The 115343-nt window shown below is 68.4% G+C and carries 105 protein-coding genes, 1 rRNA gene and 3 pseudogenes; 39 read left to right on the top strand and 70 right to left on the bottom strand.

The features are described from left to right. Positions 1-90: 90 nt before the first annotated feature. The gene (locus JOD27_RS36575; RefSeq protein WP_204766912.1) at positions 91-918 is read right to left on the bottom strand and encodes a dienelactone hydrolase family protein; all 828 of its coding nucleotides are present in this window, start codon (positions 916-918) and stop codon (positions 91-93) included. A gap of 93 nt (positions 919-1011) precedes the next feature. On the opposite strand from JOD27_RS36575, the gene JOD27_RS36570 reads away from it, so the two are divergent. Further along, the gene (locus JOD27_RS36570; RefSeq protein ID WP_204766911.1) at positions 1012-1161 is read left to right on the top strand and encodes a hypothetical protein; all 150 of its coding nucleotides are present in this window, start codon (positions 1012-1014) and stop codon (positions 1159-1161) included. Between the two features lie 4 nt (positions 1162-1165). Beyond that, a complete protein-coding gene (locus JOD27_RS36565) occupies positions 1166-3082 on the top strand; it encodes an endo-beta-N-acetylglucosaminidase (protein WP_204766910.1) in 1917 nt (638 codons plus the stop codon). Here JOD27_RS36565 and JOD27_RS36560 read toward each other — a convergent pair. From JOD27_RS36560 to JOD27_RS36550, 3 genes are read right to left on the bottom strand one after another with little or no spacing between them, the layout of a single operon-like run. Then, positions 3075-3734: a hypothetical protein gene (locus tag JOD27_RS36560; protein WP_204766909.1), complete on the bottom strand. Its 660-nt coding sequence runs from the start codon at positions 3732-3734 to the stop codon at positions 3075-3077. The genes JOD27_RS36565 and JOD27_RS36560 overlap by 8 nt on opposite strands. Continuing rightward, entirely contained in the window at positions 3731-4606 is an 876-nt protein-coding gene (locus JOD27_RS36555; protein ID WP_204766908.1) for an ATP-binding cassette domain-containing protein, read from the bottom strand. The genes JOD27_RS36560 and JOD27_RS36555 overlap by 4 nt, the downstream gene beginning before the upstream one ends. Beyond that, on the bottom strand, positions 4606-4971 hold the full coding sequence (locus JOD27_RS36550) for a GntR family transcriptional regulator (RefSeq protein WP_204766907.1): 366 nt from the start codon (positions 4969-4971) through the stop codon (positions 4606-4608). Before JOD27_RS36550 ends, JOD27_RS36555 begins: the two co-directional genes overlap by 1 nt. Positions 4972-5034: 63 nt before the next feature. Between JOD27_RS36550 and JOD27_RS36545 the strand changes: the two genes are divergently transcribed. After that, positions 5035-5853: a DMT family protein gene (locus JOD27_RS36545; RefSeq protein ID WP_204766906.1), complete on the top strand. Its 819-nt coding sequence runs from the start codon at positions 5035-5037 to the stop codon at positions 5851-5853. Then, entirely contained in the window at positions 5850-6530 is a 681-nt protein-coding gene (locus JOD27_RS36540) for an SDR family oxidoreductase (RefSeq protein WP_204766905.1), read from the top strand. Before JOD27_RS36545 ends, JOD27_RS36540 begins: the two co-directional genes overlap by 4 nt. Here the strand turns inward: JOD27_RS36540 and JOD27_RS36535 are convergent. From JOD27_RS36535 to JOD27_RS36495, 9 genes are all read right to left on the bottom strand, one after another. Continuing rightward, positions 6520-6714, bottom strand: coding sequence for an MbtH family protein (locus JOD27_RS36535; protein ID WP_204766904.1), 195 nt, complete (start codon positions 6712-6714; stop codon positions 6520-6522). The two genes, JOD27_RS36540 and JOD27_RS36535, sit on opposite strands and share 11 nt — an antisense overlap. 18 nt (positions 6715-6732) lie before the next feature. Further along, a complete protein-coding gene (locus JOD27_RS36530; protein ID WP_204766903.1) occupies positions 6733-7983 on the bottom strand; it encodes a lysine N(6)-hydroxylase/L-ornithine N(5)-oxygenase family protein in 1251 nt (416 codons plus the stop codon). An 81-nt stretch (positions 7984-8064) separates the two neighbouring features. Continuing rightward, positions 8065-9399, bottom strand: coding sequence for a GH1 family beta-glucosidase (locus JOD27_RS36525; protein WP_204766902.1), 1335 nt, complete (start codon positions 9397-9399; stop codon positions 8065-8067). Continuing rightward, positions 9392-10348 carry an ABC transporter ATP-binding protein gene (locus JOD27_RS36520; protein ID WP_204766901.1) on the bottom strand — a complete coding sequence of 319 codons (957 nt, stop codon included), beginning with the start codon at positions 10346-10348 and terminating at the stop codon, positions 9392-9394. Before JOD27_RS36520 ends, JOD27_RS36525 begins: the two co-directional genes overlap by 8 nt. Next, complete coding sequence (locus JOD27_RS36515) at positions 10345-11163, bottom strand: ABC transporter permease (RefSeq protein WP_204766900.1); 819 nt, start codon at positions 11161-11163, stop codon at positions 10345-10347. Before JOD27_RS36515 ends, JOD27_RS36520 begins: the two co-directional genes overlap by 4 nt. Before the next feature lie 2 nt (positions 11164-11165). Then, positions 11166-12146 (bottom strand): ABC transporter permease, encoded by a 981-nt coding sequence (locus JOD27_RS36510; RefSeq protein WP_204766899.1) that lies wholly within the window; start codon positions 12144-12146, stop codon positions 11166-11168. Continuing rightward, on the bottom strand, positions 12143-13063 hold the full coding sequence (locus JOD27_RS36505; RefSeq protein ID WP_204766898.1) for an ABC transporter ATP-binding protein: 921 nt from the start codon (positions 13061-13063) through the stop codon (positions 12143-12145). Before JOD27_RS36505 ends, JOD27_RS36510 begins: the two co-directional genes overlap by 4 nt. Beyond that, positions 13060-14700: an ABC transporter substrate-binding protein gene (locus tag JOD27_RS36500; protein WP_204766897.1), complete on the bottom strand. Its 1641-nt coding sequence runs from the start codon at positions 14698-14700 to the stop codon at positions 13060-13062. The genes JOD27_RS36505 and JOD27_RS36500 overlap by 4 nt, the downstream gene beginning before the upstream one ends. 103 nt (positions 14701-14803) lie before the next feature. Then, positions 14804-15799 (bottom strand): LacI family DNA-binding transcriptional regulator, encoded by a 996-nt coding sequence (locus tag JOD27_RS36495; protein ID WP_204766896.1) that lies wholly within the window; start codon positions 15797-15799, stop codon positions 14804-14806. A 284-nt stretch (positions 15800-16083) separates the two neighbouring features. Here JOD27_RS36495 and JOD27_RS36490 point away from each other — a divergent pair, with 284 nt between their 5' ends. Next, positions 16084-16623 (top strand): MOSC domain-containing protein, encoded by a 540-nt coding sequence (locus tag JOD27_RS36490; protein WP_204766895.1) that lies wholly within the window; start codon positions 16084-16086, stop codon positions 16621-16623. Positions 16624-16723: 100 nt separating this feature from the next. Here JOD27_RS36490 and JOD27_RS36485 read toward each other — a convergent pair whose 3' ends face one another. Then, entirely contained in the window at positions 16724-17461 is a 738-nt protein-coding gene (locus tag JOD27_RS36485; RefSeq protein WP_204766894.1) for an alpha/beta fold hydrolase, read from the bottom strand. 223 nt (positions 17462-17684) lie between these two features. On the opposite strand from JOD27_RS36485, the gene JOD27_RS36480 reads away from it, so the two are divergent. From JOD27_RS36480 to JOD27_RS36470, 3 genes are all read left to right on the top strand, one after another. Further along, a complete protein-coding gene (locus JOD27_RS36480; RefSeq protein ID WP_204766893.1) occupies positions 17685-18584 on the top strand; it encodes an anti-sigma factor RsbA family regulatory protein in 900 nt (299 codons plus the stop codon). Between the two features lie 61 nt (positions 18585-18645). Continuing rightward, complete coding sequence (locus JOD27_RS36475; RefSeq protein WP_204766892.1) at positions 18646-19944, top strand: wax ester/triacylglycerol synthase family O-acyltransferase; 1299 nt, start codon at positions 18646-18648, stop codon at positions 19942-19944. A 22-nt stretch (positions 19945-19966) separates the two neighbouring features. Beyond that, positions 19967-20632 (top strand): HAD family hydrolase, encoded by a 666-nt coding sequence (locus JOD27_RS36470; protein WP_204766891.1) that lies wholly within the window; start codon positions 19967-19969, stop codon positions 20630-20632. A gap of 2 nt (positions 20633-20634) precedes the next feature. On the opposite strand, the gene JOD27_RS36465 is transcribed toward JOD27_RS36470, so the two are convergent. The 4 genes from JOD27_RS36465 to JOD27_RS36450 form a co-directional block, all read right to left on the bottom strand. Continuing rightward, positions 20635-21915, bottom strand: a complete 1281-nt coding sequence (locus tag JOD27_RS36465; protein WP_204766890.1) for a serine/threonine-protein kinase — start codon at positions 21913-21915, stop codon at positions 20635-20637. Between the two features lie 68 nt (positions 21916-21983). Next, positions 21984-23216 carry an ATP-grasp domain-containing protein gene (locus tag JOD27_RS36460; RefSeq protein ID WP_204766889.1) on the bottom strand — a complete coding sequence of 411 codons (1233 nt, stop codon included), beginning with the start codon at positions 23214-23216 and terminating at the stop codon, positions 21984-21986. A gap of 98 nt (positions 23217-23314) precedes the next feature. Then, entirely contained in the window at positions 23315-23932 is a 618-nt protein-coding gene (locus tag JOD27_RS36455) for a ScbR family autoregulator-binding transcription factor (RefSeq protein WP_204766888.1), read from the bottom strand. Next, entirely contained in the window at positions 23929-24339 is a 411-nt protein-coding gene (locus tag JOD27_RS36450) for a nuclear transport factor 2 family protein (RefSeq protein ID WP_204766887.1), read from the bottom strand. The genes JOD27_RS36455 and JOD27_RS36450 overlap by 4 nt, the downstream gene beginning before the upstream one ends. A 253-nt stretch (positions 24340-24592) precedes the next feature. Here JOD27_RS36450 and JOD27_RS36445 point away from each other — a divergent pair, with 253 nt between their 5' ends. The 4 genes from JOD27_RS36445 (at position 24593) to JOD27_RS36430 (ending at position 30292) form a co-directional block, all read left to right on the top strand. After that, the gene (locus JOD27_RS36445; RefSeq protein ID WP_307830541.1) at positions 24593-24901 is read left to right on the top strand and encodes a helix-turn-helix transcriptional regulator; all 309 of its coding nucleotides are present in this window, start codon (positions 24593-24595) and stop codon (positions 24899-24901) included. A gap of 114 nt (positions 24902-25015) precedes the next feature. Then, entirely contained in the window at positions 25016-25600 is a 585-nt protein-coding gene (locus JOD27_RS36440; protein ID WP_307830540.1) for a lamin tail domain-containing protein, read from the top strand. Between the two features lie 128 nt (positions 25601-25728). Then, complete coding sequence (locus JOD27_RS36435; RefSeq protein WP_204766885.1) at positions 25729-26364, top strand: lamin tail domain-containing protein; 636 nt, start codon at positions 25729-25731, stop codon at positions 26362-26364. 181 nt (positions 26365-26545) lie between these two features. Then, a complete protein-coding gene (locus tag JOD27_RS36430) occupies positions 26546-30292 on the top strand; it encodes a S8 family serine peptidase (RefSeq protein WP_307830539.1) in 3747 nt (1248 codons plus the stop codon). A gap of 3 nt (positions 30293-30295) precedes the next feature. On the opposite strand, the gene JOD27_RS36425 is transcribed toward JOD27_RS36430, so the two are convergent. Continuing rightward, positions 30296-31258, bottom strand: a complete 963-nt coding sequence (locus tag JOD27_RS36425) for a helix-turn-helix domain-containing protein (protein WP_307830538.1) — start codon at positions 31256-31258, stop codon at positions 30296-30298. Positions 31259-31401: 143 nt separating this feature from the next. Here JOD27_RS36425 and JOD27_RS36420 point away from each other — a divergent pair, with 143 nt between their 5' ends. From JOD27_RS36420 to JOD27_RS36410, 3 genes are read left to right on the top strand one after another with little or no spacing between them, the layout of a single operon-like run. After that, positions 31402-32826 (top strand): glycoside hydrolase family 28 protein, encoded by a 1425-nt coding sequence (locus JOD27_RS36420; protein ID WP_204766966.1) that lies wholly within the window; start codon positions 31402-31404, stop codon positions 32824-32826. A gap of 39 nt (positions 32827-32865) precedes the next feature. Continuing rightward, positions 32866-34224, top strand: coding sequence for a glycoside hydrolase family 28 protein (locus tag JOD27_RS36415; protein WP_204766884.1), 1359 nt, complete (start codon positions 32866-32868; stop codon positions 34222-34224). Then, positions 34221-36599 carry a TIM-barrel domain-containing protein gene (locus JOD27_RS36410; RefSeq protein ID WP_204766883.1) on the top strand — a complete coding sequence of 793 codons (2379 nt, stop codon included), beginning with the start codon at positions 34221-34223 and terminating at the stop codon, positions 36597-36599. The genes JOD27_RS36415 and JOD27_RS36410 overlap by 4 nt, the downstream gene beginning before the upstream one ends. Here JOD27_RS36410 and JOD27_RS36405 read toward each other — a convergent pair. After that, entirely contained in the window at positions 36592-37059 is a 468-nt protein-coding gene (locus JOD27_RS36405; RefSeq protein ID WP_204766882.1) for a MarR family winged helix-turn-helix transcriptional regulator, read from the bottom strand. The genes JOD27_RS36410 and JOD27_RS36405 overlap by 8 nt on opposite strands. A gap of 109 nt (positions 37060-37168) precedes the next feature. Here JOD27_RS36405 and JOD27_RS36400 point away from each other — a divergent pair, with 109 nt between their 5' ends. Then, on the top strand, positions 37169-38350 hold the full coding sequence (locus tag JOD27_RS36400; RefSeq protein WP_204766881.1) for an FAD-dependent monooxygenase: 1182 nt from the start codon (positions 37169-37171) through the stop codon (positions 38348-38350). 47 nt (positions 38351-38397) lie between these two features. After that, positions 38398-39201 carry a dioxygenase family protein gene (locus JOD27_RS36395; RefSeq protein ID WP_204766880.1) on the top strand — a complete coding sequence of 268 codons (804 nt, stop codon included), beginning with the start codon at positions 38398-38400 and terminating at the stop codon, positions 39199-39201. On the opposite strand, the gene JOD27_RS36390 is transcribed toward JOD27_RS36395, so the two are convergent. Continuing rightward, the gene (locus JOD27_RS36390; RefSeq protein WP_307830537.1) at positions 39175-40437 is read right to left on the bottom strand and encodes a helix-turn-helix domain-containing protein; all 1263 of its coding nucleotides are present in this window, start codon (positions 40435-40437) and stop codon (positions 39175-39177) included. The two genes, JOD27_RS36395 and JOD27_RS36390, sit on opposite strands and share 27 nt — an antisense overlap. An 81-nt stretch (positions 40438-40518) precedes the next feature. On the opposite strand from JOD27_RS36390, the gene gabT reads away from it, so the two are divergent. The 6 genes and pseudogenes from gabT (at position 40519) to JOD27_RS36360 (ending at position 48630) form a co-directional block, all read left to right on the top strand. Continuing rightward, a complete protein-coding gene (gabT, locus tag JOD27_RS36385) occupies positions 40519-41802 on the top strand; it encodes a 4-aminobutyrate--2-oxoglutarate transaminase (protein WP_204766878.1) in 1284 nt (427 codons plus the stop codon). Continuing rightward, on the top strand, positions 41799-43109 hold the full coding sequence (locus tag JOD27_RS36380) for an aldehyde dehydrogenase family protein (protein ID WP_204766877.1): 1311 nt from the start codon (positions 41799-41801) through the stop codon (positions 43107-43109). The genes gabT and JOD27_RS36380 overlap by 4 nt, the downstream gene beginning before the upstream one ends. A gap of 57 nt (positions 43110-43166) precedes the next feature. Then, complete coding sequence (locus JOD27_RS36375) at positions 43167-44129, top strand: LacI family DNA-binding transcriptional regulator (protein WP_204766876.1); 963 nt, start codon at positions 43167-43169, stop codon at positions 44127-44129. Positions 44130-44195: 66 nt separating this feature from the next. Continuing rightward, positions 44196-45329, top strand: coding sequence for a glycoside hydrolase family 88/105 protein (locus JOD27_RS36370; protein WP_372441784.1), 1134 nt, complete (start codon positions 44196-44198; stop codon positions 45327-45329). A gap of 489 nt (positions 45330-45818) precedes the next feature. Next, positions 45819-46919: pseudogene (locus tag JOD27_RS36365) on the top strand (CAP domain-containing protein); the annotation flags it as partial. Positions 46920-47334: 415 nt separating this feature from the next. After that, the gene (locus tag JOD27_RS36360) at positions 47335-48630 is read left to right on the top strand and encodes an amino acid permease (RefSeq protein ID WP_239570574.1); all 1296 of its coding nucleotides are present in this window, start codon (positions 47335-47337) and stop codon (positions 48628-48630) included. On the opposite strand, the gene JOD27_RS36355 is transcribed toward JOD27_RS36360, so the two are convergent. Further along, positions 48584-50575 (bottom strand): NPCBM/NEW2 domain-containing protein, encoded by a 1992-nt coding sequence (locus JOD27_RS36355; protein ID WP_307830536.1) that lies wholly within the window; start codon positions 50573-50575, stop codon positions 48584-48586. The genes JOD27_RS36360 and JOD27_RS36355 overlap by 47 nt on opposite strands. Beyond that, positions 50572-53379: a glycosyl hydrolase family 95 catalytic domain-containing protein gene (locus tag JOD27_RS36350; protein WP_204766874.1), complete on the bottom strand. Its 2808-nt coding sequence runs from the start codon at positions 53377-53379 to the stop codon at positions 50572-50574. The genes JOD27_RS36355 and JOD27_RS36350 overlap by 4 nt, the downstream gene beginning before the upstream one ends. A 135-nt stretch (positions 53380-53514) precedes the next feature. Between JOD27_RS36350 and JOD27_RS36345 the strand changes: the two genes are divergently transcribed. Further along, a complete protein-coding gene (locus tag JOD27_RS36345; protein ID WP_204766873.1) occupies positions 53515-54699 on the top strand; it encodes a cytochrome P450 in 1185 nt (394 codons plus the stop codon). Here JOD27_RS36345 and JOD27_RS36340 read toward each other — a convergent pair. The 4 genes from JOD27_RS36340 to JOD27_RS36325 all read right to left on the bottom strand — a co-directional run bounded on the left by JOD27_RS36340 (position 54689) and on the right by JOD27_RS36325 (position 56572). Continuing rightward, the gene (locus JOD27_RS36340) at positions 54689-54946 is read right to left on the bottom strand and encodes a hypothetical protein (protein ID WP_204766872.1); all 258 of its coding nucleotides are present in this window, start codon (positions 54944-54946) and stop codon (positions 54689-54691) included. The genes JOD27_RS36345 and JOD27_RS36340 overlap by 11 nt on opposite strands. Positions 54947-55133: 187 nt before the next feature. Further along, on the bottom strand, positions 55134-55391 hold the full coding sequence (locus JOD27_RS36335; protein WP_204766871.1) for a helix-turn-helix domain-containing protein: 258 nt from the start codon (positions 55389-55391) through the stop codon (positions 55134-55136). A gap of 397 nt (positions 55392-55788) precedes the next feature. After that, complete coding sequence (locus JOD27_RS36330) at positions 55789-56415, bottom strand: UdgX family uracil-DNA binding protein (RefSeq protein ID WP_204766870.1); 627 nt, start codon at positions 56413-56415, stop codon at positions 55789-55791. Then, a complete protein-coding gene (locus JOD27_RS36325; protein WP_112226137.1) occupies positions 56393-56572 on the bottom strand; it encodes a CsbD family protein in 180 nt (59 codons plus the stop codon). Before JOD27_RS36325 ends, JOD27_RS36330 begins: the two co-directional genes overlap by 23 nt. Positions 56573-56788: 216 nt before the next feature. Between JOD27_RS36325 and JOD27_RS36320 the strand changes: the two genes are divergently transcribed. Next, positions 56789-57133 (top strand): ANTAR domain-containing protein, encoded by a 345-nt coding sequence (locus JOD27_RS36320; protein ID WP_204766869.1) that lies wholly within the window; start codon positions 56789-56791, stop codon positions 57131-57133. Here JOD27_RS36320 and treZ read toward each other — a convergent pair. Both treZ and JOD27_RS45470 read right to left on the bottom strand, forming a co-directional pair. Then, positions 57052-58725: a malto-oligosyltrehalose trehalohydrolase gene (gene treZ, locus JOD27_RS36315; RefSeq protein WP_204766868.1), complete on the bottom strand. Its 1674-nt coding sequence runs from the start codon at positions 58723-58725 to the stop codon at positions 57052-57054. The two genes, JOD27_RS36320 and treZ, sit on opposite strands and share 82 nt — an antisense overlap. Before the next feature lie 73 nt (positions 58726-58798). Beyond that, positions 58799-60598, bottom strand: a complete 1800-nt coding sequence (locus JOD27_RS45470) for a trypsin-like serine protease (protein ID WP_307830535.1) — start codon at positions 60596-60598, stop codon at positions 58799-58801. Positions 60599-60996: 398 nt separating this feature from the next. On the opposite strand from JOD27_RS45470, the pseudogene JOD27_RS36305 reads away from it, so the two are divergent. Next, positions 60997-63207, top strand: a pseudogene (locus JOD27_RS36305) (tetratricopeptide repeat protein); the annotation flags it as partial. A 34-nt stretch (positions 63208-63241) separates the two neighbouring features. Here JOD27_RS36305 and treY read toward each other — a convergent pair. The 6 genes from treY to JOD27_RS36280 all read right to left on the bottom strand — a co-directional run bounded on the left by treY (position 63242) and on the right by JOD27_RS36280 (position 71147). Next, positions 63242-65317: a malto-oligosyltrehalose synthase gene (gene treY, locus JOD27_RS45465; protein ID WP_239570571.1), complete on the bottom strand. Its 2076-nt coding sequence runs from the start codon at positions 65315-65317 to the stop codon at positions 63242-63244. After that, the gene (glgX, locus tag JOD27_RS36300) at positions 65317-67422 is read right to left on the bottom strand and encodes a glycogen debranching protein GlgX (protein ID WP_204766866.1); all 2106 of its coding nucleotides are present in this window, start codon (positions 67420-67422) and stop codon (positions 65317-65319) included. The genes treY and glgX overlap by 1 nt, the downstream gene beginning before the upstream one ends. A 60-nt stretch (positions 67423-67482) precedes the next feature. Beyond that, positions 67483-67785, bottom strand: a complete 303-nt coding sequence (locus tag JOD27_RS36295) for a hypothetical protein (protein WP_204766865.1) — start codon at positions 67783-67785, stop codon at positions 67483-67485. 91 nt (positions 67786-67876) lie between these two features. Beyond that, complete coding sequence (locus JOD27_RS36290; RefSeq protein ID WP_204766864.1) at positions 67877-69691, bottom strand: 4-alpha-glucanotransferase; 1815 nt, start codon at positions 69689-69691, stop codon at positions 67877-67879. A gap of 105 nt (positions 69692-69796) precedes the next feature. Further along, the gene (locus JOD27_RS36285; protein ID WP_204766863.1) at positions 69797-70222 is read right to left on the bottom strand and encodes a RidA family protein; all 426 of its coding nucleotides are present in this window, start codon (positions 70220-70222) and stop codon (positions 69797-69799) included. A 13-nt stretch (positions 70223-70235) separates the two neighbouring features. After that, positions 70236-71147: a LacI family DNA-binding transcriptional regulator gene (locus JOD27_RS36280; RefSeq protein WP_204766961.1), complete on the bottom strand. Its 912-nt coding sequence runs from the start codon at positions 71145-71147 to the stop codon at positions 70236-70238. A 32-nt stretch (positions 71148-71179) separates the two neighbouring features. On the opposite strand from JOD27_RS36280, the gene JOD27_RS36275 reads away from it, so the two are divergent. Continuing rightward, positions 71180-71629, top strand: a complete 450-nt coding sequence (locus JOD27_RS36275; protein ID WP_204766862.1) for a peroxiredoxin — start codon at positions 71180-71182, stop codon at positions 71627-71629. Here JOD27_RS36275 and JOD27_RS36270 read toward each other — a convergent pair. Continuing rightward, positions 71616-72515, bottom strand: a complete 900-nt coding sequence (locus JOD27_RS36270; RefSeq protein WP_204766861.1) for a TIGR03619 family F420-dependent LLM class oxidoreductase — start codon at positions 72513-72515, stop codon at positions 71616-71618. The genes JOD27_RS36275 and JOD27_RS36270 overlap by 14 nt on opposite strands. Positions 72516-72560: 45 nt before the next feature. Then, positions 72561-72797, bottom strand: a complete 237-nt coding sequence (locus tag JOD27_RS36265) for a hypothetical protein (protein ID WP_204766860.1) — start codon at positions 72795-72797, stop codon at positions 72561-72563. A 78-nt stretch (positions 72798-72875) separates the two neighbouring features. Between JOD27_RS36265 and JOD27_RS36260 the strand changes: the two genes are divergently transcribed. After that, positions 72876-73019, top strand: coding sequence for a hypothetical protein (locus JOD27_RS36260; protein WP_204766859.1), 144 nt, complete (start codon positions 72876-72878; stop codon positions 73017-73019). A gap of 48 nt (positions 73020-73067) precedes the next feature. Here JOD27_RS36260 and JOD27_RS36255 read toward each other — a convergent pair whose 3' ends face one another. The 10 genes from JOD27_RS36255 to JOD27_RS36210 form a co-directional block, all read right to left on the bottom strand. Beyond that, on the bottom strand, positions 73068-73667 hold the full coding sequence (locus tag JOD27_RS36255) for a TetR/AcrR family transcriptional regulator (protein ID WP_307830534.1): 600 nt from the start codon (positions 73665-73667) through the stop codon (positions 73068-73070). 2 nt (positions 73668-73669) lie between these two features. Next, a complete protein-coding gene (locus JOD27_RS36250) occupies positions 73670-74620 on the bottom strand; it encodes an LLM class F420-dependent oxidoreductase (protein ID WP_204766858.1) in 951 nt (316 codons plus the stop codon). 75 nt (positions 74621-74695) lie between these two features. Next, positions 74696-75352, bottom strand: a complete 657-nt coding sequence (locus JOD27_RS36245; RefSeq protein ID WP_307830533.1) for an O-methyltransferase — start codon at positions 75350-75352, stop codon at positions 74696-74698. Between the two features lie 13 nt (positions 75353-75365). Continuing rightward, positions 75366-76067 (bottom strand): 3-methyl-L-tyrosine peroxygenase-related protein, encoded by a 702-nt coding sequence (locus JOD27_RS36240; RefSeq protein ID WP_204766857.1) that lies wholly within the window; start codon positions 76065-76067, stop codon positions 75366-75368. A gap of 53 nt (positions 76068-76120) precedes the next feature. After that, positions 76121-77629 carry an HAL/PAL/TAL family ammonia-lyase gene (locus JOD27_RS36235; RefSeq protein WP_204766856.1) on the bottom strand — a complete coding sequence of 503 codons (1509 nt, stop codon included), beginning with the start codon at positions 77627-77629 and terminating at the stop codon, positions 76121-76123. 151 nt (positions 77630-77780) lie between these two features. After that, positions 77781-78506, bottom strand: a complete 726-nt coding sequence (locus JOD27_RS36230; protein ID WP_204766855.1) for an SDR family NAD(P)-dependent oxidoreductase — start codon at positions 78504-78506, stop codon at positions 77781-77783. Next, entirely contained in the window at positions 78494-79924 is a 1431-nt protein-coding gene (locus JOD27_RS36225) for an AMP-binding protein (RefSeq protein ID WP_204766854.1), read from the bottom strand. Before JOD27_RS36225 ends, JOD27_RS36230 begins: the two co-directional genes overlap by 13 nt. Before the next feature lie 96 nt (positions 79925-80020). Beyond that, a complete protein-coding gene (locus JOD27_RS36220; RefSeq protein WP_239570569.1) occupies positions 80021-80803 on the bottom strand; it encodes a M23 family metallopeptidase in 783 nt (260 codons plus the stop codon). 799 nt (positions 80804-81602) lie between these two features. Next, entirely contained in the window at positions 81603-83720 is a 2118-nt protein-coding gene (locus JOD27_RS36215; RefSeq protein WP_239570566.1) for a transglycosylase domain-containing protein, read from the bottom strand. A gap of 97 nt (positions 83721-83817) precedes the next feature. Next, on the bottom strand, positions 83818-84846 hold the full coding sequence (locus JOD27_RS36210) for a carbohydrate kinase family protein (protein ID WP_239570563.1): 1029 nt from the start codon (positions 84844-84846) through the stop codon (positions 83818-83820). A 271-nt stretch (positions 84847-85117) separates the two neighbouring features. Here JOD27_RS36210 and JOD27_RS47300 point away from each other — a divergent pair, with 271 nt between their 5' ends. Beyond that, complete coding sequence (locus tag JOD27_RS47300) at positions 85118-85207, top strand: hypothetical protein (RefSeq protein WP_372441785.1); 90 nt, start codon at positions 85118-85120, stop codon at positions 85205-85207. Between the two features lie 60 nt (positions 85208-85267). Here JOD27_RS47300 and shbA read toward each other — a convergent pair whose 3' ends face one another. From shbA to JOD27_RS36180, 5 genes are all read right to left on the bottom strand, one after another. Then, on the bottom strand, positions 85268-85963 hold the full coding sequence (shbA, locus tag JOD27_RS36200) for an RNA polymerase sigma factor ShbA (protein WP_204766850.1): 696 nt from the start codon (positions 85961-85963) through the stop codon (positions 85268-85270). Positions 85964-86109: 146 nt separating this feature from the next. Continuing rightward, the gene (locus tag JOD27_RS36195) at positions 86110-87336 is read right to left on the bottom strand and encodes an SAM-dependent methyltransferase (RefSeq protein ID WP_204766849.1); all 1227 of its coding nucleotides are present in this window, start codon (positions 87334-87336) and stop codon (positions 86110-86112) included. After that, entirely contained in the window at positions 87333-88016 is a 684-nt protein-coding gene (locus JOD27_RS36190) for a DUF1365 domain-containing protein (protein ID WP_307830532.1), read from the bottom strand. Before JOD27_RS36190 ends, JOD27_RS36195 begins: the two co-directional genes overlap by 4 nt. Continuing rightward, positions 88013-89251, bottom strand: a complete 1239-nt coding sequence (locus JOD27_RS36185) for an NAD(P)/FAD-dependent oxidoreductase (RefSeq protein WP_204766848.1) — start codon at positions 89249-89251, stop codon at positions 88013-88015. The genes JOD27_RS36190 and JOD27_RS36185 overlap by 4 nt, the downstream gene beginning before the upstream one ends. Continuing rightward, entirely contained in the window at positions 89244-89882 is a 639-nt protein-coding gene (locus tag JOD27_RS36180; RefSeq protein ID WP_307830531.1) for an alpha/beta hydrolase, read from the bottom strand. Before JOD27_RS36180 ends, JOD27_RS36185 begins: the two co-directional genes overlap by 8 nt. Positions 89883-90006: 124 nt before the next feature. On the opposite strand from JOD27_RS36180, the gene JOD27_RS36175 reads away from it, so the two are divergent. The 4 genes from JOD27_RS36175 (at position 90007) to JOD27_RS36160 (ending at position 92833) form a co-directional block, all read left to right on the top strand. Next, positions 90007-90831 carry an alpha/beta fold hydrolase gene (locus JOD27_RS36175; RefSeq protein ID WP_204766846.1) on the top strand — a complete coding sequence of 275 codons (825 nt, stop codon included), beginning with the start codon at positions 90007-90009 and terminating at the stop codon, positions 90829-90831. Between the two features lie 5 nt (positions 90832-90836). Continuing rightward, positions 90837-91028: a helix-turn-helix domain-containing protein gene (locus JOD27_RS36170; RefSeq protein ID WP_204766845.1), complete on the top strand. Its 192-nt coding sequence runs from the start codon at positions 90837-90839 to the stop codon at positions 91026-91028. 68 nt (positions 91029-91096) lie between these two features. Continuing rightward, positions 91097-92251 carry a glycoside hydrolase family 88/105 protein gene (locus JOD27_RS36165; RefSeq protein ID WP_204766844.1) on the top strand — a complete coding sequence of 385 codons (1155 nt, stop codon included), beginning with the start codon at positions 91097-91099 and terminating at the stop codon, positions 92249-92251. 9 nt (positions 92252-92260) lie between these two features. Next, on the top strand, positions 92261-92833 hold the full coding sequence (locus JOD27_RS36160; protein WP_204766843.1) for a nucleotidyltransferase family protein: 573 nt from the start codon (positions 92261-92263) through the stop codon (positions 92831-92833). A gap of 47 nt (positions 92834-92880) precedes the next feature. Here JOD27_RS36160 and JOD27_RS47425 read toward each other — a convergent pair. From JOD27_RS47425 to JOD27_RS36150, 3 genes and pseudogenes are all read right to left on the bottom strand, one after another. Further along, positions 92881-92931: pseudogene (locus tag JOD27_RS47425) on the bottom strand (hypothetical protein); the annotation flags it as partial. A gap of 5 nt (positions 92932-92936) precedes the next feature. Continuing rightward, positions 92937-93143 carry a hypothetical protein gene (locus JOD27_RS36155; protein WP_204766842.1) on the bottom strand — a complete coding sequence of 69 codons (207 nt, stop codon included), beginning with the start codon at positions 93141-93143 and terminating at the stop codon, positions 92937-92939. Between the two features lie 32 nt (positions 93144-93175). Continuing rightward, positions 93176-93358, bottom strand: a complete 183-nt coding sequence (locus JOD27_RS36150) for a hypothetical protein (protein ID WP_204766841.1) — start codon at positions 93356-93358, stop codon at positions 93176-93178. A 102-nt stretch (positions 93359-93460) separates the two neighbouring features. On the opposite strand from JOD27_RS36150, the gene JOD27_RS36145 reads away from it, so the two are divergent. Both JOD27_RS36145 and JOD27_RS36140 read left to right on the top strand, forming a co-directional pair. Beyond that, on the top strand, positions 93461-94201 hold the full coding sequence (locus JOD27_RS36145; protein ID WP_204766840.1) for an SIS domain-containing protein: 741 nt from the start codon (positions 93461-93463) through the stop codon (positions 94199-94201). A gap of 80 nt (positions 94202-94281) precedes the next feature. After that, positions 94282-95862, top strand: a complete 1581-nt coding sequence (locus JOD27_RS36140; protein WP_307830530.1) for a penicillin-binding transpeptidase domain-containing protein — start codon at positions 94282-94284, stop codon at positions 95860-95862. Between the two features lie 840 nt (positions 95863-96702). Here JOD27_RS36140 and JOD27_RS36135 read toward each other — a convergent pair. From JOD27_RS36135 to JOD27_RS36120, 4 genes are all read right to left on the bottom strand, one after another. After that, the gene (locus JOD27_RS36135; protein WP_204766838.1) at positions 96703-98589 is read right to left on the bottom strand and encodes an ABC transporter ATP-binding protein; all 1887 of its coding nucleotides are present in this window, start codon (positions 98587-98589) and stop codon (positions 96703-96705) included. 90 nt (positions 98590-98679) lie between these two features. After that, positions 98680-99492 (bottom strand): enoyl-CoA hydratase/isomerase family protein, encoded by an 813-nt coding sequence (locus JOD27_RS36130; protein ID WP_204766837.1) that lies wholly within the window; start codon positions 99490-99492, stop codon positions 98680-98682. A gap of 59 nt (positions 99493-99551) precedes the next feature. Then, a complete protein-coding gene (locus JOD27_RS36125) occupies positions 99552-99761 on the bottom strand; it encodes a helix-turn-helix domain-containing protein (protein ID WP_030473247.1) in 210 nt (69 codons plus the stop codon). Positions 99762-99936: 175 nt separating this feature from the next. After that, positions 99937-101565, bottom strand: coding sequence for an ABC-F family ATP-binding cassette domain-containing protein (locus JOD27_RS36120; RefSeq protein ID WP_204766836.1), 1629 nt, complete (start codon positions 101563-101565; stop codon positions 99937-99939). A 146-nt stretch (positions 101566-101711) separates the two neighbouring features. Here JOD27_RS36120 and JOD27_RS36115 point away from each other — a divergent pair, with 146 nt between their 5' ends. Then, positions 101712-102464 carry an SDR family oxidoreductase gene (locus JOD27_RS36115; protein WP_204766835.1) on the top strand — a complete coding sequence of 251 codons (753 nt, stop codon included), beginning with the start codon at positions 101712-101714 and terminating at the stop codon, positions 102462-102464. Here the strand turns inward: JOD27_RS36115 and JOD27_RS36110 are convergent. After that, positions 102461-103336, bottom strand: a complete 876-nt coding sequence (locus tag JOD27_RS36110; protein ID WP_204766834.1) for a LysR family transcriptional regulator — start codon at positions 103334-103336, stop codon at positions 102461-102463. The genes JOD27_RS36115 and JOD27_RS36110 overlap by 4 nt on opposite strands. 127 nt (positions 103337-103463) lie before the next feature. Here JOD27_RS36110 and JOD27_RS36105 point away from each other — a divergent pair, with 127 nt between their 5' ends. Next, on the top strand, positions 103464-104297 hold the full coding sequence (locus tag JOD27_RS36105) for an EamA family transporter (protein ID WP_204766956.1): 834 nt from the start codon (positions 103464-103466) through the stop codon (positions 104295-104297). After that, complete coding sequence (locus JOD27_RS36100; RefSeq protein WP_204766833.1) at positions 104294-104854, top strand: NAD(P)-dependent oxidoreductase; 561 nt, start codon at positions 104294-104296, stop codon at positions 104852-104854. The genes JOD27_RS36105 and JOD27_RS36100 overlap by 4 nt, the downstream gene beginning before the upstream one ends. Here JOD27_RS36100 and JOD27_RS36095 read toward each other — a convergent pair. The 6 genes from JOD27_RS36095 to JOD27_RS36070 are packed head-to-tail and all read right to left on the bottom strand — an operon-like array spanning position 104838 to position 107937. Then, the gene (locus tag JOD27_RS36095) at positions 104838-105314 is read right to left on the bottom strand and encodes a GNAT family N-acetyltransferase (protein WP_204766832.1); all 477 of its coding nucleotides are present in this window, start codon (positions 105312-105314) and stop codon (positions 104838-104840) included. The two genes, JOD27_RS36100 and JOD27_RS36095, sit on opposite strands and share 17 nt — an antisense overlap. A 16-nt stretch (positions 105315-105330) precedes the next feature. Beyond that, a complete protein-coding gene (locus tag JOD27_RS36090) occupies positions 105331-105801 on the bottom strand; it encodes a hypothetical protein (RefSeq protein ID WP_204766831.1) in 471 nt (156 codons plus the stop codon). Next, positions 105801-106304, bottom strand: coding sequence for a SigE family RNA polymerase sigma factor (locus JOD27_RS36085; RefSeq protein WP_204766955.1), 504 nt, complete (start codon positions 106302-106304; stop codon positions 105801-105803). Before JOD27_RS36085 ends, JOD27_RS36090 begins: the two co-directional genes overlap by 1 nt. A gap of 10 nt (positions 106305-106314) precedes the next feature. Next, positions 106315-106701 (bottom strand): superantigen-like protein SSL4, encoded by a 387-nt coding sequence (locus tag JOD27_RS36080; protein ID WP_204766830.1) that lies wholly within the window; start codon positions 106699-106701, stop codon positions 106315-106317. Positions 106702-106735: 34 nt separating this feature from the next. Beyond that, positions 106736-107416: an acVLRF1 family peptidyl-tRNA hydrolase gene (locus tag JOD27_RS36075; RefSeq protein WP_204766829.1), complete on the bottom strand. Its 681-nt coding sequence runs from the start codon at positions 107414-107416 to the stop codon at positions 106736-106738. Beyond that, entirely contained in the window at positions 107413-107937 is a 525-nt protein-coding gene (locus JOD27_RS36070; protein ID WP_307830528.1) for a hypothetical protein, read from the bottom strand. The genes JOD27_RS36075 and JOD27_RS36070 overlap by 4 nt, the downstream gene beginning before the upstream one ends. 284 nt (positions 107938-108221) lie before the next feature. Between JOD27_RS36070 and JOD27_RS36065 the strand changes: the two genes are divergently transcribed. Continuing rightward, complete coding sequence (locus JOD27_RS36065; RefSeq protein ID WP_239570557.1) at positions 108222-109124, top strand: helix-turn-helix domain-containing protein; 903 nt, start codon at positions 108222-108224, stop codon at positions 109122-109124. A gap of 164 nt (positions 109125-109288) precedes the next feature. On the opposite strand, the gene JOD27_RS36060 is transcribed toward JOD27_RS36065, so the two are convergent. From JOD27_RS36060 to rrf, 4 genes are all read right to left on the bottom strand, one after another. After that, entirely contained in the window at positions 109289-112084 is a 2796-nt protein-coding gene (locus JOD27_RS36060; RefSeq protein ID WP_307830527.1) for a S8 family serine peptidase, read from the bottom strand. Between the two features lie 147 nt (positions 112085-112231). Then, complete coding sequence (locus JOD27_RS36055; protein ID WP_204766826.1) at positions 112232-113773, bottom strand: deoxyguanosinetriphosphate triphosphohydrolase family protein; 1542 nt, start codon at positions 113771-113773, stop codon at positions 112232-112234. Between the two features lie 305 nt (positions 113774-114078). After that, the gene (locus JOD27_RS36050) at positions 114079-114996 is read right to left on the bottom strand and encodes a phosphotransferase (RefSeq protein ID WP_204766953.1); all 918 of its coding nucleotides are present in this window, start codon (positions 114994-114996) and stop codon (positions 114079-114081) included. 108 nt (positions 114997-115104) lie between these two features. Beyond that, a 5S ribosomal RNA gene (gene rrf, locus JOD27_RS36045) occupies positions 115105-115221 on the bottom strand. Between the last annotated feature and the right edge of the window lie 122 nt (positions 115222-115343).

Raw genomic sequence — 115343 nt, 5'->3', positions numbered from 1 at the left:
CCACCAGCCCGGACGGACTGCCGCGTCCGTTCACCAGGGAGTCGCGAGTGCTGTGCCAGACCGTTGCGGACTGGCACAGCGCCCCTGGAATCAGGCGTGCGGGCAGGTGTCGCGGTACTCGGAGATGGCGGTGTTCGGGGTCGGAGCCGGGCAGAGGAACTGGTCGTAGCGCACATCGTCGTCCACGAACCGCTTGAGCCACGACAGAGTGAACTTGCGGACCGTCACGTTGTCAGCGCGCGGGTCGGAGTGGTTGCCGCCGCGCAACTCCAGGAAGGCCTTCTCGGGCGCGGCCGTCATCGAGGTGTAGAACGGCACGGAGTGCTGGGCGTCGGGAGCGGTGGGGTCGTTCTGGCCGCCGAGCACCATGGTCGGCACCTTGATCGTCGACCAGCTCTTGGTGGTGTGCCAGGGAGCCAGCGGAACGGCGGCCTGCAGGGTGGGACGCGTCGCGGCGGCGCGCAGGGTTCCGCCGCCGCCCATGGAGTGGCCCATCACGGCGAGGCGCGATGCGTCGACGTGCGTGTTGTGGGCGACCACGTAGTCGAGTGCCGCGAGGAGCTGACGGCCACGGCTGTCGGGGTCGTCCCAGCCGGACAGGGTGTCGATGGTGATCACCACGAAGCCGTACGACGCGAGCCGCGGGCCGAAGTGGGCGATCGCCGACTGGGGTGAGAGGAAGCCGGGCGAGACGGCGACCGCACCGAAGGTGAGGTCACTGGTCGGGGTGTAGATGGTGCCGCCACCGAAACCCGTCTGAACGGGAACGGTGGTCTGGGTGACGGCGAACGTGCCTCTGGCCGCCTCCACCGAAGCCGCGGTGGGAGCAGGGCCTCTTTCGTAGGGGTTGGCCGCCGCATTGGCGGTGGCCGGGATCAGCGCCAGCAACAGCGCCGTGAGCACAGCTTTGACGCGCACGACAAATACACCTCGATTGGTTGGCAGGGAACCAAAAGCGACGGCGATCACATGTTAACTACTCGTGAGTAGGTAACACCAGGGTTAGGTTGCATGGATCTGGCGAGCGAACGGCTCGCCGTCGAATTCGACTCGATCGGGGTCGCGGAACTCGGTCACACAGCGCAGCAGATCGCGCGATTGTCGTCCGGTGCAGTCACCGTGGCGGCGGTATGCGGCGAATCGGATGCCGCACAAGGGTGATCACGTGCCCACCCGGAGACAGTTCCTCGTGCTGAGCTCGACGGCGGCCTTGACCGGTCTGCTGTCCGAGACTCCCGTGTCCGCAGCCGAAGTCGCGCAGCCGTACGCGTCCTATTGGCATCCGGCCACGATGCTCGACTGGGATCCGGCCACGGACCGGGACGCCCGGTACAACCGCAGCACGGTTCCGCTGGCACCACGGGTCGTGCCGGCACGTCCGGCCAACCCGCACGCCCACGCCGGTGAAGCCCGCGTGCAGGCGTTGGTGGCGTACGCGCCGACGAGCAACAACCCGGCGCAGGGCTCGCTCGACATGAACTACTACGCCACGAACTACTGGCAGTACATCGACGAGCTGGTGTTCTGGGGCGGTTCCGCGTCCGAGGGCCTGATCCTCGCGCCGAACCCGACCGTCACCGATGCGGCGCACCGCAACGGGGTGCGCGTGATCGGCAACGTGTTCCTCCCGCCCACCGCGTACGGCGGCCGGATCCAGTGGGTCCGCGACTTCGTCCGGCGCGAGGGCGACAGGTTCCCGGTGGCGGACAAGATGATCCAGGTCGCCCGCCATCACGGTTTCGACGGCTGGTTCGTCAACCAGGAGACCGCGGGCGGTGACACCCGGCTCGCGAACGACCTGCGCGACTTCATCGTCTACCTGCGCAGGAGCGGGCTGCGGGTGATCTGGTACGACGCGATGACCGACTCCGGCAGCGTCTCGTGGCAGAACGCCCTGACCGCGCGGAACAAGATGTTCTTCGAGCAGTCCGACGAGATGTTCCTGAACTTCTGGTGGAGCACGCAGGGACTCGCGAACTCGGCGGCGATGGCCAAGCAGACGGGGCGCAGCCCGTACGACCTCGCGTCCGGTGTGGACGTCGAGGCGAACGGCTACAACACGAGCGTCGGCTGGGCCTCGGTCTTCCCCGAGGACAAGCCGCACGTCACGTCGCTGGGCTTCTACCGTCCTGAATGGACGCACAAGTCGTCCAGCGGTCCCGCCGACTTCTACGCCCGCGACAACAGGTTCTGGGTCGGCCCGAACGGCGACCCGTCGAACACCACGTCGACGGCGAACTGGAAGGGCATCGCGCACTACATCACCGAGCTGACACCGATCACCTCGCTGCCGTTCGTGACGAACTTCAACACCGGACACGGCAGGAAGTTCGCCGTCAACGGCACCGTGCGGTCCACTCAGGCGTGGAACAACCTGTCGTTGCAGGACGTGCTGCCGACCTGGCGGTGGAGCGTCGCCGGCACCGGGACGAGGGTCGTGCCGTCGCTCGACTGGGACGACCCGTACGACGGCGGCACCGCGCTGAAGATCACCGGAACACCGTTGTCCGCCAACGACATCCGGCTGTTCGCGACGTCGTTGCAGCTGACCGGGAACAGCCAGTTCGAGATCGTGCACCGCACCGGCACCGGGCCGTCGCGGCTGCAGGCGGTGCTGCGCATCGGCGGCACAGAGAAGGTTCTGGACCTCGGCGGCGTCTCCGGGGCGTGGCGGCGCAGCGTGTTCCCGCTCGGCGAGCACTCCGGCGCGACGCTGACCGAGATCAGCCTGCGGGTCCTGCCCGGCGGCCCGGTCACCGCGCTGATCGGCCGGATCGGTGTCACGGACCCGGTCATGACCCCGCCGGTGGCACCGACGGCCGTGCGGGTCGAGCAGGTGAGCCGCACCAACGCGACAACGGTGTCGGCACGGCTCACCTGGACGCGCTCGCCGGGTTCCGTCCGGCAGTACCGGGTCTACCAGTGGACGGGGACCGAGCGGATCTTCCTCGGCGGTACGGCGAACGACGCGTACTTCGTGCCCGCGATCCCCTTGGCCGCAGGAGAAACCGCGCAGATCGAGATCGAGGCGGTCAGCGAGGCGTTCGACGTCTCACCGCCCGCCCAGGTCTCGATCAGGTAGTGCGCACGCGAATCGGCATGTCCCTGGCGATGACCCACGTCCCGGCCAGCGCGATCAGGAACGCCACCACCGACAGCGCGTGCCACCCGGAACCGAGCAGCACCGGAACGTTGCGGATGAACGGCAGGTTCCCCGATCCCGGAATCCCCGCCGTCGTGACGACGACCAGTGCGAGCCCTACGGGCACCCAGAAGACGCCACTCGCGCCGAACCTGTCGAACGCCGCCGCGCAGAACATTCCGACCGCGCACCACACCAGGAACATCAGGAAGTACGCCCAAGGCGAGCCGTGTTCGTCGGCACGCCAGTCCATCAGCGAGTAGATCCCGCCCTCGATCGCGAACCCGAGCCACGCGATCAAGGCCATCACGAGCGCGAGCACGACCGAGAACCCGGATGCCGCAACGAGGAACTCACGACGGGTGCGACCGTGCGCGACCGCGATCGGCAACTGGTTGTGGATCACGTAGACGCCGACCCAGAGCAGGAACCAGCGCGCGATCTGCGACGTCACGACGTTCCACGCGCTGATCTCGACGCCGCGGAACGCCGAGACGACGAACGTCACCACGACGACGAACGCGAAGACGCTGGCCGCAACCATCGCGCTGAACGTGACCAGCGTCGTGGTCAGGTGCCGGAAGACCTTCACCGCTTGCCCCCAACCGGTTCGGTCAGGTGCACGAAGAGGTCCTGCAACGCGATCGGGCCGAGCTCCAGCCCGAGTTGCCGCGCGCGGGTCAGCTGCTCGTCGTCCAGACCGCCGTAGACCATCGCGGCCTTGGTGCGCCCCAACGACTTCTCGCTCAGCACGGTCAGCCCGGCGGTGAACTCGTCGACGTCGGCGGCGTTCCCGGTGACCTCGGTGCCGCGTGACCGCAGCACATCCGCTTCCTCCTGCAGCACCAGCCGGCCGGTGTCGATGATCACGACCTCCTCCAGCAGCGAGGCCAGCTCCTCGATGAGGTGCGTGGAGATGATGATCGTGCGCGGGTGGGCCATGAAGTCGTTGAGCAGAGCGTCGTAGAACGCGTACCGGGTCGGCGTGTCCATGCCGAGGTGTGACTCGTCGAGCATGGTCAAAGGCGACCGGCTGGCGAGCGCGATCACGACGCCCAGCGCGGACCGCTGCCCCAGCGACAGTTCGCCGACCTTGGTCTTCAGCGGGATCTTGAACAGCTCGACCAGTTCGAGCGCGTACGCGTTGTCCCACGTGTCGCGCCACGCCGCGCCGTACTCCAGCACGTACGAGACCTTGTCGCCCTTGTCCGCGGCATCGGCGGTGTGGCGCACCAGGCACACCTTCCGCATCGCGGCGGCGTTCTCGAAGACCGGCTCACCGTCGAGCTGGACGGAGCCGATCGGCCTGCGGTACCCGGCGAGCGCCGACATCAGGCTGGTCTTGCCGGAGCCGTTGCGCCCGAGCAGGCCGTAGATCTTGTTTCCCGACAATGAAAAGCTCATGTCGTCGATGGCGGTGACGTCCCCGTAACGCACCGTTAAGCCCTGCACGTCGACGCGCATCACGCGCTCCCCTTCTCGTGCTGCTCGATGCGGCGGATGACGTCGGCGAGCGGAATGCCGATGGCGCGTGCCTCCGCGACCATCGGGTCCACGACCTCGCCGAAGAAGGTCTCCCTCCCCTGTGCCCGCAGCATGTCGCGAGCCTGCGTGCTCACGAACATCCCGATCCCCCTCTTCTTGTAGAGCACCTTCTCGTCCACGAGCTGCTGAAAGGCCTTCGCCGCGGTAGCCGGGTTGATCCGGTAGTAGGCGGCGTACTGGTTGGTCGACATGACCTGCTCGTTCGCCTTCAACGCCCCGCTGAGCACGTCCGCCTTGATCCGGTCGGCGATCTGGCGGTAGATCGGGCTCCGGTCGTCGAACATCGCTACTTCCTTGGTTCGTTACTCATGTAATGAACCATAGCAGTGGCGGCGTAGCATTGGCACGTGGTCGGGGTCGCGATCCTGTGCGCGGTGCTCGCCGCCGGGTGCGGCGCGCTCGGCGCGATGTGGCAGCACGCCGGTGTGCGGGAGGTACCCGGCCTGAAGCTGACTTCGGCGTACCGGCTGATGTCGTCACGCCGGTGGGTCTACGGGTTCCTGATCCTGCTGGGGTGCGCCGTCCTGCAGGTCCTCGCGCTGGCACTGGCACCCGTCTCCGTGGTGGCGCCGCTGAACGCGCTGGCCATCCCGATCATCGCGGTGGCACGGGCGCACAAGCTCACCGGACTGCTCGCGGTGGCGGTGCTGGTCGCGACGGCAGGGATCGTGGTGTTCGTGTCGATCACGGCGGGCCACGCGGTGCCGACCGACGTGTCGGCGAAGGTCGCGTTGCAGGCAGGGCAACTCGTGGTCGCGGGCGTGCTGGTCTGCACGGTCGTGGCGACCTTCCAGACGGGCGCGGTCAGGGCGCTGGCACTCGCCGTGGGCGCCGGAACCGCGTACGGGCTCGTCGCCGTGCTGGTCCGCGACGTGACGACCACGCTGCCGCGGATCGAATGGCTCTCGCTGGCCGGACTCGTCGTGGCCTTCCTCGTGGGGGCCTGGTTCATCCAGCTCGGGTACGCCGCGGGGCCGCCCGACGTCGTCGTGGCGGGGCAGACCGTCGTGAACCCGATCGTCGCGACCTGGATCGGCATCAAGCTGCTCGGCGAGGGCACCGGCATGAGCGGCCTCACCCAGGCCGGTCTCGTGATCAGCGCCATCGGCGCGGTGACGGGCACCGTCGTGCTGGCCCACTACCACCGTGTAAGGGTGGAGGCATGACCTTCGTCGTCACGGGTGGCAACGGCTCGTTGGGCAGGCACGTCGTCGCCGCGTTGCCCGGCGCCAAAGCCGTCTCGCGGTCCACCGGCACGGATCTGTTGCGCGGCACCGGTTTGAACGCACTGCGCGCGGACGTCGTGGTGCACTGCGCCACGTCGTTCCGCCGCGAAGTCGACATGGCACGGGCGGTGCTGTCGGCCAGGCCCGCGCACCTCGTCTACATCTCGATCGTCGGCTGCGACCGCGTCCCACTCCCCTACTACAAGCAGAAGCACGCGGCCGAACGCCTGATCGCCGATTCCGGTGTGCCGCACACGATCCTGCGCGCCACGCAGTTCCACTCGCTGCTGCGCCGCATGTTCGACGGCACGTCGAAACTGCCGTTGATGGTCGTGCCGGGGTTCGCGTTCCAGCCGGTCGACGAGGCAGAGGTCGGCCTGGAACTGGCCTCGCTCGCCCAGGCGGCGCCGTCCGGAGTCGCACCCGAGATGGGCGGACCGGAGATCCGTGAGGCCGTCGACTACGCACGGATGTACCTGGCAGCGACGGGAAAGAAGCGCACGCTGGTGCCGTTGAAGGTGCCGGGAGCGACGTACCGCGCCTACCGCGCGGGCGGGAACCTGACTCCCGGCCGCGCGGTGTGCGAGCGGACGTTCGCGGACTACCTCAGCGGATAGACGCGGGACGCAGGTCGGTCCAGTTCTCCTCCACGTACGCCAGGCAGGCGTCGCGGCTGTCCTCGCCGAAGACCTTGGTCCACCCGGCGGGCACCTCCGCGAACGTCGGCCACAGCGAGTACTGCTGCTCGTGGTTGACGAGTACGAAGAACCGGCCCTGCGGGTCCTCGAACGGGTTGGTCATGACTTCAGTCCTCTCCTTCTAACCCACGCGTGCCGCGAGTTCCGGCACCGGTGCAGTCCGCGGCCTGCGCAGCACGGAGTCGAGAATCTCGCCGACCCGCACCGCCGTGTTCGAGAGCAGCGACGACGTGATGCCGTGGGTGTGCTCGGTGCCGCCCTGCAGGTAGATCCCGCCGCGGATCTCGTCGTTCGTGACCACGCGGTAGTCGCGCGTGACCTTCAGCCGGCCGCGCTCGTCGCGTTCGCAGTGGTCCGCGAGATCACCGAGCAGCCTCACCGGGTTCGCCGGCCGGTACCCGGTCGCGTACACGATGACGTCCGCGTCGACAGGCAGCCGCGTGCCGTTCGCGAGCGACTCGATCACGCACTTGCCGTCGGCGTTCACGTCGGTGAGCCGTGAGGTGTTGTGCAGCGACAACCTCTGCCTGCCGACGACCTTCTCCCGGTAGACCCGCCGGTACAGCTCTTCGATCAGGTCGTGGTCGACCACGCCGTAGTTGGTGTTGGCGTGGTAGCCCATCAGGCGCTGCTTGACGTCCTCGGGCGCCCGGTAGAACTCGTCGACCGCCTCGGGATCGAAGATGCGGTTCGCGAACGAACTGTCGTCGGCGGGGCTGTAGCCGTAGCGCGCGAACACCCCGTGGACCTCGGCCTCGGGGAACCGGTCGTGGAAGAACGCCACGGCCTCTGCCGCGCTCTGGCCCGCGCCCACGACGACGACGTGCCGCGGTGCCCGCAGGGTCTCGACCTTGTGCAGCAGGTCCCGGTTGTGCCAGATCCGCTCGCCCGCCTCGACGCCGTCCGGCAGGCACGCCTCCAGCCCGGTCGCCAGCACCACGTTGCGCGCGCTGACCAGCTCGTCGCCGACGGTGATCTCGAACCCGTCGCCGCCGGTGCGGATGTCCGTGACCTCGGCGCCGTACGACACGTGGTGTGCGACCCGTTCCGCCGCCCACTCGAAGTAGTCGTGGAACTCCTTGCGCAGCGGGAAGAGGTTCTTGTGGTTGACGAAGTCGGCCAACCGGCCGCAGTCGCGCAGGTAGCACAGGAAGCTGTAGCTGCTCGTGGGGTTGCGCAGAGTGACCAGGTCCTTGAGGAAGGACACCTGCATGGTGGCGTCCTCCAGCAGCATCCCCCGGTGCCAGCCGAACCTCGGCTGCCTCTCGAAGAAGCGCGCCCGGACGGGCCGCGCGTGTTCTTCCACCGCGATCGCGAGAGCGAGGTTGGACGGGCCGAAACCGATTCCGGCCAGGTCTAACACCGGGTTCATCGCGATCCTCCTGCACCCTGGGCGCCTAAAGTAACCCTAACTTAACTAAGGCATACCTTAGCTAGTGCGTTCGGGCGTGATCTACGCCGCCGGCGGGCGACTTGACCGGATCAGGTCGCGGAACCACTGCGCGCTCTGCTTCAGCGTGCGCTGCTGGGTCTCGTAGTCGACGCGGACGATGCCGAACCGCTTCTCGTACCCGTACCCCCACTCGAAGTTGTCCATCAACGACCAGGCGAAATACCCGCGCACGTCCGCACCGGCCCGCACGGCCTCCGCCACCGCCGCGATGTGCGCGGCCAGGTAGGCGACCCGGTCGAGGTCCACGACGAACCCGTCCTCGTCGGCGGCGTCGTCGAACGCGGCGCCGTTCTCGGTGATCACCATCGGCACGCCGTAGTCCTGGTGCAGCCGGACGAGCAGCTGCGTGAGGCCGGACGGCACGATCTCCCAGCCCATCGCGGTCACCGGCCTGCCCTGCGGCACCACCTCGGGTGCGGCCGGGTTGTCCGCCGCCTTGAAGACGTGGGAGGTGTAGTAGTTGACGCCCAGGACGTCCAGGGGCGTCGAGATGATCTCCAGGTCGCCGGAGCGGGCCGGGATCTCCGCCCCGCGCGCGGCGATGTCGACCAGCACGTCCTCCGGATAACTCCCGTGCACCAGCGGGTCCAGGTAGATCCGGGTGCCCAGGCCGTCGGCGCGCCTGGCCGCGTCCACGTCGCGCGGGTCGTCGGAAGCGGGCGTGGCGACGCCCATGTTCAGCGTGATGCCGAGCGACCCGACGCCGCGCGAGCGCAGTTCCTGGGACGCCAGGCCGTGAGCCAGCAGCAGGTGGTGGACGGCGCGCATGGCCTCGGCGAAGTTCTTGCGGCCCGGCGCGTGGCGGCCCGTGTCGTAGCCGAGCATCGCCGAGCACCGCGGCTCGTTCAGCGTCGTCCACGTCGGCACGCGGTCGCCCAGCGCGTCGTGGACCAGGCCCGCGAAGTCGGCGAAGCGGTAGGCGGTGTCGCGGTGTGGCCAGCCGCCCGCGTCCTCCAGCTCCTGCGGCAAATCCCAGTGGTAGAGCGTCAGCCAGGGGTCGACGCCCTTCTCCAGCAGCTCGTCGACGAGCCGGGAGTAGAAGCCGACGCCCTTGGGGTTCACCGGGCCGCGGCCGCCCGGCTGGATGCGCGGCCACGACACGGAGAAGCGGTACTTGTCGACGCCCAGGCGCGCGATCATCGCCACGTCGGCGGGCATGCGGTGGTAGTGGTCACAGGCGATGTCGCCGGTCTCGCCGTTCGCCACCGCGCCGGGACGACGGCTGAACGTGTCCCAAATGGACAGTGTGCGGCCGTCCTCGTCGTGTGCGCCCTCGATCTGGTACGCCGACGTGGCGACGCCCCAGAAGAAGTCGGCCGGCAATCCCTCAGACATGCGCTTCCTCCCACCAGCACGCCACTCGGCGGCGTTCCTCGACGGAATCCAGCGACGGCATCCGCTCGCCGCACACGTCCATCGCCTGCGGGCACCGCGGGTGGAACGGGCAGCCCGTGGGCATCGAGCGCAGGTCCGGTGGCGAGCCGGGGATGCCGCGCAGCTCGCGGCGAGGACCGCGCAACGCCGGGAAGGAGCCCAGCAGGCCCTGGCTGTACGGGTGCTTGGCGGCGCGGTAGATCTCCGCCGCCGGCGCCTCCTCCACCACGCGGCCGCCGTACATGATCGCGACGCGGTCGGAGAACTCGACCAGCAACGAGATGTCGTGGGTGATGAAGATGACCGAGAAGCCGAGCGTCTCGCGCAGCCTCATCATCTGGCCGAGGATCTGCCGCTGCACCACCACGTCGAGCGCCGTCGTGGGCTCGTCCATGATCACGATCTCGGGTTCCAGCGCGAGGGCCATCGCGATCATCACGCGCTGCCGCATGCCGCCGGAGAGCTGGTGCGGGTACGCCGAGAGCCGGTCGATCGGGATGCCGACGAGCGACAGGAGCTCACGGCCTCGGTCGGCCCGTTCCCGCCGGGTCAGCGCTGGCCGGTGCGTCCGCAGCACGTCGTCGATCTGCGCGCCGACCGAGATGACCGGGTTGAGCGCGTTCATCGCGCCCTGGAACACGATCGCGATCTCGCTCCAGCGCAGCACCTGGAGCTGTTTCTCGGTCAACGCCAGCAGGTCGTGGCCCTTGAACCGCACCTCACCGGATGGCACCCGTCCCGGTGGTTGCAGCAGGCGTGTCGCGGCATAGGCCAAAGTGGACTTGCCGCTGCCGCTCTCCCCCGCGAGGCCGAGGACTTCTCCGGCCCCAAGTGTGAGGGAAACGTTGTGCACGGCTCGCAGCGAGCCGTAGTCGACCGAGAGGTCGCGGATCTCCAGCACCGGGCTCATGCGCGCACCTTCCGCAGCCGGGGATTCGCGTACTCGTCGATCCCGAAGTTGATCAGCGCCAGCGCCGTGCCCAGCAACGCGATGCACAGGCCGGCGGGGACGAACCACCACCACGCGCCCTGGCCGAGCGCCTGGTTGCTCTGCGCCCAGAACAGGATCGTGCCCCAGTTCCAGGTCGACAGCGATACGACACCGACGAACGACAGCGTGATCTGCAGCATCACCGCGAAGATCACCGTGCCGACGAACCCTGACGCGATCACCGCCATCAGGTTCGGCAGCACCTCGAACACGATGATCCGCCAGGTGCGCTCACCGGACGCCCGTGCGGCCTCCACGAAGTCGCGGCGCCGCAACGACAACGTTTGCGCACGCAGCACCCGCGCACCCCACGCCCACGCGGTGAGGCTGATCACCGCCGCGATCAGCACGGTGTCCGCGGAAGGCAGCATCGACGCGACGATGATGATCAGCGGCAGCGCCGGGATCACCAGGAAGACGTTCGACAGCGCGGACAACGCCTCGTCGGCCGCGCCACCGAGGAACCCGGCGGTCACACCGACCACAATGGACAGAACTGTGGCAAGCACACCGCAGACGAGCCCGACGACCATGACTCCCCTGGTGCCCACGAGCACCTGCGAGAAGATGTCCTGCCCGGTCATCGTCGTGCCGAACCAGTGCGCGCCCGACGGCGGTGACAACAGGTCGTCGCTCATCGCGGACGGATCGTAGGGCGCGATCCAGTCGCCGATCACCCCGATGACCGTGAAGAAGGACAGGATGCCCAGGCCCAGCTTGGTTTTGACGTTCATCTTCAGCCCTCCCGCCGAGTGCGCGGGTCCAGCAACAGGTAGCCGACGTCGGCGAGCAGGTTCGCCACCAGCACCGCCAGCGTGATCACCAGGAACACGCCCTGCATCAACGGATAGTCCTTCGCGCCGATGCCCTGGAACAGCACGTAACCCAGGCCCGGATACGAGAACACCATCTCCACCAGCAGCGCACCGCCGACGATGAAGCCCAGCGACAGCGCGAAACCGGAGATCGACGGCAGCACGGCGTTGCGCGCGGCGTAGGCGAACATGATCCGTTTTTCCGACAGTCCCTTGGCCCGCGCGACCAGCACGTAGTCCTCCGCGGTGACGGTCACCATCATGTTGCGCATGCCGAGGATCCAGCCGGCCACCGAGCTCACGACGATCGTGATGCCCGGCAGCACGGCGTGCTCCAGGACGCTGCCGACGAACTCGCCCGACCACTCCGGCACCAGGCCCGCCGCGTACCCACCGGACGCCGGCAGCAGCGGGAAGGTCACGGAGAACACCGAGATCACGATCAGCCCGAGCCAGAAGTACGGGATCGACGACAGGAACGTCGTCACCGGGATCAGCGTGTCCATCCACGAACCGCGCTTCCAGCCCGCGTAGACGCCGATGAGCGTGCCCAGCAGGAACGCGATGATCGTCGTGACGCCGATCAGGCCGAGCGTCCACGGCAGCGACTGCGAGAGCACGTCGGCGACCGGCGTCGGGAAGAACGTGAACGACAGGCCGAGGTCACCGCGCAGCAGCGCACCCCAGTAGTCGACGTACTGCTCCCAGATCGACTTCTTCTCGTCCAGCCCGAACAGGATGTACAGCGACGCCATCGCGTCACTGTTGAGCCGCCCGCCGAGCTTGGTGATCATCGCCTGCACCGGGTCGCCCGGCAGCAGGCGCGGCAACAGGAAGTTCGCCGTGATCGCCGCCCAGAGCGTGATCAGGTAGAACGATGCTCGGCGCAGCAGGAAGGTCATGCGGCCGCCTCCACATAGAGCCAGCACGCCGCCCAGTGGCCGTCGCCGACATCCTTGCGGGGTGGTGCGTCCGCCCAGCAGCGGGCCTGGACCTTCGGGCAGCGCGCCGCGAACTGACAGCCCGCCGACACCGCGGCCACCTCCTCGACCGGTGCATCCAGCGCGACCACCGACCGTTCCGGATCGGGCGCGGACTCGATCAGCAGCTGCGTGTACGGGTGCGCCGGCTGCTGCGTCACGGACTCGCTGTCGCCGCCCTCGACGATCTGCCCGCCGTACATCACGAACGTCTCGTCGGCGAAGTAGCGCGCCGAAGCGATGTCGTGCGTGATGTACAGGACGGCGAGCCTGAGCCGTTCCTTCAGGTCCAGCAACAGGTTCAGCACGCCGAGCCGGATCGACACATCCAACATGGACACCGGCTCGTCCGCGAGCAGCACCTCGGGGTGCGCCGCAAGCGCTCGCGCGATGGCGACGCGCTGCCGTTGACCACCCGAGAGTTCGTGCGGGTAGCGGCTCAGGAAGTCCGCGGGCAGCTGCACCCGTTCCATGAGCTCCTCTGGTGTCTCCGGCCGCTTGTGGATCTTCAGCGGCCGGGTCAGGTGGTAGCGGATCGTGTGGATCGGGTTGAGCGATGCGAACGGGTCCTGGAACACCATCTGGACCTTGCGCCGGTACTCCCGGACCCGTCGCACCTTCCCGCCGTCCAGCAGGATCTCCCCCTCGGTGGGCTCCACCAGCCTCGCCAGCAGCTTCGCCACCGTCGACTTGCCCGACCCGGACTCGCCGACGAGAGCGGTGACGCGCCCGCGGCGCAGGACGAGGGAGACGTCCTGCACCGCGCGCACGCGCTGGTAGGTCTTGACCAGACCCTTCGCTTCCAGCACCGCCTCGAGATCAGGGACGGATTGGCTCATGACGCCGGCTTCAGCTTCATGACGATCTGCAGCGCGTTGGGCAGGGTGGCCTGCGGCGGACCGTACGGGTCCTCTTCCGACGGCCAGCCGACCCAGCTCTTCGTGCTGTACTCGGCACCGATCGGGCCGGCGGAGGTCGGGATCATCGGCACCTGCTCGACCATGATCTTCTGCAGCGCCGCGAGGCTCTTCGCGCGGGTCGCGTCGTCGGCGGCGTTCGCGTACTCGGCCAGCGCGGCCGTGGCCTCGGCGTTGTTGTAACGGCCGAAGTTCACCGCCGCGGTCTGCCCGATCGGCTTGATCTCCGCGCCGTCCATGATGTTCTGGTACATCTCGTACGGCGTGGCACCGGTGTTCGTCCAGCGCAACGAACCCTGGAACGCGCCGTTCGCGAAGTCGGTCGTCCACGCGTCCGCGGTCTGCGTGCGCACGGTCGCCTCGATGCCGATCTTCTTCAGGTCGCTGGAGATGATGTCCAGCACCGTCAGGTAGTCCGACCAGCCGGACGGGTTCGTGAGCTCGATCGTCACCGGCTTGCCACCGGGCGCCTTGAGCACGCCACCGTCCACAGTGAACCCTGCCGTGGTCAGCTTCCGCCTGGCCCTGTCGACGCTGACCTCGAACCGCGCGGACTTGTACTCCGGCGCGAGGAACGACTCACCGGCGGGCAACGGCAGACCGGTCGGCGACTCGAGCTTCGGGAACAGCCGCGCCTCACCGCGCACGAAGATCGCCTCGCGGTCGATCACGTCGCTCATCGCGGCCCGCAGCGCGGCGTTGTCGAACGGCGCGACGGTCGTGTTCAGCCACAGGCCGTGGATGCCGAGGCCGGCGGGGAACCACAGCTTGTGGTTCTTCGGGTCCTTGTCGACGTAGAGCTTCTGGTAGTCCGGGATGAACACGTACGACCACTGGCTCGCGCCCGACGCCAGCGCGGTGGTCTGCGCCGTGTTGTCGTTGTACGAGGTGTACTGGATCTCCGACACCTTCGGCGGTTCCTGCCAGTACTCGCTGCGCCTGGTGACCGTGACGGTCTGCGAGGTGAACGACTTCACCTGGTACGGGCCGGTGCCGACCGGGTTGGGGTTCGTGTAGGTCGTGGGGTCGGCGACGGTGCTCCAGACGTGCTGGGGCACGACCATCGCGCTGATCACCTTGTTGCGGTTCACGAACTGCGGCGAGGCGAACGTGACCTCGACCTTGCCGTCCGGTGTCGCCGTCGCGCTCTCGACCTTGAGCGAGTCGCGGTTGTTGAGCGCGGGCCACTTCTTCAGGATCTCGTACGAGAAGGCGACGTCGGCGGCCGTGAGCGGCTTGCCGTCGGACCACTTCACGTTCTCCCGGATCGTGAAGGTGACCTTCTTGTAGTTGTCCGCCCAGTCCCACTTCGTCGCGAGCCACGGCACCGGGTCCTGCGCGGGCCGCGTGTTGTTCACGAACGCGAGGGGCTCGTAGATCACGTAGCGGTAGCCGAGCGAACCCGCCGCCGACGTGGGCAGGAACGGGTTGTGGTTCTCGGTCAGCGGCCCGTTGGGCATGCCCACGGTCAGCACCCCGGAAGCCTTGGTGGCGCCACCGGAGGAGCAACCCGTCGCCGCGAGCGCCAGTGCCAACGCGACGATGACTGTTCTGCGCATGGGGGAATCTCCCGACACGACGGTGCGTGAGAGCGCTCTCCCACGCGTACGGCGAACTAGCCGGACCGCACGCGGCCCGGCCGGCTCGTTCAGTTGTGGTGGGTCAGGGCGCGGATTCGCGCACGATCAACGAGGTGGGCAGCACCAGCGGGTGATCGGGCATCGGCTGCCCCTCGAGCGTGGAGAGCAGCATCCGCGCGGCGGCGGCGCCCATCTCCTGCAGCGGCTGGCGGATCGTCGTCAGCCGGGGTTCGGTGTGTCCGGCGACCGGCACGTCGTCGAAACCGACCACGGACACGTCGTCGGGGACGGACCGGCCTGCCTCGCGCAGTGCCCTGAGCACGCCGACCGCGGAGAGGTCGTTGTGCGCGAACACCGCGTCGAACGGGACGCCACTCGCGATGAGCTTGTCGACGGCGACCTCACCGCCTTCCGTGGTGAAGTCGCCGTCGACCACGAGGTCCGGGTGCAGCGTCAGACCCGCTTCCGCCAAGGCGAGCCGGAACCCGTCCAGCCTCGCCTGAGTGCACCCGAAGTGCGGCGGCCCGGTGACGACGGCGAACCTGCGGCGCCCGGCCGCGACGAGATGCCGCGCGACGTCGGCGCCTCCCTGCCGATTCGTCGTCGTCACCGAAGGAAACTCCGGGTGCGAGCCGCGATCGTCGATCATCACGACCGGCAGTCCCGCCCGGTAGAGCGTGGAGATGTAGTGCAGGGCATCCGGCGGCTCGACGACCAGCAGCCCGTCGAAAGCGTTGGCGGACACGTGGTTCGCGAACTGGTTCAGCGACTCGGGCCCGCGGTTCAACGTGTAGAGCAACAACCCGTACCCGTCGGCCTCGAGCGTGTCGACGACCCCTTGCATGACCTCACCCATCCACGGCCAGGTCAGGCTTGGCGCCAACATGCCGACCGTGCGGGTCCGCCCGCGCGCCAGCCCCACGGCACGCGCACTCGGCACGTACCCGATCTCGTCGATGACCTTGCGAACGCGCTGCGCGGTGCCGGCGTCCACGTCCGGCTTGCCGTTCAGCACACGTGACACGGTCGCTTTGGACACCTGGGCGCGTTGGGCGACCTCCGCGATCGTGACACGCATGCCGAACTTCCTTCCGCCGCCTCTGAAACCGGTTTCGGTACCGGTTCCGACGAGGTGTGACGGAGTCAACAGCCTGACGTGAGTATTAGTCAAGACTCTTTCCGGAGGTTCGTGGGAGCGTTTCCACGGCTTGCTACGTCCTCCCAGCTCAACGCTGATCAACGCGGCAGAATTGAGACACCTTGATCGAGTCCGACTTCCCTGTTCCGCACGACCGAACGGAGTAGCCGGTGAAGCGAATGGCCGTGCGTCGGGCGCCTTCGTGATCGTGCAGAATCTGAGGCATGGGGGTTGTCACGGCAGTCAGCCGCAGCGCGGAGTACACGTTCACCAAGCCGGTCCAGACGAGCATCACGCTGCTCGAAGGGCTCGGGGTCGAGGGCGACGTTCATCAGGGTGTGACGGTCAAGCACCGGTCCAGGGTCCGGCAGGATCCGACGCAGCCGAACCTGCGCCAGGTGCACTTGATGCACGCCGAACTGTTCGACGAGTTGCGGGAGAAGGGATTCTCGATCGCTCCCGGAGAGATCGGGGAGAACGTCACCACTCGGGGGATCGATCTGCTCGGACTGCCGACCGGGACGCGGCTGCACCTCGGGCCTGAGGCCGTGGTCGAGGTGACCGGGCTGCGGAACCCGTGTGTGCAGATCGAGAACTTCTCAGCCGGGTTGCTCAAGGAGGTTGTGAGCAAGGGGGCTGATGGGGAGCTGATTCGGCGGGCCGGGATCATGTCGATCGTGCTGGTGGGCGGCGTGGTGCGGCCTGGGGATGAGATTCGGGTGGAGTTGCCGGCGGAACCGCATCGGCCGCTCGAGAAGGTGTGACGGGGCGGCGTTGACCTGTGCCGGGTCCACGAGTCGGGTCTTTTCATCGCCGCTTCGCGACGATGAAAAGACCCAAGCTCGGTGAAGCGGCCCGAGCCGATCAGTCGTTGCCGAAATGATCGTCGAGGATCACCGAGATCGTCCGCGGCGCCTCGACGACGGCCAGGTGTGCCGCGTCGCCGACTATGTAGAGCTCCGAGTCGGGTAGTTCGTCGGCGATCTGGCGGGCGCACTCGGGCGGCGTGGTGTGATCCTGGGCGGCGGCGATCACGACGGTCGGGACGTCGATCTTCTCCAGGGCAGGGCGCAGGTCCGTGTCGCGGATCGCCTCGGCGCACGCGATGTAGGAAGGAACGTCGACCTTCAGGAGTTCGGAGCGGAAGTGCGCCACGACGGCCGGGGAGAACGACGGTGTGAACCACCGCGCGACGATCGTGTCGGCGACGGGGGCCATGCCGAAGGAGCGCAGGATTTCGATGCGTTCGTCCCAATCGGACTTGTCCTGGTGCCAGGCCGTGGTGCACGCCAGGGCCAGGCGGGAGATGCGGTCGGTGTGGGCTGCCAGCCACATGCCGATCATGCCGCCGAGGGAGACGCCGCAGTAGTACGCCTGACGCAGTTCGAGGTGGTCGAGCAGGTCCACGACGTCGGCGGCGAGCGATTCGATCGTGCAGGGGCCCGACGCGGGCGCGGTTGAGCCGTGGCCCCGGTGGTCGAAGCGCAGCAGGCGGAACGGGAGGGCGAGGTCGCGCCACAGTTCGGTGGTCGTGCCCAGTGCGTTGGCCAGCACCAGCACCGGTGCGTCGTCCGGGCCGGTCAGCGTGTGATGCGGGATCACCGGAAGGTCACCTCCCTCGCTCAGGGTGCGAGTCTGCAGTGTGTTTTCCCAGGCCGCACTCCGAATCCACCTCGAATTGGCGCCCGGCGGGAGCGTGATGCGGCGCCAGATCACGGAATCGCTTCGCGACGTGCAACAAACCATCGGCCTGGCCCCCGCCGTAACACCGTTACGGGGAGCAGAATGAACCCTTGTTCTTGCCACCGATATCACCGGGGAGCCGATGAACTCCGTTGCTCCGTTCGCGCACGAGGCCCTGTTCTACCGGGACGAGGACGACTTCCTCGCAGGCACGGCCAGATTTGTCGCGGATGGAGTGAGCAACGGTGAGCCCGTGCTGGTGGCCGTGCCGGAGCCGAGCATCGCTCTGCTGCGCGGGCGGCTCGGGGGTCAGGCCGACCAGGTGCACTTCATCGACATGACCGAGGCCGGGCGCAACCCCGGGCGGATCATTCCCGGTGTGCTGATGGCGTTCAGCGCCAGTGCGTCGCGGCAACGGGTTCGCATGGTGGGCGAGCCGATGTGGCCTGGGCGCAGCGAGCTCGAGTACCCGGCGTGCGTGCAGTACGAGGCGTTGATCAACACGGCGTTCGAGGGGCGCAAGGGGACGTTGCTGTGCCCGTACGACGCGGGTGCGCTGCCGGGGCACGTGCTGGCGGACGCCAAGCGCACGCATCCGGTCCTGATCGACGGCGCCAGACGCGTGGCGAGCGAGTGGTACACCGATCCCGCCGGGCTCGCCGACATCTACAACGTGCCGTTGCCGCCGCCGCCCAAGTCCGCCGAGGAGCACGTGTTCTCCGTCGGCACGCTCGCGCACATGCGCAAGGTCGTGACGGCGTACGCGAGCTGGCTGCGCCGGGAGCAGGTCGAGGATCTGGTGCTCGCGGTGAACGAACTGGCGACGAACAGCATCCTGCACGCGTCGGGGCGCGGAGTGCTGCGGATGTGGCGCGAGGGCGACACGGCCGTGTGCGAGGTGAGCGACGCCGGCACGGGTTTCCCGCCGTCGTTCACCGGGTTGTCGGGGTTCGGGATCGTGATGGTCAACCTGTTGTGTGACCTGGTTCGCACCCACACGAGTCACACCGGCACCACCGTTCGGGTGTACTTGGGGCGGTAATGGGTCGCCGCCATCTCATAGAAATGCGCACGTCACGCGAACCTGGTTGCCTTGCACAGCTATGACAGACCACCTCTCTCCCCTCGACATCGCTTTCCTCGCGATGGAGGGCAACAGCAATCCGCTGCACCTCGGCGCGGTGGCGACCTTCACACCGGCCACGCCGGTGCATCCGGCTCGCGTCGCCGCCGTGTTGTGCGAGCGCGCGCAGGAGATTCCGCGGCTGCGCCAACGTGCCCGCACGTCGTTGCTGGGCGGCGCGCGCTGGGTGGAGGATCCCGGCTTCGCGCCTGAGGATCACGTCTTCACGCACCACGTGCGCGGCCGGGAACGGTTCGCCACCCTGGTGTCGCACATCATGGCCCAGCCGCTCGACCTCGCGCGACCGCCGTGGGAACTGCACGTCGTCACCGGTCTCTCCGGTGGGCGGTTCGCCGTCGTCGCCAAGCTGCACCACGCGTTGTGCGACGGCATGAAGGCGGTTGGCCTGGGGCTTCAGCTGTTCGACGCGTCCCGGCTGTCCATTCCGGACACTCCGCGCGAATCGTCTAAATCGATCATCCCGTCGATCCCGTCGCTGCGTGGGATCAAGGACACCTTCGACATCGCCTCCTCGGTGCTGATGAACACCCGCCCGCCGACGCTGAACTCGCCGGTGCTCACCGCGTCGACCCGGCCTCGCCGCGTGGTGATGTCGCGTCTGGATCTCGTGGACGTGCACCGCATTCGGCGCGCGCATGGCGGCACGGTGAACGACGTGTTGCTCGCCCTCGTCACGGGTGCGTTGCGGCACTGGCTTTCCGCGCACGGCAGCGCCACCCCGTCGTCGGTCGTGCGGGCGCTGATTCCGGTTAACCAGCGCTCACGCTCCGGTGACGCCGGAGCCGGCAACCAGATCTCCGGGTTCCTCGTGTCGCTGCCGGTCGGTGAGCCGGACCCGGTGGAGCGCCTTCGTTGTGTCCGTGAGCAGATGGAGTCGGCCAAGGCCGCGGGACCCGATCGCGGCGCGGGCGCGTTGCCGTTGCTCGCCGACAAGGTGCCGCCGCTGGTGCACCGCCTGGCCGCTCCCGTCGCCGCCCGGTGCGCGCCGCTGCTGTTCGACACGCTGGTGACGTCGGTGCCACTGCCGTCGGTGCCGCTGTCGCTGGACGGCGCCGCGCTGTGCGAGCTGTACCCGATCGCGCCGGTCGCCCCCGGCCACGCGGTGGGTGTCGCGCTGTCGGTGTACCGGTCCTCTGTGCACGTCTGCCTGCACACCAACCAGGCGTGGATGTCCGACGCGCAGTGGCTCGACGGTGTGCTGCGCCGCGAGATCGCGTCCCTTCAGGACGCCCGCGAGCTGGTGGGTTTGCCGAGGTAGGACGCCGGGCAAACCCTCTGCCATGAGCAACACCGTGGTCCTCGACGTGGACGGCACGCTGGTCGACACCAACTACCACCACACGGTGGCGTGGCTGCGCGCGTTCCGGAGCGTCGACGTCACCGTGCCCGCGTGGAAGGTGCACCGCTCGATCGGCATGGGCGGCGACCGGCTGGTGGCGGCCGTGGCGGGCGACCAGGTGGAACGGGACCACGGCGACGCGGTGCGCGACGCGTGGGAACGCTGCTTCGACGAGATGATCGACGAGATCCAGCCGATCGAGGGCGCGCACCGGCTGATCCGCGCCGCCACGGAACTGGGACTGGCCGTGGTGCTCGCGAGCTCCGGCAAGCGCAAGCACGTCGAGCACTACCTGAAGCTGATCGACCCCGGCGACGTCGTGTGGACCTCCGCCGACGACGTCGACGACTCGAAGCCGGCGCCGGACCTGATCCAGGTGGCGCTGCGCCGGGTCGAGGGCTCCCGCGCGGTCGTCATCGGCGACTCGGTGTGGGACTGCGAGGCCGCGGGACGTGCGGGACTGCCGTCGATCGGGCTGCTCACCGGCGGGTTCGGCGAGGACGAGCTGGTCGACCGAGGGGCGTCCGCGGTGTACTCGGACCTGGACACGCTGCGCGCCGAGCTGGCGGACCTGCCGTTCGCCGAGTTCGAGGAACCGAAGGCCTGACGTCAGGGCCTGGGCGTGTCGGACTTCTTGGTCGGCTTGCCCGGCTCCCGGTCCTTCGTCGGCTGGACCGGGTCCTTGGGCGGCTCCTGAGTGGGCGACGAGCCGGAAGAACCCGGAGTGTTCGACGAAGTCGGCGGGTTCGCCGAAGTCGGCGTGCTGCTCGGCGACGTGCTGCCCGCGCTCGAGCTTCCCCGCTGCGGCGCACCGGGCACGTCCGGCGTCTGTACCACCGTCACCGTGGACGGCCCCACCGTGATCACGCGGGTGGACGGCCCCGGCAACGGGTGCTCGTCCGCCGCGGGCGCTTCTCCCCCGCCGCCACCGAGGTTCGCCACCGCGACAGCCACCGCCGCCACCGCCACCGCAGCCGCACCCGTGATCGCCAAACGCTTGCCCTTGCGCGGCCTGGGCACCTCCGCCGGATCAGGGGACACCGCGGCGTCCGGTAGCAACGCCGGGAGTCCACGGCTCGCCTCGTAGGCAGCCGACAGCGACCGGGAGCACTGGGCGGCGGTCGGCCGGCGTGCCGGCTCCATGTCCGTCATCGCGGACAACAGCGACACCCACGCCAACGGCAGGTCGATCGGAATCCTCGGCGGCCTCGCCAGCCGGGCGAGCGCGGCCTCGGCATCGCCACCGGGGTACTCGGACCGGCCGGTCAGGCATTCCAGCAGCACCAGCCCGAGCGAGTACACGTCGGCCTCAGGCCCGACGTCCGACCCGCGCACCTGTTCCGGCGCCAGGTAGCCCGCGGTGCCGACCAGCACCCCGGACGTCGTCACACGGGTGACCTCCGGCACCAGCGCCAGCCCGAAGTCCGCCAGGTAGGCCTGCTTCTCCTCGTCGTCGAGCAGGATGTTCGAGGGCTTGATGTCGCGGTGCACGACGCCGAGGCCGTGCACGTGGTCCAGCACCGCGGCGATCTGCCCGCCGATCCGCGCCACGAACCGGGGCGGCAGCGGTTCGCGCATGCGTTGCCGCAGGGTGCCGCCGGTGATCTCGCGCATCACGAAGTACGGGCGGCGCGACACGGAGCCCGACGCGTACACCGGGATGAGGCCGGGGCACTCGAGCGACGCCAGCATCGTGGCCTCGCGCTCCAGGCGCAGCTCGTCGTCGGGCAGGCCGGGGCCGGTGAAGACCTTGATCGCGACCGAGGACGTGGTCGCGCGGTCGTACGCGCGGTAGACCTCGGCCATGCCACCGGAACCGAGCAACGAACCGACGACGAAGCGGTTGTCGATCACCGCACCCGTCAGGTCGCCGTCCCAGGGTTCGCTCATCGGCCTCCGCTCGTCCGAAGCAACCTAACGGGTCGCGTGGAATTCCGGCTACCCGGCCATCCTGAAGATCAAACTACGATCAGCCCCGCCTCGATTTCTCGCACGAGAGCCTCGTCGCGTTTCAGCTGCGCGAGATCGGTCGTCGCGAGGACGACATAACCGAGCGAAGTCCACAGGTCCTCGGTACGCGGGACGGTCGAGCCCTCGCGATACGGCAGAACGGCGCGCTGGAAGCTCGGCAGCAACGACTCCAGCTCGTCGAACCGCGCCGCGTTGCCGAGCTCACCGGCCGCGGGCGAGGACAGGTACACCGACTTCACGTGCTGGTGCTGCGTGTACCGGCCGACCGTCGTGTCGCCATCCAGTCGGTGGCGGACCATTCGGGTGATCTGACTCTCCCGGACGCCGAGGAACGTCAGCTCCTGCTGCTCCGCACCGGCGAGCCGGGCGCCGATCTCGATCAGCCGCGGGCCGTCGGGAGTGATCATCACCTCCACGTGCGCCGGGCCGTTGCGCACGCCGGTCGCGTCCAGCACCCGGCACACGTACTCGAACAGCTCGTCCACGACCGGATCGTCGGCGGGGACCAGCGTGTTGGACAGGTAGATGCCGAGCCGGTCGCCACGGCACTCCTTGGCGTAGCGCCAGACCGCGGCGAGGCCGTGCCGGCCGTCGATCGAGTAGCTGTCGACCTCGTACTCGGTGCCGACCGCGAGCTCCTGCACGAGCACGCGGTCGTTGCGGAGGTTCAGCTTGTTGACACTGCCGAGGATCCGGTCGAACTTGGCCGGCCAGTCGTCACCCGGCTGGGCGACGAACACGTCGTCGGTGCCGCCGCTCTCCTGCGGCTTCAGCACGATCGGCGCGTCCTCGAGACCCTCGCGGCGCAGCCACGCCGCGACCTCTCCGGCGTTGTCGGAGCTGATCTGGCGCAGGTGCGGGACGTCCGCGGTCCGCAGCGCCACGGCCATCTGCCACTTGTCGCGCCGCGCGGACGACAGCGTCAGCACGTTCGAGCGGCCCGGCACGATCAGCTCGGACAACGCCTCCGCCGTCTCGACACCGGTCTCGGTGCCCGGCACGACGGCGATCGGCTCGTGGACGGAGAGCTTCGCGGCCAGCACGTCGAGGTCGCCGAGGACGTGGACCTCGCGGTAGTTCTCCGGGATCCACGTCCTGGCGAGCCCTGCGGGTGGTTCGGGGGTGGTCAGCACCGCGATCGCTTCGACGCCACGCTCGGCGAACGCGGGCGCGATGCCCTTGCCGGCCGAGTACGGATCCACCACGACGATGCTCGCCACCGCTGCTCCTCCAAGATCGTAAAGGTATTTACCGAACGAGGAGCACAACCGCAGGGGCGTGACCAGCCATTCCTGTCTCGATTGGGTCGAGACGACCGTCACTCGAAACGCAGTGTTTCGCGAACGGAAGCTGTCACCAGGCAGCCAGAAGAGGCTCGCCACCACCGGGCGAGCCGCGCGCGCAGGTCCGTTCCACCGCTCAACGCCTGAGCCACGAGCTGCAGCCCGAGCAGCTCCGCGACGATCTGCTCCGCCGCGTGCCGCACGTTCACGCCTTCACGCAGCTCACCGTTGTCCCGCGCCTGGGACAGCAGGTCGCGCACGACGGCGATCCAGCCGACGACCTGGGCGGCGGCCGCGACGTCGAAGAACACCGCCTCCCGCAACAGCTTCGAGCTCACCCGCACGGTGAGATCGGTGTCGAGCCTGCGGACGAACTCGAACGACATCGAGATCAGCGCCTGCGCCGGCGACTCCTCCTTGGCGAGCTGTTCGTCGCGCAACCGGTGCCACAGCAACGACTGCTCCTCGATGATCGCGACGCCGAGCGCCTCCTTCGAGCGGAAGTGGCAATAAAGCGCGCCTTTCGACACTTCGGCGCGCGCACATACGGCGGTGAGACTGGATCCCGCGAAGCCCTCGCGGTCGAACACCTCGGCAGCGGCACGCAGGAGCTTCGCCCGCGTGCGCGTCGATCTCTCGCGTTTGACGCTCATGCCTCTGTCCGCGCGGCACCGGTCGCGACGGCGACGGCCAACGTGTCGGGCATCTGCCAGTACTGCTCGATCTCACCAAGGTGCACCGAGAGCACGGCGGCGAACCGGGCGTCCGCCTGCTCACCGGTGGCGAGCACCCGCCAGCGCGCCCAGCCGACCACGGCGGCGTCACCTCCGTCGACGATCACCTGGCGCACCGAGAGCTGCTCCAGGCCGAACGTGGCGAACAGGGTCAGGAACTGGGACTCGACCTCGCGGCGGGTACGCGGGCCTGGTGCCCATCGGGCGCCGTTCGGGTCGGGCGCCTCCCATTCCACGGTCGGCGCGCACAACCGCGCGATGCCCGGTGCGTCCTGTGCCGCCAGTCGCGCCAGGAACACCTGCACCACTTCGACCGTCGAGAGCATTTTCCCTACCTTCTCATCTCGGTCATTGCTGCGGCAACGATCCCGGCGCACTCACACTAGCGAGCCGCTCGAAATGTGAGAACACACCCCCCGATGGCCCAGCTGTGTTTACCCCAAACATCCGATCGGACGATTCCAGTGGTACCTGAACTTTCAACGACCGCCGGTATCACCACTTTGCACGGACCGAACTCTGAAGCTATCGGGCAGGGTGGTTGTTGCACCCGCCATCACACCGAAACGGAGCAGAACCGTGCTCAAGGCAGTCCATCAAGCCCACGAGCACCAGGACACCCCGCCGATTACCGCCTTGATTCCACAGGCGCGGCGGGAGCAGGGCCTCACCCAGCGCGAACTCGCGGACCTGTTGTGCGAGATCTCACAAAACGACAGCGTCACTCGTGAAGAAGTGTCGAGATGGGAACGCGGCAAACGCATTCCCGGCCCCTACTGGCGTGCCTGGATCAGCGCGGCGCTGGATGTGCCGCACGCCGAGGTCGATCGGGCCGCGGTGATCGAACGGGAATCTCGCAGGACGCGCAACGAGGACCACTCCCACTAGCGGAGTGCGGGCAGACGGCAGGGGTCTGCCCGCCCGCGGAAAAGAGGGAGGGCGGCGTCACGGTGCCACTCGTACAGGGCACGCAACGACGCCGCCCTTCCCCACAAGTCCCAGGTGGTAAGGACCTTTGGCCCCCTGTGCCCTCGCGCACAGGGGGCCAAACTCCGTAATGTGGCCCCCTTAGTGAACACAGTTGGAACGTTGCTGTTACTCGCCGGAAGCTCGTTCGGCAGCACCCCAGGGGTATCTCCTGTGAAAGTGAACGAGATCGCACTGGGGACGAGCGGATTCGTCGAACTGCGCAACACCGGCTCCACCACCACAGACGTCGGAGGATGGACGATCCAGGCGTGCACCGGGCGGACCCCGAGAATCCTCGCCACCATCCCACCCAACAGCGTGCTGCCACCGGGTGAATACTTCGTGATAGTTGGGAGCACGTTCAGCGGAACGATCCCTAACGGTCTCGTAGTGGACAGTGTGGTCGGTACCGGAGTAATCGCCCGAAACCGGTACGGCGCACACGCCGACAGCGTCGGACTCAGCTCCCCGTCCCCGTGCAGCGAAGACGGCGCAGCAAGGCCCTGTGCCGATTCAGCGCTGGGCCGCGATGGCGAGTCCCGCGACACCGACCACAACTCGATCGACTTCACCTGCCAGATTCCGTCTCCTGGCGAAAACAATCTGAAACCTATCTGAAATGGCCCCTTTCTAGCCCGAACGAATGCGAGCAAAGTCAGTCCTGGCGGCAAGAATGGCCGTTCCTCCGGCCAGATGTGCCGCCTGCGAGAAATACCCCGAATTCACTTCTCGAAGGGACAAAGACAATGCGTCGTCTGCTGGGCGGAGCCGCTTCGCTCGCATTCGCGGGCCTGATCGCGTTCTCGGGTCTGGCGACTGCCGCCGAGGAGCCCGAGGCGCCCGAGGTCACGCAGCTTCCGTCAGTGCTGATCAACGAGGTCTCCACGATGGGCCCGAACGGCCCGCTCGACGAGGCCATCGAGATCGTCAACCTCTCGAGCGAGCAGGTCCAGCTGACCAACTGGGTCGTCAAGATCTACAACCAGCGCAACGAGGTCATCCAGACCATCCCGCTGTCCGATGCCACTGGTCAGCCGCTCACGCTGGCTCCGGCCAACAACGTCGGCAGCACGCTGGTGCTGACGGGCGCGGAGTTCTCCGGGACGACCTCGACGCCGAACGTTCTCCCCGTGCGTTTCCTCGGTGAGGAGGGCATCCCGACCCTCGGCGGTGTCGCGATCTTCGGCAGTATGACCCCGAACGCCTTCAAGATCGACGGTGTCGCGTTCTCCGCTCCCGTGACCGCGGCGAAGGAAGGCGTGCACGCGCAGCCCGAGAACCAGCGCACCGCGCAGCTCGCGGGTTCGAACACGCGCAACCTGCTGAACCAGGACACCAACAACAACCAGCGCGACTTCTCGCTGCAGGAGCGCACTTTCTGATCAACTCGCTCTGATCATCGAGCAGGTGCACTCGAGTGCCCGGGCCGCCACCCCTCGGCGTCCCGGGCACGTCGGTGCGTGGCGCGAAGTCGCCAACGGCGACTAACCGCCGCTTCCTGCTGTTTCCCAACGATTTCCGGCCCCTCATCCTGCTGTGACCTGATCACCGTGGGAGGGCGCCGTGATTCGACACGTTCTGGCACTTGCCATCGCCGCCGCGACGCTGGGTGCGCCGCCCGCGTCCGCCGCTCCACCGTCACCACCACCGCAGACATCCGAGGCCTCGCACCGGATCACGCTCATCACCGGTGACGTCGTCGACTACACCGAACGCTCGGACGGACGGAAGGTCGCGCAGATCCACGCCGCGCCACGAGACGGCGAGCAACCGATCTTCCACACGATGACGACGGCGGAAGGACTGCACGTCTACCCGTCGGACGCGCTCGGAGCCGTCACGTCGGGCACCGTCGAACGAACCCTCTTCAACGTCACCGAACTCGTGCGCACCGGCCAGTCCGACGACCACACGACCACGGTCCCGGTCCTGATGACCGGTGGTTTCTCGGCGAACGCGCACACCCGCATCGGCAGCCTCGACGCGTCTGGGATCCGGGTCGAGAAGACGAAGGCGCACGAGTTCTGGCGTTCCTTGGACATGAGCGCGAAGTCGGGCGTCCACGTGAAGTACGACCGGCCGGTCCACATCACGCTCGACCAGACCACCAGGCAGATCGGTGCTCCCGCCGCCTGGAGCGCGGGCTTCGACGGTCGTGACGTCACCGTCGCCGTCGTGGACACCGGCATCGACGCGAACCACCCCGACGTCGCAGGGAAGATCACCGCGGCGGAGAACTTCTCCGACGAGCCGGACGTCGTCGACCGGCACGGTCACGGCACCCACGTCGCCTCGACCATCGCGGGCACCGGCCAGGGTTCGGCCGGCAAGTACAAAGGTGTAGCCCCGGCGGCGAAACTGGTGATCGCCAAGGTGTTCAACGGTGCCGGCGAGGCCGACACGTCCCAGGTGCTCGCGGGCATCGAGTGGGCGGCCCGCTCCGGCGCGAGGATCGTCAACCTCAGTCTGGGCGGCGAGGTCACCGACGGCACGGACGAGCTGAGCACGCTGGTCGACAGGCTGTCCGCCGAGACCGGCGTGCTGTTCGTGGTGGCGGCGGGCAACAACGGCCCGGCAGGCCGCTCGGTCACCGCCCCTGGTGCCGCCACCTCGGCGCTCACCGTCGGCGCGGTCGACCGCCAGAACAAGCTCGCCCCGTTCAGCAGCACCGGACCACGCATCGGCGACGCGCTGGCGAAGCCCGAGATCAACGCGCCCGGTGTCGGTGTCGTGGCGGCGAGGGCGGCGGGCACGAACATGGGCGCTCCCGTGAGCGACACCTACACCGCAGCGTCGGGCACGTCGATGGCCACTCCGCACGTCGCGGGCGCGGCCGCGCTGCTCGCCCAGCAGCACCCGGACTGGACCGCGCAGACGTTGAAGAACGCACTCGTCACGAGCGCGGCCGACATCGGAATGCCGTGGTACGAACAGGGAGCAGGACGGCTCGACGTGGCCAGGGCGATCAAGCAGGGCGTCACCGCCACCGCGTCGGCGAGCTTCGGCCGCTACGACCGTGGCGCACGCGGCGTGCTGACCAGGGAACTCCAGTACGTCAACGACTCGGCCACCCCGCTCACCCTCGACCTCACCCCGGCCATCAAGGGCTGGGACGGGAAGTCGACGACCGGGTTCAAGCTCAGCACCACAACACTCACCGTTCCGGCCAACGGCAAGGCATCGGCCGTGCTGACCCTCGATCCCGAGGTCGGCGCCGCCGGCGTGTACGGCGGCGTCGTCACGGCCACCGCGACCGGAGTCAGTCTGCGCACGCCCGTCAGCGTTTACGAGGCACCGCAGACGTTCCCGGTGTCGGTGCACGTGCGTGACACCGCCGGGCGCCCACCGGCACCGGCGATGGGTCAGCTGATCGACGACTCCAACGGCGGCGATGACGTCAACGACCCGTTCGACGAGATCGTCAGCTACTACTTCGAGGTCGTCAACGGCGAAGGCGTCGCGAACGTGCCGAGCGGCCGCTATTCCGCGATCTCGTGGGCGACCGAGAACACGGCCGGTGTGCGCCGCTGGTCCGCCCTCGCCGCGCCGGAGCTCACCGTCACGGGTGCTTCCGAGGTCTCGCTCGACGGGCAGAAGACGGTTCCGATCGAGGTCGTGCCACCCGGTCCTGCCGAACTGCGCGACCGCACCGTGACGATGCGCCGCGCACTGCCCGCGGACGGCGAGAAGCAACCGTTGATCATCGAGACGGCCGCCGTCCTCGGCACGGCACCGTGGGAAATCCGCGCCACTCCCGCCGTCGCGGCGAAGAAAGGCGCGATCTCGTTGCAGGACAACGTGACCCTGCAGACCTCGACGGTCACCGCGACGACAGGTGGCAGGACGCTGGGCACAGACGGCGACGTGGCAGTGCTGTCCGCGAAGTGGGCGGGTGACCGCGACCTGACCGTCGGCGGCGACACGGCACTCGTGAAGATCAAGCCCGACACCCCGGCCAACATGGTGAAGGCGGCGAACACCGCCGCGACCGCGGCGGCACAGGCGGGCAAGAAGGCGATCCTGTCCTATGTGGACTTACCTGGCGCGCTCGCGCTCACCGGGCTGTCCAGCGCGGCGCTGCCGGCCTTGGGCGTCAGCAACACCGACGGCGAGTTCCTCGCCAGGCAGACGGCGCTGAAGCTCAGCATCAGGCACGGCCCCGAGGCCGTGTTCAACCTGAGTTACCTCGACGCCAACGGAATTCCGGCCGACCACCGCAGGACCGTCGACCCGGCGAAGCTCGTCAAGCGCCAAACCTCGTACCACGCCGACAAACCCGGTCTGACCGTGCAGAAGACGTGGTACCCGTTCCCGACCGGCCTGTGGCAGTCGATGATCCTGCGCGGCACCACGTTCACCCCGCCCGCCGCGTGGACCGAGTACATCGGGCCCGGCGACGACAGGATCGTGTGGAAGCGGCACGTGACGCTGAGCGGCCTCGACGCCAGGGGCCAGCGCGCCGCCATGACCATGTTCCAGGAGAACGTGTTCCGCGAGGGCGCCGCACCCGCCACCGAGCGGTGGTTCGCCGGACCGATGCACAGCACGGCGATCGAGCTGCAGTCCGACCACCCGGCCCGCTACCCGGCCGCGGGCGGCGCGTGGCGGCAGCTGTGCTCGAACTGCCGGGCCGGCGACACGTTCGTCCCGGCGCTGCAGTGGACCGACGGCACGCCCGGCCACTACACGAACCCTTACCAGAACAGCAAGTTCTTCACGACGACCAAGGTCAGGCTGTTCCGCGGCGACACGGAGATCCCCTCCAGCCAGGAACCGCTGGCGTTCTACCCGACGTTCCAGATGGTCCCGGAGAAGGCCTCCTACCGCCTCGAAACCGTTGAGACGCAGGCACCGGGAGCGGTGGCGGGTGCGATCAACCCGGTGCTGTTCACGCTCGCCCCGCGCACCGAGACCACCTGGACCTTCCAGTCCTTCCGCTCGCAGAACCCGCCTCCGCTCGGCTACTCGTGCCACGGCGGCCAGGCGACGTGCCAGTTCCAGCCGCTCATCCGGCTCCGCCACGACCTGCCGCTCGACCTCATGAACTCCGCACCGGCAGGCAAACCGTTCGTCTACCACGTCCGCGCGTCCTCCACCGGCGCACCCGTGACGCTGGTGAAGGTGCAGTGGTCGGCGGACGACGGCAAGACGTGGCGGCAGGCGGCGGTCGAGCCGAGCGGCGACCGCTGGCAGGTCACCGTCGACAACCCCAGCGGCGACGTCTGGCTGCGCACCGAGGCCAGGGACGGCGCGGGGAACACGGTCACGCAGACGATGCAGAAGGCGTTCCGGACTCACTCCGGCGGTTAGGCCCTAACGCGGAGGTAGCAGGGAACTCGCGCCTCGAGCCGCAGCGCGCAGACCCGCCTGGAAACGGGTCTGCGCGCCCAGCTCCGTCATCAACCGGTGCAGGCGCCGCTGGAACGTCCGATAGCTCAGCCCGAGCTGTTTCGCGATGCTGCGATCCGGCAGCCCGGTCGCGAGCAGCGCCAGCAGCCGCGCGTCCGCGATCGAGATCTCGTTGCTGGTCGGCTGGCCGGGCAACGACAGCGGCACCGCCCCCTCCCACAGCCGCGCGAACAGGGCTCCGAGCGAGTCCAGCAACGCCGACCGGTGCACGATCACCGCGCTCTCCAGCGTCGTCTCCGTGCTGTGCAACGGGATCAGCCCCAGGTGCCCGTCGGCGAGGATCATCTTCGTGGGCGCCTCTGCGACGACCCGCGCCTCCTCCCCCAGCGACAACCCCATTTCCAAGTCGGCGCGCAGGTCGTGCATCTCCAGGGCCTGGCGCTCGTAGATGCCGCGGAACCGCACACCCCGGTTCAGCAGCTCCTCCTCGACGGGGTGCAACGACGTGGGCGCCTTGGCGTACGGCGGTTTGTCGACGAAGCAGACCTCGCGCCGGGCGGTGCGCATCACCTGGTCGACGCGGCGTGAGATCGCCTCCGCCCCGTGCACCACCTCGACGAGGTCGGCGGGAGCGCGCACACCGGCCGCGCGTTCGTACCGCACCTGCAGCTCCCCGGCCAGCAACCGGTCGCGCCGCAGATCGTCCTCCCGCCGCAGGAAGTACGTCGCCAGCGCGACATCCGGCGCCACCGCCGTCTGCAGCCCGTTGACCTGGTGGACGAACCCGAGCTCGGTCAACGACCTCAGCGCGGCACGCACCGTCCGTTCAGCCAGTTCTGTCGCAAGACAAAGCTCCGTCACACCGAGTTGGTACGAGTCCACGAGCGTCTCGTAGACCGTGAGTTCCGCCGGCCGCAATCCGAGCACGCAAGCCAGTATGCCGACTTCGGGCAGCCGTTGACGCGGGGCCGGAACGAGGTGTAGACATCGGTTGAAAAGGTTTACACAACCTTCTCATCCGCCGCCGCCGCTGGCAGTTGTACCAACGCACGCGTGCGAAAGGACGGCCGATGGAGCCCACCCGCCGCGACTTCCTCAAAGTCGCCGGTGTCACCGCTGGTGTCACGATGTTGCCGGGGTCTTTCCTGTCCACGCCGGTCGCGTCGGCGCAGGACCACACGGCGATCCCGATGGCCGAGTCGCCGTGGGACCAGGTGCCGGCGATCCTCGCCAAGATCGTCCCGCCCACGTTCCCCAGCGCCAGGTTCGACATCACGGCCTACGGCGCGGTCGGCGACGGCAAGACCAAGAGCACCGAGGCGTTCCGGAAGGCCATCGAGGCCTGCAACAAGGCGGGTGGCGGCCACGTCGTCGTGCCGAAGGGCAGCTTCCTGACCGGCGCGATCACGTTGCTGAGCAACGTGAACCTCGTCGTCTCGGAAGGCGCCACCATCAAGTTCTCCACCGATCCCAAGGACTACCCGCTGGTCTTCACGCGGTGGCAGGGCATCGAGTGCATGAACTTCTCGTCGTTCATCTACGCCCGCAAGGCCGAGAACATCGCGATCACCGGCCCCGGCCTGATCGACGGCCAGGGCCCGTCCGGCCCGTGGTTCGACTACGACGGCAAACGGCAGCCCGACTGGGAGCAGCTGCAGAAGTGGGCGGTGGACAACAAGCCGGTGACGGAGCGGAAGTTCGGCATGGGCCACTACCTCAAGCCGAACATGATCACGCTCTACGAGTGCAGGAACGTCCTCGTCGAGGGCGTGCGGCTGCGGAACTCGGCGATGTGGAACGTGCACCCGGTGCTGTGCGACAACGTGACGATCCGCGACATCTTCGTCTACAGCCGCGGCGGCATGGTCGACGGCTGCGATCCCGAGGCCTCGCAGTACGTCCATATCACCGGCTGCCGGTTCGACTGCGGTGACGACGGCATCGCCATCAAGGCGGGCCGCGACGTCGACGGCCGCCGGGTCGGTGTGGCGAGCGAGAACATCGTCATCGAGAACTGCTCGTTCGAGGGCCGCTGGGGTGCGTTGACGGTCGGCAGCGAGATGTCCGGTGGCGTGCGGAACGTGTTCTTCCAGGACTGCACGGTCAAGAAGGGCTCGTCCTACAAACCGTTCCACGTGCTGTACATCAAGACGAACAAGCGGCGCGGCGGCACCGTGGAGAACATCCACGCCCGGCGGATCAAGGCGTCCGACGTCGACCGCGAGGCGATCATGGTGACGCTGAACTACAGCCTCACCGGCCCCGGCTACGGCCCGATCGTGAACCCGAGGGTGCAGAACATCACCGCCGACGGCTTCACCGTCAACGGGGTCAAGAAGACGGCGGTCACGCTCGACGGCCTGGCCGAGTCGCACATCCGGAACGTGGCCATCTCCAACAGCGCCTTCACCGACGTGACGACCGCCAAGCCCAGCGTCAAGAACGCGGACGGCACCACGTTCACGAACGTCACCATCAACGGCAAGAAGGCCTGAGGGAATCCCGTGTCCTTGTCACGTCGTGATTTCGCGCGCGTGTCCGGCCTGACGGCCGCTGGTCTCCTGCTCCCCGCAGGCGTGGCGGCCGCCGATCCCGCTCATGCCCGGGACCCGTGGCGGGAGGTGCCGCTGATCCTGGCACGCATCTGCACGCCACGTTTCCGCAGGAAGGACCACGACGTCACCGCGTACGGCGCGAAGGGTGACGGCCTCACCAAGAACACCGAGGCGTTCTATCGCGCGATCACGGCGTGCCATCAGGCCGGTGGGGGACGTGTCGTCGTTCCCGCGGGCACGTTCCTCACCGGCGGCATCAGGCTGCTGTCCAATGTGGAGCTCCACGTCAGCGAGGGCGCCACGATCAGGTTCTCCACCGATCCCGGCGACTACCTGCCGCTCGTGCTGACCCGCTGGGAGGGCACGCTCTGCTACAACTACCAGCCGTTCATCTACGCGTTCGAGCAGAAGAACATCGCCATCACCGGTCGCGGCACGATCGACGGTGACGCGACCAACGGCCCGTGGCCCGAGTGGCGGGCCGGCGCCACCCCGTTGCTGCGGCAGATGGGCGAGGACGGTGTGCCCGTCGAAGAGCGGATCATGGGCGTAGGCAGGAACCTGCGCCCGAACATGATCCAGTTCTTCCGCTGCCGGAACCTCCTCGTCGAGGACGTGCTGATCCGCAACCCGGCGATGTGGTCGCTGCACTTCGTGTTCTCGCAGAACATCACCGTGCGCAGGGTCGAGATCTACTCGACGAACTCGCAGGGCGACGGCGTCGACCTCGACTCGTCGTCGTACGCGCACGTGCACGACTCCAGGTTCAACACCAACGACGACTGCGTCGTGGTGAAGTCAGGACGGGATGCCGACGGACGGCGGGTCGGCATCCCGTCCACCCACATCGTGGTGGAGCGCTGCAAGTTCTCCGGCCGGTGGGGCGGGATCACGATCGGCAGCGAGATGTCCGGCGGTGTCTCGAAGGTGTTCTGCCGCGACTGCGAGATCAACGCCCCCGACTTCCCCGGCCGCTACCCGGTGAAGCACGCGCTCTACATCAAGACCAACTCCGACCGCGGCGGTGTGATCGACGGCGTGCACCTGCGCAACGTGTACGGGCAGAACGTCGAACGCGAGATCCTCTTCGTGTCGATGTACTACCAGAACGGTGGCACCAAAGGCTTCTTCCCGAGGATCGACAACGTGACCGTCGACAGGATGCGGATCAACGGCGGGCGGGTCGCGGCGGCGTTCCGCGGCTTCCCGCAGTCGCACATCAGGAACGTGCTGATCTCGAACTCGGCGTTCACCTCGATCACCGAACCGAACCTGATCGAGAACACCGACAACCTCCAGTTCCGCAGCACCACGATCAACGGGGTGGTTCCGGCATGAGATTGCTGCTGGCGTTGTTGCTGATCACCGCCGGGCTCTCCGCGGGTTCGCCGGTCGCGGTGGCGGGTCGGGGCCTGTCGTGGAAGGCGGTGAACTCCCCGTTCGCGCTGGACTTCCAGGACGGCAGGCGGACGTTGACCGGGCAGCGCGAGACGTTCTACCGGCTCGCGGACGGCACGCAGCACTCGTTGACGAAGGTCGTTGCGCAGAAACGCGTTCCCGGCGGCGTCCGGTACGTCGTGGCGACCACGGAGGCGTCCAGGACCGCTTCCGTGGTCGTCACCCGGACCGATCGCGGCCTGCGGGTCGGCTGGACGCTGGAGCCCTCCACCGGGGTCGCGCAGGTGTCGGCGAACCTCACCGGGTCGCTGGAGGAGCACTTCCTCGGCGGTGGCGCGCACACGATGTTCGTCGACCTGCAACGGAAGGTGTTGCTGAACAAGGCCGTGTTCGTCGGCGCCTCGAACTTCGGCAAGTGCAACAAGAACGGCGCGCCTTCGACGTTCTTCATCTCCAGCGCGGGCTACGGCGTCTACGCGGACACCAAGGCGATCGGGCGGACGGCGTTCCCCGGCGCCCTTGCCGACGACCACTGCGCGGACAAACCCGCGCCGTGCCCGGTGACGTTCGGTGTGCCGGACCGGATCCAGTTGTGCTTCAAGACTTCCCGCCTCGACTACGAGGTCTACGCGGGCTCACCGGCGCGCGTCAACTCGGCGTACTTCCAGCGCGTCGGCACGCCCACGCTTCCGCCCGCGCGGCAGTTCGCGCTGACGAAGTGGCGGGACAAGTACAACCACTCCGACGAGGTCGTCGAGGACGTGACGCAGTTCCAGGCGCGCGGGGTTCCCCTGAACACGCTGTGGGTCGACAACCCGTGGGAGCAGGGCCCGGTCGGCGCGCGGCCGACCTACGCGTGCATCGGCGCGTTGAAGTTCGACCAGACGATGTACCCGGACGCCCAGGGCACGATCAACTGGATGCACGACCGCGGCGTGAACATGGGCGTGTGGGTGGCGCCGTTCCTGAACAAGACCTCTGACGGCAAGGAATGCCCGCACGACTACCCGGCCGGTTCGTTCGCGCAGTCGGACCGCACGAACGTGTGGGACATCGACCTCACGAACCCGGTGGCGCGCGCCCACTACGAGGCGAAGCTCGAAGCCGTGTTCCGGATGGGCGTGAACTTCGTCAAGGGCGACCGGGGCGAGGAGCACAACTTCGAGGAGACGACGTTCGCCGGCGGGCCCGGCACGCTGATCCACAACCAGTACCCGTTGCTGTACGCCGAATCCGTGGTGAAGACGCTGCGGAAGGTGCACGGCGACAACTACACGACGTTGTTCCGCGCGGGTGGCGACGGCATGCCCACGCTCCTGCACGGGTTCTGGCAGGCCGACGCGGACATGAGTTTCGACGGGCTGCGGCTCACGACCCGGCGGGGCATCAACTCGTGGATCTCCGGACACCCGGTGCACGGCTCGGACATCGGTGGCTACCGCAACCTCGGCGGCGGACCGTCGGAGTCGTTGTTCGTGCGGTGGGCGCAGCAGTCCTCGGTGACACCGGTGTTCCAGGTCGGCAGCTCCGGCCGCAACTCGACGCCGTGGGTGTACGACGCGACGACGTTCGACCGGTTCAAGCGGGCCGCGGTGCTGCACTACGAGCTGTTCCCGTACCTGTACGCACAGGCGGTTCGCGCCTCGGAGGACGGCACGCCGATCACCCAGGCGATGGCCTTCCGGTATCCGCACGAGGAGGCCGCGTGGAAGGCCGACCAGCAGTTCATGGTCGGGCCGGACCTGCTCGCGGCTCCCGTGACGGCGGACAGGGCCGAGGCCGACGGTGCGGCGGGAAAGCCGACGCCGGTCGACGTGTGGCTGCCTCGCGGCGAGTGGATCGACCTGTTCTCCGGTGCACTGGTGACCGGCGGGCGGACGATCACGCGGGAGTCCACTTTGGACGAGTTCCCGCTCTACCTGCGGGCGTCCGCCGCGATGCCGTTCAACTTCCGCACGCCGGACATCTGGTCGAAGCCGTGGGACGTGAACGACCTGGACCGCAAGGACCGCGCGGGCTGGCTGGTCTCGCCGTCGGCCGACGGCCGGTTCGGCAACCTCCAGGCCGAGTCGTTCGGCAAGCACCTCCTCGTCCGGCTCACCGGCGCGCCACAGGAGTCGCAGCTGATGGTGCCGGCCGGCGTGCGGCGCGTGGTGATCGACGGGAAGCCGCTGCCCGCGTCGACCGTCGAGGAGCTGCGCGGCAAGGCGACGGGCTGGGCGTCCCTCTCCTCGGCGCCCGGCACGTTCGGCGGCACGGTGCTGAAGCTCCAGCCCCGACACGGTTCCAGCACCGTGCTGCTCTCGCTCAGCTGAGGTCCGCGACGCGCGCCTGGAGGTCTTCCACGAACCGCACGAGCAGCCGGCCGAACGTCCGCTGGTCCTCCTCGGACCAGTCGGCGACCGCGCCGGTGAACCAGCCGAGGATCGCCTCCAGGTAGCGCCCGGCCGCCGCGGCGCCCCGGTCCGTCAGCTCGATCAGGCGTGCGCGCTGGTCGTTCGGATCGGTGACGCGCCGGACCAGGTCGGCGCGCTCCAGGTCGTGCAGGTGCCTTGTGACGTGCGGACCGACGACCTGCATCCGCGTGGCGATCTCCCCCACGCGCAGCGGCTGGTCGGCCATGCGCAACGTCATGAGCACTGTCATCCCCGGACGGTCGAGCGGGATGCCGACGTGCTCCATCGCCCGGTCGACCAGCTGGCTGCGGTTGAGCACGGTGCTCAGCTGCATGAGGTGCGGCAGCACCGCCGCGGGATCCAGGCCGGTCTCAGCCATTTCACACCTTACTTACCTAACTTAGGTATATGCTCGCGTCAGTCACCGGGAACCGCAGGGGTCACTGCGGCCCGAAAAAGGGTACCTGAGTTAGTTATCTGGAGGGACCATGAGCACAGTCCTGATCTCCGGTGCCAGCATCGCCGGCCCCGCCCTCGCCTTCTGGCTGCGGCGTCGCGGCTTCGACGTCACCGTCGTGGAGAGGGCGCAGACCCTGCGGGGTGGTGGTTACCCGATCGACATCCGCGGCACGGCACTCGGCGTCGTCGAGCGCATGGGCTTACTCCCCCGGCTGCGGGAGTCCCATGTGGACACTCACCGGATCACGTTTCTCAACGCGGACGGCAGTCAGGCCGCGTCGCTGCGCCCGGAGTCGGTCTCCGGTGGCGACGGCAGCGACCTGGAAGTCCGCCGCGGCGACCTCGCCGAGATCCTCTTCGACACCGTGCGAGACGACGTGGAGTTCCTCTTCGAGGACTCCATCGTCACGATGAACGACCACCCCGGCGGCGTGGACGTGACGTTCCGCAGTGGTCGTCAACGCACCTTTGACCACGTCGTCGGCGCAGACGGGCTGCATTCGGTGGTGCGCGGTTTGACCTTCGGCCAGGAGGAGCAGTTCCACCGCTACCTCGGCTACTGCTTCGCGGGCTTCACGCTGCCCAACCACCTCGGTCTCAAGCACGAGGCCGTGATCTGGAACGAGCCCGGCCGCGCCGCCGCGCTGTACGCGGTCGGCGACAGCGACACCGTGCACGGCTTCCTGCCCTTCATCCGCGCGGAGGCCCCGTTCGGCGCGTTCCACGACCCGCAGGCCCAGCGCGACCTCGTGGCGTCGGCCTTCGCGGGCGACGGCTGGGAGGTGCCCACGATGGTCGAGGCGATGCGCGCGGCCGACGACCTCTTCTTCGACACGGTCAGCCAGATCCGGCTGCCACGCTGGTCCTCCGGCCGGGTCGCCCTGGTCGGTGACGCCGCGTACGCCCCGTCGTTCCTCACCGGGCAGGGGTCGAGCCTCGCGCTGGTCGGTGCCTACGTGCTGGCCGGCCACCTGGCCGCGGCGGCGGATCACACCACGGCGTTCGAGGCGTACGAGCGGGAGATCCGGCCGTTCATCGAGGCGAACCAGGGTCTGGTCGCCGAGGGCGACGCTGCGCTGTTCCCCGCCACCGCGGAGGCGTTGGCCGCACGCAACGCCGCTCTGCGCGAACGTGCGACGCTGCCCGCGGAGGCCGGTCGTCCCGAGCACTCGGCGCTGGCTTTGCCGGAGTTCGGCTCGCTATCCGCGTGACAGCATCTCCACAGGCGGCTCACAGGAACCGGCCGCAGTCTTGCCCCATGACGGACAACCACGACCGCGGCCTCCAGTTCGACCTCGCCACGCTCATCGGGCGCCGGCGGGCGTTGTCGCTGCTCGGCGGCGCAGGCCTCACCCTCGTGGCCTGCGCCCCGTCGACGATCACCTCGAACTCGACCGGCACCACCAGCTCGACGGCGACGACCGCGGACGGCAGCCCGCTGGAGCCGATTCCCGAGGAGACCGCCGGACCGTTCCCCGGCGACGGTTCGAACGGCCCCAACGCGCTCACCCAGAGCGGCATCGTGCGTTCGGACATCCGTTCCAGCTTCGGCTCTTCGACCCGCACGGCCGAGGGCGTGCCGCTGACCATCGAGCTGGCGGTGCGGAAGGAGGACGGCAAGCCGTACGCGGGCGCCGCCATCTACCTGTGGCACTGCGACATCAACGGCGACTACTCGATGTACTCCGACCGCGTGCGGAACGAGAACTTCCTGCGCGGCGTCCAGGAGGCGGACTCGGCGGGCAAGCTGAAGTTCGTCAGCGTCTTCCCCGGCGCGTACTCGGGACGCTGGCCGCACATCCACTTCGAGGTCTACCCGAGCCTCGCCGAGGCCACCACGGCGGGCAACAAGATCACGACCTCGCAGCTCGCGTTGCCGGAGACCACGTGCAAGGAGATCTACGGCACGACCGGGTACACGCAGAGCGTCCGGAACATGGCGCGGACTTCGTTGAAGCAGGACATGGTGTTCCGCGACGGCACGGATCACCAGATGGCGACGATGTCGGGCGACGTCGGGTCCGGCTACACCGCCTCACTGACCTTCGCTGTGGAGGGCTAACCACAGTTCCGCGCGCAGGCCGGGCGAGTCCATCGAACGGCCGAGGGCCTGCTCGGCTTTGCGCACACGGTTTCTGAGGGTGTGCCGGTGCACGCCCAGCTCCGTCGCCGCCGGATCCCACGCGCCGTGGTGGGCCAGCCAGACGCGCAGGGTTTCGCGGGTTTCCGCGTCCAACGGCCTCAGCAACGCGTCGGCGAAACCGTCCGGGAGCGTCAGGTGCCCGGCGAGGTCCTCGAACGCACGGATGCCCGCCTGCCGCGCCTGCCGTGCTTCGCGGTACCCCCGCGCGACCTCGGTCTGGTCCACTTCGGACGATGCGAAGCCGTCGAACTCCTTGGCGAGCACCACGATGTCGCCGTCGTGCTCCGCCCAGAACACGTCGTCGTCCGGTGGTTCGGAGGTGAGGAACACCCGGAACCGGTCGGGCAGGCCGTCGACCGCGAGCCCGGCCAGCAGCATCCGGAACTGGCCCGCGCGCAGCTCTTTCCTCGCGGCGTCAACGGAGTCGTTCTGCGCGAGCGCGAGGACGAGCAACGACGCCGCCGTGTTGACGATGCCCGGATCCGGTTTGGCCGTGCCGACCGCGAGAACGCCGCGGGCACGGCTGCCGAGGACCTGGAGGAACACGTGCACGCCGTCGAGCTCGAACGCGGCACTGGCCAGGCCGCCCGCGATCTTCAGGTGCGCGAGCTCCGCCGTCAGATCGGGGACGAGGCGCGGGTTGTGGGCGTGCACCGGCTGGCCGGCCGCGTCGAGGAGCACGGCCCAGCCGTCGATCCACTGACCGAGCCTGCGCACCACTCCCCCGACTCCCGCGCGGACGGCGGCTCTCGTGAGGGCTCGCTGGGCCTCGCTGGTGCGGGTGAGGGCGGCGTACTCGTCGGCGGCGACGGCCTTCGACACCGCCTTGCTGATGGCGATGAACGGCACCTCGCGCGGCACCTCGACGAGCCCGAGCCCGGCGGCTTCCGCGGCGGCGACCAGGGCAGGCGGCACGACGTCGTGCCCGAGGCCGGTGCCGAAGCCGAGCCCGACCACACCGGCGTGCACCAGGCGTTCGACGTAGTCGTCGCCCAGCGGCCCCAGGCCCGTGGTGAGTAGCAGCTCGCCGCCCTCCAGGAACGGCGTGGGGTCGGCGAGCTCCGTGCCGTGCACCCAGCCCACCGGTCTCGACACGTCTCCCGCGAGCACCGGGAGCCGCAACGCCTTCGCCAGTTCCTGCAGCGTGATGGGCACGTGCCACTTTGTACAGCGTGAGGTCACCTGATCGCCATTTTCGACACTGCGCACCGCGTTGACCAGCGTCATGCTGAGCACATGACCCGACTGCGTACCGCGATCCCCGGTCCCACATCACTGGAACTCCAGGCGCGGCGCAAGGACGCCGTCGCCGCCGGTGTCGGCTCGACACTGCCCGTGTACATCGAGTCGGCAGACGACGGCCTGCTGATCGACGTCGACGGCAACCAGCTCATCGACCTCGGCTCCGGCATCGCCGTCACGAACGTCGGCAACCCCGCTCCCGCCGTGGCCGAGGCCGTGCACGCGCAGATCGACAGGTTCAGCCACACCTGCTTCATGATCACGCCCTACGAGGGCTACCTCGAGGTGTGCGAGGAGCTGAACGCGCTCACCCCCGGCGACCACGAGAAGCGGTCGGTGCTGTTCAACTCCGGCGCGGAGGCCGTCGAGAACGCGGTCAAGATCGCCAGGCACGTCACCGGCAGGCAGGCCGTCGTGGTGTTCGACCACGGCTACCACGGCCGCACGAACCTCACGATGGCGTTGACCGCCAAGAACATGCCGTACAAGCACAGGTTCGGGCCGTTCGCGCCCGAGGTGTACCGGGTGCCGGCGTCCTACCCGCTGCACGACGGCCTGACGGGCGCCGAGGCGGCTCGCAGGGCGATCGCGGCCATCGAGAAGCAGGTCGGCGCGGACAACACCGCCGCCGTCGTGATCGAGCCGATCCAGGGCGAGGGCGGGTTCATCGCGCCCGCTCCCGGCTTCCTGCCCGCGGTCGCCGAGTGGTGCCGCGAGCGCGGCGTGCTGTTCGTGGCCGACGAGATCCAGACGGGCTTCTGCCGCACCGGTTCGTGGTTCGCCTCCGACCACGAGGGCGTGGTGCCGGACCTGATCACCACCGCCAAGGGCATCGCGGGCGGTCTGCCGCTCGCCGCCGTGACGGGCCGCGCCGAGATCATGGACGCCGTACACGTCGGCGGGCTCGGCGGCACCTACGGCGGCAACCCGATCGCGTGCGCCGCGGCACTCGGCGCCATTCGCACGATGCGTGAGCGCGACCTCAACGCTGCCGCACGCCACATCGAGGAGACGGTTCTCGGCAGGTTGCGTGCCGTCGCCGAGAAGGCCGACACCATCGCGGAGATCCGCGGCCGTGGTGCGATGATCGCCATCGAGTTCACCGAACGCACGCCCGAAGTCGCCGCCCGCGTCGCGAAGGCGTGCCACGACCAGGGTGTCGTCGTGCTGACGTGCGGCACCTACGGCAACGTGATCCGTCTGCTGCCCCCGCTGGTCATCCCGGACGACCTGCTCGCCGAAGGCCTCGACGTGCTCGAAGGAGCTCTGCTCGCATGATCCCGTTCAACACCCCGGAAGACGTCGAGAACGCCGTCGCCAAGGCTCAGGCCGTCGCCGCTGAGTTCGCCGCCCTGCCCGCGCACCGCCGTGCCGCCGCGCTGAACCACGTGTCGCGGCGCCTGGCCGAGCGCGCCGAGGAGTTCGCGCAGGCCATCAACGACGACTCGGGCAAGCCGCTGAAGTGGGCGCGCCTCGAGGTGACCCGCGCGATCTCCACGTTCCGCTGGGCGGCGGAGGAAGCCCGCCGGTTCTCCGGCGAGCTGCAGCGCCTCGACACCGACCCGGCCGCGGAGGGCCGCCTCGCGCTGGTACGCCGGGTGCCGCGCGGACCGGTGCTGGGCATCGCGCCGTTCAACTTCCCGCTGAACCTGGTGGCGCACAAGGTCGCTCCCGCCCTCGCGGTCGGCGCGCCGATCGTGCTGAAGCCCGCACCCGCGACGCCCAAGGCCGCGTTCCTGCTCGGCGAACTGCTCGCCGAGACCGATCTGCCAGACGGCGCCTGGTCGGTGCTGCACCTGTCCAATGAGGACACTGCCGCCCTGGTCGATGACCCGCGTCTGCCGGTCGTGTCGTTCACCGGCTCCGGCCCGGTCGGCTGGGGTATCAAGGAACGCGTGCCGCGCAAGCACGTCACGCTGGAACTGGGCGGCAACGCGGCCGCGATCGTCGCCCCCGACTGGCAGGACATCGAGTTCGCCGCGCAGCGTATCGCCACGTTCGCGATGTACCAGGCCGGTCAGTCGTGCATCTCGGTGCAGCGCGTCTACGTGCACACCGACGTCTACGACGCGGTGTCCGAAGCCGTTGTGCAGCACGTGAACAAGCTCGACGTGACCACCGACGTCGGCCCTCTGATCAGCGACGCCGCGGCGGAACGCGTTGAGGCGTGGGTGAACGAGGCCTCGGCGACCGTGCTGACCGGCGGCACCCGTGACGGCAGGGTCTACGCGCCGACCGTGCTTACGGACGTGCCGGAGGACGCGAAGGTGAGCGCGGAGGAGGTGTTCGGCCCGGTCGTGCTGCTGGCACGCGTCGACTCCGTGGAGGAGGCGTTCGACCGCGTCAACTCCTCCCGCTACGGCCTGCAGGCGGGTCTGTTCACGACCGACGTCCGCCTCGCTTTCCGTGCCGCGCAACGGCTCCAGGTCGGCGGCGTGATCGTCGGCGACGTGCCGAGCTACCGCGCCGACCAGATGCCCTACGGTGGCGTGAAGGAGTCCGGTATCGGCCGCGAGGGCCTGCGCGCGGCGATGGACGACCTGACGGAGCCCCGCGTGCTCGTCCTGACGGGCCTGGAGCTCTGAGGCGACCATACATCGGATGAATGGGTTGACAGTGACCTTGACTGCCATGATGCACGCGTGGCCGTCACCATCAGGGATGTCGCTCGCCAGGCTCAGGTGTCCGTCTCGACGGTCTCGCGCGCGCTGAGCGCGCCGGGCCTCGTCAAGGAAACCACCCGCCAACGGGTCCTGGACGTCGTGGCCGGACTCGGCTACCAGCCGAACCGCGCCGCGAGAAGCCTGATCACGGGCCGCACCGGCAACCTCGGCATCGTGGTGCCCGACCTCGAGAACCCCTTCTACCCCGCCGTGCTGCGCGGCGTGCAGACGAGGGCGGGCGAGGCGGGCACCTCGGTGTTCTTCTGCGACAGCCGCGAAGACCCGCAGACCGAGGCCGAACTGGTCCGCACGATGGCACCCCAGGTCGACGGCGTGGTGCTGTGCTCACCCCTGTCGTCCGAGGAGACGATCTCCGAACTCGCCGGCCTGACCCCGCTGGTGCTCATCAACCGCACCGCGCCGGACGTCTCGTCGGTGCTGATGGACAGCGCCTCCGGCATCGACCAGCTCATCACCCACCTGGAGTCGTTGGGCCACAAGGAGTACGTCTACCTGGGCGGCCCCACCGCGTCGTGGTCGCACAACCGCAGGCTCCAGGGCCTGCGCGACCGGGCCCCGGTCCTCGGCCCGTTCGAACCGAACTTCGCCGGCGGCCTCGCAGCAGCCGAACAGGCCCTCAACACCACCGCCACAGCGTTCATCGCCTACAACGACCTGATGGCCCTGGGCATCCTCAGCTATCTGGCCGAACAGGACGTCAAGGTGCCCCACCAGATCAGCGTGACGGGCTTCGACGACATCCTCTACGCGGCAATGTGCTCCCCGGCCCTCACCACGGTCGCCATGCCGACGGAGGAAGCGGGCAAGGTGGCCGTGGACCTCCTGGCCGAACGCCTCGACGGCGCCCCACCGGAACGCCGCGAACTCCCGACAAAGCTCGTGATCCGCGCAAGCACCCGGAAACATCCGATGTCCGCTTGACGTGGTCCAAACCAAAGGGAATGCTCGTCCTCGCCTCCGCCGCATGAGCAAGTAGGAGGAGCACTAGTGAGGACAGCTCGTTTCTTAGGCATTCTCGCGATCTCGTTGGCGCTCATCGCCCCGACGAACGCCACCGCCGCCCCACCGGCCGACTGGTCCAAGGCCGTCGTCGACTCGACGATGAAACGCTTCACGCCGGACAAGCTGGGAGGCTGGGGCTACACGCGCGGCCTGTACCTGTACGGCCAATATCTGGTCTACAAGCGCACAGGCGACAAGAAGTACCTCGACTACATCAAGGCCTGGGTGGACCGCTTCGTCAAGTCCGACGGCAGCATCGACAACGGCTTCAGCAACCTCGACGCCATGCGCTCCGCCACGCTCTTCGTGATCCTGCACCAGGAAACGGGCCAGGCGAAGTACAAGAAGGCCGCCGACAAGCTCCGCGCCCGCTTCACCACCTACCCGCGCACCGCCGACGGCGGCATGTTCCACGCCACCAGCAAGGTCGGCCAGCTGTGGGCAGACGGCGTCTACATGGCCCAGCCCTTCATCGCCATGTACGCCAAGGCCTACAACGATCCCTACGGCTACGACGAGGCCGTCCGCAACATGAAGACCTACTTCACCCACCTGAAGTCGGACGACGGCCTGCTCTGGCACGCCTACGACGCGGACGGCTCGGAATCCTGGGCCAAGAACCCAGGCAAGCACTCGTCCGAACACTGGGCCCGAGCCATCGGCTGGTTCGGCATGACAGCGATCGACCTGCTGGAGATCCTGCCCGCCGACCACCCCGGTAGGACGGACCTCATCAGCATCGTGAAGCACCTGGCCATCGGCTACACCCGCTACCAGGACGCCACCACGGGCCGCTGGTGCCAGATCGTCGACAAGTGCTCGAACCCGAAGAACTGGACCGAAACCTCAGCCTCGTCGATGTACACCTTCATGCTCTCGCGCGGCGCAGAACGCGGCTACATCGACGCGTCCTACAAGGCCGTCGCGGCAAAGGGCTACCAGGGAGTCCTGGCCAAGGCGTCGGTCGGCTCGGACGGCCTGACCAACATCAAGGACATCTCCGAGGGCACCAACGTCGGCAACGCCGACTACTACTACGCCCGTCCACGAAACACGAACGACTTCCACGGCCTGGGCGCTTTCCTAATCATGAACGAACAGCTGACCCGCACGACTTAGTCCTCCGGCCGCGAGGGAGTCTCTTCGGTCGACTCCCTCGCGCACGGCCGATGGGCTCTTCTAGTCGTACCCGCGAATGTGGCCGTCCTCGTCAGCGAGAATTTCGTGGCGCTCCATGTCCGGCTCCTTCCGTCGTGGCTGACATCACAAAGGTAGAGCCCCGACGACGTCCTGTGGAGTGAATTTGGACAGCAACCGGGGTATCACTCACGAACCCAAGGGGGTCGTAGGGGTGACCCCCGCCACACGCCCAGCGTGTGACACGCACCACACCCTCAGGCTGCCCAACGGCTACACAGAGCCAATCAAGACGCCAATTTCCCCCCAAAGGGTTGCCGTCATTACTCCACTTGGGGGTCAAATCCGGTCCTGCAGGTCCTGCTCACCGTGACCGCCGCGGCCACCTCCTGGTCGCTCCGGCCGCTCGTGCCCTGGCCGCCGACCCGGTGGCCAAGACCGTAGAACTGCTCAACGCCCCACCGCGCAAAGCACGGCGCCGCACCTCTCGCCCTCGATTCCGAGGTGAGCCGAACAGCCCAGGAATGGGCAGACCATCTGCACGACGCAGACGGTTTCGAACACCGTCCGGACAACCTCTACGGCGAGAACCTCTACTGGACCGGCAGCACCAGGCGATCGCCCGGCACAGTCGCCACAAACGCACTGCAAAAGTGGTACGCCGAATCCACCGACTACGACTACACCCGCGAGATGACGCCGGACAACATCAACTACGACGTTCCTCCACTTCACCGCCATGGTGCGGATGTCCTCCGACAGAATGGGCGTGGCCTGAAGCAGGGCTCCGACGGCACCTACGTGGCGGAGCCGAGTCTGCTTTGGCGTGCATCTCCCGGCTGGCGGTCGGAGGGGTTGAGTGGCGCGTTGGGTCTGGCGGGGGCGTTGGGTCTGGTGGGGGCCGCGTTGGGTTCGGGCGGCTTCGCCGACCCGGCGCATGCCCTCCTTCGTCGGGCACGTGCCGGACCGAGTTCTGTGGCCGGGTTGCGTAGATGGTTGCGGGGCGAGGATCCGCAGACCCTGCACCTGGTGATAGGCGACTTGTTTCTCGTGATAGGCGAGAGCATCGAGAACCTCGACGACATCCATACCCCCAATTCTATTCGAGATCAAAACAGAAAAGGGCGATCAGGGCTACACCATCGAGTGAAAACCGCAGGTCACACGCCGACTATGGCACCGTATGGCACCCATCTCTGTCGACAACTAGCAACCATGCACGCAACCGGAAAACAAACAAAGCAAGACGGCCACGACCCGCAACCACCTACGAAAACCGGCCACGGAAATTCGGTCCGGCACACACCCGACGGAGGAGGGCGTGTGCCGGGTCGGCGAAGCAGCAACGGCGGATGGAAGGCCGACCACCCTCACCTCAACCCGGCGGTCTCCGTGACCGCCCTCAAAGCCGCCACCACAGCCGAAAACGGCGGCAGAAACGGCTTCTCCACCGGCGCCTCCCCCAACCACCGCACACCACCACGATCAATCCGAGAGGGAGGCAACGGCACCAACGTCCCCAACCGATGCGTGAGCGCCCCGCGAGCCCGCAACCGAATCAGGTTGACCTGAGAAGCCGAATCACCAGACGCGGTGAGGATGAGCCACCGCCGGGAGGCGCCAGGCAGCACCACCACGGGCCCACCCAACATCCGAACCGCGAGGTAGTGCTGCACCTCCCCACCGATCCCAGCAGGAAGCTCCACAGCAGACACCTGGTGATCAGTGGTGAGCAGCAGCCGGTTCTCCGATCGCAGCACCAACCACCCCCACTCCAGGTACCGCTCAAGCGCACCAGAGAACGAGTCGAGCCGCGGCAAAGCTCTTTTAGGCGAGTTCATTGATCTCACCCCCACTAGGTCATAACCGTTGTAACCCCGATCACACGATTTGACTCTCCGCCGCCATGAATTCACTATCGGCCCGCCATCGGCACACTCGAACGGGGCTGGAGAGCGTGACCCACCTGCACCAACGCCATGTCACCATGATCGCTCTGGGAGGCGTGATCGGCGCCGGCCTCTTCGTGGGCACAGGCGCAGGCATAGCGCTGGCGGGCCCGGCTGTCCTCATCTCCTTCGGACTGGCAGGTCTCCTGGCCCTCTTCATCATGCGCATGCTCGGCGAAATGGCCGCAGAACACCCCAGCGGCGGCGCCTTCTCGGTACACGCCGAAAAGGCCTTGGGCCCGTGGGCAGGCTTCACGATCGGCTGGCTCTACTGGTCGACAGTAGGAGTGGTCCTGGCAGTAGAAGCCACCGGCGCAGCCAAGATCGCCGCGAGCTGGATCCCAGCAGTCCCCCAATGGACCTGGGTCCTGATCTTCATGTCAACACTCACAGCCATCAACCTCACCAACGTACGAAACTTCGGCGAGTTCGAGTTCTGGTTCGCAGGCCTGAAAATCGCGGCGATCGTCCTCTTCCTCACGCTGGGCACAGCAGCCATCGCCGGACTTGTCCCCACCGTCGACTCCCCAGGCCTGACCAACCTCACCCACTTCCTCCCCAACGGCTGGAGCGGCGTAGTAGCAGGCCTGCTGGCAGTGGTGTTCGCCTTCGGCGGGCTGGAGGTGGTCACCATCGCGGCAGCCGAAGCAGAAGACCCGAAGCACGCCATCGGAAAAGCCGTCCGCACCTCCATCACCAGGCTGCTCATCTTCTACCTGGGCTCGATGGCGGTGGTCGTCACGCTCCTCCCGTGGAACAACGCGGAAGTAGGCGCCAGCCCGTACGTGGCAGTGCTGAACCGCATCGGCATCCCCGCGGCAGGCCAGATCATGAACGCGGTCATCCTGATCGCCCTGCTGAGCGCCATCAACGCCACCCTGTACGGCGCCTCCCGCATGCTCTGCTCGCTGGCCGAACGCGGCGAAGCCCCGAAAGCGTTGCTGAACAGGAAGAACGGCGTCCCCGGCAACGCCGTCCTGGCCTCCGTCAGCTTCGGCTTCGTCTCGGTCATGCTGAACTACCTCTGGCCGGACACCGTCTTCCTGCTCCTCCTCAACGCCGTGGGCTCCTCACTGCTCATCGTCTGGGGCTTCATCGCGATCTCCCAGATCCGCCTGCGCCGCACCATCGAGAACCCGACGGTGAGGATGTGGGGCTACCCGTACCTGTCCTGGCTGACGCTGGCAGGCATCGTCGCCATCATCGGCCTGATGCTGAGCGACGAGCAGGCCCGCGGACAGATCCTGTCCACGGGCGTGCTCGTGGCCCTCATCGCGGCGACCGCGCTCAGCAGGACAGCTTCGCGCCGGCGAAGTCTCCGCGGTCGTACCTGACGCCGTCACCGCCGTCGTTCAGCACGAGCCGCAGGAACTTGGCTCCCTGCAACGATCCTGAGATCGACACCGCGTCGTCCTTCCACGTGCGCACGCCGCTGGACGCCACGCGGGTGCCGTCCGCCCAGATCTCGAAGATCGCCGAGCCCTGCTGGTTCACGTCACGTTCGTCGTCGATGCCGACATCGGAGGAGAACGACGTGCAACGCCCGCCCACGTACAGGATCAGCTCGGCGTTGGCGTGCGCGCCGAGCCCCTTCTCGTAGGTCTTGCCGTTGATGGTCAACGTCTTGCCGTCACCGCCGAGGTAGCCGCCGTTGGACCTGTCGCGCTCGACCGGTCCGTAACCGCTGCGTTCGGTGGTGAACGTGACGTCGCTCGCCCACAGCGAGGCACCCGACGGCGGCGCGACGGGCACCAGCACCGGAGAGGTCACCGGCCTGGTGAGAACCCCGTGTCCGACCCACGTGACGCCCAGCGCGCCGTTCAGGACGTGCGGACCCGGAACAACCCCGGAAGGCGGCGTGACCCGCCACTTGCTCTGCACCGACTGCGAGGTCAGCAACACAGGCGCGCGTTCCGAGGAGAGCTTCTCGACTTTCCACCCGGCGGGCGCGGTGAAGGAAGTCGAGGCGTCCAGCACCGGGATCGGCGCCTGGTTGGTCGCCGTCACGGTCGCCACGAACGGTTCACCGGCCGGGGTGATCGTGCTGGGAATTCCCTCGAACTGCGAGGCGATGTCCAGCGAGGTGTCGATCGCGGGCTCGTGGGTGAACCAGTCCTGCGACGCCTTCACCCGGAAGATGGCCGTGCCGTGCGGCGGCAGCGACGCCGAGACCTTGCCCGCGGACTGGAAGTTCTTGTGCTGCCACAGATCCCGCACGGTGTAGCCGACGCTGCGAGGCAGGCCCAGATCGCGGGCCGTCGTGGAGATCGTCGCGTTGACCTCGGACTCGTTGAACAGCGCCACCGCCCTGTCGCCGTTGGCCAACGGCTTCACGAACACCCAGTGCCCGTCCTTCTGGTAGATCACCTTGCCCTGGACGCCCAGCTTGTCCTGGTTGACCGCGATGATCTCCTTGTTGCGCAGGATGTCGAAGTGCTCCGGCGAGACCTTGCGCAGGTCCGCCCCGATCAGCAACGGCGCTGCCATGATCGACCACAGCGCGAAGTGGCTCTGGTACTCGGTCGTGGTCTGGCGGCCGTTGCCGACCTCGAGCATGTCCGGGTCGTTCCAGTGGCCTGGCCCCGCGTACTGATCCAACGGAGCGTTGAGCTTGAGGATCTCGACGGTCTTGGACCAGGTGTCGTTGATGTCACCGGTGGTGCGCCACAGGTGACCGACGCCCTTGCCCCACTCCCACGGCTTGTTCTGTCCCCACTCGCAGATCGAGTAGACGATCGGGCGGCCGGTCTTGCGCAACGCGTCCCGCATCTTCGTGTAGCGCTCGAGCGCAGGGCGCCCCTGGTTGTTGCAGTTGTCGTACTTGAGGTAGTCGACGCCCCAGTCCGCGAACGTCTGCGCGTCGATCTCCTCGTGGTCCAGCGCTCCCGGCATGGTCTTGGCGCACGTGAGAGTTCCAGCGCTCGTGTAGATGCCGAACTTGAGGCCACGGGCGTGGATGTAGTCGGCGAGCGCCTTCATTCCTCTGGGGAACCGGGTCGGGTGGTTGCGCAGCCGTCCCGTCTCGGGGTCGCGGGTGGCGTCGGCCCAGCAGTCGTCGACGTTCACGTACTGGTAGCCCGCGTCCTTCAACCCCTTGGACACGAAGATGTCCGCCATGTCGCGGATCATCTGCTCGTTGATGTCGCAGCCGGTGGTGTTCCAGTTGTTGAACCCCATCGGTGGCGTCAGCGCCAGCGTCGGGTCCGCCGCGACGGCGGGTGGTGCGGGTACGGTCACGGACGCCGCGACGAGCGCCAGCGCGGTGAGCAGTGATCTCACTTCGGCTTCTCCAGGGTGATCGCGAAGACGTGCAGGCGTGGCCCGCCCGTCTTGGGCAGGGTGACGGCGGAGAGCTCCTCGGCGGGATCGAGCTCGATCGTCTGGTGGAAGATCGACACCTGCTTCTGCACCGGCCCGCCAGGCGTGTGCATCAGCGTCGTGGCAACGGGTTCCGACTCACCGAACTGCGGCCGCTGCTGCCACGCCGTCACGCGGAACCGCGCGGTCGCCGAGCGTCCGGCATAGTTCACGGCGCCGTCCGCCTCGACGTTGCCGGTGTCGGCGGCCGCGAGCAGGTGCAGCTTCACGTACTTCCCTGCGGGGACCGCGAGTGTCTGGCCGTTGGCGACGACGTTGTTCTTGCTCGCCTCGTCGCCGTTGTGGAACTCGAACAGGATGCCGTCGTCGGTCACCGATCCCGTCTGCGGCAGCTGGGCGGCCGGGTAGGTGTTGCCGAGGCCGTCGAAGTTCCCGTCCTTGCTGGTGAACTCGTTGGAGAGGCCGTCGTTGTCGAACACCGCGCTGAGGTCCACCGCCACGGTGCTGCCACCGGGCGGCAACGCGGGCAGGCCCCACCGCCTGCCGGGTTCGGTGATCCGCACCGGCGCGATGGTGAAGTCACGCTCGCCCTTCGCGTGGATCAACGCTTCCTGGCCGCGCCGCAGCTGCAACTCGACGACGCCGTCCCGCACGCTCCACTGCGAGCAGCCCCGCACGCGCAGAGGTCCTTCGATGCCGGTGCGGATGCGGCACGGCTGACCGGCTTCGCTGTGCACGCGCACGAACCGCGTCCTGCCACCCCGCCGCACCGCGCTGACCAGGAACGCTCCTTCGGTTCTGGTGTCGTGGATCGTGACGTCCTGCCACACGGGCGGCACGGCCGGGAAGATCCGGATCAGCCCGCCCCAGCTCTGGAGCAGCATGTCCTGCAACGACTTCGCCGCGGAGAGGGGTGTCTCGATCACCGGGCCCGCCTCGAAGTACATCGTGTTGGGCTGAGCGAACCTGGCCACGAACTCCCGCAGGTGGCGCAGAGCCTCGTCGCCACGGGTCATCTGGGCCGCGATCGACGCGGCGCCGGTGAAGGTGAAGCCGCGCAACGACCCCTCGAAGCTCAGCCAGTGCCGCAACGAGCGTTCGATCAGGTCACGGCGTTCCGGCTGCTCCCAGTTGACCTCGTGCAGCGGGTAGACGGCGAGCAGGTGGGAGTAGTGCCGGTGCGACTTCGCGAACGGCACCCCGGCACCGATCATGAACCCGCCGGCGTCCACCGGATACTCGACGAGCTGGTCGAGCACCTCCTGCCACCGCGGCGCCAGCGGGTCGTCGATCTTGAGAATTTTGGCGCTGTCGATGAGGGTTCGGCACGACCACCGCAGCAGCGCGAGGTCGAAGTTGCAGTCCGGTGCCACGCCGTACTCGGGTGAGTAGGTGGGCAGCAGGTGCAGCTTGCCGTCGTTGCCCTTGCGCAGGAAGTGCAGGTAGTAGTTGGTGGATCTGCGCAGCACCGGGAAGACGATGTCCCTGAGGATCCGTTCGTCCATCGTGTGCCGATAGCTCAGCCATGCGTTGTGCAGCAGCCAAGGCAGGTTCCCGATCTCCGGATCCGGCGAGGGGTGCAGCGGCGAGCCGACGAACCCGGCATCCTGGAACGTCGGGTCGGTGCTGCGCCGCAACCCCATGGAGTCGGCGCGGAACTCCGGGCGCAGCGCGTCGATCAGGATCTGCTGGTTCTGCGAGATCGTGCGCGGGATCGGGTCGAGTTCGAGGTGGTTGGACGCGTGCACGGCCCAGTACTCGAGCTGGGCGTTGAGGTTGAACCACACCGAGGGCCACGGCGTCGGCTCCAGCCACGGCCCGGTGGTGGGCATGATCGGGGCCTCCGCGCGGGCACCGGACGCGAGCTTGTACAGCTGGATCCAGTAGAAGCTCTGCATCAACGCGTCCGGCACGGACACGAAGCTCTTGCGGTAGAAGCGATGCCACCACCGCTGGTGCTGATACCTCAGCACGTCCGGGATCGGCGCATTGCCGACGGTCTCCCGGACCGTCGCCTCCGCGGTGCGCTCCGGGAACGAATGATCCACCGACAGGAGCAACTCGGTGCGGCCGTGCAAACGCCTGATCCGATATGCCGTGGCGGTCTGGCCGCCCGCGACCATCTCCTGGGTGACGAGCGTCAGTCCGTTCTCGGTGCGGGTGACCGGCTTCGGATTGAGCGGCAACGTCGCGGGCGGCGGCTCGCGGATGATGCGCGGGCTCATCGCGTCCAGCGCCTGGAACTCGACCGTGCAGTCCTTCTCGCCGCTCGTCGGCCGCACTTCCAGGTGCAGCAACGACTTCTCGGCGTGCACGAACGCCCTGACCGCGAGCTCGCCCCGATCGGTGACGATCTTGCCGCGCAGCTCGGCGTTCCAGAGGTCGAGCCTGAGGTCGACCCCGGTGATCTTGCCTTGCGGCGTCAGCAGAACGCGCCCGACCGGCAGCCGCGCCACACCCCACTCGTTCCCGAACTGCGGCCGGTGGTCCTGGACCTTCGCGTGGTCGACGGTGAACCGGACGGCGTTCGCACCCGGCTCGCGGTAGACGGCCGTGGCCAGAAAACCGTTGCCCAGGAACGGTCCCTCGTACCAGGCACGCGGAATACGCTGCCATACCAGGTCTTGCTCGCCGAGGAACCGTTCCCAGTCGATCCTCGTCGTGCACCCTGCGCTGCCTGGGTCCGCGTTCGCCTTGGCAGGCAACGCCGTGAGCGCCGCCCCAGCCACAACCCCACCGAGCAGTCCGCGCCGCGACAGATCCACTCCAACACCCTTCGGGTTCGCGGCGGCTGCGAACAAAGATCGGAGGTGTACCTTCCAGCGCAGCCTAGGACGGCCCCCACAAGCGGTCAAGACCAGTCAAGCCTCGGATGAAACCGTTTACCAACGCTCTGGAGGATGCACGTGATTGCGCGTTCCTACCCGTTCGGCCCGGTGGACGGGCTCGAGATCGACCCGACGTACGGCCTGCTCCGCGACACCGAGCCGCTCGCCCGCGTCAAGCTCCCGCACGGCGAAGAAGGCTGGCTGCTCACCAGATACGACGACGTCCGCCTGGCGCTCGGCGATCCGCGGTTCAGCCTCGCGCAGGCCGCCGTCCGCGACACACCGCGGATGGGCCCGCAACGGATGGGCGCGATCCTCACCGACCTCGACCCGCCCGAGCACACCCGGTTGCGCCGGTTGCTGGCGCACGCGTTCACCGTCCGCCGCGTCGAACAGTTGCGGGCCAGTGCGGAACGCACGGCCGGTGAGCTGCTCGACGGCATGGAGAAGGCCGGTCCGCCTGCCGATCTGGTGACGGCGTACGCGGTTCCGTTGCCAGGACTGATGGTCTGCGATCTGCTCGGGGTGCCGTACGCCGACCGCGACCATTTCCAGGACCTCGCCGCCGCGTTCATGTCGATCACGGCGATGACCGACGAGGAGAAGATGGCGAGGCTGGGCGAGCTCGCGGCCTACCTCGCCGGGCTCGCGGGCCAACGGCGCGAGCACCAGGAAGACGACCTCATCAGCGCGTTGGTGGTGGCGCAGGAGGAAGGCGACCGGCTCACCGCGGAAGAACTGGTGCAGCTCACGGTGTTGCTGCTCGGCGCGGGGTACGACTCGACCGCCGCCCACATCGCCAACTCCGTGTACACGCTGCTGAAGTTCCCCGACCAGGCCGCCCTGCTCCGCGCGGACCCGGACCTGATGCCGTCCGCCGTCGAGGAGCTGCTGCGCTGGATCCCGGCCCAGGAGATCAGCGACATCCTGCCGCGCTATGCGCTGGAGGACGTGGAACTGAGCGGTGGCACCGTCCTCGCGGGCGAGCCCGTGCTGCTCGCCAAGCACGCCGCCAACCGCGACCCGCGCCAGTTCCCCGACCCGGACCGGTTCGACGTGACGCGCAACGCCAAGGGACACCTCACGTTCGGGCACGGTCCGCACCACTGCATCGGCGCGCAGCTCGCGCGGATGGACCTCCAGGTCGCGCTGACGGCGATCCTCGACCGGTTCCCCGGCCTGCGACTGGCCGGGGAACCGCGGTGGCGGACCGGGATGGCCATGCGGGGTCCGCTGGCCATGCCGGTCACCTGGTGACGTTCTTGAGCCGGACAGCGCGGTACTCGCTGTCCGGCTCGAGGCCGTACCCGAGCGGACGGTGGTCGGTGCCGAACCCGCCGCGCTGCTCGTAGGCCAGGTGGGATTTCCGTTCCCCAGTTTTCGCGGTTATCGACACATAACCAGAACAATCCTGCCGATAGCCGTCCTTCCGGTACTTCTCCATGCAGTACGGCACGCGGCCACCGTTGTTCGCGGTCGGCCACGACGCCGCGCGCTGCAGCATCTCAGCCCCTGCTGACCTGCTCCGCCGGTGCCGCGGGCACCGCAGGAAGCCCCCGACGGTGCGAACGCCAGGCACGCAGCGATCACCGCTGAAATGAATTTCAGAGGTTCACTTCAGGGATTTCCGGGTGGTACCGACTTTCGTTGTAACTCACCCGAGGTGAATCACCCACGATCGAGGGAGGCCCCTAAGCCGAGCGACTCTGCGGCGCCAGCACCTCGTTGATGGCGTCCAGCGAGATGCCCAGCGCACCCGCGAGCGCGGCGATGGTGAAGAACGACGGTGTGGGGGCACGTCCCGTCTCGATCTTGCGCACGGTCTCGGCCGACAACCCGGCACGGGCCGCGATCTCGACCATGCTCTCCTCGCCGCGGGCGTTCCGCAGCAACTGTCCGAGCCGCCTGCCGCGCTCCCGCTCCGTCGACGTCAGGGGAATGCGCACCATGTCTGCGGATTCTACGCGAAACGCGCAAGTCAGCGAGGGCAAGTGCTGTGCCCCCAACCCAGGCCGGCTATTGCGCGCCCAGTACGACACCGGGCGGCACCACGATGCGCCCGCCTGGACACGAAAGCAGGACGGCAGGGGTTGGGAGCACAGCACTTGAAAACTCCGTTGCGACGCCTGCGGATCACGACATAGGTTCGTCGTACACAAGAGAGGAGGTGGTCCAAAGTTGTATAGCTACAGGACTCGTGAGGTGGCTGTCCGCTAGGACCAGTCCTCGGTGACGCCTAGTCGTAAACCAAGGCAGCCACCCGGCCCCCGGACTTCGAGCGCTGGTCCCGCTCGGCCCGCTCACGCGGGAGTCGTCCGGGGGTTGTCCCGTTTCCACCGGGACTTCCTACAGCGACTTCCCCAGGGCTTTGAGATCGGCCACGAACGCCTCGTAGGCCTCGGCCCAGTTCTCCGCCCGCAGCACGGACGACGGGTGCACGGTCACCCCGATCTTCAACCCGTCCTGCTCCAGCACCTCGCCGCGGTGCTCGGTGAGCTTGAACGACGACCCCAGCAACGCCTTCGCCGCAACGGCCCCCAGGCACACGATCAGCCGTGGCTGCACGACCCTGATCTCCTCGCGCAGCCACGGGAAGCACGCCACCACCTCGGACCGCCGGGGCTGCTGGTGGATCCGGCGCTTCCCCCGTTCGGTGAACTTGAAGTGCTTCACCGCGTTGGTGAGATAGGCCTCGTCCCGCGCGATCTTCGCGGCGGCCAGCGCCTTGTCCAGCAACCGTCCCGCCGGGCCCACGAACACATGGCCCTCGACGTCCTCGCGGTCGCCTGGCTGCTCGCCGACCATCATCAGGGGCGCCGGCACCGGCCCCTCACCGAAGACGGTCTGCTTGGCGTCCTTGTAGAGCTCGCAACCACGGCACTCGCAGGCCGCGGAACGCAGCGCCGCCCAGCCCTTCCCCTCAGGGACGAACTGGGCGGCGCTGACGGTGCTACTTGTCCGAGCGGAAGGCATCCTTGACCTTCTCGCCGGCCTGCTTGATGTCGGCCTTCGCGCGCTCGGCGCGGCCCTCGGCCTGCCACTGCTCGTTGTCGGTGGCGTCGCCGACGGCCTCCTTGGCGCGCCCCTTCATCTCTTCAGCCTTGTTGCTGAGCTTGTCGTCGGCACCCATGGATCAGGCTCCTTCAGTACGTGGTCAGCTACGTCGATTGGTTACCCGGCGAGCACCGCCCGAAACAGTTGATAAGGTGATCACTCGCGGTTGAGAACCCAGCCGCAAGCCGATGAGACGGCTTGCTCTGGGTGTGTCCCGCCTTTTCGAGCGCTCCCGAGCCCGTCGTCTCACCGGCATGCCGCTGTGACCATGACGACGTGAAAGGAGCCGGCGGTGTCGTCCGCGAGAATCACCGCCCTCGAGGCCGAGGTGGCAGGGCTGCGCAAAGCTCTGGTGTCCCGGACCGTCATCGGGCAGGCCACGGGCCTGATCGCCGCACGCAAGCCCTGCACACCCCAGCAGGCGTTCGGGCTGCTGGTGCACGTGTCCCAGCACCACAACATCAAGCTGCACGTCGCCGCCGACCGGCTGGTGGCGGCGTTCGTGCACGCTCATCTGGGCAGGCCGGTGAAGCCGTCCGACCAGCTGTTGTGGGATCACGTCAACGCGACAACCGCGAACGACTCCGGTGAAACCGACGACGGGTTCGCCGAGGAGGTCAGCAACACCTCGCCGTGAGGCAGCGGGACGGGTGTCGTGCCGAGGTTCACCACCACGCGGGTCGTCCCGCGGTGCAGCACGAAGCACAGCCCGTCCTGCTCCACCGCGAACCTGTCCAGCCGCGGATCGGCGAGTTCCGGCCGGGAGCGCCGCAACGCGATCAGTGCCTTGTACGTCTCCAGCACCTTCGCGTGGTCACCCGTTCGCGCCTCGTCCCACCTGAGGCGCGAGTTCGCCACGGTGTGCGGTGACATCGGATCCGGCACGTCCGACTCGCCCCAGCCGTGCCGCGCGAACTCCCGCCGCCTGCCCGTGCGCACGGCCTCTGCCAGCTGCGGATCGGGGAACGACGCGAAGAACTGCCACGGCGTGCTCGCCGCCCACTCCTCCCCCATGAAGATCATGGGTGTGTACGGCGAGCAGAGCACGAACGCCGCAGCACACAACAACTTCCCGGTCGGCACGGTCGCCGGCAGCCGGTCACCGGTTGCCCGGTTGCCGATCTGGTCGTGGTTCTGCGTGTACGCGAGGAACCGGTGGCCGGGGATCAGCGCAGTGTCGACCGGTTTGCCGTGGTGCTTCTCGCGGAACGACGACCAGGTGCCCGCGTGGAAGAACACCTTCTCCAACGTGTTCTTGAGCGCGCCCGGTGCCGCGAAGTCCTCGTAGTAGCCGAAAGTCTCGCCGGTCAACGCCACGTGCAGGCAGTGGTGCAGATCGTCGGACCACTGCGCGTGCAGCCCGTAGCCACCGCCCTCGCGCGCTGTCACCAGCTTCGCGTCGTTGAGGTCGGACTCGGCGATGAGACTCAGCGGACGATTGAGTTTTGCCGAAAGCGCATCCACCTCGACCGCGAGCTCTTCGAGGATGTGCACCGCACGCCGGTCGGCCAACGCGTGCACCGCGTCGAGCCGAAGCCCGTCGACGTGGAAGTCCCCGAACCACTGCAGGGCGTTGTCGATCACGTACCGGCGGACCTCGTCGGAGTGCGGTCCGTCGAGGTTCAGCCCCGGCCCCCAGTCGTTGCGGCCGGCGAAGTACGGCCCGAACTTGTCCAGGTACGCCCCGGACGGCCCGAGGTGGTTGTAGACGACGTCGAGCAGCACCGCGAGGTTCCGCGCGTGGCAGGCGTCGACGAACCGCTTGAACCCGTCCGGGCCGCCGTAGGGCTCGTGCACGGCGCCCCACAGCACGCCGTCGTAACCCCAGCCCTCGACGCCGTCGAAGCTGTTGACCGGCATGACCTCGACGAACGTGATGCCGAGATCAACCAGGTGGTCGAGCTTCCCGATGGCCGCGTCGAACGTGCCTTCCGGCGTGAACGTGCCGATGTGCAGCTCGTAGATCACACCGCCCGGCAACGCCCGGCCGGTCCACGCGCCGTCCGTCCACTCGAACTCGTGCCGGTACACGCGGGACACCTCGTGCACCCCGTTGGGCTGCCACAGCGACCGCGGGTCCGGATACGCCTTGCCGTCGATGACGAACGCGTAGTCCGTCCCAACAGCGTCTGAGTGCCACCAGTCGCCGTCGCGCTTCATCTCGTGGTCGACGCCGTCGACGCGGACATGGACCTGCTCGGGCGTGGGAGCCCAGACCGAGAACGTCACCGCACACACGCTAGTACCTGTAACGCGGGGAGGGGCGGTGGCCGCGGCCACCGCCCCCTGCAGGGTGATCAGGTCACCAGGCCGTGCCACCCGCCGGGATCTCGGCGTAGGCGGCGAACCAGTCGTGCCACTTCACCGCCGTGCCCACGAACGAGGAGCTGTTCGAGGTCGCGACGTACACGTCGGCCGCGTCGCCGCGCGTGAACGTCACGACGTCGTCCTTGCCGTCACCGTTGAAGTCACCGGTTCCGGGGATCTCGCTGTACGCGGCGAACCAGTCGTGCCACTTCACCGCGGTACCCACGAACGACGACCCGTTCGAGGTGGCCACGTACACGTCCGCGGACGTGCCGCGGGTGAAGGTGGCGATGTCGTCCTTGCCGTCACCGTTGAAGTCGCCCACGGCCGGGAACTCGGCGCCCGCCGCGAACCAGTCGTGCCACTTGACCGCGGTACCCACGAACGAGGAGCCGTTCGACAGCGCTACGTACACGTCGGCCGAGCCGTCACGGGTGAAGGTTGCGATGTCCGCCTTGCCATCGCCGTTGAAGTCACCCACCAGTGGGATCTCGTTGTACGCGGCGAACCAGTCGTGCCACTTCACCGCGGTACCCACGAACGACGAACCGTTCGACAGCGCCACGTACACGTCCGCGGACCCGCCACGCGTGAACGTCGCGATGTCGTCCTTGCCGTCCCCGTTGAAGTCACCGACCGCAGGGATCTCGTTGTACGCGGCAAACCAGTCGTGCCACTTCACCGCCGTGCCCACGAACGACGAACCAGTCGACAACGCCACGTACACGTCCGCCGTGCTGCCACGGGTGAACGTCGCGATGTCGTCCTTGCCGTCCCCGTTGAAGTCACCGACCAGCGGCACCTCGTCGTAGGCGGCGAACCAGTCGTGCCACTTCACCGCCGTGCCGACGAACGACGAACCGTTCGACAGCGCCACGTACACGTCCGCCGAGCTGCCACGCGTGAACGTGACGATGTCGTCACGGCCGTCACCGTTGAAGTCGCCGGACTTGCTGGCGAAACCGTCGGCGAACGAGCCGGGGATGTTGGACCGCACCCAGTCGTTGGTCGACTGGTCGCCGATCCTCGTGTAGACGCCGGGCTTGTTCGGGCGGGCGCATCCGGTGCCCCACGACACGATGCCGACCTGCCGCCAGCCGCGCGCGGTGCCCGCGAGCAGCGGGCCGCCGGAGTCGCCCTGGCAGCTGTCCTTGCCGCCGGCCAGCGGGCCCGCGCCGAGCATCGTGTCCGCCTTGAACGTACTGCCGTAGGCGGCCGCGCTGGACATCGTCGAGTCCGGCTGGACGGGCACGTCGACCTCACGCAGGTCGTTGCTGCCCGCGCCGCCCTCGGACGTGGCGCCCCAGCCCATCGTGCGCACGGTGGCGTTCGGCATCCACGTGTCGCGCTCGGCCGAGGTCGCGATCTGCAGCGGCGCCTTGGTCGACGCCGAGCTGAGGCGCATCAGCGCGACGTCGAAGCCGCTGCCGCTGGCGCTCGTGTACTGCGGGTGGACCCGGATCTCGGCGACGGTGCGGACGTCGCCGCCCGAGCCGCCGGAGATCCGGGTCTGACCGATCAACGTGCTGAAGTTGGCGGCGGTGAGCCCGCTGACGCAGTGCGCCGCCGTCAGCACCCAGTTCGGGTCGATCAGCGTGCCACCGCACCAGTGGTCGAACACACCGGGCCGCGAGATGGACACCATCCACGGGTAGGCGTTCGTCGGCGAGACGTTGCCGCCGACGATCCTGGTGCTGGGCGGGTCGGTGTCATCCCCGTGAGCCTGCGCCGCCAGCCCCGCGGTCGCCAAGCTCACCGCGGCCATCACGGCCAGGGATCTCTTGATGAGTCTCACTTTTCGCGATTCCCCCTCGCTCTGTTGAGCTGTTCACCGCGGCCGACAGTGCCGACTGGCCCCTCCCCCGTCACCGTTCTCGACCAACTTCGACCACTGAGCGGTCTGGCCGGGTGACAGTCGCCGACGGCCTCAGTACGTTGAAACCCTCCTGGGGGGACGGGAGAAAACGGGTGGCCAGAGAGGAAAGAGGCGGGCCGGTGGGGGATCCTCCCGGACCGCAGGGGGCACGAACGTTCGAAGATCTGACCGGCCGGCTGCGTGCGTTGAAGTCGTGGGCGGGCGTGAGTTACCACGAGATCCATCGCCGGGTGGTGAGTTTCCGACGAGCCAGGAGGATCGCCGAACTTCCTTCCTACAACACGGTTTTCCGGTGTTTCCAGGCCGGGCGGGCACGCATGGACGTCGAACTAGTGGTGCACATCGCACGTGTGCTGCTGGGTGAGGACGACGCGAGAGCGGCCGAATGGCGGCTGGCGCACCAGGTGGTCACCGGGGTCGCGACCGAGGCCGAGATCGTGCGGGTGAGCGGCGCGCTGCCGGACGACGTCACCGACTTCACCGGCCGTGCCGCGGAGTTGGATCTGATCCTGACCGCCGCGGAGGCCGTCGTGATCGAGGGCATGGCGGGTGTCGGCAAGACGTTGCTCGCCACCCGTGCCGCACACTTGTTGCTGTGCCAAGGAAAGTATTCGGACGTGCAGCTCTCGGTGAACCTGCGCGGCTACGATCCCGAGCGGCCTCCCGCCGATCCCGCCGCGGTCCTGGACGGCTTCCTGCGACAGCTGGGCATGTCCGGCGACCGCATCCACGCCCTGGACCTCGCCGGCCGCAGCACGGCGTTCCGCAAGCTGCTGATCGGACGCAAAGCGTTGGTGCTGCTGGACAACGCGATGAGCGAGGACCAGGTGCGGCCGTTGCTGCCGGAGAGCCCCGACGCGTTGGTCCTGATCACCAGCCGCCGCGTGCTGCCGGGACTGCCGGGGACGCGCCTGAGCCTGACCGCGTTCGGCCAGGAAGAGGTGCTGGACCTGTTGCGCCGCAGGGCGGGCGCGGACCGCGTCGCCGCCGACGTGGAGACCGCCACCAGGATCGGCGAGCTGGTGGGCCGGCTACCACTGGCACTGGGCCTGGTCGCGGGCCTCATCGCCGATCGTCCTCATTGGACACTTGCCGACCACCTGCTCCGGCTGACCGAGCGGCACGAGCTCCGGCACCTGGACAGCGGCGTGGAGCTGGCCCTCGACCTGTCCTACCGCGCCCTGCCCGCCGGACACCAGCGCACGTTCCGGCTGACCGCGCTGCACCCCGGCCACGACTTCGACGCCGCGGCCGCCGCCGCGCTGGCCGGCGTCGATCGGGGCCTGGCACAACGCCACCTCGACGACCTGCTGACCGACCACCTCCTGCAGCTCAAGACGCCGTCCCGGTACGAGCTGCACGACCTGGTGCGCGTCTTCGCCGCCGCCCGCGTGGTCGACGAGGAACCGAAGTCCGCGCAACGCGAGGCCTTGACCCGCCTCTTCGACCACTACCTGCAGACGGCGGCGGCCGCGCGCAACACGCTCAACCCCGCCGAACGCCACGAGTGCGTCCCCGCCGCCTCCGTCACCGATGCCAGGGCGTGGCTGGAGGCAGAGCACACGAACCTGGTGGCGGTGGCCGACCACACCGCCCGGCACGGCTGGTACAGCCACACCGCGCGGCTCATGACGACGCTCGCGAGGCACCTGGACATGACCGGCCGGCACAACGACGCCATCACCCTCTACCAGCACGTGCTCAACACGGCCGACCGCCAGGGCCAGGGCGCCGCACTGCACAACCTCGGCCGCGTCCACTGGCGGCTGGGCGACCACGAGGCCTCACTCGACCACTTCGCGCGCGCCCTGGAGATCCACCACGACACCGGGAACCGCGCCGGCGAGGCCGCCGCGATCAACAACATGGGCAACGTGCACCAGCGGCTGGGCCACTACGACCTGGCCCTGCAGCTCTACCTGCGCGCACTGGCCCTGCGCCGGGAGCTCGGCGACCGCGTCGGCGAGGGCGCGACCCTCGGCAACGTCGGAATCATCTACCACCGCTTGGGCTACTACGACGAAGCTTTCGCCCACTACCGCCCGGCGCTCGCGATCCGCCGCGAGGTGCGCGACCGGGAGGGCGAGGGCGCGGTGCTCGCCAACATCGCCGAGACCCACCAGTGCCTGCAGCAGTGGAACGCCGCCCGCACCCACTACGAACAGGCGCTGGCGATCTTCGACGAGCTCGACGACCGTTCCAACCGCTCGTACGGCCTCGCGTACCTCGCCCAGGTCCTGCAGAAGCTGGGCTTCACGAAGCTGGCCGTCGAACACCACGAGGAGGCACTGGAGCTCGCCAGGGAGGTCGGCGAGCTCAGCGTGGAAACCGAGGCCCTCAACCGCTACGGCGAAACCCTGACCGCCCTCGGCCGCCCCGCCTCCGCCCGCCCGTACCACGAGCGGGCCCTCGAACTGGCCTCGCAGACCGGCATCCGGTACGAGCGGGCCCGCGCCCTCGACGGCCTCGCCGCCGCCCTGTCCCGCACGGGCCGCCACAAGGAGGCGTTGCGTCACCGCACCGAGGCGCTGGCCCTGTTCGCCGAGCTGAACGTGCCCGCGGTCAGCCGCGCACCAGCAACGCCACCGGATACGTCTCCAGCAACGACACCAAGTCCTCCGTCGCGGGCCGTCCGGTCAGGATGTCCGTCCACCCCGGACCGCTCGGCAGCGGCAGCACCGTGCCCTGCCAGCCCTGCCGCGCCAGCCCGACCGGCAGCCTGGTCGCCACCGTGATCACCCCGGACCGTTCGAACGCCAGCACGTGCCCGGCGGCCGGGCCCTCGGCACGCAACGGTCGGTAGCCGTGCAGTCCTCGTTTGCGGGCCTGCAAGGCCTTCTGCACGACCAGGAGCTTCGCGGCACCGGAGTCGTCGACCTCGGGCAGCCGGCCCGACTCGATGCGGTCCAGCAGCTCGGCGCGGACCGCGTAGTCGACCGGCCGGCGGTTGTCCGGGTCGACCAGCGAGAACTCCCACAACTCCGTGCCCTGGTAGACGTCCGGCACGCCCGGTGCGGTGAGCTGGACCAGCTTCTGCCCCAACGCGTTCGAGTAGCCCGGCGCCTTGATCCGCTCGACGAACGTGGCGACCTCGGGCTCGTTCAGCACCTTCGCGGGCCACGCGGCGACCTCGGCGTCGAACTCGGCGTTCCGGTCGACCCAGGAAGTCTTGATCTTCGCTTCCCTGGACGCCTTTTCCAGGTACTGCCCCAGGCGTTCCTCGGTGATCGGGTAGGCGCCGACGAGCGACTGCCACGCGAGTCGGTTCAGCGACGGTTCGGAAATACCGTGCTTCTCGGACATCGCGGCCTCGAACGCCAGGTACTCCTCCGGCATCTCGGCCAGCACCGCGAGCCGCGCCCGGACGTCCTCCGAACGCTTCGTGTCGTGCGTCGACAGCGCGGTCATGGCTTGTGGCGTCTGCGCCTCCCGCATCGCCGCGCGCTGGTGGAACTCCTCGACGGGCATCCCGAACCGGTCTGGTGAGCCGCCGACCTCGTTGAGCGCCACGAAGTTCGTGTACCGGTAGAACGCGGTGTCCTCGGTGCCCTTCGCGACGACCATGCCGGACGTCTGCTGGATCCTCGTCGCCAGCTCGCCGTGCGGATCGGCACGCACCTGGTCGTCCAACGCCCGCACGGCAGGCGACTTGCTGCGTTGCACCGCGGTTTCCCAGTACTTCGAACCTTCCGGCAGGTACGAGCGGTACACCGGGAAGTCGACCATCACCTCGGCGACGGCCTGACACGCGTCCTCGAACGGCACACCCTGCACCAGCCGCGCGATCCGGCGCACCTCGGCGACCAGGATCGAGTCCGCGACCTGCTGCCGGGACGCGTGCTCGACCTCGTGGAAGTCACCGGCGAACGCCTCCGTGGGCGCGATGAACACACCGCAGATCTCGCGCAACGCGTCGTAGCCCGTGGTGCCGTCGACCGGCCAGCTCTGCGGCAGCGGTTCGTCCGGCCCGAGGATCTTCTCGACGACCAGCCAGCCGTCGAAGTGCTCGCGCAGCCGCCGGAAGTAGCCGCCAGGATCGGCCAGGCCGTCCGGGTGGTCGATCCGCAACCCCGTTACGCCCCAGGACAACACCTCGCGGTGGGTCGCCTCGAACACCTCCGGATCCTCGACCCTGACCGCGGCAAGCTCGGTGATGTCGAAGAACCGCCGGTAGTTGAGCTCGGTGTTGCCGCGCCGCCAGTTCACCCTGACGAAGTGCTCGCCCGGTTCGTCCTGTGCGTCCTCCGCGAGCACGGGCAGCAGGACCTTGCCGGACGACCAGTCGATGTCGAAGTACCGCGCGTACTTCGAGTTCTGCCCGTGCGCGAGCACGTCGTCCCACCACGGGTTCGGCACGACCATGTGGTTCGGCACGATGTCGACGACGAGCCCGAGCCCGAGCTCCGACAGGCGTTTCTGCATCGCCTTGCGGCCGTCGTCGCCACCGAGTTCGGGCCGCGCGCGGGTCGGGTCCACGACGTCGTAGCCGTGCGTCGACCCCTCGCGCGCGTCGAGCATCGGCGACGCGTACAGCGCGCCGACCCCGAGGCGTGCCAGGTAGTCGGCGATGGCGGTGGCGTCGGCGAACGTGAACGACGGGGTGAACTGGACGCGGTACGTGGAGGAAGGCGCGCCCATCAGCCCACCCGCTGCAGCACGACGAGCGACCGCGCGGTGAGGGTCAGCTGCCCGCCCGCGACGACCGGCTTCTCCCCGTTGCCTACGTGGCCGGTCGCCGTGTCGACGACCACCGTCCACTCAGGACCGTACTCGGCCTCGGGCAACGTCACCTCGATGTCCTCGTGGTGTGCGTTGAACGCCATCAGGAACGAGTCGTCGACCACCCGCATGCCGCGCGCGTCGAGGTCCGGGATGCCCTCACCGTTGAGGAAGATGACGATGCACTTGCCGAAGTCGTCCTCCCAGTTCTGCTCGGTCATCTCCTCGCCGGACGGGGTGAACCACGCGATGTCGCGCAGCTCCTCGCCCTTGCGGATCGGCCGCCCCGCGAAGAACCGCTTGCGTCGGAACACCGGATGCGCCTTGCGGAACGCCGCCAGCGCCGACGTGAACTCGACCAGCTCGGCGTTGGTCTCGAGCAACGACCAGTCGACCCACGACACCTCGTTGTCCTGGCAGTACGCGTTGTTGTTGCCGTGCTGCGTCCGCCCGAACTCGTCGCCGTGCAGGATCATCGGCACACCCTGCGACAACAGCATCGTCGCCATCAGGTTCCGCCGCTGCCGCGCCCGCAGTTCGAGGACGTCCTTGTCGTCGGTCGGCCCCTCGACCCCGCAGTTCCACGACCGGTTGTGGCTCTCGCCGTCCTGGTTGTCCTCGCCGTTGGCCTCGTTGTGCTTCTCGTTGTACGACACCAGGTCGTTCAGCGTGAACCCGTCGTGCGCCGTGACGAAGTTGATCGACGCGTACGGCCGCCGCCCGTCGTCCTGGTACAGGTCGCTGCTGCCGGTGATCCGCGACGCGAACTCGCCCAGCGTCGCCTGCTCACCCCGCCAGAAGTCCCGCACGGTGTCCCGGAACTTGCCGTTCCACTCCGTCCACAGTGGAGGAAAGTTGCCGACCTGGTAGCCACCGGGCCCGACGTCCCACGGTTCCGCGATCAGCTTGACCTGCGACACGACCGGGTCCTGCTGCACGACTTCGAAGAACGTCGCCAGCCGGTCCACGTCGTAGAACTCGCGGGCCAGCGTCGCCGCGAGATCGAACCGGAACCCGTCCACGTGCATCTCGGTGACCCAGTACCGCAGCGAGTCCATGATCAGCTGCAACGTGTGCGGCGACCGCACGTTCAGCGAGTTGCCGGTGCCCGTGTAGTCCATGTAGAACTTCGGGTCGTCCTCCACCAGCCGGTAGTACGACTCGTTGTCGATACCCCGCATCGACAGCGTCGGCCCCAGGTGGTTGCCCTCGGCGGTGTGGTTGTAGACGACGTCGAGGATGACCTCGATCCCCGCCTGGTGCAGCGCCCGCACCATGCCCTTGAACTCCTGCACCTGGTTCAACGGCAACGCGGAGTAGCCGTCGTGCGGCGCGAAGAAACCGATCGTGTTGTAGCCCCAGTAGTTGCTGAGCCGCCGCTCCGCCAGCGTGTGATCGCTGATGAACTGGTGCACCGGCATCAGCTCGACCGCCGTCACCCCGAGCTTCGCGAGGTGGTCGATCATCACCGGATGCGCGAGCCCGGCGTACGTGCCCCGCAGCCGTGGCGGGATCTCCGGGTGGTCGATGGTGAGGCCCCGAACGTGCGCCTCGTAGATGACGCTCTCGTTGTAGGGCGTCTTCGGCAGCCTGTCGTTCGTCCAGTCGAAGAACGGGTTGACCACCACGCTCTTCGGCACGTGGGGCGCCGAGTCGGTGTCGTTGCGCTCGTCCGGCGACCCGAACTTGTACCCGTACAGCGCCTCGTCCCACGCCAGACCGTTGGAGATGGCCTTCGCGTACGGGTCGATCAGCAGCTTGTTGGGGTTGCACCGCAGCCCTCGCGCGGGGTCGTGCGGGCCGTGCACGCGGTATCCGTACCGCTGCCCCGGCCCCACGCCGAGCAGGTAGCCGTGGTGGACGAAGCCGTCCACCTCCGGCAGCCTCACGCGGGTCTCGGTGCCGTCGTCGTCGAAGAGGCAGAGCTCGACGTACTCGGCCACCTCGGAGAACAGGGCGAAGTTGGTGCCCACACCGTCGTATCCAGCGCCAAGCGGGTAGGGCCTTCCAGGCCAGGGTCGCACGATGCTCCTCACAGAACGGCGGCTACCCGTCGACCCTATCCACCTAACGCCGGTCCGGCATCACGCCCTTTCGTGTGCCAGCATCAGCTGCCCACGTGCGGCCGTGAGCAACGTGCGTGCTTCCTGGATCTCGCAGTACTTCAGGTGCTCACACGCAGCCTCCGCGCAAGCCAGCGCGTTCTGCAGAGCGACGTTGTCCTCCACGGGTCCTGCGTCCCGCAGCGCGTCACGCAGGGATTCCTCCGCGCGCCGTGCCCCGACTACCGGGTCGCCGAGTGCGGCTGGTCTCATTGAAGCGAGAACCTGCTCGACGGCCAGTTCCAGCACGCCGGTTGGTGTCCGCGTGCTCACGGCTGAACTCATCTGGTACGCCACCTCCAAAACGTTCGTCCGCCGTCAGGTGACGGCCCTTACAGTACTCCACAGGCCCATGACCTGCTGTTACGTGGAAGTTTCATCTATTTCTGGAGCGCAGCGGACGGGTGATGTCCCTGACTCGGGGGAAGAGATCGTCCACGAGGACGGGCAGAGGGATTCTCCAGTTCGGGTGCTCGTCGATCGTGCCCGGCACGTTGGGCTGCCGGGTTTCCCGCAGAGCGTCCTGAGGTGAAGTCAGGACCAACGCGCAGGGTGCCTGCGCGAGCAACTCGTGAGCGCCGGCGACCCGGTCCGAGGCGTCGACGCCCTCCTGGCGCATCAGTGCGTCGAAATCGGGGCCGTCGGGGCCGGCGAAGAACGTCGCGGCCGTCGGGAGGTCATGGGTCGAGATGCTGGCCATCGCCTTCGGGGTCCACCGCGACGGCGGGATCAGCGGGTGGCCGGGAGCGTAGTAGTCGCGCTGGAAGTAGAGGACGGCGCTGGTGAGCATGCCGTTTTCCTGCAATGTCTTCGTGACGACCGGCTCGACGGTGCCGAGGTCCTCGCCGACCACCACGGCGCCGGCGCGATAGGCCTCCAGCGCGAGCACGCCGAGCATCGCGTCGGCGTCGTAGTGGACGTACGTGCCGCGTGACGGCGGCTCGCCCGGCGGGATCCACCACAGCCGCCACAGGCCCGCGACGTGGTCGATGCGGATGCCGTCGGCGTGCTTCAGCACGCTGCGCAGCACCTGGCGGAACGGGCGGTAGCCGGTCTCGGCGAGCTTGTCGGGGCGCCACGGCGGCAGGCCCCAGGCCTGGCCGTCGGCGCTGAACGCGTCGGGTGGCGCACCGACCGTGACGTCGATGGCGAACACGTCGGGATCCGCGAACGTGTCGGCGCCGCCGGGTGACACCCCGACCGGGAGGTCGTGGATGATGCCGACGGCCATGCCCGCCTCGTGCGCGGCGAGCCGGACGTCCTGCAGCTGCCGGGTGCACAGGTGCTGGAGCCAGGCGTGGAAGGCGACCCGTTCCTGCGGCGCTTCCGCACGGTCCGCGGACCAGGTGCGCCAGTCCTTGCCGTGGATCTCGGCCAGCGCGCAGTAGGTGGCGAAGGCCTTCAGATCCTCGTCCATCTCGATGTCGCCGCCGGGGAACAGCAGTTCCAGCGCCTGCCTCTTGGCGTCCCAGATCACGTCGTAGTCGATCAGGTCCCCGTGGTCGGGCCGCAGGTCGCGGATGAGCTGCCGGGTGCGCGGGCAGGCCTGCAGGAACTCCGGCGTGTCGGTGATGCGCAGGTACAGCGGGTTCACGAACCGGCGGCTGACCGGCGAGTAGGGCGAGCGTTCGACGGGGTGGGTCAGCGAGGGCGCCTGCACCGGGTTGACGAGGACCACCCCGGCGTCGAGCTCCAGGCAGGACCGGCGCGCGATCGTGGCGAGGTCGGCGAAGTCGCCCATTCCCCACGAGTCCTTCGACCGCGCCGCGTAGAGCTGCAGCATCCAGCCCCAGGTGCGCGGGACGTCCGGCAGCGTCCTGGGCGCCACGGCCAGCGTGATCGTCTGGGTGGCGGTGACGACGCGGTGCCAGCCCAGCGGCAGGCTGTCCGGCAGGTGCCGCTCGACTTCGAACGTGGTGCCGTCCTCCAGCTCGACCGTCGCCGGGCCGCGCAGGTCGTACGTCTCGTACTCGCGGATCACGATCGTCGGCGGAAGCGCTTCGACGGCCCTGCGCCGCTCGATCTCGGCCAGCTCACGGGTGATCGAGTCCTCAGTGGACGCGTCGACGCCGAACTGCGCGAGGACCTTGACGACGACCTCGGTGTCGACCACGACCTCTTGCTGGTCCGCGTTCTCGTACCGAGTGGCAACGCCCCAGGCGTCCGCCAGTCGCGCCACCAACTCGTCCACAGGTACAACCTATGTCACAGCTCGGTCCGCATTACCAGAGCAAATGGTCCCTGGTCACCCGAAGGGTGCAGGCCGGTCGGGACGCACACTCACACATGTATTTGCTCAGACATCCGATGGTTCTCCGGGAATCGCCACGACGGCTTCGACCTCGACCAGAAATTCCGGCCCGAACAACGCCGCGACCTGAACGAGCGTGCTCGCCGGGTTGTGCACATCCCCCAGCGCGGGTCGCAGAATCTCGTCACGCACATCGCGAATGGTCTGCACCTCGGAAGCATCGAGCACGTACCAGGTGAACTTGACGACATCCGACCAGTCGGCGCCGAGGCTTCTGATCACGTGATGGAGATTGCGCAGCGCCTGCCGTGTCTGGGCGGCCAGGTCGTCGACCCCGACAGCGCACCCCTGCGCGTCGATCGCGACCTGACCGGAGACGAACGCGATCTTCCCGGTGACCGTCACCGCGTGGGCGTAGCCGGGCGTGTTCGCCAGCTCCGGCAGTTCGGTCAGACGCTTCTCGGCGGGCATGCGCCCACCGTACTCAGGCAGCGGGTCCGCTCGAGTTGCGCACCACGAGCCGCACCGGGTGCTCCGCCGGTTCGATCTCGCCGCCCCTGATCAACGTGAACAGGTCGGCGACCGCACGCTCCCCCTGTTCCTTCGCCGCGCCCTCGACCGCGGTCAGCCCGACCACGCGCGTGAGCTCCTGGCCGTCGAGCGACACGATCGACACCTCGTCCGGCACGGTGCGCCCGTCCCGCTGCATGCGCAGGTAGATCCCCACAGCCGCGGCACCGTTCGAGCTGATCACGGCGGTCGGTAGGCGTTCGCCGTCGAGCAGCACGTCGACCACCTGCTCGCCGCCGTCGACGGTCGGCGAGCACCAGACCGTCCACTCCGGACGGACCTCCAGCCCGGCCTCGATCAGGATCTCGTCGTACGACTCGTCCACGCCGTCGGACAGCACCAGCGCCACGTCGTGATGACCGAGCGTCTTCAGGTGCGCGACGGCGGTCCGCAGGGCGCGGCGCAGATCGGCGTCGTCGACCGTGACGTGCGGGACCTCGAGCGACTCCAGCGCGGCCTGTTCGGCTGCCGTCATGGAAATGGAGAGAAGAAGCACCCCGTCCACGCGGCGCCCCAGCGGCAGCTCGTCGAAGAACTTCTCGCGGGCCTCCGCGGACCCCAGCACGTAGAGCAGCACGTCGTAACCGGCCTGTCGCAGCGCGCCCTCCGCACCCGCGAGCACAGGGCTGACCTCGGACGTCAGCACCGCGATCGCGTAGCGGCGTCCACCGGCCAACGAGGACGCGTCGCGCGCGATGGCGTACTTCATCCGCCGTGCGACCTCGCTCACGTGCTGCCGCGTGGCCTCGGACACGCCCGGTTCGCCCCGCAGGGCCCGCGATACGGTCGCAGCAGACACCCCTGCAGCCTTGGCCACATCGGACATGCTGGTCACGGTTGAGAGCGTATTGGAGATCCATGAAGCCCGGCGACATCGCCCCCGACTTCTCCCTGCCCGACCAGGACGGCGTCGAGCGCAAGCTGTCCGAACTACTCGAGAACGGCCCGGTCGTGCTGTTCTTCTACCCCGCGGCGATGACGGCCGGCTGCACCGCGCAGAGCTGCCACTTCCGCGACCTCGCCGCGGAGTTCGGCGAGGCGAAGGCGCAGCGCGTCGGCATCTCCACCGACGACGTGGCGAAGCAGAAGCAGTTCGCGGAGCTGAACGGCTTCGACTACCCGCTGCTGTCCGACGTCGACGGCGAGGTGGCCGAGCAGTTCGGGGTGAAGCGGCGGTTCGGGCCGATCCCGGTCAAGCGGCACACGTTCGTCATCGACACGAACCGCGAGGTCATCGAGGTGATCAAGAGCGAGTTCTCGATGACCTCGCACGCGGACAAGGCGCTGGCGGCCCTCAGGAACCGGTGATCACCGCTCGCGCCAGGTCGAGGTACTCGTCGACGCTTCGAGCGGTCAGCTGGAAGTCGACGAACACCTCGTCCACCACGCCCTCGACGCGCCGCACGTAGTCCGTGAGCTGGTCGATCGTGCCGACGTGCGGAACGTGCGCGTCATCGGCCTGCTCGGCGGTGATGTGCGGGTTGATCCGCAACGGGAACCGCAGCGCGCCGGGATCGCGCCCGAACGACGCGGCCTGCTGCCTGATCGACGCGATGGTGGCGGTCAGCATCGGCAGCGGCAGGCCGACGGCGAGCCACCCGTCGGCCCGCCGCGCGATGCGGGTGAACGCGGCCGGCACCAGCCCCGCGAGCAGGATCGGCGGCCGTCGTACCGGCTTGGCCCTGACCCACGACTCCGGCACCGTCCACAACGGACCCTCGTGCGTCACGACGTCGTTGGACCAGAAGGCGTCGAGGACGTCCAGCGTCTCCTCCAGCCGGGCACCGCGGCCCTCCCACGGCACGCCCGCGGCCTGGTACTCGTCGCGCAGCCAGCCCACGCCGATGCCGAGGTCGATCCGGCCGCCACTCAGCTGGTCGAGGGTGGTGACGGTGCGGGCGAGCAGCGCGGGCGGCTGCCACAGCGCGTTCAACGTGCTCGTGCCCAGCCGCACCCGTGACGTCGTCGTCGCCACCGCGGCGAGCAGCGTGAGCGGGTCGAGGAAGTTCTCGTAGGCGGACGGGATGACGCCGTCCGGCGTGATGTAGCGGTCCCGCGGCCTCACCGGGAGCAGCAGCCGGTCCGACACCCACAGGCTGTCGAATCCCATGCCCTCCGCTTCGACGGCGACCCGCAGCGTGGCGGAGGGATCGGCGACGACGCCGTACTGGGGCAGGGCAAGACCGAGTTTCATGCCGGCAGTGTGTCCCGTCCCCTTTCCATCCTCTTTGTTCGCAGGTCAGCCCTCGTGGACGCGCTCACCTGCGAAACTGCGCGCCATGCGGTTCCAGCTGCTCGGTCCGGTCGAGGTGTCCGGCGACGACGGCACCGCCGTCGTGCTGCCGGGTGCCCGCGCCAGGGCGACACTCGCGATGCTGCTGGTCTCCCGTCCGAACGCGGTGAGCGCGAGCAGGCTGTTCGAGACCGGGCACCACGCCAAGGACCCGGTGAACGCGCTGCACGTCCAGATCGCCAAGCTCCGCGCCGCGCTGCCGGAACAGCGGCTGGTGTCCGAGCAACCCGGCTCAAGGGCATCGCCAAGCTGCGCTACGACATGCGCGCGGTGTTCCTCGACCCGATTCCGGCGCAGGTCGCCGATCTCCGCCGGATTCCGACCTCCCGGCCCGCGGACCTCGTGCTGCACGACACCGCGTACGTCGGCGCAAGGGTGCTCGGAAGACGCGGCCCGTACACGTGATCGGGAACGGGCATGGTCGCGAACAACAGATCCATACCCGGCAGTGGATCAGGCGGCCCTTTCCGGATCCTTTCCGCGACCGGACAGGCCTGCCAGCACGAAGTCCGCGATCTCTCCGGCCAGCACCGAAGGCGACTTCGGACCGTCCGGCCGGTACCACACGGGCAGCTGGTTCACGACGCCCAGCGCGATCCGCACCACGGTGTCCGCGGGCACGGCGGAGCTGAACTCCCCGTCCGCCTGCCCCTTCTCGATCACCGCGAGGAACGTCTCGTGGTAGCGGCGGCGTTCGGCGCGGAACTCGGTCATCCGCGCCTCGTCGAGCCGGTGCATCTCGCGCACGAACACCGCGGTCTCGTCGACCCGTTCGGCCGTCGAGACGACCAGCGACACGAGGATCTCCCGGACCGTGTCGGCGGACGACAGGCCGAGCCCGATGATCCGGTCCATGTCCGCCGACTGGGCCGTGATCAGCAGCCGGTAGATCTCGAAGAGCAGGTCGTCCTTCGCGCGGAAGTAGTGGTACAGCGCGCCTTTGGTCACCTCGGCGGCCGTGACGATCTCCTGCACCGAGGTCGCGTCGTAGCCCTGGGACGCGAAGAGGCGCACGGCCGCGTCGATGATCTTCTGCTCGGTCGCGCTGGGCACGGCTATGCCTTGGGTGCCAAGGCGCGTACCTGCTCCACCTGGTCGCCACCGGTCGGAAGCAGCGCGATGATCGGCGTGTCGACGCCCGCGGTCTGGTACTCGGCGACGCGCGCGCGGCACTCGTCGACCGAACCGTGCACGATCAGCGCGTCGACGACCTCGTCCGGGATGGCCTTCGACGCGGCCTTGCGGTCGCCCGCCGCCCACGCCTCGTGCATCGGGCGCAGCACGTCGCCGCGGCCCAGCCAGTCGTGGAACGCCGCGTAGGCGGGCACGGTCAGGTAGGTGCTGATCAGCATGCGGCCCAGCGCCCGCGCCGCGTCGGCGTCCTCGGTAGGGCACACGAAGATCCGCGCCGCGAGCTCGGAGTCGCCGAGCTCGCCGCGCACCTGCGCCACGTCGGACGCGGCCAGCCAGTTGGTGATCGCGCCGTCGGCCTCGCGACCGGCCAGGCGCAGCATGTTCGGCCGCAGCGCCGCGAGCATGATCGGCACCTTCTCGGCGGGCGGGCGCTCCAGCTTGAAGCCCGAGACCTTGAACGTGTCGTACTCGGCGGTGACCTTCTCGCCGGCCAGCGCGGCCTTGAGGAAGCGCAGGGTGTCGCGGGTGCGCTTGAACGGCTCCTCGAACGGGATCGCGTTCCAGCGCTGCACGATCGCGGGCGACGACGAGCCGATGCCCAGCACGAACCGGCCGCCGGTCACCTCGGCCAGCGTCGCCGCGGTCATCGCGAGCGTCGCGGGCCCGCGGGTGTAGACGGGTGCGATGGCCGGTCCGAAGCGCAGCTCGGAGGACCACTGCGCGGCGAGCGCGAGCGGCGTGAACGCGTCGGTGCCGGTCGTCTCGGCCGACCACACGTCCGTGTAGCCGAGCCCGCCGAGCTCGGACACCAGCGCGCGGTGCTCGAGCACCGGCACGCCGAGCAACGGCAGCGTGATTCCCCAACGAGCCATGAACGCCTCCAAGTAGCGACCTGGCCCCCACCCTACCGACCGGTCGGTATGCTCACAACCGGTCGGTAGGACACCTCACTTCTTGCGGGCGAGGGTGAGCCCGTCCGCGATCGGAACCAGCACCGAATCGACGCGTGGGTCGTTGCGCACGAACGTGTTGAACGCGTCGATCGCGGCCGCGTTGCCTTCCGGCTGCTCCGCGGCGGCCTCGCCGTAGTAGAGGGTGTTGTCCGCGAGCAGCAGGCCGCCCTGACGGACCCGTGGCACCAGCAGGTCCCAGTAGTGGACGTACCCGACCTTGTCCGCGTCGATGAACACGAGGTCGATGACCGGTTCGTCGGGCAGCTCGGCCAGCGTCTGCGCGGCGGCACCGAGCCGCAGGTCGATCCGGTCGCGCACGCCGGCCGCCTGCCACGCCTCCTCGGCGATCCCGGTCCACTCAGTGGAGACGTCGCAGGTGATGACCTTGCCGTGCGGGGGAAGCGCCTGCGCGAACGCGAGCGTGGAGTACCCGGTGTACGTGCCGACCTCGACGACTGTCTGCGCGCCGATGAGCTTGACCAGCAGCGACAGCAGGACCGCCTGCTCGTGCGGGATCTGCATCTCCGCGGAGTCGCCGAGCTCCAGCGTCCTCGCGATCAGCTTCTCCTGCACCGCGCTGGGCTGGCCCGCCTGCGTGCGCACGTACTGGTAGATCTGCGGGGTCATGACCACGGTCTTGAAGTCGTTCACGCGCGGCCTTCTCTCATAGTCGGGTGACGAGCGTCCTGAGTGTGTCGCTGTACTCGGGCCGCAGCGGGTGTTCCGCGAGGTCACGACCGATGGCGTGCAGGACGGCGGCGCGGTGGGCGCGGTAGCGGCTCACGCACACGTTCTCGCGGCTGACGAGGAAGAACTCGTCGAACCGGTCGCGTTCGGCATCGGTGGTGGGCACGCGCGTACGCCCCGACTCGCGCAGCAACGAGTTGCCGCAGGGCACGAGTCTGCGCATGACCTCCATGTGTGCCAACAGGTTCGCCTTGCTCGCGGAGGAAAGCGGTGCGGCCGCCACGGGCCCCAGTGCGGCACGCGCCCGGCGCAGCAGGCCGGGTAGGGGCTCGTAGTCACGTGCCCACCGCCCGCTGAACGCCGGGTCGAACGCCACCATCAACGGCCGGATGACGTCCTCGTACACCTCACGGGAACAACTGCCCGAATAGGCAAGCATCACCGAGTACGCGTCATATCCAAGCGCAGCGAGGCGGACTAGTTGCGAATCAGGCTCGCGTATCAACCGATCGAGTGAAGCCGAAAGAAACCTCCAGACCAGAAATGCGCCGTGATGGCCGAGAAACCAGCGGTGGACGGCACGATCCGCCGGATCCTCGGGGGCGTTGATCACGATCGGAATCTGATAACAACCGGTGCACGGAATCAATTCCGTTCCCGGCATCGGCAGCCGCAGCACGGGCAGTCCGACGTGCGTGTGCCCCCAGGTGGGCGTGCAGACCGGAGCGCTCATCACACACCCTCCACTTCGGACACGATCGTGTCGAGGAGGTCGGCGACGCGGCCGAGCGCGACGTCGAGCGGCCGGTCTTCCACGATCGGCGGCACCTCCGCCGCGATCCGGTCGAACACCTCGGCGAGCCGCGGCGCCCGCGGGTGGCGCGCCCCGACGTGCACCGCCTGACGCAGCCCGATCGCGAGCCCCGCGTGCAGGTAGCGCAGCAGGCCCGCCTGGTCGAGCGCGGTGAACGCGGCCTGGGTGCCGAACGGGACGACGTCCTGGTTGTGCAGGTTCGTCGGCAGGCTCTGCACCGAGGCGGGCATGGCGGCACGGCGCATCGCCGCGACCGTCGCGGTCGTGCAGAGCTGGACGCCCTGCAGCGCGTGGTGCTGACCGGGTGCGGGGCTCAGCATCGGTGGCAGCCCGCTCGTGCGGTGCGGATCGACCAGCAGGTCGAGCTGGCGTTCGGCCAGATTGCCCAGCTGCACCAGGGCGACGCCCAGCTGGTCGGCCGCGAAAGCGCTGGGCTGACCGAAGAAGTTGCCGCCGTGCACGACCTCCTCGGTCTCCGGGAAGAACAACGGGTTGTCGCTCACGCCGTTGAGGTCGCGGCGCACCACCTCCTCCGCGTGCCTGACGCTCGTGCGGCACGCGCCGATCAGCTGTGGCGTGCAACGGATGCTGTAGGCCTCCTGCAACGGACGCTCACCCGACGGCGCGCTGCCCGCGAGCCAGGTCCGGATGGCCGCACCGGTGTCCGCGACGTCCGGATGCCCGAACGCGGCCAGCAGCCCGACCGACGTGAACTCGGTGCCGCAGCCCAGGACGTCGGTCATCAAGGCGGACAACAACTCCGCGATCCGCCGCGCCCGGTTCGCCTGTGCCACAGCGAGTCCGAGTACTGCGGCGGTCACCGAAATGCCGTTCACCAGCGCGAGCGCGTCCCGCCCGTCCAGCTCGAGCTTCTCGAGGCCCGCCTGGCCGAGCGCTTCGGCCGCGGGCATGAGCCGACCCTGGAAGTACGCGTTCCCGTTGCCCCGCAACGCATGCGCGACGTAGGCCAGCGGCTGGAGATCACCGCTCGCGCCGACAGAGCCCAGCCGTGGCACCGCAGGGGCGAATTCCGAGCCCAGCACGGCGATCAGCGTCTCGACGACGTGCTCCGAGACCCCGGATCGGCCCTGCGCCAACGAGAACAGCCGCGCCAGCACGGCCGCCCGCGCCACCGCGGGTGGCATCAGCTCGCCGTGGCCGACGATGTGGTGAATGATCGTGTTGTCGCTCTGGCCGGCGCCGTCCGCGCGGCCGGCGAACTCGACGAGTGGGCCGAAACCCGTTGTGACACCGTAGACAGCGCGTCCGGAGCCGCTCACCGCGAGCACGAACTCGCGGCAGCGCGCGACGCGTGCTCTCACGTCCTGCGGCAGGTCGACGTGCAGGGGTTTACCGGCGAGTTCGAGATGCTCGGGTTCGAGTGCCGCCGCCAGGCTCAGGGCAGCGGAGGATGTTCCGACAGGCACGACGCCTCCTGTGGACGTTTTCGGGGGACCTCTCGCGACGATCCCCGTTGACCTGTCGGCGAGGAAGGGCCTGAACGCACTACCCGAAGAAATATCGGGTGACCGTTCCTCCTCGTGGCGGAAGTTCTTGGCCGTTGACAGTGCAGGCGTTTCACCCGTCCGCAGGTGTGATGAGCTCACCGGACCGGTGATCGAACTCTCCGCTCACGATTCGGGACAAAAGAGCGGCCGACTGCTCCACCGGGGTGAACCTGCCCTGGTCGCGCTGAGATCTCGCCCACTGCGTGACCCGCTGCACGTACGGATCTCCGGACTCCACGTCGCAGCCGCGGCCCATCAGACCGACGTCGACCATGCCGGGGTCGTAGCTCAGCACCGCGATCCGCCGTCGCTTCAGCTCGACGGCGAGGTTCTCGGTCAGCTTGATCACGGCGGCCTTCGACACGGAGTACGCGGTGAGGTAAGGCCATCGGTGCGCACCGGCGTTGCTGACGACGTTGATGATCCGCCCGCTCGTCATCGCGCGGATCGCGGCGTTCGCGGCGAAGGCGGTGCCGCGCAGGTTCACCTCGAACGTGCGCCACCACTCGTTCTCGTCGACCTGCCACGTCGGCCCGACCGGCCCGCCGAGCGCGCCGTTGTTGACCAGCACGTCGAGCCCGCCGAGGCTCTCGATCAGCTTCGGTGTCGCATCGGGGTCTCCGAGGTCCGCGACATGCGCCTCGACATCGACACCCCGCGCCCTGAGCTCGGCTTCCGCGGTCCGCAGCGCGTTCTCGTCGCGCCCGGTGATGACGAGCTGGTGCCCTTGCGCGCCAAGGACTTCGCTGAACACCCTGCCGAGCTCCTTGGCGCCACCCGTGATCAGGACTCGCACTCGTCCTGGCCCTTGAGCAACCGCCGCAGGATCTTGCCCGAGACCGACTTCGGTATCTCTTCCACGAACTCAACCTGGCGCACCTTCTTGAAAGGCGCCACCTCCGCCGCCACGAACGCAATCAGCTCCTCCGCGGTGACGTCGCCTTCCGTCACCACGAACGCCTTGGGCACCTCGCCGTTAACCCGATCGGGCGCACCGATCACCGCGGCGTCCCGCACCGCGGGATGCCTGCGCAACAAGGCTTCCAGCTCCGCGGGTGCGACCTGGTAGCCCTTGTACTTGATCATTTCCTTGACGCGGTCGACGACGTAGAACCGGCCGTTGTGGACACGCACGAGATCACCGGTGCGCAGCCATCCGTCCACGAAGGCCTGTCGCGTGGCCTCCTCGTCGTCGAGGTAACCGTCCATGACCTGCGGCCCGCGGATGAGCATCTCCCCCACGGCCGTGTCGGTGGTCGTGCCGGGTTCGACGATGCGCGCTTCGGTGCCGGGGCTGAGCACGCCGACGCTCGCGGGATCGGTGTCGAGGTCGCCGTCGAACGTCTGGTGCGTGCCACCCGCCTCGGTCAGCCCGTAGCCCTGGCGCACCGGCGCGCCGAGCTTGCGCTCTGCTTCCCGGCGGATGCCCTCGTCGAGCGGGGCGGCGCCGCAGAGGACGAGCTTGAGGTGGAGGTCCTTCGGCATGTCTTCTTCGTCAGCGATCGCGGCGGCGAGCGGCGGCACGAGGAACGCGCGCGTGACCCGGTGCTCCGCGAGACGTCTCAGGTACGTCCGGGCGTCGCTGCGGGGCATGGTGACGAGCGTGGCGCCGCCGAGCAGACCGGAGTTGAGGACGATCGCGAGCCCGTAGATGTGGAAGAACGGCAGGTTCGCGGCGAGCACGTCCGTCTCGTCGACGCGCCAGCCCTGGCGTTGCTGCTCCAGGTTGGCGACGAGGGCCCGGTGGCTCAGCTTGACGGCCTTGGTGAGCCCGGTGGTGCCGCTGGAGAAGAGGACCGCCGCGATCCCCTGCGGGTTCGGCGGCGGGAGCGTTCCGGTGTCGCTCTCGGGAAGGTCGTCGAGGTCGAGCGTGGTGGAGACGTGCGCGAGGGCCTTGAGCCGTTCGGTCTCGGCCGCGGTGAGCAACGGGTTGATCAGCGCAGCCGTCGCACCTGCCGCCATGATCGCGTGCAGCCCGACCGCGTACATCGGCCTGTTGCCGCTCACGATCGCGACCGTGTCGCCGGGCGCGATGCCTTGCGCTGTCAGGCCTTTCGCGGTCCGCTCGACCTGCCTCGCGAGTTCGTCGTAGGTGAGGCTCTCGCCCGTGACGACGTCCAGCAACGCCGGCTTGTTTCGTCGCTGCTCGAGAACGTGCGCGGGGACCGTGGTGTCGGGAACGACCACCGCCGGCAGGGGGCTGCGGTAGATCATCAGTCGGCTCCGGGTTCCACGCCGCCGAGCCTCATGCCGGGCGGCGTGGCCGGAGATTAGTCGTTTCCGGCCCCTTGCGGGAACGTGCCGAGACGTCTACAGCGTGACGCCGCGCTCCGCGAGCCAGCCCGCCGGGTTGATCTTCTGCGAGCCACCGATCCACACCTCGAAGTGCAGGTGCGGCCCAGTCGACTGCCCGCGGTTGCCGATCGTCGCGATCTGCTGCCCGGCCTTGACCTTCGCACCCTGCGGCACGTCGATGGTGTTCATGTGCCCGTAGACGGTGATGGTCCCGTCCTCGTGCTGAATCCGAACCCACAGTCCGAACCCGGACGCGGGACCTGCCTCGATCACCGTGCCGTCCATGGCGGCCACGATGGGTGTTCCGATGGCGTTGGCGATGTCGACACCGTTGTGGCTGGTACCCCACCGGGCACCGAAGCCGGACGTGAACGTCCCCTGCGCGGGCCGCACGCACTTGGGCCTCTTCGCCTCTTCCTCGGCGGCGATACGAGCCTGCTCGGCCTTGGCGGCCGCCTGCCGTTCGGCGTAGGCACCCTCCGCGAACCGGAGCGCCTCCCGAACGCGGAACTGCACCTCGATCTGCTCGGCCTGCAGCAACTTCCGCGTCTCGGCGCTGGTGTCCATCGCGTGGACGGTCTTGATGCCCTCCGGCGGCGGCGCCATCACGGCCGCGAGGTCCTTCGTAGCGGCGACCGGCACGATGCGGTCCACGGGAGTGACCGTCGCCATCGCCTGGGTGAATCCGGCGCCGGCCAGGGCGCCCGCGGCGACAACCGCCGCTACGGCCTTCTTGCGGTCCAGGTCCACTCTGGCCAGTACGTCGACCAGTTGACCCTTCGCTCGATGCCGTGCCAAACCTGCCTCCATGCACTCGGGGGAGTTCGGCTAACCGCTGGGGTGCTTCGGCGTTCGGGCGCCTGGGCGGGGCTGGGCCCTTGGGGCTTGGGGAAGCCCCGTGCGGACTGGACCGTTTCGGGAGAGATCCGTGTCCTTGCGGTTATCGAACCGTGACATGCGGCGGTGAACGTAACCTCGTGTCACCGGCATGGGCAAGCTATGTGGGCGTTTAGGTGATGAGGGCCACGGTTGGTCACTCTATGTAGTTGAAGCTCTGAGGCGATGGTTAACGCGCTTTAGACCAATCCCTGTCTTGGTGTTTGTACTGGTCAGTCGCTTTATCGTGAAAGCATTTGCGGTGTCGCTGGGGTGGTCTGCCTGGGCTGTGGTGGTTACGTGGCGTGCTCGAGGGCGACTGGGCGTGCACTCACGCGGATGTGGTGGTCCGGTTTCGTGGATTAGTCCAGTTCCAGCGGAAGGGGCGGCTTGTGCGGGGTCGGTTGGCAATAGCCCGCTGAGCAGCGATAATTCCGCAACCCGACCGCCCCAACGCGCCCACGCACGCAGGCGATTGGCGCTTTACTGTCCGGCTCGCTTCGAATCGCCACGCGGGGTGCCCGGCGCCGCCGACCCGCCACACCACCCGCGCCACGCACCCCAGGCTGGGCGCGCGGGCCATGCCGGGCGCCCTCCACCCCTCGCCGCGCTCGATGCCCGTAGCCCGCGCGGGTGCTTCATGAACGTCGGCGCCTCCCCCAGGCAAAGCAAAAAGCCGCCGGACGCGGTGGCGTCCGGCGGCCCTGGGATGGGTCAGGCCCTACTTGTAGCGGACCGCGGCTGGTGGCAGCGGGGCCACTGGCAGACCCTCGTGGATGGCCTTCATCGCGTTGAACCACGTGGGGGCCGCAACCTGGCCACCGAAGACGCCCTGGCTGGCGCCTGGGCAGAGCCGGATCGGGTTGGCGCAGATCACCTCGGGGTGGTTGCCGTCGGCGTAGGTCATGACGGCGCCCGCGTACTGCGGGGTGGCAGCCAGGAAGGCCACCGACTTGTGTTCTTCGGTGGTGCCGGTCTTGGCGATGGTGGGGCGGTTCCAGCCCGAGGAGGAGGCGGCGGCGGCTGCGGTGCCCGAGCCCACGGTGTCGTGGGACATGCCCTGGGCCAGGGAGTTGGCCAGGTCGGTGTTCACGGCCTGCTCGCAGGGCTTTTCCTTCAGCGGGAGTTCCTTGCCGTGGCGGTCGAGGACCTTCTCCACCGGGGACGGCGGGCACCAGGTGCCGCCGGAGACGATGGTGGCGGCCACGTTGGCGAGTTCCAGGACGCTGGTGGCGCCGGGGCCGAGGGTGTAGGAGCCCGCGTTGTTCTGCTTCGTCCAGTCGCCCTGGGACGGGCCGTTGGACTTGTCTTCCTTCAGGGGCTCGCCCGAGCGGTTCACGCCCTGGAGGGTTTCGCGCATCCCCAGGCGGTAGGCCATGTCCACGACGCTGTCGAGGCCCGTCTTCTCCTGGAGGATCACGAAGCCCGTGTTCGGGGAGGTGGCGAGGGCCTGGGTCAGCGACATCTTGTCGTTGTACTTGCCCGCGTTCTCCACCTTCCACGGCGCGCCGCCGTTCGGGTAGACCTTCGAGTAGTAGGTGGCCGGGACCTGGATCTCCTTGTCGATGCCGATGACACCCTTTTCGAGGGCCGCGGCGGCGGTGAAGACCTTGTTCACCGAGCCGGGGCCGAACGGGAGGACCTCGGCGGGCACGGGGCGGGCGACCTGGCCGAGTTCGGCCTTGTTGCCGTAGTCGCGGGAGGCGACCAGGGCGCGGACGCGGTGCTTGTCCTTGCCCGGTTCGACGACGGACATGACGTTCGAGATGCCGTTCTGGGTCTTCGGCACCTGCTGCTCGGCCGCCTGCTTCGCCGCCTTGGTGGCCTTCGGGTCCATCGTCGTCCTGATGGTGAGGCCGCCGCGCTGCAGTTCCTTGTTCGTGATGCCGGACTCGCGCAGGTAGTCGAGCAGGTAGGAGCAGAAGAAGCCGTAGATCGGGCCGTCACCGGCGCCGACGCAGCCCTTGGGCAGGATCTGCAGGTCGTCGACCACGCCCAGCGGGGCGGCCTTGAACTCCTCCGCCTTCTTCTGGGCCTCGGCCTGGTCGGTGCCGAACGCGCCGTTCTCGCGCATCTTGTCGATCACGATGTTGCGGCGTTCCAGCGCCTTGTCCGGGGAGGCGCCGGGGTTCAGCGACGACGGGCGGTTCGCGATCGCGGCCAGCAGCGCGGCCTGCGGCACGGTCAGCTTGTCGGCCGTGGTGTTGAAGTACGCCTTGGCCGCCGCGCCGACGCCGTAGGTCTGGTTGCCCAGCGGCACGATGTTCAGGTAGCCGGTGAGGATGTCTTCCTTCGACGTCTGCTGCTCGAGCTGCAGGGCGATGCGGGCCTCGCGCATCTTGCGGCCGATCGTCGCCTCGGTGGCCTTCTCCCAGGCCTCCTGCTCGTTGTCGGCGCCGAGCACGAACGCCATGTAGTTCTTCACGTACTGCTGGGTGAGCGTCGAGGCGCCCTGCGTCGCACCACCGTCCACACCGGCCTTGGCGGCGGCACGGGCGATGCCCTGCCAGTCGACGCCTCGGTGGTCGTAGAAGCGCTTGTCCTCGATCGCCAGGATGGCGAGCTTCATCGTGTCCGAGATGTCCGCTGACGCCAGCGGAATCCGGTACTGGTCGTACAGATAGGCGATCGGGTCGCCGTTCATGTCCGTGATCGTCGTGACGAGCGGCAGCTCCGCCTTGGCGAGATCACCGGACGTCTTGTCGACCTCGTCGGCCGCGCGGTTGGACGCGAGCCCGAGGCCTCCGACGAACGGGAACACCATCGCGGCGAGGAGGACACCCGCCGTCAGGCACAACCCCAGCAACTTGACCAAGCCTGACGCGCGTGCGGCGAACAAACCCGCAACTCCTTCCGAACGAGCACCCCAGAGATCTCTACCTATAAGTCGCGCGAGAGGCCCGTGAGGTTGCGTCCGCTGATCGACTGATTTCAACCTACCGGAGCAACCTCAGGCCGATCGTCGGACTAGCCCTTCGCACCTCCACGCCGGCGTGGTCGGGAAGCAGGTCGTCGAGGAACCCGTAACGGGCCAGCTCCTCGTCCGGCCGCCTGCTCACCGTCCGCCACCAGACCGCGATGTCTCCCCAGCCCGGTGCCGACAGCGAACCGCCGAAATGTTGCACGGACAGCGCGGCGCACAGGTTGGCGAACCGCACCCGGTGCTCCAGTGGCCACCCGGCCAGAGTGCCCATCACGAACCCGGCGCCAAACACGTCACCGGCGCCCGTCGCGTCGAGCTGGGCGACGTTCAGCCCCGGCACGTCCGCGGTTTCGCCGGTAGAGCTGTCGACCGCGACCGCGCCGCCTCCCCCTCGTGTGACGACCACCACCGGCACGTGCTCGGCGAGCTTGCGCGCCGCGGCCTCCGGCGAGTCGGCGCGCGTGTAGCCCTGCGCCTCCACGTGATTCGGGAGGAACACGTCGTAACCCTCGAGCCGCCGCAACAGCTCCGGCGACCACGCCCCGGTGCGGTCCCAGCCGATGTCGGCGAAGAGCAGCGCGCCTTTCTCCTTCGCCGTGCGCACCCACTGCTCGTCCTCCGCCTGGATGTGCACGAAGCACGCCTTCGTCAACGGCGGCGGGTCGAGGAGATCGTCCGCGCACACCGGCGCCTTGTGGCCGTGGGTGACCATCGACCGGTCGCGCTCCATCGCCATGGACACGGTCACCGGCGAGTGCCACCCGTAGAAACGACGGCAGTAAGAGAGGTCGACCCCCTCCTGCTCGGCCAGCACGTCCCAGCAGAAGTCGCCGTACGCGTCCTCGCCGAACGCCGCCGCCAGCGCGGTCTTGAGCTCCAACCGGCGCAACGCCACCGCGAGGTTCGCGATGCCGCCCGGACACGACCCGAGCCCCTCCGCCCACACCTCTGTCCCCGCGGCCGGTGGGCGGGGCAGGCCGGTGAAGATGATGTCGAGGAAGACGGTGCCGGTGAGCAGCACGTCGAAGTCCGGATCAGCCATGCACAAACCATGCCATCCGACACCGACAACCATGAGCTGGAAACGGTCACCGACCTCGGGACATCTCTTCCGCGGCAGTCTTGATGTGCTCGTCGCGCAGCTCGATCAGCCGACGCAGATACCGGTCGAGCGGGCCGACCGGCGTGGCGAGCTAGACGACGTCGCGCATGAGGGTGCCGCCCCGGACTCGTCACCAACCTGAGCCCCGACCTCCTCATGACCGGGGCAAGCCAGAAACACGGCATCCTTGGCAACACGGGACGGCAAGCCGGTGCCCGAACCACCCACCGGGACGCGTCTCCGGATCCTGCCTGAACACGCCTGCGCCACCGCCGTCCAGCACGACCGCACCACGTCGTGAGCAGCGGCGCCCCGCTCGTCGAGGCGACGTGGCCACGCCTTCGCGGCTGGTGACAGGAGGTCAGCCCTCCTCGGCGATCATCTCCCGCATCCTCGTGAGCGCACGGTGCTGTGCGACCCGCACCGCACCCGGCGTCGACTCCACGGCCAGCGCGACCTCCTCCGCGGACAGCCCCGCGGCCACCCGCAGCACGAGGATCTCGCGCTGGCGGGCCGGTAACTTGTGCAGCAGCCTCGTGACCTGGGCCATCATCTCGCCGTTGACCGCGTGCTGCTCCGGGCCGTCCTCCAGGGAGGGGCAGTCGGGCAGCTCCGGCACGACCTCGGCGCGGTTGCGGACGGCGCGGCGACGAGCGTCGGCGACCTTGTGCGCGGCGATGCCGTAGACGAACGCGAGGAACGAGCCCGGCTCGTAGCGGTACTTGGACAACGCGCCGAGCACCGCCACGCAGACCTCCTGCGCGATGTCCTCGGCCGAGACGAGGGTGCGCTCGCGGCCTCCGACACGGGCTCGGCAGTAGCGCACGATCAACGGCTGGATCCGGCCGAGCAGATGCTCGACCGCCCGTCTGTCTCCGTCTAGAGCGGCGTCGACGAGGTCGGTGAACTCCGCTTCGACGAGCCACTGGTTGGAGACCGGTGCCTGGCGCACCCGACGGCGCATGGGCACCGTTGGCTGGTTCCAGCCCCCTGCGTCTTCAACAGGCGAGAGGACCGCGACACCGCCACCGGACCGCACGGCTGTGGGTTGGACCATCCCGGCGACCTCCTCCACTACAGCGACACTGGGGCTTCCACAGAAGAAGAGAACGCAGCGAGCCGTTTGATACCGCCTGCTTCCAAGAGGACCACGAAGTCCAGCTGGACGGGGAAAGCAGCACCCTATTGAGGTAGAACGTGGTCCTAACGGCCCAGTCTTTCGGCCATGGCGAACTGCTGGACTCCGAGGTACCCGACGCGGAATCCGGCCTCCGAGTAGGCCAGGTAGAACTCCCACATCCGGCGGAAGGTGTCGTCGAAGCCGAGCTGTTTCACCTCGTCCCAACGAGTGAGGAAGGCGTGCCGCCACCGCTTCAGGGTCTCGGCGTAGTCGTGCCCGAACGACCGCGTCTCGACGATCCGCAGCCGGGTGTGGTCGCGCACGGACTCCTCGATCGAGCGAACCGACGGGATGAGCCCGCCGGGGAAGATGTACTTGTGAACCCAGGTGTAGCTGGCCTTGCTGGCGATCATGCGGTCGTGCGGCATGGTGATCGCCTGCAGCCCCACCCGGCCGCCCGGCGCGAGCACGCGGTCGAGCATCGAGAAGTACGCGGGCCAATATTCGGCACCGACTGCCTCGATCATCTCGACGCTGACGACGGCGTCGTACTGACCGTGCTCCTCTCGGTAGTCCCGCAGCTCGACCGTCACCCGATCGTGGAGCCCTGCGTCCCTCGCCCGGTCCAGTGCCAGCCTGCGTTGCTCTGCTGAGATCGTCAGCGACGTGACGGTGGCGCCTCGCTCGGCCGCCCGGATGGCCAGTGCGCCCCAGCCCGTGCCGATCTCCAGCACCCGAGAGCCGGACCGGACGCCCGCGTAGTCGAGGACGCCGTCGATCTTGCGCAGCTGGGCCGTGCGCAGGTCGACGTCCCGGTTCTCGAACAGCGCGGACGAGTACGTCATCGTCTCGTCGAGGAAGGCCGCGAACAGCTCGTTGGACAGGTCGTAATGCCGGTGGATGTTCTGCCGCGACCCGGCGACGTCGTTGACCTCGGTCTGCGGCCGGTCCACCCACCGCCGCAGCCGCTGCAGGCCGGGCGGGATCAGCGTGGTGAGCCGCGCAGCGAACGCCGACAGAACGTCCGCGAGCTCGTCGGACACCCAGTCGCCCACCATGTACGCCTCGCCGAAGCCGATCTTCGCGTCCGCGCCGAGCCGGTGGAAGAACGCGGCGGGCCGCACCAGGCGCATCACGGGCCCGCCGGCGCCCCAGGTCCTGCCGTCGGGCAGCCGGACGGTCACCGGCAGCGTGCGCACGGCCTTGCGGAACAACGACTCGGCGATCCGCGCGCGCAACGGCGAGCGCGGCGTGGTGAACAGGCCCGGCCAGATGCCCTGGTTGGGCCGGGGCAGCGACAGCGTGCTCATTGACTGCTACTCCTGGGAACGATCGGCAGGCGCCTGAGGTACAGGGCGATGCCATGACGGCGGATCAGCGCGGAGACGCGCTGGGGCATCAGCGGCCGGCGCAGCAGCATGCGCGGCCCCGTGCTGCGCTCGCCCCGCATCGTCGCGCTGAAGGTCGTTTTCCCGTTCTGCCGCAACGCGATGGTCACGGACAGCTGTTCGCCCGGTTTCGGCAGCCGCATCACGTAGTGGCCGTCGACCTCGAGGAACGGAGAGACGTAGAACTCCTTGTCCACCGACGCCCGTCCGTGGTCGTCGGTGCGCAGCAGGTAACAATGCCGCCCGCCGTAGGTGTTGTGGACTTCCGCGACCACGCACACGAGCGCTCCGGACGCGTCGTGACACCAGTAGACGGACAGCGGGTTGAAGACGTAGCCGAGTACGCGGGCGTTGGCGAGCATCAGCACCTGCCCGCCGTCCAGCTCGATCCCGCGATCGGCCAGCCACTCTTCCAGGTTTTCCCGAATGGACTTCGTGGGCGAACCGAGATGGTCGCGGGATTCGAAACGCGCGAACGGCTTCACCCACCACGGCAGGCGCGGCAGCTCGTCGAGGTCCACGAGCCACATGTAGGCGCGGTGGCTGAACGTCCGATCGATCAGCTCGCGCCTGGTGTGGGTGATGACGACGTCATAGATCACCAGTCGACCCCGAAATGCCGTGCAGCGCGCACTCCGGACGCGCAGCCGTCCTCGTGGAAGCCCCAGCCGTGGTACGCACCGGCGTACGCGGTGGACGGGGAGTTGATCTCGGGCAGACGTCGTTGCGCCGCAACGGATTCCGGCGTGTAGATCGGATGCTCGTAGACCATCCGCGCGAGCACCCTGGCCGGGTCGACGTCGTGCGGGTTGAGCGTGACGACGAACTCGCGCGGTTCGTCGAGCCGCATCAGCCGGTTCAGGTGGTAGCTGACGAGCACCTGGTCGTCGGCTTCCCGGCAGGCTCGCTTGTAGAGGTTCCACGACGCCTTGGCGCCGCTCGTGCGCGGCAGGATCGAGGCGTCGGTGTGCAGCCAGGTCTCGTTGCGGGAGTACTGGAACGCGCCGAGCACCTCCTTCTCCTCGTGCGTCGGATCGGCGAGCAGGCCGAGCGCCTGGTCCGGATGCGTGGCGATGACGACTTGGTCCGCGGTGTGCAGCACGTTGTCGTCGTCGCGGATCTCCACGCGGCCGCCGGACCTCGTCACCGACCTGATGGGAGTGGAGACGTGCACCGCGTGCAGGTTCTTCACCGCGCGGTCGACGTACGTGCGCGAGCCGCCGACGACGGTCTTCCACTGCGGAGTGCCACCGATCGAGAGCATGCCGTGGTTGCCGAGGAACTCGAACAGGTACCAGGCCGGGTACCGCATGCTCAGCGCCGCACCCGACGACCACACCGCGCTGACCAGCGGGATGATGAAGTGGTCCACGAAGTACCGCGAATAGCCGCCGATCGCGAGGAACGCGCCGAGCGTGACGTCGTGGGCCTCCTCGTGGTCGAGGACGCGCTGGGCGTGCCGGTAGAAGCGCGTGATCTCGCCGAGCATCCGCACGTACCGCACGTTGACGGCGTTCTCGGGACGGGCGAACAACCCCGGCAGCTTCTTCGCACCCGCGTACTCGAGCCCGCAGCCGTCGCACCGGACGCTCATCGACATCTCGGAGTCCTGAGTGGACACACCCAGCTCGCGGAAGAGCCTGATCAGGTTCGGGTACGTCCGTTCGTTGTGGACGATGAACCCCGAATCCACCGCCACGCCACCGATGCCGTGGGTGTGCGCGTGTCCGCCGAGCCTGTCGTCGGCCTCGAACAGCGTCACGTCGTGCCGGCGTTGCAGCACGTAGGCGGCAGTGAGCCCGGCGACCCCCGCCCCGATGACGGCGACCTCAGCCACGCGAACCTCCTAGAGGGACGTCGAGGCCACGCGGACAGGCCTCCCGCATGGCATTCGCGATGTCCGGCGCCACCGGTTCGAGCCCGAGCTCACCGTGCGCGAAATCGACGACGAGCCGCGTCCAGTCGCGGGCCCGCCTGAGCATCGCGTGGCCGTCACCCTCGACGTTGAACCGCGCCACCCGGTCCGTGACGGTCTTCGCCTGGCGGGCGAACCACAGCGACTTCGCCGGATCGGTCATTCGCTCCTGGTCGCCGTGCGCGATGAGCAGCGCCTTGCCCTTCAACTGCTCGAACGGGTCCCCAGGGACGATCCACGGCGCGAGCGCGCACACCGCCACCACACTCGGATGCCCTGCGACCCTCAGCGCGGTCCTGCCGCCCATGGAGTGCCCGACGAGCACGACGGGCCTGCCCGGATGCATCTCGGTGATCTTGTCGAGCGCCCACCGCGCGTCCTTGACCGGATCGAGGCTCGGCGCGTTCCAGCCGCGCACGCGGTAGCGCAGGTTCCACACCTCGACACCGGGTGCCCGCAGCGCGCGGGCCAGCGGAACCATCCGCAGGTACGCGAGGTTGTGGCGCCGGACGGGTTCGGTGCCGTGTTCCCGTCCGCCGTGCAACACGAGCACGACGGCATTCGTATCGCCCGGCGGTTTCAGCACGTCGACATGCGGATGCACACTTGATGTTCGTGAGGCCACGTCTTTCGGCTCGCCCGTTGAGAGCCGGGTCACACAGGTAGGGTTCGAACCTGTGATCGACCACCTCAGCATCGAGACCGAGGCAGGCACCTTCGACGCCATCGCGTCCGGCCCCGAGGACGGCCGCCCGGTCCTGCTGCTGCACGGCTTCCCGGAGGCCGCCATCGAGTGGGAGCACCAGGTCGCGGTGCTCGGCCAGAACGGCTTCCGCGCGGTCGCCCCCGATCAGCGCGGCTACTCCCCCGGCGTGCGACCGGAGCAGTCTGGCGAGTACACGGTCACGCACCTGGTCGGCGACGTGATCGCGATGGCCGACGCGCTCGGCTGGGGAAAGTTCGACCTCGTCGGCCATGACTGGGGCGGCGCCGTCGCGTGGTGGACCGCGATCGACCACCCGGACCGGCTCCGCACGCTCTCCGTCTTCTCCACCCCGCACCCCGGTGCGTTGAAGACCGCGCTGCAGACCGACGAGGAGCAGCGGATGCGGTCCCAGTACATGCTCGACTGGCGCGAACGCAGCACCGAGCGCCGCATGCTGGAGAACAACGCCCACGCGCTGCGGCAGATGTTCGAGTACCGCATCCGGCCGTCGCACGTCGACGAGTACATCCAGCGGCTTACCGAGCCGGGCGCGCTGACGGCGGCGTTGAACTGGTACCGCGCGGGCAAGCCGCAGGGCGCCGCGGACAAGGTCAGCGTCAAGACGATGTACGTCTGGAGCACCGAGGACGTCGCGTTCGGATCGGTGGCCGCGTTCGAGACCGAGAAGTGGTGCACGGGGCCGTACCGGTTCGAGATGGTCGAGGACGTGAGCCACTGGATTCCCGAGGAGATCCCGGAGGCGGTGAGCTCCCTTCTCCTCGAACACCTCGGCTGAACCCGATGCCGGTCGATCAGGCAGCCGAAGTCATCGGACTTCTGCCGGACGGCGCGACAGACCATCGGGTCGCCACCCGCCTCGGTATGAGCAGCGGCAGCGTCCGCCCTGTGGTGGTTCATCTGCAACAGCGCTTCGGCACCCGGTCACGCATGGCGCTCGGCTGCCAACTGGCCAGGTCCGAGAACCAGGGCTAGACATCGGAGTTCTAAGTCAGTTAGGTCGTGGGTGCCGCCGCCAAGGCATTCCCTTGGAGGGAGCACGCATGACCACGTCCAGGCGCGACTTCGTCAGACTCGGCGGCGCCGCACTAGCCGGTGGCGTCGCTCTGAACACCGGTACGGCTTCGGCGAAAGAACGCGTCGACTGGTCCGTCGAGGTCGTCGAGTCGACCATGAAGCAGTACACGCCGGAGACGCTCGGCGGCTGGGGCTACACGCGCGGGCTGTACCTGTGGGGCCAGTGGCTCGTCTTCCAGCGCACGAAGAACAAGAAGTACTTCGATTTCATCAAGGCGTGGGTGGACCGGTTCGTCGGGCCGGACGGGAAGTTCACCCGCACGTTCACGCACCTCGACTCGATGCGCGCGGGCCAGCTGCTGCCGCTGCTCTACACCGCGACCGGCGACGTGCGGTACCGCGTGGCCTCGACGCAGATCCGCGAGCGCCTGAACACCTACTCGCGCACCAAGGAGGGCGGCTTCTGGCACGCCGAGGGCGGCACGCGCGACTGGCAGAACTGGTCGGACGGCGTCTACATGGTCGTGCCGTTCATCATGCGGCACGGCTACACGTTCGGGGAGAAGGACTGGGCGACCGCGGAGGCGTTGCGGCAGCTCTTCGTCTACGCCAAGAACCTGCAGCACAAGGACGGCCTGTTCCACCACGCCTATGACGAGTCGCGCACGGCCTCGTGGGCCGACAAGGTGACCGGCGTGTCGCCGGAGTTCTGGGGCCGGGCGATGGGCTGGTACGCGATCACGTGCTGCGACGTGCTGGAGGACCTGCCGCGCACGCACCCCGACCGGCCGAAGCTGATCGCGATCCTCGGCAGGCTCATCGCGGCGCTCGCGAAGCACCAGGACCGCGAGACCGGGCGTTGGTTCCAGGTCGTGGACAAGGGGTCCAATCCGCAGAACTGGACAGAGACCTCGTGCTCATCCATGTACTCGATGGCCATCTCACGGGCCGTCGAACGCGGTTATGTGTCGCGCAGGTACGACATCGTGGCCAGGCGCGGCTACCGCGGGGTGCTGGAGCGGGTGTCGATCACCGCGCAGGGCCTCACCGAGATCTCCGAGATCTGCGTCGGCACGAACGTCGGCGACCTGCCGTTCTACCTCGCGCGACCGCGGGCGGTGAACGACCTGCACGGCATCGGGGCGTTCCTCATCATGAACGAGGAGTTCCAGAGGCGGTAGCTTCTGGGTATGCGCGTGGCCGGCCTCCTGCTAGCTGCGGGGGCCGGCCGCCGGTTCGGCACCCCCAAAGCCCTTGTTTCGTTGCAGGGCAAGCTCTTCGTCGATTCGGCGGCCGAGCTGTTACGCGCTGCCGGGTGCGAGCCGGTGGTCGTCGTGCTCGGCGCCGAAGCGGACGAGGTGCGGGCGAGGGCCTCTTTGGACGGCGTGACCGCCGTCGACAACCCGGACTGGGAGTCCGGCATGGGCTCGTCGCTGCGCACCGGCCTGCATGCCGTCGGCATCGTCGACGCGGTGGTGGTGCTCCCCGTGGACACACCCGGCGTCACCGTCGCCGCCCTGCACCGCCTCATGGAGCTGGCCGAACCGAAAGCGTTGGCGCGCGCGGTCTACGACGGCGTCGTGGGCCACCCGGTGCTGATCGGCTCCGGCCACTTCGCGGGCGTGATGGCGTCGGCGGCCGGTGATCAGGGCGCGCGGGACTACCTCAAAGCCAACACCGTCCGCCACGTCGAGTGCGCTGACGTGGCGGACGGCGCGGACGTCGATCGACCGGAGGACCTCAGGCCACGGCCACCCGCATAGGCGGGGTCGGCCACGGCGAACTCGTTGCCGCCGGCGCGGTAGCCGACGATCGTGGCGTAGTGGCCGCCGGAGTAGCGGCGGCCGTTCAGACGAATCACGTTGATCACGACTGCGTGACCGTCACCAGCACCGCAAACGCTCGCTGGAGGCCTGCCGGGCCGCCGCCCTGGAGGTCATCGCGGGCGGCTGCACCACCACTGAGCTCGCCCGCCGCCTGGACATCTCCGCCGCCTCGGCCAGCGCCCACGCCCCGGTCCTGCGCGACGCGGGCCCGGCCGTGGCCCAGCGACACCGCAACTCCGTCCTCCACACCGCCTCCGCCCTGGGCGTGGAGCTGCTCGCCTAAGGCCGCGCGCGCACCGCCGCCCGCGCACACCCACCAGCGACGACGAGCTGAGCCAGCGCGACCCACAGCGGCCACAACACGGCGTTGGTGATCGCCAGCGCTATGTCCGTGGCCCCCGCCGCCGTGAAGACCGCCGCCAGCGCGACCCAGAAGTAGAAGTGCCGCCTGATCAAACCCACCCCCGTCCGCAGAGAGCCACCACACCCGTTATCGCCCGTATCGAGGTTTGTGGTGCTCGGGTTACTGGTGAGGTCACCACCGATCCGGTACTACTGACCCGCATGACGACCGACACCGTGACCGGCTCCGACTACGGCAACCTCGTGCGCACGCACCTGACACGCGTGGAACAGCACAACGCGGCAGCGCTCGACGACGTGGCCGAGCTCGTGCTGGCCGCCGTGCAGGCGGACGGCACGATCCTCACCGCAGGCGCGGGCCACTCCCTGGCGGCGGTCGCCGAAACCTTCTACCGGGCAGGCGGCCTGGCCTGCGTCCGCCCGATCTACCACCCGGAACTGCTCCCGATGCACGGCGCCATCAGCAGCACCGCGGCCGAACGCCGCTCGGGCCTGGCAGCCGAGGTCCTCCGCGAAGCGGGCCTGGCCCCGCACGACGTCCTCTTCGTCTTCTCCACCTCGGGCGTCAACCACTACCCGGTGGAACTGGCCCAGGAGGCCGCCGGTGCCGGCTGCCCGGTAGTCGCCGTCACCTCGGTCACCGCCAGCGCCCAGGCCCCACGCCGAGCAGGCTCCACCCTCGCCGAGGTCGCCACGGTCGTCCTGGACAACCTCGTCCCCCCAGGCGACTCCACCTACCCGGAACAGGCCCCCATCACCGCGGCGGTCTCGACCCTCGCCACCACGTTCCTCTGGAACCTGCTGATGGTCCGCCTGGTCGACAAGGCCGCGGAAACCGGCGTGCAGCTCCCCCTCTGGCGCAGCGCCAACGTCGAAGGCGGCGACGCGGCCAACGCCGACCTCCTGCGGCACTACCAAACCCGCATTCCACAGCTGGGTTGAGTAGCAATACTCAAAGACTCGGCGCCACCGCGCGTTAGTCTCCCACCGGGGAAAGCACTTACCTGGGGGGAACTACACCAGTGCAACCAAAAACGCGCAGATGGATCCTGATCAGCGGCGCCCTGGCCACGGCCACCACACTGGGCGTGGCAGGCGCCGTCCTCTGGAGCCCGGACCCGGTCAGCTCGGAAACCAGAAAAGCACCGACCAGCCAACCCGCCGAACGCCGGCCCAACCTCCCGACCGAGGTGGCCCAGTCCTTCGTGAGCGCGCTGTTCAGCTCGGACGCCACCCTGGCGGCCAACATGACCGACGCCTCAGACGCCGCCACCACGGCAATCAGGGCCACCAGAACGGGCATGGGCACCTCCGCCTACCAAGCCCGCCTGACCACCACCTCGCCACCGCCCGCCGACGCCACCACGGCAGAAGTACCGGCCTCCGTGACGTGGACGATGCCGAACTCGAACTCCCTGAAGTACGACATCAAGATCCCCCTGCAAAGGTCGGGTGCCCGCTGGCAGATCCACTGGACCCCGACGATCATCCACCCGCAGCTGACCGACGGCGCCTCCCTGACCTACCGCACGGCCCTGGCCGACGGCGCACTCCTGGGCCGCGACGGCAAGCCCCTGGTAGCGGGCACCATCCCGAACGGCATCTACCAGGCCATCACCGGCCAGGTGGGCGACGTCAAGGGCACCGACGGCTGGGAAGTAGGCATCACCACCGGCGCCACCTTCACCGCGCTGGACGGCAAGAAGCCGGAGTCGGGCGAAAAGATCACCGTCACCATCGACCCGGCCCGCCAGGCAGCGGCCCAAGCCGCAGTGGACGCCCTCCCACAAGGCGCAGCCATCGTGGCCATCGAGCCCTCGACGAGCGAAATCCTGGCTGTGGCCCAGAACAAGGCACTGTCCGGCACCAACCCGTTCGTGGGCCGCTACGCCCCAGGCTCAACCCTGAAAGTCGTGACCGCGGCGGCCGCCATGAACGCGGGCCTGGTCCAAGCCGACACAGCCGTCCCCTGCCCGGCCACCGCCACCATCGGCACCCGCCGCATCAACAACGCGGGCTTCGGCCACGACTCCTTGCCCTTCCACACGGCCTTCGCCCTGTCCTGCAACACGACGTTCGGCGACCTGGGCTCGAAACTCCAGCCAAACGCCCTCCCGGACATGGCCAAACGCTTCGGCCTGGGCGCCGACTGGACCATCGCGGGCGCCGACACCAACACCGGCAAGGTCCCACCGGCCTCCGGCGACCAACAGGTGGAAAACAGCTTCGGCCAGGGCAACGTGGTAGCCAGCCCGTTCGGCATGGCCCTGGTAGCCGCGACGGTGGTCTCCGGCAGAACCCCAACGCCCACCCTCATGCGAGGCAAGCCACCAACAGCCAACGACGTGGCACCCGCCCCACCGCAAGCCGTACTGGGCCCACTCCGCGCGATGATGCGCGAGGTGGTCACCTCGGGAACAGCCAAGCAACTCTCCGGCATCCCGAACCTGGCGGGCAAGACCGGCACGGCAGAGGCAGGCGGCGGCACGGCCCACGGCTGGTTCGTGGGCTACCAGGGCAACATGGCCTTCGCGGTGTTCGTGGAGAACGCAGGCTCAAGCCAAAGCGCCCTAACGGCCACGGCAACCTTCCTGAAGGGCTAGTAGAGCGTCGCGGCTTAGTTGTGTGGTCCGCGATCTTGAGTTGGTTGTAGTTGCGAGCCGAGGCAAACGTTTGCTGATCACGCCACCTACCGCCAACTCACGATCACATCGCCGACACGCCGCGCGACACGCGGACGACCGGCCCATACCAAAGGTTAGAGGCGACGGTCTACTAGTAGAGCGTCGCGGCTTGGTTGTGCTCCGTTGAGTCGGGCAGGGGGGGTGGGCGGTCTGGTGCTCGTCACCGAAAGCCCGGATGGTCGCGCTCTCACGCACGTCGCTGCCGAGATGGCGGTAGAGAAATGCTGACGCAAACGTCTTGACTGATCACCCCAACTGCTGCCAACCGTGCAGTTGGCAGCCATGAGAGCGCGATCTTCATGATCGAAGCGCGGCTGCCTGCCGGCATCACTCTCACTGTCACATCCCAAGAGATAGCTGCGGCACGCGGCACGCGGCACACGGCACGCCCCAGCCACCCCAGATCTCTCGCGAAGGGGAAGCCGAGCGGCAAGGCCGAGGCGAGCCGTCCCGAAGCCGAAGGCGAGGCAAGCGAAGGCGGAGCCGAGAAGTCCTTGGCGTACCGGGCCTGGTGGGGTGGGTCCCGCCCCACCAGGAACCGCAACCACCCACGCAACCGCAGGCCGCCCAACGCACCAGGCGTGCCTCAACGCGCGTCCGGGTCTTTGATCAAATTGGCGGGGTCTGGGGCGGAACCCCAGAAACCAACCGGCACGGAAGCACCCAACGCAACCAACCTACGGACGACGAACCGGAACCCGCCGACGCAAACCGGGGGGACGACCTACGGACCCCACGCGCCCAAGGAATCAACCCACCTCAGTACCGATGCGAAACCTCGACAGCACTGAGCTTCGGCGTAGAAACCACAGAAACCACAGGCGGCTCAGCGAACTGCGTGTTGTAAAGATCCGCATACCGCCCCCCAGCCTCCATCAACGAAGCATGGGTCCCACGCTCGACAATCTCCCCGCCCTCCAGCACCAAGATCTGGTCAGCAGCCCGAATGGTCGACAACCGGTGCGCGATGACGAGCGCCGTCCGCCCCTCCAACGCCTCAGTCAACGCCTCCTGCACAGCAGCCTCAGACTCGGAGTCCAAATGCGCGGTGGCCTCATCCAGAATCACAACCCGAGGCCGAGCCAGCAACAACCGAGCGATGGTCAACCGCTGCCTCTCCCCGCCAGACAGCCGATATCCCCGCTCCCCGACGACAGTGTCGAGCTGATCAGGCAGCGAGGCCACCAGATCCAGCAACCGAGCCCGCCGCAACGAGTCCCACAACTCGTCGTCCGAGGCTCCGGGCGCCGCATACTCGAGGTTGGCCCGGATGGTGTCGTGGAACAGGTGCCCGTCCTGGGTGACCACCCCGACAGTGGACCGCAACGAGTCGAACGACAGATCACGAACGTCTACATCGGACAGTCGCACAGCCCCGGAATCCACGTCGTACAACCGAGGCACCAACGAGGCCAGCGTCGACTTCCCGGCCCCGGACGACCCGACGACGGCAACCAGCTGCCCGGCCTCAGCCCGGAAGCTGATCCCGTGCAACACTTCCTCACCACCACGAGTGTCCAAAGTGGCCACAGACTCCAACGAGGCCAGTGACACCTTCTCCGCAGACGGGTAGGCGAACCGGACGGAGTCGAACTCGACCGACACCGCCCCGTCCGGCACTGACCGCGGTTTCTCCCGCTCCTGGATCATCGGCTCCAGATCCAGCACCTCGAACACCCGCTCGAACGACACCAGCGCCGTCATCACGTCAACCCGAGCGTTCGCCAAGGCGGTCAACGGCGCGTACAGCCGGGTCAGCAGCAACGCGAGCGAAACCACGGTGCCGGCAGCCAGGTGCCCGGTCAGCGCCAGGTACCCGCCCAGCCCGTACACCAGAGCCTGCGCCAGCGCGGACACGAGCGTCAGCCCGGTCATGAACCACCGCGTGGCCATGGCGGTCCGGATGCCGATGTCGCGCACCTTCGCGGCCTTGTCGGAGAACTCGGCTTCCTCGCGGTCCGGCCGCCCGAACAGCTTGACCAGCGTCGCACCGGGCGCCGAGAACCGCTCGGTCGACTGCGTGACCATCGAGGCGTTCAACGCGGAAGCCTCCCGCTGCATGTCCGCCATCCGCCGCCCCATCCGCTTGGCTGGCAGCACGAACACCGGCAGCAGCACCAGTGCCAAAGCCGTGACCTGCCACGACAGCGTGAACATGACGCCCAGCGACAGCGCGAGCTGGATGATGTTCGTGACGAAGCCGGACAGCGTGGAGGTGAAGGCCCGTTGAGCGCCGATCACGTCGTTGTTCAGCCGCGACACCAGCGCGCCGGTGCGGGTGCGGGTGAAGAACGCGACGGGCATCTTCTGCACGTGGCCGAACACGGCGCGGCGGAGGTCGTAGATCAGGCCTTCACCGATGCGCGTGGACTGCCACCGCTCCACGACGCCCAAGCCTGCGTCGACCAGCGCGACCAGAGCGATCAGCAGGGCCAGCCAGACCACGACCGAGGGCGTGGAGCCGCCGACGATCGCGTCGACCACGCGACCGGCGAGCAGCGGTGTCGTCACCGCGAGCACCGACGAGATCACCGTCAGGAGCAGGAAGACGAAGAGCTTCGCCCGGTGCGGCCGGGCGAAGGCCAGTACGCGCCGGAAGGTGCCTCGGCGCACCTTAGAAGGCGCGTCCGAGGTCACCCCCATCATGAATCGCCAAGAGCTGTAGCCGTCCACGTTGAATAGAACAGCACACGGGTCTGACAATTCCTCGAAGTGCGGCTAGCGCAGCGCTCGAGTTCAGCTTTGAGCGGACAGAGCGGCGAACGACTGCAGCCGGCGCAGCTGCGCGGCACGCTCCAGCGCCAGCTGGTCCTGGTACGACACACCGGACGCCGCCGACGCGATGAGCCCGAGCGTCTCCGTGACAGCGCCCGCCACCGGCTTCAGGACGGCGGCCACCAGCGCCTCGACCGCCGCGTCCAGCCCGTCCGCGGGCACGACGGAGTTCGCGAGGCCGATCTGCAGCGCCTCCGCGGCCGGAACCCGGCGGGAGGTCACGCACATCTCGGCCGCGCGCGAGTACCCCACGAGACGCACCAAGGGCAGCGTTCCGCCGAGATCGGGCACCAAGCCCAGCCCGGTCTCGGCCATGCAGAACTGTGCGTCCTCGGTGAGCACGCGGAAGTCGCACGCCAGCGCCAACTGGAAACCCGCGCCGATGGCATGCCCCTGCACCGCGGCGATCGTCACGCGTGCCGGGTCACTCAACCAGGTGAACGCGGCCTGGTACGAGGCGATCTTCGCGTCCGCCTCCGCAGCGGGCACGGACAACAACGCCCCGAGACCACCGGGTTCGCCGTCGACAGGCTCACCGGTGAACATGCGCCGGTCCAGTCCTGCCGAGAAGGCGCGACCGGAACCCCGGACGACCACGACGCGGACGTCCGGGTCCAGCTGTTCACCGATGTGCCGCAACGCCTGCCAGGTGGCGGGCGTCTGCGCGTTGAGCACGTCGGGACGATCGAGCGTGATCGTGGCGAGCGGCCCGGAAATCGCGAGCCGAACGCCACCGCGCTCGAGCACGCCAGCGTCGATAGCGGGCACTGGCATGGTCATTACCTCCGGCGCACTAGAAGCTAGTTACCGGAGAGTAGCAGTCTGGGTTGTGGCTACTTCTTCTTCGTCCGGGTGGCGCCACCGCGACCGCGCAGCGTGACGCCGGATTCCGACAGAACCCGGTGCACGAAGCCGTAGGAACGTCCGGTGCTTTCGGCCAAAGCACGGATGCTCGCGCCCTTTTCGTACTTCTTCTTCAGGTCAGCGGCCAGCTTGTCCCGCGTGGCGCCGGTGATCCGGGCACCCTTCTTCAGGTCAGCCACCTTGTCCCGCCTTCCGTACGAGCAGGTCGGGCCGTTCGACGGCCCCTGTCGTCGCAATGATCGAACAGGAACCGGCAGAACGCCAGGTGATCAAGCAAAGAGATCGCCGAACGGTCAATTCGATCACACTCAGTTGATCACAGGGTGCGCTCGGTAGTCCTTTGACGGGTGGAGATCACGCCAACTGCACGAGTTCGAGGTAGTCCTCCGACCAGTGATCCTCAGTGCCGTCCGGCAGCAGGATCACGCGCTCCGGCTCGAGCGCCTCGACCGCACCCGGATCGTGCGTCACGAGCACGACCGCGCCCTCGTAGCGCCGCAGCGCGTCGAGCACCTGCTCGCGCGAAGCCGGGTCGAGGTTGTTGGTGGGCTCGTCGAGCAGCAGCACGTTCGCGGCCGACGACACCAGACCCGCGAGAGCCAGGCGTGTCTTCTCGCCGCCGGACAACGTGCCGGCGGGCTGGTCGAGCTGCTCGCCGGAGAACAGGAACGTGCCGAGCAACGACCGCAGCCGCTGCTCCTGCTCGTCCGGCGCCATGTGCCGGATGTTCTCCCACACCGACGCGCCGTGGTCGAGCGTCTCGTGCTCCTGCGCGAAGTAGCCGATCTTCAGTCCGTGGCCGGGCACGACCGAACCCGCGTCGGCCTTCTCGGAACCACCGAGCAACCGCAGCAGCGTCGTCTTGCCGGCACCGTTCAACCCCAGCACGACGACCCGGGAACCCCTGTCGATCGCGAGGTCCACACCGGTGAAGATCTCCAGCGAACCGTAGGACTTGCTCAATCCCTCTGCGGTCAAAGGAGTTTTGCCGCACGGAGCCGGCGACGGGAAGCTGATCTTCGCGACCTTGTCGCTCTGGCGCACCTCGTCGAGGCCGTCGAGCAGCTTCTGCGCGCGCTTCGCCATGTTCTGCGCCGCAACGGCCTTCGTGGCCTTCGCGCCCATCTTGGCGGCCTGCGTCATCAGCGCGCCGGCCTTCTTCTCGGCGTTGGCGCGCTCACGGCGACGGCGCTTCTCGTCCGTCGCACGGGCTTCGAGGTACTTCTTCCAGCCGAGGTTGTAGATGTCGACCTCGCCGCGGATCGCGTCGAGGAACCACACCTTGTTCACCACGTCGTCGAGCAGCTCGACGTCGTGCGAGATCACGACGAGACCGCCGTCGTGCGACTTGAGGAAGCCCCGCAGCCACATGATCGAGTCGGCGTCGAGGTGGTTCGTGGGCTCGTCGATCAGCAGGATCGTGCTCGACTTCGCGCCGATACCGGCCTCGGACGCGGCGAACAGGATCCGCGCCAGCTCAACACGACGGCGCTGACCACCCGAGAGCGTCTTGAGCTGCTGCTCCAGCACGCGGTCCGGCAGACCGAGGTTCGAGCAGATGCGGGCGGCCTCGGACTCGGCGGCGTAGCCACCGAGCGCGGCGAAGCGCTCCTCGAGCTTGCCGTACTTGGTGACGGCGGCCGCGAGCTCGTCGGCGTCGACCAGCTCCGCCATCTTCGACTGGGCCTTCTCCATGTCGCGGAGCAGCTGGTCGAGGCCGCGCGCGGACAGCACGCGGTCCTTCGCGATGACGGACAGGTCGCCCTCGCGCGGGTCCTGCGGCAGGTAGCCGAGCTCGCCCTTGCGCGTGACGGAACCGCCGTAGGGCTGGCCCTCACCCGCGAGGACGCGCAGCGAGGTGGTCTTGCCGGCACCGTTGCGGCCGACGAGGCCGATGCGGTCGCCGGGCTGAACGCGCAGGTTGGCGCCGCTCACGAGAATGCGTGAGCCCGCGCGCAACTCCATGTCGGTTGCGGTGATCAAGAGAAACTCCGAGTAGAAAAAGGTCCGGGCACGGCAGAGGTCGGCACGTCCGGGTCGGCCTACTCGAGGAGGATCACGAAACCCAGTCTACGGGGTCGCGACCATCGAATTTCCCACCTGTGTCCAGGCGCATAGATTGCCGGGCCATGAGCGAAGACTTCTCCGGCAAAACGGCGCTGGTCACCGGCGCGTCCCGCGGCATCGGGCTCGGCATCGCACGCGAACTGCTCTCCCGCGGCGCCTCCGTCACGATCACCGGCCGCAAGGCCGACCAGCTCGCCGAGGCGGCGAAGCAGCTCGGCGGCAAGGTGCTCACCGTCCAGGGCAACGCGGGCGACGACGCGTCGCGCGAGGAGGTCGTCGCGCGCACGGTCGAGGAGTTCGGCAGCCTCGACATCCTGGTCAACAACACCGGCATCAACCCGCAGTTCGGGTTCCTGATGGACGCCGACCTCAACGCGGTGCGGAAGATCTTCGACGTGAACGTCGTGGCGGCACTCGGCTTCACGCAGCTCGCGTGGAGGGCGTGGATGAGCGAGCACGGCGGCGCGGTCGTGAACATCGCGTCGATCGGCGGCATCCGGTCCACGGGCGTGATCGCCGCGTACGGGGCGTCCAAGGCGGCGTTGATCCGTCTCACCGAGGAGCTGGCGTGGCAGCTGGGGCCGAAGGTGCGCGTGAACGCCGTCGCGCCCGGCGTGGTGAAGACGAAGTTCGCGGAGGCGTTGTGGTCCGGCCGTGAGGAGGAAGGCGTCCAGGCATACCCGATGAAGCGTTACGGCACGCCGGAAGACGTCGCCTCTCTCGTGGCGTTCCTGTGCTCCGACGCCGCTTCGTGGATCACGGGCGAGACGGTGCGTGTCGACGGCGGTCTGCTGGCGACCGGAACCGCGGGCTAATCGGCGGAAACGCCCAGCACGTCGAGGAACGCGGCCGCGGCCGGGGTCAGCCCGGCCGCGCTCCACACCAGGTGCTCCACCCGTGACGGCCCACCGACGACCGGCAGCGTCACGACTCCGCTCAACCGCGGCGTGTACCGCGACGGCAGCACGGCAACGCCGAGGCCTTCCGAGATGAGCCCCGCCATCAGCTCGGCGGTCGTCACCTCGAACGCCACCTCGCGGTCCAGCCCCGCCGCGCTGAACGCCTGATCCGACTGCATGCGCCCCGGCGACCCCGCGGGGAAGTCGACGAACAGCTCGTCCGCGAGCGTCGCCAGATCCGTTTCAGCGCGTCCGGCCAGAGGATGCGACGGCGCCACCACGGCAACGTGTTCGTCGCGCGCCAGCTCGCGCCCGCGCACACCCTCCGGTCGCGTGCCCGGAGGCAGGCCGAGGAACGCCAGATCCACCGCTCCCTGCCGGACCTGCTCGACGAGCTCGTGACTCGGTGACATCCGCAGCGCCACCCGCACCTGCGGGTACCGCTCCCGGAACACCTTCAGCGCGGCGGGCAGATCCACCGCGGCAACCGTGGGGATCACCCCGACGACCACCCGTCCGCGCACCTCCCCCACCGCCGCCGCGACCTCGGCCGCCGCCCGCTCGGCGAAGTCGAGGCACTGCCTGGCCGACGGCAGGAACACCGCTCCGGCCGGCGTCAGCCGGACGCTGCGGCTGGTGCGGTCGAACAGCCGGGCACCGAGCTCCCGTTCGAGGCGCGCGACCTGGTGGCTGAGAGCGGACTGCACGACGAGGCAACGCCGGGCCGCCTTGGTGAAGCTGCCGGTCTCGGCGACGGCGATCACGTACCGCATCTGCTGGAGCTCCATCAATCTATCTTGAATCACGATGGATCAGATGAAAAGCATGTGTTGGACTCATTGATCGCGTGGCCCAAGACTGAGGTACGTGAAAAACAACGACCTCTTCCGCACCGCCCTGGCGGCGTTCGCGCCGATGGTCTGGGGCTCGACCTATGTGGTCACGACGGAGCTGCTGCCCGCGGGACACCCGCTGTTCGCCGGTCTGCTCCGCTCGCTGCCCGCCGGCCTGGTCGCGCTGGCGATCACCAGGACGCTGCCGCGCGGTTCGTGGTGGGCCAGGGCCGCCACGCTCGGTGTGCTCAACATCGGCCTGTTCTTCCCGTTCCTGTTCATCGCGGCCGAACGCCTGCCGGGTGGCGTCGCGGCCGTGCTCGGCGCCGCACAACCGCTCGTGGTCGCGTTGCTGGCGGTGGGCGTGCTGAAGGAGAGCCCGTCGGCGTGGCGGTTCGCGTGGGGCGTGGTCGGCATGATCGGCGTCGGTCTGGTGGTGCTGGGGCCGGCGGCCGGGTTCGACGTGATCGGCGTGCTGGCCGGGCTGGGCGGCGCGGCGACGATGGCCCTCGGAGTGACGCTGACGAAGAAGTGGGGCAGGCCTGCCGACGCGAGCCCGACGGCGTTCGCGGGCTGGCAGCTGACGGCGGGTGGCCTGTTCCTGGTGCCGGTGACGTTTCTGTTCGAAGGCGCGCCGCCCGCGATCGGTGTCCCGGCGCTGATCGGCTACCTGTGGCTCGGCGGTGTCGGCGGTCTGCTCGCCTACGTGCTGTGGTTCCGCGCGATCACCACGCTGCCGGTCACGTCCGTCTCGATGCTCGGACTGCTCTCGCCGATGGTCGCCGCGGTGCTCGGTGTCGTCGTGCTCGGCCAGACCCTGGATCCCGTGCAGCTCACCGGTTTCGCTCTCGCTCTCGCCGCGATCGTCGCCGCCCAGCGACCCGCGCCCGTTCTCGCCAAAGGAGTTCTCCAGTGAAGATCGCGGTCGTCGGCGCCGCCGGAATGGTCGGGTCGCGCGTGGTGGCCGAGGCGACCGGACGCGGTCACGACGTCACACCGGTGTTCCGCGGCACCGCGTCACTGACCGATGCTCTGTCCGGAGTGGACGCTGTCGTCGCCGCCACCCGGCCACGCCCCGGCGAGGAGTCCACGGTCGGCCCGACGACGAAAGCGTTGCTGGACGCGGCACTCGCCGCCAGGAAGCGAATCCTCGTGGTGGGCGGCGCCGCGGCGCTGCGCACACCGGGCGGCGGCCTGGTCCTCGACGACAACCGTTACGTCCCACCGCACATCCGGCCCATCGCCGAGGCGAGCGTGCGCCAGCTGGAGGTGTGCCGCGAGCACGCGGCGGACTGGGTCTACCTCAGCCCGCCCGCGCTGCTCGAACCCGGTGAGCGCACCGGCACCTACCGCCGCGGCACGGACGAGCTGCTCGCCGGCGCGTCGGAGATCTCGGCGGAAGACCTGGCCGTGGCGGTGCTCGACGAGCTCGAGGAACCGCGCGACGACCGGCACTTCACGGTCGCGAGCTGAGATCCAGGCTGAGGATGATCTCGCCTTCCTCGTCGACCTCGCCGGTCGGCACGAACCCGTAGCCGCGGTAGAACGGCTCGGGTGAGCCGTCCTTCGGCACGTAGCTGGTGAGCAGCTCCTCGGCACCGTCCGCGCGGAGCAGCGTCACGATCTCGTCGAGGATCGCGGTGCCGTAGCCGCGGCCCTGGTGCTCGGCGCCGACGAGCAGCCGCCACAGGAAGTACGGCCCGCGGAACCCGGGCTTGGGGACCAGGTTCCAGCTGAGCATCACGAAGCCGACCGGTTCGTCGCCCGCGTAGACCGCGCGGTACCAGGGCTTCGCATCGGGGTACCGCTCGGCGTGCTGGAACGACCTCTCCACGGACGCGACGAACTGTTCCTGGTCGGGACGCACGCGCACCGCGACCACCGCGTCGCGGTTCGCGTCGGTCACTTCGACGAGCTGGATCCGAGGAGCCATGCCCGGATTGTGCCGCTCAACGCGATGTCGGCGGCATCGAATTAGTGGTCATGATCGAGGACGTCGGGCTGACCGTCGTCTCGGGCTTGGTCGCCGGCGCCGAGACCTGTGTCGACGTCGACCGGGGCGAGGTCGACGTCTGGACCGGTGGCGGATCCTGCGGCGGGGTCGTCCTGGGCGGCACGGAGCCCGGCGTCGACTCGATCGAGCTGGGCGAAGGCACGGACGACGACGGCTCGGGCACCGAGGTGGTCGTGGACGGGCCGGGCACCGCCGGTTCCGGAGGCGTCGCGGCGGGCAGCACGGCCAGCGCCACGGCCACGACCCCCACGGTCGCAAGGCCGGTGCTCACCACGGCGATGGCGCGGCGGCGGCTCCGCACGGACTGGCCGCGCTGGATCAGGTCGGCGGCCGTGACGGCACGCGGCGGCGTCCCTTCCGCGTGCAGAGCGGAGAAAGTCGCCCGCAGGTCGTCTTCGCGAACCATCACACCTCCAGCCTCAGGTGGTCGAACTCGGGTCCCAGCTTGCGGCGCAGGGTCTCCAGCCCCTTGCTGCTCTGCGACTTCACCGTTCCGGTCGAACAGTGCAGCGCGGCCGCCGTCTCCTCGACGCTCAGATCGTGCCAGTAGCGCAGCACGAGGACAGCCCGTTGCCGTGCGGGCACGGCGGTGAGCGCCTGCCACACCACGAGCCTGTCCTCCGCCCCTGCGACGGAGGACAGGCCCTCGGGAGGTGCGTCAGTCAGCTTCTCCCTGCGCCAGCGCACCTTGCGGCGTTCGGCGAGGAACGTTCGCACGATGATCTGACGCAGGTACGGTTCGAGCCCCGACCGGTCCCGCATCTTGGGTCCGGCCAGGTAGAGCTTCAAGAACGCCGACTGCATCACGTCTTCCGCTTCATGCCAGTTGCCGCACAACAAGAACGCGGTGAAGCGCATCGAGTCGGCGCACCGGTCGAAGCAGTCGGTGAACTCGGCCTCCCAGTTCAGGGGTGACTCCCTACCGGGCAGGGGCCGACGACACCGGCGGCGTCGTCGCGATCGGGGACGTCGTGACCGACGGCGGATACGGCCTCGTCGTCGGCCTCGGCGAGGTCTCGATCGACGTCGGCGACGGCGGCAGCACCGTGGTCGGCGGGTACTCCGGCCGCGAGGACGTCGGCTCGTGCGCCGGCGATGTCGTCACGGTCGAGCTCGGCGGGTAGGACACCGGAGGCGTGGTCGCCGGGTGGGTCACCGTCGAGGACACCGGCGGCGTCGTCGCGGGCGCCGAGGTCGTCGGCGCGTGGTCGGACGTACCGCCACCGCTCAGCGCCAGCGCGGGCACCGCGATGCCGACGGCACCCAGCGCCACGGCTCCAGCCACGATCGCCATTCGTTTGCGCACTTTCGACTCCAGCGGGTGTTCGGTGGTGCCTCGGTCAGGCACCCTCACCCGTATCCATGCGGTCGGCGTCCGCTCCGGTTGCCCGTGTGTCCTGGATCACGATCTCGACGCAGCGGGCCCGTTCAGCGGCCTCGTCGAGCACCGCGCGCCGGGGTTCCGGGACGTCCAGGACGCGGTCCTCGGCCTTGCGGAAGACGTCCGTGAGCCTGCGGTCGTTGCGCAGCACCTCCAACGCCTGCCAGTCGCCGCCGAGCACGACGCCGTCCAGCTGGGCGAGCCTCGGCACCAGAACGCGGAACACGTCGTCCGCGGCGGCCTGCAGCGCGGCACGGGCCTGTCCCTCACGGCGCCGGGCGAACCGCTGCTGCGACCAGCCGCCGGCCCTGATGCGCCCGTGCACCTGCTTGCGGTCGGTCGCGGACACCTCGACCTTGCCGCCGAAAGCCACACCGACGCTGTGGCCGCCGAGCCGCACGAGGATCAGGCCGATCCGGCGCGGTGTGATCAGAGCTTCAATCACCTCTTCTATGGAAGTACCGCCGCGCGTCCGGAACGTGGCCGTGGCACCGTCTGCCGCGGTGATGCCGACCACGGTGTCGTCGATTCGAGTCTCGATCGCGCCGTGGCGATCGGCGAATCTGCGGATCCACCCCTCGACGCGTTCCGGCTCGACCTCGACGGCCCGTCCACCCGGAACCGGCCGCACCCGGCTCACGCGACAGCCACCCACACGGGGACGCGGTGGCCGCTCTCGTGCGGCGAGAGCCTCTGCACGCTCAGGAACCCGGCAGCGCCGAGCGCCTCCTCCATCTCGGCCGCGGAGAGGACCCTGTGGCGCGTGGAGACCGTTCCGGAGATCTCCCACCCCGTCACACCCCGGAGAAGCGTTACGACCTCCAGGCCGTACGACAGGCCGTCGGGAGCCCAGTCCCAGAGCTGCACCGTGACCCTGTCGCCGTTCACCTTGGGCGGAGGGGCCGTCGGACGGAGCGCGCCGAGCCTGTCGAGCTCGGGGACCGCCGCCACCAGCACACCGCCCGGCCGCAGCGAGGCGTGCGCGAGCGTGAGGATGTTCGCCAGGGACTCCTCGTGGGCGAGCCTGGGCAGCAGGTCGTCCGTGGCCCGCACCGCGTCCACCTGGACGCCGGGCACCACGTCGAGCAGGTCGACGACCGCGTGCGGACCGGGCCCGAGCACCGCGCCGGCCACCGAGGTCAGCACGTCGAGGTCGTTCACCGTGCACACACTAGAGCCATCTCGATACGAGGCGTGAACTGCACACGGAAGTTACTGATCGGTTCGGAACGCTTGACAGATGAGTCTCGAAAGCGTGAACTCGTCAACCGTATGGATTAACCATTGACTCCATCCGGTCTCGACCAGCGGTGTTCACGGACGGGTAGGGTCACTGGGGCGTGATCTTATGACAGCGGGGAGTCACCATGACCACTGCTGCCGGTCGACCAACACTGACCGTTGACGACACTGACTCAACGGGCCACGGCAGCCTTACGCAGCTTTTGACCACGGGACCGTTCCCGGAGGCGTTGAGGGCTGCGATCAAGGCGAGCCGTCTCAGCCTCGACCGCATCCAGCACCGGTTGGCACTGCGCGGCGTGACCATCAGCGTCGCGACGCTCAGCTACTGGCAGTCAGGACGGCGAAGGCCTGAACGCCCTGAATCGCTGGAGGCGCTGCGGCACCTCGAGTCGGTCCTGGGCGTGCCTCAGTCGGGTCTGTCGGCGCTGCTCGGCCCTCCTCGTCCGCGAGGCCGCCGCTGCCGCCCGACGACGATGATGCCGATCGACGCCCTCTGGGCGCGTCGCGAGCGGGTGGCGAACCTGCTCTCGAAGGTCGACACGTCCTCCGACCTGAAGCTCGGTCGGATCAGCCAGCACGACCGCATCGAGATCTCTGCCGACGGCGGGCAGAAATCCGTGTGGGTGCGGCAGATCCTCCGCGCGGAGCAGGACGGCCCCGACCGCTGGGCGCTCGTGTTCGAGACCGAGGAGTCGGATGTGCTCCCCGAGATCGTGAACGTGCGCAACTGCCACCTGGGCCGGATCGCACGCGACCACGAGGCCAACATCATGGTCGCCGAGATGATGTTCGACCGTCCGCTGACCCGCGGCGAGACCCTCATCATGGAATACCAGCTGGTGTTCCCGGAGGGCCACGCCCCCAAGGGCAACAACACGTTCGCGCGCAAGTTCCGGCTTCCGGTGCGGGAGTACGTGATCGAGGTCCGCTTCGACGAGACGAACCTCCCGTCGCGCGTTCAGCAGTACAGCGTGCCCGCCGGCGACGAAACCCCGTCGCGGCGGCGGAACCTGACCCTGGACTCGAGTGGCGGCGTGCACGCCGTGGCACTCGGGTTCGGGCCCGGTGTGTTCGGCATCCGCTGGGAGTGGCCGAACCGCTAGAAGTTCTTCAGAACGCGTGAGGGGCGCTTCCCAAGCCGGGAAGCGCCCCTCACGCGTCTGGGACGGCAGCAGGCGAAGCCGAGACCGCGCCAACGGGACCACCACAAACGAACAGGCCCCAGCACACAAAGTGCCAGGGCCTGTCCGACGAGACCGTCAGCGAATCACACCCAGCCGGCGACGTGCAGCGTCACGGACCGGATGGAACCCTTGTCCGAGCCCACGACGTCAGCGACCTTGAACGTCCACGTGCCGTCCGCGGGGTCCGCCAGCAACGACGACAGCGTGCCGGTCGCGGGCTTCCACGAGCCGGTGAACGGCGCGTCCCCTGCCACCGCCGACGCGAACGACTTCGTCGCCGAGTCGTCGAACACGGCCTGGCAGATGTTGTTGCCGGTACCGCCGGAACGCGAGAACAGCGTCACGGACTTGCCGGACGGCGAGGTGAGCGTGCCCACCAGGTCACCGACGAAGGTGTGGTCGATGCCCACCGTCGTGGAGCCTTCCGTCGCCGAGCACGTGGCCCCGTCCACCGAGAACTTCAGGTTCGACGCGCCGCCGACACCCGTCACGGGCAGCGAGATCGACACGCCGGTCTGGTCGTTGTCCGGAATGGCCACCGGCGCACCGGTGTACGCGAACGTCTTGAACTCACGCGACGGCTCGCCGACGCGGTAGGTGTACGACGCCGTCGTCGGCGACGTCGAACCCGCGTAGGTCACCCGAGCGTCGAGCTTGACCGCCGACCCGAGCGCGGCCGACGCCGGCACCGTCACCTTGAAGGTGTTGGAGACCGTCTGGCCGACGTCGATGTTGCCGTAGTACTTCGACCGCGGCGCGATGGTCACACCGGCGGTCGGGGTCGACAGCACGACGGAAGTCGAAGCGGCGGAACCATCTCCGCCGTTCGCCACCGGCACCGTCACCGTGGCCGTGGTGCCCGGCTTGAGGTACTGGCTGCCGTCGGCGTCGTTGACGATCGTCGGCTTCTGCGCGCGGGCCAGGGCCTGCGGCGACGCACCCGTGTACGCCAAAGCCTTGTCCGCCATGACGATGCCCGCGCCGGTGCGGTTGTCCACACCGGGCTCGACGATGTCGATCGCCGTGGTGACAAGGGCTTCCTTGACCTCGGCGGGCTTGAGCGTCGGGTTGCCGGACAGGATCAGGCCCGCGATCGCCGCGGCGTTCGGAGCCGAGGCCGACGTGCCGTAGAACGGCGCGAAGCCGGACACCGACGTGGTCACGCCGTCGGCCGCGGTGATGTCCGGCTTCTGCCGGGTCTCGGCCAGCGGTGAGCCGTCGGGCGCGAAGAACAGCTTGCGCGGGCCGTCGGAGGTGAAGCGCTCCGGCTTCTGCGTGCTGGTGAACGCGTCCGGGAACGGGCCCTTCGGGTTGGCCGGGTCGCCGGGGTGCAGGTCGAACGGCAGCGCCGCTGCCGCAGGAGCCGCCGCGACCGAGATCGCGCCCCTGGCCGCCGAGTGGCCGACGGTCATGCCGGGCGTGACGAACTTCTTGAGACCGTCGCTGGAGTCGGCGAACCGGCCGCCGAACAGCGACAGCGAGAAGTATTTGTCCTCACCGCGGAACTTCACGACCGCGAGACGCGTGCCCGTCGAGCTCGTGGGTGTGTTGATGCGCTCGAACGGGTCCTGTGCGCCGTCCTGGTTGTTCTGGCTGAAGGTGACAACGTTGCCTTGGGCGTTGACCAGGTAGAGGTCGTAGTCGTTGACCGACTGGCCGAGCGGGTCGGCCCAGTGCAGCGTCACCGGGGTGTCGCCCGAGTAGTTCGACAGCGGGTTGAACAGCTGCTTGGCGTTCGGGTTCGGGTCGAAGTCGTGCGCGGAACCGGCGAACTTGCCGACACCCACACCCGAGTCCACGAACTGGCCCTCGTAGTGGCCGGACGTGCCGTCGGCGACGTTGCCCTGGTTGCCGGCACTGGAGAAGAACAACGCGCCGTCCGCGGCGACCGCGTCCACGGCACGCGCGATGATGCCGTCCTGGAACGGCGACTCGTTGAAGTAGATCACGTCGTCGACGATGACGTCGCAGCCGAGCTGGAAGCGCAGCTTCTTGATGTTGTCCGCGAAGCTCGCGTCACCGTTGAACGCCGTGGCGAAGCCGAGTTCGGCGTTGGGCGCGAGGTCGTGCAGGATCTCGAGCATCGCCGTGCCCTCGTCGCCGGAACCCTCCTGGCCCGGCAGCACGTCGACGGCCGGCAGCTCGCCCGCAGCCTGCGACACGGCGACGGAGCTGATGCCGTCCGACAAGGCGCAGAGCTTCACGCCGACACCGGTCACGTGGAACGACCCGCGCGCCGCCTCGGCGGCGTGCGCCTTGTCGCTCTCGCTGACCTTGGCGGCCTGCACGGACAGCTGCTTCTCCGCGAGCCGCCGCTCGATCTCCTTCGCCTTGTCCTCTTTGGACGGCGCCTGCTTGCGACTCTTGTTGTCCCGCTTGTTCTTCACGTCCTGCGTCATCGCGTCGCTGCCCGGCTCGACGCGGGCGACGTCGGAGCGAGCGGCGATGTCCGCGATCTTCGCGACGGGAACCTCGGCGCGCACGGTGCGGTGCTCTTCGGACACTGCCCGGATCTGTCCGCCCGCCGCACGGACAGCATTCACCAGGTCCACGGAGTACTGCTTGGCACGGATGTCCACGAGGGTGGTGGACTGTGGCGTCACGGCGACACCGGTCTGCACCTGCGGAAGTGCGCTCATCGTCCCCATCTGGGTGCGCTTGCGCGCCTCCACGACGAGCGTGCTGTCCACTTTGGATTCAGCAGGGGTGAGCGACTTCTTGATGCTCTGCAACGCGGCGATCTGCGCCGCGGTGCGGTCGGTGATGGACTTGGACGCCTTGATCGGATCTGCCGACGCCGGCGTCACCGCGGTGAGCGCTGCCAGAAGGACTGCCGTGCCTGCGGTGACCAGGGTCGTGCCTCTTCGAGATCGGCGCACAGGGCTTCTCCCCCGAACGTTGTGCGTGCCCCCGAGCACGCTGCCTGCGGCCGGATGATCCCGGCCGAGGCGTCAACGTATGGCGCACGACTGATCACAGTCAGCATCCGATCGGGGTAGTTCCCACTTGGCAGACACAATCACAGTTCACAGAACAAACGCGTCAGTCCACAACTGACCGGTCCGTCCGGAAAGGGCTTCCAGCAGTGCCGCGGCCTGGTTGTCGGTGAGCGAGGCGACGAAGTCCACGACGGCGCGACCCCTTGCGAGACCACGAACAACGTCCGGTCCGATCGGCAGTTCGCCGGTGGGACCGACCAATGTGGACGGCTCCGTCCGGGCGAGCGCCGCGTACTCCGTTTCGGCCAGCTCGACGAGGTCGTGCAACCTGCGCGGCAACCGATCCGACTCGGTCCGGTCCGTCACCCACTGCTCGAGCGCGTCCACGAGGCTCGTGAGAAGCCGCGCCTGTCCCCGTTGGTGCAGAGCCAGATCCGGCCGCAGCAAGACGAACCTGCGGTGCACGAACTTCAGCACCTGCACCTCGTGCCACTGCTGGACGGCCAGCACCACGTGACCGGAGCGCGGCGTCGGCTCCTCGATCACCCCGACCGCGTCCACCAGCCGTCGTGTCCACCGCGCGCTGAACCCGGCGACCGCCTGCTCCGCCTCCACCGACCCGTCGAACGGCACCGACAGCAACCCGTCGACCAGTTCCTTGCTGACCTTCCGCACCGCCAGGGCGAACGCCTCGTCGTTCATCACCCAGGAGTCCTTGAGGTGCATGCGCCTCCGCAGCGTCTCCAACGACCGCCCCGGCATCCGGATCTCCGCGCTGAGCTCCGCGTCGCTCAACCCGGCGAGGTCGAGCGCCTGCGTCTGCCACGTGCCGAGCTCCGCCGCCACCGTCGCGTGCTGCAACACCCCGACCCGGTGGAAGTCCTCCAGATCGTGGATGGCGTAGGCGATGTCGTCCGCGGTGTCCATGACACTCGCCTCGACGGTCTGCTGCCACGCCTCGATCCGACCCTCGAACGGCTCCCTGGACTGCTTGAGGTCGTTGATCTCCGTGACGTACGCCGAGAACTTCGAACTACCGGTGCCGGGCATGTCCTCCGGCTCCGCCGCACCACGCGGCGCCACCGGAAGGTCGAGGGGCTGGTGCCGCGTCCACGGGTACTTCAGCATCGCCGCCCGCACCGCCACCGTCAGATCCAGCCCGAGCGCCTTGGGCCCCCGCACATCCGTGGTCGTCACGATCCGGAACGACTGCGCGTTCCCCTCGAACCCGTCCGGCAGCCCGAACCGGTGCCGCGCCAACCGGTCCAGCACCTGTTCGCCAAGATGCCCGAACGGCGGATGCCCCAGATCGTGCGCGAGCGCCGCCGCCTCCACCACATCGGGGTCACAGCCGCCGAGCTTCTCCAGCACCGCGGTCAACTCTGGCCGGCCGATCAGCCGCTCCGCGATGGCCCGCGCGGCCTGGGCGACCTTGAGGCTGTGGGTGAGCCGGTTGTGCACGAGCAGACCGGACCCGGTGGAACTGACCACCTGCGTCACTCCGCCGAGCCGTGCGAAGAACGGGGAGCTCGCCACTCGGTCCCGGTCGACCCGGAACGGGTTCGTGGCCAGGTCGGCGGTCCTGCCCACGCCGGCTGACCGACGGGCGGTGCGGTGCTCGTTGTGCATGGTGCAGAAGGTACCGGGGCAACGGCGAGCCTCCGGCGCCCCACGCGTCTTCCTCATTGCGCGGCGAAGATGACCATGGTTTTGGGACACCTCCCGGGGGGTGAACATGATTACTAGTAGGCCGTCGCGGCTTAGTTGTGTGGTCCGCGATCTTGAGTTGGTTGTAGTTGCGAGCCGAGGCAAACGTTTGCTGATCACGCCACCTACCGCCAACTCACGATCACATCGCCGACACGCCGCGCGACACGCGGACGACCGGCCCATACCAAAGGTTAGAGGCGACGGTCTACTAGAGGGAGCAGGACCTAAATCAGGGCATCGTTCACCCGATCGAATGACGCCAGGGTTTGCCAGCGCACGAGGACGTCCCACCAGTCGGCTTCGACCGGGGTCAGCCGGCGTACGGATTGGTAGCCGGCGAGGAACTCCGCGTGGACCTCGCGCGACACCGGCCCCCAGTCGTGGAAGCGGGTGCCGAGCAGGACTGCGGACCGCGCGAGCTCGACGACCCGGTGGTCGAACCTGGCCTCCTCGAAGTCGATGACCGCGGCGACCTCGGTGCCGGCGCACAGGACGTTGGCGGAGCGGTAGTCGTGGTGACCGAGTTCGATCGGCAGTTCGCCGGAAGGCACGTCGGTGAGCAACCGGCGGAGAGCCGCGCTGGCCTCCACCGGTACGTGTGATGCGGCATCGGAGTCGAGCCAACCGGTGATCCGAGCCCGCAACGGCGTCAACGGACCCGTAGACGCAGCGACCTGATCGGCGTCGGAATACACCGCCAGCGCCTCCTGCAACCGGGCGAGAACCGCACCGGCCGCACGGACCTGAACCGGATCATCGGTGTCGAGCAGTTCGCCCTCGATCTCCCGCTGCAGGGACATCGAGGCGTTGTCGACCTCGACCTGAAGACGACCGTCCAGAGCTGGAAGAGGCACCGAGACGGGCAGGCCCTGGTCGTCCAGCCACTGCGTGAGCCGGGCGATCTCCGCCAAGCGCCTGAAGAGCCACGGCACGACCGACCACTTCGCGAGCAGCCGGCCCGACGATGTGTCGACCCAGGCCAGTGCGTTGTGGTCGCTGATCACGATGCGCTCGCAGGCACGGACCCGCACACCCCAATGCTCGTGCAGGGTGGTAGCGACCCAGTCCGCGGCCGACCTCTCGTCGCTGAAGCCGAATCTTCCGCCCAGTGCGCCCAGGGGGTCGTGCGGTTCCCACAACATCTCGAGCACCGGGGCATGCGAATTGGTCACATACCCTTTATGCCAGAAAACAGCAGCCCCCGAGGGGAGCGCTTGTGGCGCTCAACCCTCGGGGGCTGCTGTACGTAAGTTCGGCGGCGACCTACTCTCCCACACCGTAACCAGTGCAGTACCATCGGCGCAGAAGGACTTAACTACCGGGTTCGGAATGGGACCGGGTGTTTCCCCAACGCTATAACCACCGAAACACTATGAAATTACAACCAGCCGACCCTCGTCGACCATCGGTTCTGGTTGTTCTTCCAGAACCGCACAGTGGATGCGTAGCGTCTTCGTAACAAGTCCTCGGCCTATTAGTACCAGTCAGC

The organism is Lentzea nigeriaca (genome assembly GCF_016907955.1).
Classification (GTDB): Bacteria; Actinomycetota; Actinomycetes; order Mycobacteriales; family Pseudonocardiaceae; genus Lentzea; species Lentzea nigeriaca.
Note: the sequence above shows the minus strand (reverse complement) of the source record. Positions and strands in the feature narration are given on the sequence as shown.

What these genes read in the sequence shown, in the direction of transcription:
- JOD27_RS36465 (WP_204766890.1), bottom strand. Translation starts at nt 21,915, where the DNA reads ATGAGCGAACCCTGGGACGGCGACCTGACGGGTGCGGTGATCGACAAC.
- JOD27_RS36135 (WP_204766838.1), bottom strand. Translation starts at nt 98,589, where the DNA reads ATGATGGGGGTGACCTCGGACGCGCCTTCTAAGGTGCGCCGAGGCACC.
- JOD27_RS36325 (WP_112226137.1), bottom strand. Translation starts at nt 56,572, where the DNA reads ATGGGTGCCGACGACAAGCTCAGCAACAAGGCTGAAGAGATGAAGGGG.
- gabT (WP_204766878.1), top strand. Translation starts at nt 40,519, where the DNA reads ATGACCCGACTGCGTACCGCGATCCCCGGTCCCACATCACTGGAACTC.
- JOD27_RS36400 (WP_204766881.1), top strand. Translation starts at nt 37,169, where the DNA reads ATGAGCACAGTCCTGATCTCCGGTGCCAGCATCGCCGGCCCCGCCCTC.
- JOD27_RS36330 (WP_204766870.1), bottom strand. Translation starts at nt 56,415, where the DNA reads ATGCCTTCCGCTCGGACAAGTAGCACCGTCAGCGCCGCCCAGTTCGTC.
- JOD27_RS36115 (WP_204766835.1), top strand. Translation starts at nt 101,712, where the DNA reads ATGAGCGAAGACTTCTCCGGCAAAACGGCGCTGGTCACCGGCGCGTCC.
- JOD27_RS36285 (WP_204766863.1), bottom strand. Translation starts at nt 70,222, where the DNA reads ATGCCCGCCGAGAAGCGTCTGACCGAACTGCCGGAGCTGGCGAACACG.
- JOD27_RS36335 (WP_204766871.1), bottom strand. Translation starts at nt 55,391, where the DNA reads ATGGTGCGCATTCCCCTGACGTCGACGGAGCGGGAGCGCGGCAGGCGG.
- JOD27_RS36555 (WP_204766908.1), bottom strand. Translation starts at nt 4,606, where the DNA reads ATGCGCGTCGACGTGCAGGGCTTAACGGTGCGTTACGGGGACGTCACC.
- JOD27_RS36530 (WP_204766903.1), bottom strand. Translation starts at nt 7,983, where the DNA reads ATGAACCCGGTGTTAGACCTGGCCGGAATCGGTTTCGGCCCGTCCAAC.
- JOD27_RS36095 (WP_204766832.1), bottom strand. Translation starts at nt 105,314, where the DNA reads ATGGCTCCTCGGATCCAGCTCGTCGAAGTGACCGACGCGAACCGCGAC.
- JOD27_RS36250 (WP_204766858.1), bottom strand. Translation starts at nt 74,620, where the DNA reads ATGGCTCGTTGGGGAATCACGCTGCCGTTGCTCGGCGTGCCGGTGCTC.
- JOD27_RS36380 (WP_204766877.1), top strand. Translation starts at nt 41,799, where the DNA reads ATGATCCCGTTCAACACCCCGGAAGACGTCGAGAACGCCGTCGCCAAG.
- JOD27_RS36260 (WP_204766859.1), top strand. Translation starts at nt 72,876, where the DNA reads ATGCGCGCGGTGTTCCTCGACCCGATTCCGGCGCAGGTCGCCGATCTC.
- JOD27_RS36295 (WP_204766865.1), bottom strand. Translation starts at nt 67,785, where the DNA reads ATGAGTTCAGCCGTGAGCACGCGGACACCAACCGGCGTGCTGGAACTG.
- JOD27_RS36435 (WP_204766885.1), top strand. Translation starts at nt 25,729, where the DNA reads ATGCGTCGTCTGCTGGGCGGAGCCGCTTCGCTCGCATTCGCGGGCCTG.
- treY (WP_239570571.1), bottom strand. Translation starts at nt 65,317, where the DNA reads ATGGGCGCGCCTTCCTCCACGTACCGCGTCCAGTTCACCCCGTCGTTC.
- JOD27_RS36500 (WP_204766897.1), bottom strand. Translation starts at nt 14,700, where the DNA reads ATGCGCAGAACAGTCATCGTCGCGTTGGCACTGGCGCTCGCGGCGACG.
- JOD27_RS36225 (WP_204766854.1), bottom strand. Translation starts at nt 79,924, where the DNA reads ATGATCTACCGCAGCCCCCTGCCGGCGGTGGTCGTTCCCGACACCACG.
- JOD27_RS36090 (WP_204766831.1), bottom strand. Translation starts at nt 105,801, where the DNA reads ATGGTTCGCGAAGACGACCTGCGGGCGACTTTCTCCGCTCTGCACGCG.
- shbA (WP_204766850.1), bottom strand. Translation starts at nt 85,963, where the DNA reads ATGGTCCAACCCACAGCCGTGCGGTCCGGTGGCGGTGTCGCGGTCCTC.
- JOD27_RS36210 (WP_239570563.1), bottom strand. Translation starts at nt 84,846, where the DNA reads ATGGCTGATCCGGACTTCGACGTGCTGCTCACCGGCACCGTCTTCCTC.
- JOD27_RS36055 (WP_204766826.1), bottom strand. Translation starts at nt 113,773, where the DNA reads ATGCACAACGAGCACCGCACCGCCCGTCGGTCAGCCGGCGTGGGCAGG.
- JOD27_RS36540 (WP_204766905.1), top strand. Translation starts at nt 5,850, where the DNA reads ATGACCTTCGTCGTCACGGGTGGCAACGGCTCGTTGGGCAGGCACGTC.
- JOD27_RS36505 (WP_204766898.1), bottom strand. Translation starts at nt 13,063, where the DNA reads ATGAGCCAATCCGTCCCTGATCTCGAGGCGGTGCTGGAAGCGAAGGGT.
- JOD27_RS36480 (WP_204766893.1), top strand. Translation starts at nt 17,685, where the DNA reads ATGAACTCCGTTGCTCCGTTCGCGCACGAGGCCCTGTTCTACCGGGAC.
- JOD27_RS36490 (WP_204766895.1), top strand. Translation starts at nt 16,084, where the DNA reads ATGGGGGTTGTCACGGCAGTCAGCCGCAGCGCGGAGTACACGTTCACC.
- JOD27_RS36550 (WP_204766907.1), bottom strand. Translation starts at nt 4,971, where the DNA reads ATGTTCGACGACCGGAGCCCGATCTACCGCCAGATCGCCGACCGGATC.
- JOD27_RS36110 (WP_204766834.1), bottom strand. Translation starts at nt 103,336, where the DNA reads ATGGAGCTCCAGCAGATGCGGTACGTGATCGCCGTCGCCGAGACCGGC.
- JOD27_RS36450 (WP_204766887.1), bottom strand. Translation starts at nt 24,339, where the DNA reads ATGCTCTCGACGGTCGAAGTGGTGCAGGTGTTCCTGGCGCGACTGGCG.
- JOD27_RS36165 (WP_204766844.1), top strand. Translation starts at nt 91,097, where the DNA reads ATGACCACGTCCAGGCGCGACTTCGTCAGACTCGGCGGCGCCGCACTA.
- JOD27_RS36160 (WP_204766843.1), top strand. Translation starts at nt 92,261, where the DNA reads ATGCGCGTGGCCGGCCTCCTGCTAGCTGCGGGGGCCGGCCGCCGGTTC.
- JOD27_RS36170 (WP_204766845.1), top strand. Translation starts at nt 90,837, where the DNA reads ATGCCGGTCGATCAGGCAGCCGAAGTCATCGGACTTCTGCCGGACGGC.
- JOD27_RS36270 (WP_204766861.1), bottom strand. Translation starts at nt 72,515, where the DNA reads ATGAAACTCGGTCTTGCCCTGCCCCAGTACGGCGTCGTCGCCGATCCC.
- JOD27_RS36570 (WP_204766911.1), top strand. Translation starts at nt 1,012, where the DNA reads ATGGATCTGGCGAGCGAACGGCTCGCCGTCGAATTCGACTCGATCGGG.
- JOD27_RS36395 (WP_204766880.1), top strand. Translation starts at nt 38,398, where the DNA reads ATGACGGACAACCACGACCGCGGCCTCCAGTTCGACCTCGCCACGCTC.
- JOD27_RS36510 (WP_204766899.1), bottom strand. Translation starts at nt 12,146, where the DNA reads ATGACCTTCCTGCTGCGCCGAGCATCGTTCTACCTGATCACGCTCTGG.
- JOD27_RS36410 (WP_204766883.1), top strand. Translation starts at nt 34,221, where the DNA reads ATGAGATTGCTGCTGGCGTTGTTGCTGATCACCGCCGGGCTCTCCGCG.
- JOD27_RS36275 (WP_204766862.1), top strand. Translation starts at nt 71,180, where the DNA reads ATGAAGCCCGGCGACATCGCCCCCGACTTCTCCCTGCCCGACCAGGAC.
- JOD27_RS36525 (WP_204766902.1), bottom strand. Translation starts at nt 9,399, where the DNA reads ATGTCTGAGGGATTGCCGGCCGACTTCTTCTGGGGCGTCGCCACGTCG.
- JOD27_RS36455 (WP_204766888.1), bottom strand. Translation starts at nt 23,932, where the DNA reads ATGAGCGTCAAACGCGAGAGATCGACGCGCACGCGGGCGAAGCTCCTG.
- JOD27_RS36420 (WP_204766966.1), top strand. Translation starts at nt 31,402, where the DNA reads ATGGAGCCCACCCGCCGCGACTTCCTCAAAGTCGCCGGTGTCACCGCT.
- JOD27_RS36105 (WP_204766956.1), top strand. Translation starts at nt 103,464, where the DNA reads ATGGTCTGGGGCTCGACCTATGTGGTCACGACGGAGCTGCTGCCCGCG.
- JOD27_RS36145 (WP_204766840.1), top strand. Translation starts at nt 93,461, where the DNA reads ATGACGACCGACACCGTGACCGGCTCCGACTACGGCAACCTCGTGCGC.
- JOD27_RS36475 (WP_204766892.1), top strand. Translation starts at nt 18,646, where the DNA reads ATGACAGACCACCTCTCTCCCCTCGACATCGCTTTCCTCGCGATGGAG.
- JOD27_RS36405 (WP_204766882.1), bottom strand. Translation starts at nt 37,059, where the DNA reads ATGGCTGAGACCGGCCTGGATCCCGCGGCGGTGCTGCCGCACCTCATG.
- JOD27_RS36495 (WP_204766896.1), bottom strand. Translation starts at nt 15,799, where the DNA reads ATGCGTGTCACGATCGCGGAGGTCGCCCAACGCGCCCAGGTGTCCAAA.
- JOD27_RS36340 (WP_204766872.1), bottom strand. Translation starts at nt 54,946, where the DNA reads ATGCTGCAGCGCGCGGCGTCGTGGCCGACCGCGAACAACGGTGGCCGC.
- JOD27_RS36130 (WP_204766837.1), bottom strand. Translation starts at nt 99,492, where the DNA reads ATGCCAGTGCCCGCTATCGACGCTGGCGTGCTCGAGCGCGGTGGCGTT.
- JOD27_RS36360 (WP_239570574.1), top strand. Translation starts at nt 47,335, where the DNA reads ATGATCGCTCTGGGAGGCGTGATCGGCGCCGGCCTCTTCGTGGGCACA.
- JOD27_RS36535 (WP_204766904.1), bottom strand. Translation starts at nt 6,714, where the DNA reads ATGACCAACCCGTTCGAGGACCCGCAGGGCCGGTTCTTCGTACTCGTC.
- JOD27_RS36520 (WP_204766901.1), bottom strand. Translation starts at nt 10,348, where the DNA reads ATGAGCCCGGTGCTGGAGATCCGCGACCTCTCGGTCGACTACGGCTCG.
- JOD27_RS36050 (WP_204766953.1), bottom strand. Translation starts at nt 114,996, where the DNA reads ATGTTGTGGGAACCGCACGACCCCCTGGGCGCACTGGGCGGAAGATTC.
- JOD27_RS36470 (WP_204766891.1), top strand. Translation starts at nt 19,967, where the DNA reads ATGAGCAACACCGTGGTCCTCGACGTGGACGGCACGCTGGTCGACACC.
- JOD27_RS36515 (WP_204766900.1), bottom strand. Translation starts at nt 11,163, where the DNA reads ATGAACGTCAAAACCAAGCTGGGCCTGGGCATCCTGTCCTTCTTCACG.
- JOD27_RS36280 (WP_204766961.1), bottom strand. Translation starts at nt 71,147, where the DNA reads ATGTCCGATGTGGCCAAGGCTGCAGGGGTGTCTGCTGCGACCGTATCG.
- JOD27_RS36345 (WP_204766873.1), top strand. Translation starts at nt 53,515, where the DNA reads ATGCACGTGATTGCGCGTTCCTACCCGTTCGGCCCGGTGGACGGGCTC.
- JOD27_RS36195 (WP_204766849.1), bottom strand. Translation starts at nt 87,336, where the DNA reads ATGAGCACGCTGTCGCTGCCCCGGCCCAACCAGGGCATCTGGCCGGGC.